The 112,473-nt window shown below is 66.9% G+C and carries 99 protein-coding genes, 1 tRNA gene and 1 pseudogene; 47 read left to right on the forward strand and 54 right to left on the reverse strand.

Annotated features, from left to right (window positions below; genetic code table 11):
• Positions 1-22: 22 nt before the first annotated feature.
• Positions 23-99, forward strand: a tRNA-Met gene (locus AB4Z16_RS11795).
• A 103-nt stretch (positions 100-202) separates the two neighbouring features.
• Here AB4Z16_RS11795 and AB4Z16_RS11800 read toward each other — a convergent pair.
• Positions 203-646, reverse strand: coding sequence for a helix-turn-helix domain-containing protein (locus tag AB4Z16_RS11800; protein WP_441511538.1), 444 nt, complete (start codon positions 644-646; stop codon positions 203-205).
• A 199-nt stretch (positions 647-845) separates the two neighbouring features.
• Between AB4Z16_RS11800 and AB4Z16_RS11805 the strand changes: the two genes are divergently transcribed.
• Positions 846-1,649: a DUF72 domain-containing protein gene (locus tag AB4Z16_RS11805; RefSeq protein ID WP_441511539.1), complete on the forward strand. Its 804-nt coding sequence runs from the start codon at positions 846-848 to the stop codon at positions 1,647-1,649.
• Positions 1,650-1,652: 3 nt separating this feature from the next.
• On the opposite strand, the gene AB4Z16_RS11810 is transcribed toward AB4Z16_RS11805, so the two are convergent.
• The 3 genes from AB4Z16_RS11810 to AB4Z16_RS11820 all read right to left on the reverse strand — a co-directional run bounded on the left by AB4Z16_RS11810 (position 1,653) and on the right by AB4Z16_RS11820 (position 3,083).
• Positions 1,653-2,144, reverse strand: a complete 492-nt coding sequence (locus tag AB4Z16_RS11810) for a YbaK/EbsC family protein (RefSeq protein WP_441511540.1) — start codon at positions 2,142-2,144, stop codon at positions 1,653-1,655.
• The gene (locus AB4Z16_RS11815) at positions 2,141-2,419 is read right to left on the reverse strand and encodes a hypothetical protein (RefSeq protein ID WP_441511541.1); all 279 of its coding nucleotides are present in this window, start codon (positions 2,417-2,419) and stop codon (positions 2,141-2,143) included. Before AB4Z16_RS11815 ends, AB4Z16_RS11810 begins: the two co-directional genes overlap by 4 nt.
• A gap of 79 nt (positions 2,420-2,498) precedes the next feature.
• Positions 2,499-3,083 (reverse strand): TetR/AcrR family transcriptional regulator, encoded by a 585-nt coding sequence (locus AB4Z16_RS11820; RefSeq protein ID WP_441511542.1) that lies wholly within the window; start codon positions 3,081-3,083, stop codon positions 2,499-2,501.
• A gap of 85 nt (positions 3,084-3,168) precedes the next feature.
• Between AB4Z16_RS11820 and AB4Z16_RS11825 the strand changes: the two genes are divergently transcribed.
• Positions 3,169-3,981: a crotonase/enoyl-CoA hydratase family protein gene (locus tag AB4Z16_RS11825; RefSeq protein ID WP_441511543.1), complete on the forward strand. Its 813-nt coding sequence runs from the start codon at positions 3,169-3,171 to the stop codon at positions 3,979-3,981.
• 14 nt (positions 3,982-3,995) lie between these two features.
• Complete coding sequence (locus AB4Z16_RS11830; RefSeq protein ID WP_441511544.1) at positions 3,996-4,421, forward strand: DUF1330 domain-containing protein; 426 nt, start codon at positions 3,996-3,998, stop codon at positions 4,419-4,421.
• Between the two features lie 24 nt (positions 4,422-4,445).
• Here AB4Z16_RS11830 and AB4Z16_RS11835 read toward each other — a convergent pair whose 3' ends face one another.
• Positions 4,446-5,450, reverse strand: coding sequence for a LysR family transcriptional regulator (locus AB4Z16_RS11835; RefSeq protein ID WP_441511545.1), 1,005 nt, complete (start codon positions 5,448-5,450; stop codon positions 4,446-4,448).
• 107 nt (positions 5,451-5,557) lie between these two features.
• Between AB4Z16_RS11835 and AB4Z16_RS11840 the strand changes: the two genes are divergently transcribed.
• The 3 genes from AB4Z16_RS11840 to AB4Z16_RS11850 all read left to right on the forward strand — a co-directional run bounded on the left by AB4Z16_RS11840 (position 5,558) and on the right by AB4Z16_RS11850 (position 10,979).
• The gene (locus AB4Z16_RS11840) at positions 5,558-6,394 is read left to right on the forward strand and encodes an alpha/beta hydrolase fold domain-containing protein (protein WP_441511546.1); all 837 of its coding nucleotides are present in this window, start codon (positions 5,558-5,560) and stop codon (positions 6,392-6,394) included.
• Between the two features lie 49 nt (positions 6,395-6,443).
• The gene (locus AB4Z16_RS11845) at positions 6,444-7,643 is read left to right on the forward strand and encodes an efflux RND transporter periplasmic adaptor subunit (RefSeq protein ID WP_441511547.1); all 1,200 of its coding nucleotides are present in this window, start codon (positions 6,444-6,446) and stop codon (positions 7,641-7,643) included.
• 156 nt (positions 7,644-7,799) lie between these two features.
• A complete protein-coding gene (locus AB4Z16_RS11850; RefSeq protein ID WP_441511548.1) occupies positions 7,800-10,979 on the forward strand; it encodes an efflux RND transporter permease subunit in 3,180 nt (1,059 codons plus the stop codon).
• 86 nt (positions 10,980-11,065) lie between these two features.
• Here the strand turns inward: AB4Z16_RS11850 and AB4Z16_RS11855 are convergent, their stop codons facing one another.
• Complete coding sequence (locus tag AB4Z16_RS11855) at positions 11,066-12,385, reverse strand: ATP-binding protein (RefSeq protein WP_441511549.1); 1,320 nt, start codon at positions 12,383-12,385, stop codon at positions 11,066-11,068.
• Positions 12,382-13,122, reverse strand: a complete 741-nt coding sequence (locus AB4Z16_RS11860) for a response regulator (RefSeq protein WP_441511550.1) — start codon at positions 13,120-13,122, stop codon at positions 12,382-12,384. The genes AB4Z16_RS11855 and AB4Z16_RS11860 overlap by 4 nt, the downstream gene beginning before the upstream one ends.
• A gap of 272 nt (positions 13,123-13,394) precedes the next feature.
• Here AB4Z16_RS11860 and AB4Z16_RS11865 point away from each other — a divergent pair, with 272 nt between their 5' ends.
• Both AB4Z16_RS11865 and AB4Z16_RS11870 read left to right on the forward strand, forming a co-directional pair.
• A complete protein-coding gene (locus AB4Z16_RS11865; RefSeq protein ID WP_441511860.1) occupies positions 13,395-14,126 on the forward strand; it encodes an alpha/beta fold hydrolase in 732 nt (243 codons plus the stop codon).
• A 169-nt stretch (positions 14,127-14,295) separates the two neighbouring features.
• On the forward strand, positions 14,296-16,044 hold the full coding sequence (locus tag AB4Z16_RS11870) for a cytochrome c biogenesis protein DipZ (protein WP_441511551.1): 1,749 nt from the start codon (positions 14,296-14,298) through the stop codon (positions 16,042-16,044).
• A gap of 411 nt (positions 16,045-16,455) precedes the next feature.
• Here the strand turns inward: AB4Z16_RS11870 and AB4Z16_RS11875 are convergent, their stop codons facing one another.
• Positions 16,456-17,493 carry an alpha/beta fold hydrolase gene (locus AB4Z16_RS11875; RefSeq protein WP_441511552.1) on the reverse strand — a complete coding sequence of 346 codons (1,038 nt, stop codon included), beginning with the start codon at positions 17,491-17,493 and terminating at the stop codon, positions 16,456-16,458.
• 309 nt (positions 17,494-17,802) lie between these two features.
• Here AB4Z16_RS11875 and AB4Z16_RS11880 point away from each other — a divergent pair, with 309 nt between their 5' ends.
• Positions 17,803-18,219: an organic hydroperoxide resistance protein gene (locus AB4Z16_RS11880; RefSeq protein ID WP_441511553.1), complete on the forward strand. Its 417-nt coding sequence runs from the start codon at positions 17,803-17,805 to the stop codon at positions 18,217-18,219.
• Between the two features lie 79 nt (positions 18,220-18,298).
• On the opposite strand, the pseudogene AB4Z16_RS11885 reads toward AB4Z16_RS11880, so the two are convergent.
• From AB4Z16_RS11885 to htpX, 5 genes and pseudogenes are all read right to left on the reverse strand, one after another.
• Positions 18,299-19,477: pseudogene (locus tag AB4Z16_RS11885) on the reverse strand (low temperature requirement protein A).
• A 75-nt stretch (positions 19,478-19,552) separates the two neighbouring features.
• On the reverse strand, positions 19,553-21,145 hold the full coding sequence (gene purH / locus AB4Z16_RS11890; RefSeq protein WP_441511554.1) for a bifunctional phosphoribosylaminoimidazolecarboxamide formyltransferase/IMP cyclohydrolase: 1,593 nt from the start codon (positions 21,143-21,145) through the stop codon (positions 19,553-19,555).
• 94 nt (positions 21,146-21,239) lie between these two features.
• Entirely contained in the window at positions 21,240-22,958 is a 1,719-nt protein-coding gene (locus AB4Z16_RS11895; protein ID WP_441511555.1) for a heparinase II/III family protein, read from the reverse strand.
• A gap of 120 nt (positions 22,959-23,078) precedes the next feature.
• Positions 23,079-24,443, reverse strand: coding sequence for an RsmB/NOP family class I SAM-dependent RNA methyltransferase (locus tag AB4Z16_RS11900; RefSeq protein ID WP_441511556.1), 1,365 nt, complete (start codon positions 24,441-24,443; stop codon positions 23,079-23,081).
• A gap of 1 nt (position 24,444) precedes the next feature.
• On the reverse strand, positions 24,445-25,374 hold the full coding sequence (gene htpX / locus AB4Z16_RS11905; protein WP_441511557.1) for a zinc metalloprotease HtpX: 930 nt from the start codon (positions 25,372-25,374) through the stop codon (positions 24,445-24,447).
• A 122-nt stretch (positions 25,375-25,496) separates the two neighbouring features.
• Here htpX and AB4Z16_RS11910 point away from each other — a divergent pair, with 122 nt between their 5' ends.
• Positions 25,497-25,718 carry a DUF1674 domain-containing protein gene (locus tag AB4Z16_RS11910; RefSeq protein WP_441511558.1) on the forward strand — a complete coding sequence of 74 codons (222 nt, stop codon included), beginning with the start codon at positions 25,497-25,499 and terminating at the stop codon, positions 25,716-25,718.
• A gap of 86 nt (positions 25,719-25,804) precedes the next feature.
• Positions 25,805-27,109: a class I SAM-dependent methyltransferase gene (locus tag AB4Z16_RS11915; protein ID WP_441511559.1), complete on the forward strand. Its 1,305-nt coding sequence runs from the start codon at positions 25,805-25,807 to the stop codon at positions 27,107-27,109.
• A gap of 86 nt (positions 27,110-27,195) precedes the next feature.
• Here AB4Z16_RS11915 and AB4Z16_RS11920 read toward each other — a convergent pair whose 3' ends face one another.
• Positions 27,196-27,513 (reverse strand): DUF2853 family protein, encoded by a 318-nt coding sequence (locus tag AB4Z16_RS11920; RefSeq protein WP_441511560.1) that lies wholly within the window; start codon positions 27,511-27,513, stop codon positions 27,196-27,198.
• A 237-nt stretch (positions 27,514-27,750) separates the two neighbouring features.
• On the opposite strand from AB4Z16_RS11920, the gene AB4Z16_RS11925 reads away from it, so the two are divergent.
• Entirely contained in the window at positions 27,751-28,698 is a 948-nt protein-coding gene (locus AB4Z16_RS11925) for a 2-hydroxyacid dehydrogenase (RefSeq protein WP_441511561.1), read from the forward strand.
• A 3-nt stretch (positions 28,699-28,701) separates the two neighbouring features.
• Here the strand turns inward: AB4Z16_RS11925 and AB4Z16_RS11930 are convergent, their stop codons facing one another.
• The 4 genes from AB4Z16_RS11930 to AB4Z16_RS11945 form a co-directional block, all read right to left on the reverse strand.
• Entirely contained in the window at positions 28,702-29,214 is a 513-nt protein-coding gene (locus tag AB4Z16_RS11930; RefSeq protein WP_441511562.1) for a L,D-transpeptidase, read from the reverse strand.
• Between the two features lie 109 nt (positions 29,215-29,323).
• The gene (locus AB4Z16_RS11935) at positions 29,324-30,148 is read right to left on the reverse strand and encodes a heme ABC transporter ATP-binding protein (RefSeq protein WP_441511563.1); all 825 of its coding nucleotides are present in this window, start codon (positions 30,146-30,148) and stop codon (positions 29,324-29,326) included.
• A complete protein-coding gene (locus tag AB4Z16_RS11940) occupies positions 30,141-31,220 on the reverse strand; it encodes a FecCD family ABC transporter permease (protein WP_441511861.1) in 1,080 nt (359 codons plus the stop codon). Before AB4Z16_RS11940 ends, AB4Z16_RS11935 begins: the two co-directional genes overlap by 8 nt.
• A gap of 20 nt (positions 31,221-31,240) precedes the next feature.
• Positions 31,241-32,185 carry a heme/hemin ABC transporter substrate-binding protein gene (locus AB4Z16_RS11945; RefSeq protein ID WP_441511564.1) on the reverse strand — a complete coding sequence of 315 codons (945 nt, stop codon included), beginning with the start codon at positions 32,183-32,185 and terminating at the stop codon, positions 31,241-31,243.
• Between the two features lie 358 nt (positions 32,186-32,543).
• Here AB4Z16_RS11945 and AB4Z16_RS11950 point away from each other — a divergent pair, with 358 nt between their 5' ends.
• The 3 genes from AB4Z16_RS11950 to AB4Z16_RS11960 all read left to right on the forward strand — a co-directional run bounded on the left by AB4Z16_RS11950 (position 32,544) and on the right by AB4Z16_RS11960 (position 35,026).
• A complete protein-coding gene (locus AB4Z16_RS11950; protein WP_441511565.1) occupies positions 32,544-32,891 on the forward strand; it encodes an antibiotic biosynthesis monooxygenase family protein in 348 nt (115 codons plus the stop codon).
• Positions 32,892-32,901: 10 nt separating this feature from the next.
• Positions 32,902-33,423: a heme utilization cystosolic carrier protein HutX gene (gene hutX, locus AB4Z16_RS11955; RefSeq protein ID WP_441511566.1), complete on the forward strand. Its 522-nt coding sequence runs from the start codon at positions 32,902-32,904 to the stop codon at positions 33,421-33,423.
• A gap of 235 nt (positions 33,424-33,658) precedes the next feature.
• Positions 33,659-35,026: a hypothetical protein gene (locus tag AB4Z16_RS11960; protein WP_441511567.1), complete on the forward strand. Its 1,368-nt coding sequence runs from the start codon at positions 33,659-33,661 to the stop codon at positions 35,024-35,026.
• A 15-nt stretch (positions 35,027-35,041) separates the two neighbouring features.
• Here the strand turns inward: AB4Z16_RS11960 and AB4Z16_RS11965 are convergent, their stop codons facing one another.
• Positions 35,042-35,764, reverse strand: coding sequence for a fused DSP-PTPase phosphatase/NAD kinase-like protein (locus AB4Z16_RS11965; protein WP_441511568.1), 723 nt, complete (start codon positions 35,762-35,764; stop codon positions 35,042-35,044).
• A gap of 151 nt (positions 35,765-35,915) precedes the next feature.
• On the opposite strand from AB4Z16_RS11965, the gene ppa reads away from it, so the two are divergent.
• Complete coding sequence (ppa, locus tag AB4Z16_RS11970; RefSeq protein WP_441511569.1) at positions 35,916-36,455, forward strand: inorganic diphosphatase; 540 nt, start codon at positions 35,916-35,918, stop codon at positions 36,453-36,455.
• A gap of 60 nt (positions 36,456-36,515) precedes the next feature.
• Here the strand turns inward: ppa and AB4Z16_RS11975 are convergent, their stop codons facing one another.
• Positions 36,516-37,391: an HpcH/HpaI aldolase/citrate lyase family protein gene (locus AB4Z16_RS11975; protein WP_441511570.1), complete on the reverse strand. Its 876-nt coding sequence runs from the start codon at positions 37,389-37,391 to the stop codon at positions 36,516-36,518.
• Between the two features lie 90 nt (positions 37,392-37,481).
• Between AB4Z16_RS11975 and AB4Z16_RS11980 the strand changes: the two genes are divergently transcribed.
• From AB4Z16_RS11980 to AB4Z16_RS12005, 6 genes are all read left to right on the forward strand, one after another.
• On the forward strand, positions 37,482-39,194 hold the full coding sequence (locus AB4Z16_RS11980; RefSeq protein WP_441511571.1) for a serine/threonine dehydratase: 1,713 nt from the start codon (positions 37,482-37,484) through the stop codon (positions 39,192-39,194).
• Positions 39,195-39,287: 93 nt separating this feature from the next.
• Positions 39,288-40,349 (forward strand): MaoC family dehydratase, encoded by a 1,062-nt coding sequence (locus AB4Z16_RS11985; RefSeq protein WP_441511572.1) that lies wholly within the window; start codon positions 39,288-39,290, stop codon positions 40,347-40,349.
• A gap of 151 nt (positions 40,350-40,500) precedes the next feature.
• The gene (gene sdhC, locus AB4Z16_RS11990; protein WP_441511573.1) at positions 40,501-40,902 is read left to right on the forward strand and encodes a succinate dehydrogenase, cytochrome b556 subunit; all 402 of its coding nucleotides are present in this window, start codon (positions 40,501-40,503) and stop codon (positions 40,900-40,902) included.
• Positions 40,903-40,913: 11 nt separating this feature from the next.
• Positions 40,914-41,306, forward strand: a complete 393-nt coding sequence (gene sdhD, locus AB4Z16_RS11995) for a succinate dehydrogenase, hydrophobic membrane anchor protein (RefSeq protein WP_441511574.1) — start codon at positions 40,914-40,916, stop codon at positions 41,304-41,306.
• Positions 41,307-41,310: 4 nt separating this feature from the next.
• Entirely contained in the window at positions 41,311-43,143 is a 1,833-nt protein-coding gene (gene sdhA / locus AB4Z16_RS12000) for a succinate dehydrogenase flavoprotein subunit (protein ID WP_441511575.1), read from the forward strand.
• 10 nt (positions 43,144-43,153) lie between these two features.
• Positions 43,154-43,951, forward strand: a complete 798-nt coding sequence (locus AB4Z16_RS12005; RefSeq protein WP_441511576.1) for a succinate dehydrogenase iron-sulfur subunit — start codon at positions 43,154-43,156, stop codon at positions 43,949-43,951.
• Between the two features lie 266 nt (positions 43,952-44,217).
• On the opposite strand, the gene AB4Z16_RS12010 is transcribed toward AB4Z16_RS12005, so the two are convergent.
• Both AB4Z16_RS12010 and AB4Z16_RS12015 read right to left on the reverse strand, forming a co-directional pair.
• Positions 44,218-45,459: an NAD(P)/FAD-dependent oxidoreductase gene (locus tag AB4Z16_RS12010; protein WP_441511577.1), complete on the reverse strand. Its 1,242-nt coding sequence runs from the start codon at positions 45,457-45,459 to the stop codon at positions 44,218-44,220.
• A complete protein-coding gene (locus AB4Z16_RS12015; protein ID WP_441511578.1) occupies positions 45,456-46,259 on the reverse strand; it encodes a glutamine amidotransferase in 804 nt (267 codons plus the stop codon). Before AB4Z16_RS12015 ends, AB4Z16_RS12010 begins: the two co-directional genes overlap by 4 nt.
• A gap of 247 nt (positions 46,260-46,506) precedes the next feature.
• Between AB4Z16_RS12015 and AB4Z16_RS12020 the strand changes: the two genes are divergently transcribed.
• The 3 genes from AB4Z16_RS12020 (at position 46,507) to AB4Z16_RS12030 (ending at position 51,642) form a co-directional block, all read left to right on the forward strand.
• Positions 46,507-47,145 (forward strand): TetR/AcrR family transcriptional regulator, encoded by a 639-nt coding sequence (locus AB4Z16_RS12020; protein ID WP_441511579.1) that lies wholly within the window; start codon positions 46,507-46,509, stop codon positions 47,143-47,145.
• Between the two features lie 76 nt (positions 47,146-47,221).
• Complete coding sequence (locus AB4Z16_RS12025; protein ID WP_441511580.1) at positions 47,222-48,409, forward strand: efflux RND transporter periplasmic adaptor subunit; 1,188 nt, start codon at positions 47,222-47,224, stop codon at positions 48,407-48,409.
• A gap of 11 nt (positions 48,410-48,420) precedes the next feature.
• The gene (locus AB4Z16_RS12030; protein WP_441511581.1) at positions 48,421-51,642 is read left to right on the forward strand and encodes an efflux RND transporter permease subunit; all 3,222 of its coding nucleotides are present in this window, start codon (positions 48,421-48,423) and stop codon (positions 51,640-51,642) included.
• Between the two features lie 4 nt (positions 51,643-51,646).
• On the opposite strand, the gene AB4Z16_RS12035 is transcribed toward AB4Z16_RS12030, so the two are convergent.
• The 3 genes from AB4Z16_RS12035 to AB4Z16_RS12045 form a co-directional block, all read right to left on the reverse strand.
• Complete coding sequence (locus tag AB4Z16_RS12035) at positions 51,647-52,318, reverse strand: hypothetical protein (protein ID WP_441511582.1); 672 nt, start codon at positions 52,316-52,318, stop codon at positions 51,647-51,649.
• Positions 52,315-53,385: a hypothetical protein gene (locus AB4Z16_RS12040; RefSeq protein WP_441511583.1), complete on the reverse strand. Its 1,071-nt coding sequence runs from the start codon at positions 53,383-53,385 to the stop codon at positions 52,315-52,317. Before AB4Z16_RS12040 ends, AB4Z16_RS12035 begins: the two co-directional genes overlap by 4 nt.
• 128 nt (positions 53,386-53,513) lie before the next feature.
• Positions 53,514-54,017, reverse strand: coding sequence for a winged helix-turn-helix transcriptional regulator (locus AB4Z16_RS12045; protein WP_441511584.1), 504 nt, complete (start codon positions 54,015-54,017; stop codon positions 53,514-53,516).
• Positions 54,018-54,115: 98 nt separating this feature from the next.
• Between AB4Z16_RS12045 and AB4Z16_RS12050 the strand changes: the two genes are divergently transcribed.
• Positions 54,116-54,673, forward strand: coding sequence for a dihydrofolate reductase family protein (locus AB4Z16_RS12050; protein WP_441511585.1), 558 nt, complete (start codon positions 54,116-54,118; stop codon positions 54,671-54,673).
• Between the two features lie 9 nt (positions 54,674-54,682).
• On the opposite strand, the gene AB4Z16_RS12055 is transcribed toward AB4Z16_RS12050, so the two are convergent.
• Positions 54,683-55,585 carry a DMT family transporter gene (locus AB4Z16_RS12055; protein ID WP_441511586.1) on the reverse strand — a complete coding sequence of 301 codons (903 nt, stop codon included), beginning with the start codon at positions 55,583-55,585 and terminating at the stop codon, positions 54,683-54,685.
• Positions 55,586-55,751: 166 nt separating this feature from the next.
• Here AB4Z16_RS12055 and AB4Z16_RS12060 point away from each other — a divergent pair, with 166 nt between their 5' ends.
• Together AB4Z16_RS12060 and obgE are read left to right on the forward strand one after the other, a co-directional pair.
• Positions 55,752-56,618 carry a LysR family transcriptional regulator gene (locus tag AB4Z16_RS12060; RefSeq protein ID WP_441511587.1) on the forward strand — a complete coding sequence of 289 codons (867 nt, stop codon included), beginning with the start codon at positions 55,752-55,754 and terminating at the stop codon, positions 56,616-56,618.
• A 147-nt stretch (positions 56,619-56,765) separates the two neighbouring features.
• Complete coding sequence (gene obgE / locus AB4Z16_RS12065) at positions 56,766-57,809, forward strand: GTPase ObgE (RefSeq protein WP_441511588.1); 1,044 nt, start codon at positions 56,766-56,768, stop codon at positions 57,807-57,809.
• A 138-nt stretch (positions 57,810-57,947) separates the two neighbouring features.
• Here obgE and AB4Z16_RS12070 read toward each other — a convergent pair whose 3' ends face one another.
• The gene (locus AB4Z16_RS12070) at positions 57,948-58,724 is read right to left on the reverse strand and encodes a hypothetical protein (RefSeq protein WP_441511589.1); all 777 of its coding nucleotides are present in this window, start codon (positions 58,722-58,724) and stop codon (positions 57,948-57,950) included.
• A gap of 66 nt (positions 58,725-58,790) precedes the next feature.
• Entirely contained in the window at positions 58,791-59,927 is a 1,137-nt protein-coding gene (locus AB4Z16_RS12075) for a DSD1 family PLP-dependent enzyme (RefSeq protein ID WP_441511590.1), read from the reverse strand.
• A gap of 120 nt (positions 59,928-60,047) precedes the next feature.
• On the opposite strand from AB4Z16_RS12075, the gene AB4Z16_RS12080 reads away from it, so the two are divergent.
• Entirely contained in the window at positions 60,048-61,868 is a 1,821-nt protein-coding gene (locus AB4Z16_RS12080; protein WP_441511591.1) for an ABC transporter ATP-binding protein, read from the forward strand.
• Positions 61,869-61,895: 27 nt separating this feature from the next.
• On the opposite strand, the gene AB4Z16_RS12085 is transcribed toward AB4Z16_RS12080, so the two are convergent.
• The 11 genes from AB4Z16_RS12085 to AB4Z16_RS12135 all read right to left on the reverse strand — a co-directional run bounded on the left by AB4Z16_RS12085 (position 61,896) and on the right by AB4Z16_RS12135 (position 73,461).
• Positions 61,896-62,417 (reverse strand): hypothetical protein, encoded by a 522-nt coding sequence (locus AB4Z16_RS12085; protein ID WP_441511592.1) that lies wholly within the window; start codon positions 62,415-62,417, stop codon positions 61,896-61,898.
• An 11-nt stretch (positions 62,418-62,428) separates the two neighbouring features.
• On the reverse strand, positions 62,429-63,358 hold the full coding sequence (locus AB4Z16_RS12090; protein ID WP_441511593.1) for a nucleoside hydrolase: 930 nt from the start codon (positions 63,356-63,358) through the stop codon (positions 62,429-62,431).
• 152 nt (positions 63,359-63,510) lie between these two features.
• Positions 63,511-64,275 (reverse strand): ATP-binding cassette domain-containing protein, encoded by a 765-nt coding sequence (locus AB4Z16_RS12095; protein ID WP_441511594.1) that lies wholly within the window; start codon positions 64,273-64,275, stop codon positions 63,511-63,513.
• A 159-nt stretch (positions 64,276-64,434) separates the two neighbouring features.
• Positions 64,435-65,394, reverse strand: coding sequence for a sugar ABC transporter substrate-binding protein (locus AB4Z16_RS12100; RefSeq protein WP_441511595.1), 960 nt, complete (start codon positions 65,392-65,394; stop codon positions 64,435-64,437).
• A gap of 32 nt (positions 65,395-65,426) precedes the next feature.
• Entirely contained in the window at positions 65,427-66,383 is a 957-nt protein-coding gene (locus AB4Z16_RS12105; RefSeq protein WP_441511596.1) for an ABC transporter permease, read from the reverse strand.
• 1 nt (position 66,384) lies between these two features.
• Positions 66,385-67,179 (reverse strand): SDR family NAD(P)-dependent oxidoreductase, encoded by a 795-nt coding sequence (locus tag AB4Z16_RS12110; RefSeq protein WP_441511597.1) that lies wholly within the window; start codon positions 67,177-67,179, stop codon positions 66,385-66,387.
• Between the two features lie 30 nt (positions 67,180-67,209).
• Positions 67,210-68,736 carry a xylulokinase gene (locus AB4Z16_RS12115; protein WP_441511598.1) on the reverse strand — a complete coding sequence of 509 codons (1,527 nt, stop codon included), beginning with the start codon at positions 68,734-68,736 and terminating at the stop codon, positions 67,210-67,212.
• A gap of 167 nt (positions 68,737-68,903) precedes the next feature.
• A complete protein-coding gene (locus AB4Z16_RS12120; RefSeq protein WP_441511599.1) occupies positions 68,904-69,914 on the reverse strand; it encodes a Gfo/Idh/MocA family protein in 1,011 nt (336 codons plus the stop codon).
• A gap of 12 nt (positions 69,915-69,926) precedes the next feature.
• Positions 69,927-70,949, reverse strand: a complete 1,023-nt coding sequence (locus AB4Z16_RS12125) for a Gfo/Idh/MocA family protein (protein WP_441511600.1) — start codon at positions 70,947-70,949, stop codon at positions 69,927-69,929.
• A 2-nt stretch (positions 70,950-70,951) separates the two neighbouring features.
• Entirely contained in the window at positions 70,952-72,127 is a 1,176-nt protein-coding gene (locus AB4Z16_RS12130) for an extracellular solute-binding protein (protein ID WP_441511601.1), read from the reverse strand.
• 149 nt (positions 72,128-72,276) lie between these two features.
• Positions 72,277-73,461 carry an ROK family transcriptional regulator gene (locus AB4Z16_RS12135; protein WP_441511602.1) on the reverse strand — a complete coding sequence of 395 codons (1,185 nt, stop codon included), beginning with the start codon at positions 73,459-73,461 and terminating at the stop codon, positions 72,277-72,279.
• A 125-nt stretch (positions 73,462-73,586) separates the two neighbouring features.
• On the opposite strand from AB4Z16_RS12135, the gene AB4Z16_RS12140 reads away from it, so the two are divergent.
• The 3 genes from AB4Z16_RS12140 to AB4Z16_RS12150 are packed head-to-tail and all read left to right on the forward strand — an operon-like array spanning position 73,587 to position 76,586.
• Positions 73,587-74,324: a glucosamine-6-phosphate deaminase gene (locus tag AB4Z16_RS12140; RefSeq protein WP_441511603.1), complete on the forward strand. Its 738-nt coding sequence runs from the start codon at positions 73,587-73,589 to the stop codon at positions 74,322-74,324.
• A gap of 2 nt (positions 74,325-74,326) precedes the next feature.
• Positions 74,327-75,361: an N-acetylglucosamine-6-phosphate deacetylase gene (locus tag AB4Z16_RS12145; protein WP_441511604.1), complete on the forward strand. Its 1,035-nt coding sequence runs from the start codon at positions 74,327-74,329 to the stop codon at positions 75,359-75,361.
• Between the two features lie 31 nt (positions 75,362-75,392).
• On the forward strand, positions 75,393-76,586 hold the full coding sequence (locus AB4Z16_RS12150; protein ID WP_441511605.1) for an extracellular solute-binding protein: 1,194 nt from the start codon (positions 75,393-75,395) through the stop codon (positions 76,584-76,586).
• Between the two features lie 105 nt (positions 76,587-76,691).
• Here AB4Z16_RS12150 and AB4Z16_RS12155 read toward each other — a convergent pair whose 3' ends face one another.
• From AB4Z16_RS12155 to AB4Z16_RS12175, 5 genes are read right to left on the reverse strand one after another with little or no spacing between them, the layout of a single operon-like run.
• Positions 76,692-78,410, reverse strand: coding sequence for an ABC transporter ATP-binding protein (locus tag AB4Z16_RS12155; RefSeq protein ID WP_441511606.1), 1,719 nt, complete (start codon positions 78,408-78,410; stop codon positions 76,692-76,694).
• Entirely contained in the window at positions 78,407-79,225 is an 819-nt protein-coding gene (locus AB4Z16_RS12160; protein WP_441511862.1) for an ABC transporter permease, read from the reverse strand. Before AB4Z16_RS12160 ends, AB4Z16_RS12155 begins: the two co-directional genes overlap by 4 nt.
• A gap of 50 nt (positions 79,226-79,275) precedes the next feature.
• The gene (locus tag AB4Z16_RS12165) at positions 79,276-80,220 is read right to left on the reverse strand and encodes an ABC transporter permease (protein ID WP_441511607.1); all 945 of its coding nucleotides are present in this window, start codon (positions 80,218-80,220) and stop codon (positions 79,276-79,278) included.
• A gap of 60 nt (positions 80,221-80,280) precedes the next feature.
• Entirely contained in the window at positions 80,281-81,822 is a 1,542-nt protein-coding gene (locus AB4Z16_RS12170) for an ABC transporter substrate-binding protein (RefSeq protein WP_441511608.1), read from the reverse strand.
• 29 nt (positions 81,823-81,851) lie between these two features.
• Positions 81,852-82,736 carry an alpha/beta hydrolase family protein gene (locus AB4Z16_RS12175; protein WP_441511609.1) on the reverse strand — a complete coding sequence of 295 codons (885 nt, stop codon included), beginning with the start codon at positions 82,734-82,736 and terminating at the stop codon, positions 81,852-81,854.
• Positions 82,737-82,843: 107 nt separating this feature from the next.
• Between AB4Z16_RS12175 and AB4Z16_RS12180 the strand changes: the two genes are divergently transcribed.
• Complete coding sequence (locus AB4Z16_RS12180) at positions 82,844-83,509, forward strand: GntR family transcriptional regulator (protein ID WP_441511610.1); 666 nt, start codon at positions 82,844-82,846, stop codon at positions 83,507-83,509.
• Positions 83,510-83,528: 19 nt separating this feature from the next.
• Here the strand turns inward: AB4Z16_RS12180 and AB4Z16_RS12185 are convergent, their stop codons facing one another.
• The 3 genes from AB4Z16_RS12185 to AB4Z16_RS12195 form a co-directional block, all read right to left on the reverse strand.
• Positions 83,529-85,070: an ABC transporter substrate-binding protein gene (locus tag AB4Z16_RS12185; protein WP_441511611.1), complete on the reverse strand. Its 1,542-nt coding sequence runs from the start codon at positions 85,068-85,070 to the stop codon at positions 83,529-83,531.
• Positions 85,071-85,163: 93 nt separating this feature from the next.
• Positions 85,164-86,717 carry an ABC transporter substrate-binding protein gene (locus tag AB4Z16_RS12190; RefSeq protein WP_441511612.1) on the reverse strand — a complete coding sequence of 518 codons (1,554 nt, stop codon included), beginning with the start codon at positions 86,715-86,717 and terminating at the stop codon, positions 85,164-85,166.
• 213 nt (positions 86,718-86,930) lie between these two features.
• Entirely contained in the window at positions 86,931-88,073 is a 1,143-nt protein-coding gene (locus tag AB4Z16_RS12195; protein WP_441511613.1) for a C45 family autoproteolytic acyltransferase/hydolase, read from the reverse strand.
• 82 nt (positions 88,074-88,155) lie between these two features.
• On the opposite strand from AB4Z16_RS12195, the gene AB4Z16_RS12200 reads away from it, so the two are divergent.
• Both AB4Z16_RS12200 and AB4Z16_RS12205 read left to right on the forward strand, forming a co-directional pair.
• Positions 88,156-89,046 (forward strand): GntR family transcriptional regulator, encoded by an 891-nt coding sequence (locus AB4Z16_RS12200; RefSeq protein WP_441511614.1) that lies wholly within the window; start codon positions 88,156-88,158, stop codon positions 89,044-89,046.
• A gap of 107 nt (positions 89,047-89,153) precedes the next feature.
• Positions 89,154-90,404 carry an aminopeptidase gene (locus AB4Z16_RS12205; protein WP_441511615.1) on the forward strand — a complete coding sequence of 417 codons (1,251 nt, stop codon included), beginning with the start codon at positions 89,154-89,156 and terminating at the stop codon, positions 90,402-90,404.
• Between the two features lie 134 nt (positions 90,405-90,538).
• Here AB4Z16_RS12205 and AB4Z16_RS12210 read toward each other — a convergent pair whose 3' ends face one another.
• Positions 90,539-91,576, reverse strand: coding sequence for a DmpA family aminopeptidase (locus AB4Z16_RS12210; protein ID WP_441511616.1), 1,038 nt, complete (start codon positions 91,574-91,576; stop codon positions 90,539-90,541).
• A 131-nt stretch (positions 91,577-91,707) separates the two neighbouring features.
• Here AB4Z16_RS12210 and AB4Z16_RS12215 point away from each other — a divergent pair, with 131 nt between their 5' ends.
• Entirely contained in the window at positions 91,708-92,139 is a 432-nt protein-coding gene (locus AB4Z16_RS12215; RefSeq protein ID WP_441511617.1) for a DUF1810 domain-containing protein, read from the forward strand.
• 2 nt (positions 92,140-92,141) lie between these two features.
• Here AB4Z16_RS12215 and AB4Z16_RS12220 read toward each other — a convergent pair whose 3' ends face one another.
• The gene (locus AB4Z16_RS12220; protein WP_441511618.1) at positions 92,142-93,110 is read right to left on the reverse strand and encodes an ornithine cyclodeaminase family protein; all 969 of its coding nucleotides are present in this window, start codon (positions 93,108-93,110) and stop codon (positions 92,142-92,144) included.
• A gap of 205 nt (positions 93,111-93,315) precedes the next feature.
• Between AB4Z16_RS12220 and AB4Z16_RS12225 the strand changes: the two genes are divergently transcribed.
• The 4 genes from AB4Z16_RS12225 to AB4Z16_RS12240 are packed head-to-tail and all read left to right on the forward strand — an operon-like array spanning position 93,316 to position 100,402.
• Positions 93,316-94,101 carry an IclR family transcriptional regulator gene (locus tag AB4Z16_RS12225; RefSeq protein WP_441511619.1) on the forward strand — a complete coding sequence of 262 codons (786 nt, stop codon included), beginning with the start codon at positions 93,316-93,318 and terminating at the stop codon, positions 94,099-94,101.
• Positions 94,098-97,946: a hydantoinase B/oxoprolinase family protein gene (locus AB4Z16_RS12230; RefSeq protein ID WP_441511620.1), complete on the forward strand. Its 3,849-nt coding sequence runs from the start codon at positions 94,098-94,100 to the stop codon at positions 97,944-97,946. Before AB4Z16_RS12225 ends, AB4Z16_RS12230 begins: the two co-directional genes overlap by 4 nt.
• Before the next feature lie 54 nt (positions 97,947-98,000).
• The gene (locus tag AB4Z16_RS12235) at positions 98,001-99,671 is read left to right on the forward strand and encodes an OPT/YSL family transporter (RefSeq protein ID WP_441511621.1); all 1,671 of its coding nucleotides are present in this window, start codon (positions 98,001-98,003) and stop codon (positions 99,669-99,671) included.
• Positions 99,672-99,730: 59 nt separating this feature from the next.
• Positions 99,731-100,402 carry an AroM family protein gene (locus AB4Z16_RS12240; protein WP_441511622.1) on the forward strand — a complete coding sequence of 224 codons (672 nt, stop codon included), beginning with the start codon at positions 99,731-99,733 and terminating at the stop codon, positions 100,400-100,402.
• A 75-nt stretch (positions 100,403-100,477) separates the two neighbouring features.
• Here the strand turns inward: AB4Z16_RS12240 and AB4Z16_RS12245 are convergent, their stop codons facing one another.
• The 4 genes from AB4Z16_RS12245 to AB4Z16_RS12260 all read right to left on the reverse strand — a co-directional run bounded on the left by AB4Z16_RS12245 (position 100,478) and on the right by AB4Z16_RS12260 (position 105,030).
• On the reverse strand, positions 100,478-101,383 hold the full coding sequence (locus AB4Z16_RS12245) for a TorF family putative porin (RefSeq protein ID WP_441511623.1): 906 nt from the start codon (positions 101,381-101,383) through the stop codon (positions 100,478-100,480).
• A gap of 212 nt (positions 101,384-101,595) precedes the next feature.
• Complete coding sequence (locus AB4Z16_RS12250) at positions 101,596-103,008, reverse strand: L,D-transpeptidase family protein (protein ID WP_441511624.1); 1,413 nt, start codon at positions 103,006-103,008, stop codon at positions 101,596-101,598.
• A 198-nt stretch (positions 103,009-103,206) separates the two neighbouring features.
• A complete protein-coding gene (locus tag AB4Z16_RS12255; RefSeq protein ID WP_441511625.1) occupies positions 103,207-104,160 on the reverse strand; it encodes an acetyl-CoA carboxylase carboxyltransferase subunit alpha in 954 nt (317 codons plus the stop codon).
• A gap of 102 nt (positions 104,161-104,262) precedes the next feature.
• The gene (locus AB4Z16_RS12260; protein WP_441511626.1) at positions 104,263-105,030 is read right to left on the reverse strand and encodes a class I SAM-dependent methyltransferase; all 768 of its coding nucleotides are present in this window, start codon (positions 105,028-105,030) and stop codon (positions 104,263-104,265) included.
• A gap of 160 nt (positions 105,031-105,190) precedes the next feature.
• Here AB4Z16_RS12260 and gloB point away from each other — a divergent pair, with 160 nt between their 5' ends.
• The 3 genes from gloB to AB4Z16_RS12275 are packed head-to-tail and all read left to right on the forward strand — an operon-like array spanning position 105,191 to position 107,179.
• A complete protein-coding gene (gene gloB, locus AB4Z16_RS12265; RefSeq protein WP_441511627.1) occupies positions 105,191-105,955 on the forward strand; it encodes a hydroxyacylglutathione hydrolase in 765 nt (254 codons plus the stop codon).
• Between the two features lie 8 nt (positions 105,956-105,963).
• Complete coding sequence (locus tag AB4Z16_RS12270; protein ID WP_441511863.1) at positions 105,964-106,419, forward strand: cupin domain-containing protein; 456 nt, start codon at positions 105,964-105,966, stop codon at positions 106,417-106,419.
• Between the two features lies 1 nt (position 106,420).
• Positions 106,421-107,179 carry a GNAT family N-acetyltransferase gene (locus tag AB4Z16_RS12275; RefSeq protein WP_441511628.1) on the forward strand — a complete coding sequence of 253 codons (759 nt, stop codon included), beginning with the start codon at positions 106,421-106,423 and terminating at the stop codon, positions 107,177-107,179.
• A gap of 105 nt (positions 107,180-107,284) precedes the next feature.
• Here AB4Z16_RS12275 and AB4Z16_RS12280 read toward each other — a convergent pair whose 3' ends face one another.
• The gene (locus tag AB4Z16_RS12280) at positions 107,285-107,761 is read right to left on the reverse strand and encodes a DUF2938 domain-containing protein (protein WP_441511629.1); all 477 of its coding nucleotides are present in this window, start codon (positions 107,759-107,761) and stop codon (positions 107,285-107,287) included.
• A gap of 182 nt (positions 107,762-107,943) precedes the next feature.
• Between AB4Z16_RS12280 and AB4Z16_RS12285 the strand changes: the two genes are divergently transcribed.
• From AB4Z16_RS12285 to AB4Z16_RS12295, 3 genes are all read left to right on the forward strand, one after another.
• Positions 107,944-109,041 (forward strand): ROK family protein, encoded by a 1,098-nt coding sequence (locus AB4Z16_RS12285; protein WP_441511630.1) that lies wholly within the window; start codon positions 107,944-107,946, stop codon positions 109,039-109,041.
• Positions 109,042-109,261: 220 nt separating this feature from the next.
• A complete protein-coding gene (locus tag AB4Z16_RS12290) occupies positions 109,262-111,874 on the forward strand; it encodes a DUF3772 domain-containing protein (RefSeq protein WP_441511631.1) in 2,613 nt (870 codons plus the stop codon).
• A 4-nt stretch (positions 111,875-111,878) separates the two neighbouring features.
• Positions 111,879-112,403: a CAP domain-containing protein gene (locus AB4Z16_RS12295; protein WP_441511632.1), complete on the forward strand. Its 525-nt coding sequence runs from the start codon at positions 111,879-111,881 to the stop codon at positions 112,401-112,403.
• Positions 112,404-112,473 lie beyond the last annotated feature (70 nt).

Consider the following 112,473-nt stretch of genomic DNA (forward strand, 5'->3'; position numbering starts at 1 on the left):
TCAAAAGGTCCCATATCCTTACCGCGGGGTGGAGCAGCCCGGTAGCTCGTCAGGCTCATAACCTGAAGGTCGTCAGTTCAAATCTGGCCCCCGCAACCAAACACAAAAACCCGTCGCAAACAGCGGCGGGTTTTTGCGTCTAAAATCCAAAAAAAAAACAACGCAAAGCAGGCGTCCGCACCAGGTGATGCGCGCATCACGGTTATGGATCGGCCTGCGGGGCGCCGGCAGATTTGCTGTCCGCTTCGCTTTTTCCATCAACTGCGACGGTCTCGACCAGACGGATTGCGAGAAGCCGGAGTTTTCGAGAACGGATTCGCGCGAAGGCCTCGTCCAACCGGTGGCCTTCGGAAGGCGGCGCAGGCTCCGCCTCGTAATCGGCCGCCGGCTCCTCGGCCAAGCCGCTCGCCGATGGACTCGTGGCCAGGCCTTCGAAGAAGAAATGCAGATCGACGCCGAGCCGCTGGGAGAGAACGAAGATGGCGCCCGCGGTCAGCCGGTCGGACCCATCCTCGTAGTTCCCGATTTGTTGATGGGAGACACCAAGCAAGCGGGCGATGTCCTTCTGAGCGAGCCCCATCTTGCCGCGAAGCAGCCGAAGGCGGTCACCCACATGCCGATTCGCGTGAGTCAATTCCGGTTTCATCGGGCCGCTTTCAATCTCGATCTGGAGGACAGCCGCTCGCATTATGCTGCCGACTTTCGAGGCGTCCACTGTCGGGCCGTCTGTTTCTCCTGACAGCGGAGGAGCGCCGGCCCGAATACCATGCGGAGTCGCTGGAAACGGGTGGTGCTCCGGGAGCCGCCGCGGCAGGATCGGCGATCCCAGGGAGATGGAGTGAGGCATGGCGCAGGAAGCAGGACGAATTCATATCGGCATAGGCGGCTGGGTCTACGAACCCTGGCGCGGATCCTTCTACCCGAAGGATCTGCCGCAAAAGCGCGAGCTCGAATATGCCGCGAGCAAGCTGACCTCGATCGAGATCAACGGCACCTATTACGGTTCGCAGAAGCCGGAGAGTTTCGCGAGATGGCGCGAGGAGACGCCCGAGGATTTCGTCTTCGCGTTGAAGGGCTCGCGATTCTGCACCAACCGACGCGTGCTTTCCGAGGCCGCTCCATCGGTCGAGAAATTTTTGAACAGCGGGTTGACCGAGCTCAAGCATAAGCTCGGGCCGATCAATTGGCAGTTCATGCCGACCAAGAAATTCGACCCCGAAGATTTCGAGGCCTTCCTCAAGCTCCTGCCGAAGGAACTGGATGGCGTCTCGCTACGCCATGCCGTCGAGGTCCGGCACGACAGCTTCCGCACCCCTGATTTCATCGCGATGCTGCGCGAGCACGGTGTCGCCGTCATCACCTCGGCCGACGCCGACTATACGCAGATCGCCGATGTGACGGCACCCTTCGTCTATGCGCGCATCATGGGCACGCTGGAAGCCGAGCCGACGGGTTATTCCGAGACCGGTCTCACTCGCTGGGCGAAGGCAGCTCGGGACTGGGCTGAGGGCGGAGTGCCGGAGGGGCTGGAGACGGTCGGACCGGCCGCGCCCAAGCAGAAGCGCGACGTCTTCCTCTATGTCATCAGCGGCGGGAAGGTCCGCAATCCCGCGGCGGCGATGGAACTGATTGCACGAACCAGGGATTGAGGTTCAGGCCGTCGTGACCGCCTCCTGCACCACGATTTCCTGGCAGACATCGACCCATTCGGCCTGGGTGAGCTCGGCCATCCGCTGCGGCGCGATGCGCAGCGCGCTATGCGTCGAGCCAGCGGCCGGGACGACGATATCGAAGGCTTTCAACGAGAGGTCGCAATAGACCTTGAGCGGCGTTGCCAGGCCGAAGGGGCAGACGCCGCCGACCGGGTGCCCCGTCAGGGCTTCAACCTCTTCTTGCCCGAGCATGCGCGGCTTGCCGCCGAGCCCGGCCTTCGCCTTCTTGTTGTCAAGCCGCGCATCGCCGCGCGTCACGACCAGGACGACCTCCTCGCCGATACGCAGCGAAAGCGTCTTGGCGATCTGGCCGGGTTCGACACCATGGGCCGCGGCGGCGAGCGGCACTGTGGCGCTGCTCTCATCGGTCACGATGACGGTGATGTCGGGAGCGCGTTCGGCGAAGAAGGCGCGGACGGATTGAAGGCTCATCGGGCAATTCGCGAGGTCGACCAGAGGATCAGCAGGCTGGCGATGGCCGGCACGCCGAAGACGATGAGGAAGATCGGCGCTTCCTCCATGACGGTATAGCCCGCCCGGCTGACGCCGATCCAGAGGTTGATCAGGGCGCCGACCAGCCAGAGCGGCAGGAATAACCGGACGGCGAACGCGATCGGCCGGCCGGCGGAGATGGCGAGCCGGGGCGCAGCGACGAGCAGGATGCCAAGCAGGGCGAAGCCGATACCGATGACCTTGACGGTGTGCATGCGTCAGCCCTGCCCAATCGAAATCAGGATGAACAACAATCGATTATCTTGCTCTGCGCAAGCCGCGGGCATGCACGATTTATTCTTTTGCCGGGCCACGTGCCCTGACGAGCGATCCGGCGGCGCGGCCGGCGGCTTCGATATAATCGGGATTGCGATGGATCAGCATGATCGAAAAGGCGCCATCCATCAGCAGGACGATTTCGCGGGCCAGAGCCTGCGCGTCGGCAATGCCGCGACCCTGCATCTCCTGCGACAGCCAGTTTTCGAAATTCGCCTTGTGACGTGCCCCCGCCTTGACGGCCGGGTGGCCGGGCATGGCAGCCAGTTCCGCGGCCGTGCGCAGGAAACCGCAACTCTTCCACTTGGGATGCCGCGCGACGCGGGCCAGATTGGCGAAGATCGCTTCCACTTTGCAGTCGACGCCGCCATCGGCAGCCTCGAACCAGCCAGCCATCTGCTTCAGGTTCGGCTGATCCCGGGCCTCGAGATAGGCGGCGACCAGATCGTCCTTGCTCTTGAAATGATAGTAGAGCGTCCGCTTGGTCAGCCCAGCCTTCTCGGCCACGGCGTCCACGCTGACGCGGCCGATGCCCTCCGCATAAAAGAGCTTGCTGGCGGCGTCGATGATGCGCTTGCGCGTCGGGCTGGGTGCATCGGCCATTCCGCTATGTATACCGACTAGTGAATATACACAAATCGCAAAGGCCGCGATCATCTTCCGGTGAACCTACTGGAAAGGAACGCCGATGAGCGATTTCGTCCTAACCGAAACCCGCGATGCCATCGCGACGCTGACCCTGAACCGCCCCGACAAGCTCAACGCCTTGAGTTACGCCCTGATCGACCGGTTCCTCGAATTGCTCGACCTGATCGAGACCGATGAAGCCATCCGGGTGGTGATCCTGACGGGAGCGGACGACCGCGCATTTTCCGCAGGGGCGGACATTCATGAGTTCTCGCAGAGTGTCGCGCGGGGTGCCGATGTCGCCATGCGGGATTTCGTCATGCGCGGCCAACGGCTCACCGCGCGGCTGGAAGCCTTTCCCAAGCCCATCATCGCCGCGGTCAACGGCCTGGCCTTCGGCGGCGGCTGCGAGATCACCGAAGCCGTTCCGCTGGCGATCGCGAGCGAGCGAGCTTCATTCGCCAAGCCGGAGATCAATTTGGGCATGCCGCCGACATTTGGTGGAACCCAGCGTCTGTCCCGGCTGGCCGGACGCAAGCGCGCGCTGGAGCTGCTGTTGACGGGCGACGTCTTCTCGCCGGAGCGAGCCGTCGAGCTCGGCCTCGTCAATCAGGTCGTCGCGCATGACCAGCTCATGCCCGCCGCGCGCGATCTCGCCGGGCGAATTCTGCGGCATTCGCCACTTGCGGCAGCGAGCATCCTGCGGGCGGTCACGCGCGGCCTCAACCAGAGCATTGCGGAGGGGCTTCTGATCGAAGGGGAGCAATTCGCCCGGGTGGCGCCGACCGCCGATCTGCGGGAGGGGCTTGATGCCTGGATTGCGCGCCGCAAGCCGGCCTATCCCGGATCCTGGTCGGCTAAGGCCGCGGTGTAAGTGGGAGGCCAACCATGACGGGTTTCACGAGCTTCTCGCGCGAGGCCTTTGCCGCGTTCCGCGCAGACAACCGGCCGGGGCCGGTCCATATGCTCAATCTGATCCGGCTGCATGCCGAAGCCCGTCATGCCGGCGGGCTGAGAGCTACTGGCGCGGAGGCCTATGCTAGCTATGGCCGGATCAGCGCGCCGGTGTTCGCGCGGCTCGGCGGCCGTATCGTCTGGCGGGGCGGCTTCGAACTCGGCATGATCGGTCCGGAGGAGGAGCGCTGGGATATCTGCTTCGTCGCGGAATATCCCAGCCCCGACAGTTTCGCCGAGATGTTGCGCGACCCGATCTACCGGGAGGCGATGGCGCATCGCATCGCTGCGGTTGCCGACAGCCGGCTCATCCGACTGGGAGTCCTCCCAAGCGGCACCCGTTTCGACGGGCCTTCATGACGCGACCAACCATTGCTGCTCGGGTCAGGCGGTTTCGATCAAGCCTTTCTCCGGCGCCTCAGCAGAAGCCTGCTGGGCCGCGAACTTCAGTGCCGGGCAGAGCATCGAAACGCCCTTTGCATTCCCTACGAGATCGTCCTTGGCAAACAGCTCCGCCAGCCAGTCGACGAAAACGCGCACCTTGTTGCTGAGGTGCCGGTTTGGCGGATAGACGATGTGAAGCGGCTTTGGTGCTGCGCACCAATCGAGCAGGAGCGGCACGAGCCGCCCGTCTGCGATCGGCTTTCGGGCCATGAAGGTCGGCAGCTGCACGATGCCATGGCCGGCCAGGCCGGCGGCAAGATAGCCGGTGCCGTCATTGAGCGAGATGGCGTAGCGGCCGTTGATTTCGATCGTCTCGGCGGGGTTCTGGTAGATCATCGACAGCACGCGGCCGCCGAGTGCCGGTCGGTAGGCGACGATCTGATGGCCGCCCTCGATGTCGCGCGGATGGCGGGGCGCGCCGAAGCGGGCAAGATAGTCCGGCGAGGCGCAAGTGATGAGCTGCATCTCGCCGATCCGCCGGGCGATCAGGCTCTGGTCCGTGATCTCGCCGGCCCGCACCGCGCAATCCAGGTTTTCGCCGATGAGATCGGCCGGGCGGTCGCTCAGGCCGAGATCGAGCTGGATGTCGGGATAGCGCGCCTGGAATTCGTGCAGCGCCGGGATGATCACCGAGATCGCCAGTGCCGAACTGCAATCGACCCGGAGCCGGCCGCTCGGCCGCGCCTGCGCCAGCGTGAGACTCGCGTCGAGTTCGGAGAGTTCGTCGAGCAGGCGCAGCGCTCGCTCGTAATAGGCCGCGCCGTCCATGGTCACGGTCACGCGCCGCGTTGTCCGATTCAAGAGCTTGGCGCGCAGATGCGCCTCCAGCTGCTGGATCAGCTTGGTGATGGTCGGCTTGGGCATGTCGAGGAGATCGGCGGCGCGCGTGAAGGTTCCGGTCTCGACGACCCGCACGAAGGCCCGCATTGCTGCCAACTGGTCCATGACGTCGGATTGTTTCCGTATGGAAATAATGAATGAGTGGATAGCCTATTTATTCCGAAATGCCGATTCACTAATTCGTGGTGCAACGCAACAGCGAGGGTGAGCCAATGCCCGCGATCGCCGCGCAGAAGCTGCAGCCGGTGCTTTCCGTCTTCTGGCGGGAAGAAAGACTGAGCGCCGGTCGAGAGACCTTCACCGGCCGCCTCTACGTTCCCGCCGAGGTTCGGGACAATGCCGGGCTCGTGCTGCACCTGCATGGCGGCCACTTCAACAGCGGCTCGCCGGCGCAGGGGCAGGCCGTCGCCACGGCCCTGACGGAAGCCGGCGCGGTCGTATTCTCGCTTTCCTACCCGCTTGCTCCCGTGCAGCGCTTTCCCGAAACCTTGGAGCGCATCTATGCAGCGCTCGAGGCTCTTGCCAGAGGGCGCAATCGCTGGGCAACGCGCGGCGCGCCGATCTATGTCGCCGGTGAGGAAGCCGGCGGCAACCTCGCTGCGGCGCTGGCCATGATGGCGCGGGATCGCGGCGGCCCGGTGCTTGCTGGCCAGATCCTGTTGTCGCCGATGCTCGACGCCTGCCTCGGCACGGCTTCGCTGCGCGGCGCCCAGGCCGGACCGGTCGGCTGCCGCTGGGCCGATGGCTGGGCCGATTATCTCGGCACGCCCGAGCGCGCCGCCCACCCTTACGCGGCTCCGCTCCAGGCGACCCGCCTCGCCGGCCTGCCGCCAGCCTTGCTGATCAGCGGGCAGGACGACCCGATGCGCGACGAAGCCGCGCAATACGCGTCCCGCCTTGCCCAGGCCGGCATCGCCGTCCGTCATGCCGAGTTCAACGCGCCGACGCGCTGGCCCCTGGCTTATGCCGACGCTGCGGAGGAAGGCTCCTGTCTCTGCAAGAGCTGCGGCGAGATCGCCGCCTTCTATGAACGGACCGCGCCCTCCTAGCGCTCGCCCTCTTTCGACACCCACGGCATTTCCAAGGAAGGACCGACCCATGATTCTGGGAACGAACCGTCGCGGCCTTTTGGCCGGCCTCACCGCCTCCGTCGCACTGGCCGCCATCACGGTCTTTGCCCTCTCCGGGACCCGCGCGCAGGGCGATACCGCGCCTGCGGCGCCGGCCGCCATCCCCGTCTCCGTCGCGACCGTCGAGGCGCGCGAGATCGTGCCCTGGGCGGAGTTCTCCGGCCGGCTGGAGGCGATCGAGCGTGTCGAACTGCGCTCGCGTGTGGCCGGCGTCGTCGAGGCCGTGCATTTCCGCGAGGGTAATTTGGTGAAGCAGGGCGATCTGCTCGTGAGCATCGATCAGGCGCCCTATCTGGCCGATCTGGAGCGGGCGGAGGCGCAGGTGCTCGCTGCCCAGTCCCGCCTTGCTCTCGCCGACAGCGAGAACGAGCGCGGCCAGCAGCTCAGCGCGACCCGCAACCTCTCGCAGCGTGATCTCGACACCCGCGTCAATGCTCTGCGCGAGGCCAAGGCCAATCTCCGCGCCGCCGAGGCCGCGCGCCGCACGGCGCAGCTCAACCTCGACTACACGCAGATTCGCGCGCCGATCAGCGGCCGCATCGGCCGGCTCGACGTCACCGTCGGTAATCTCATCGCGGCCGGTGGGCAGGTGTTGACCTCGCTGCTCTCGGTCGATCCGATCTATGCGGCCTTCAATGCCGACGAACGCAGCGTGCTCGACGCGCTGGCCTCTTTGCCCCAAGGCTCGCGCGCGCTCGAACAGATTCCGGTCAAGCTGACCACGGCGACCGCCGAGGCGGCGCAGTTCAGCGGCCGGCTGCACTTCGTCGACAACGGCATCGACGGCGCCAGCGGCACGGTCAGGGTCCGCGCCCTGCTCGACAACCCCGACGGCAAGCTGATGCCGGGCCAGTTCGTGCGGGTGCAGCTCGGGCAGGCCAAGGCCGAGCAGCAACTCGTCATCAACGAGCGCGCTGTCGGCACCGACCAGAACAAGAAGTTCGTCTTCGTCGTCGGGGACGACGGCAAGGCGACTTGGCGTGAGGTTTCGCTCGGCTCCGCATATGACGGGCTGCGCGTGGTCAATGCCGGGCTGAAGCCCGGTGAGCGCATCATCGTCAACGGGCTGCAGCGCGTGCGGCCCGGTGCGGTCGTTGCGCCGCAGCCGGTGCCGATGGCCGAAAAGAGCGAGCTGAAGAAGCCCGCGACCGAACTCGCACAACGCTGAGACACACAGCCGTCATTCTCGGGCGAAGCGGAGCGCAGACCCGAGAATCTCAGGCAGGAGGAGGCTGAAGGAGCCTCTTGCGGCAGGAGATGCTCGGGTCAAGCCCGAGCATGACGGTGTTTTCCCAACACAATATCCGCTCCGAAGGGGCGCCCCATGAACCTCTCGAAATTCTTCATCGACCGGCCGATCTTCGCGGCGGTCCTCTCCGTTCTGATCTTCTTGGCCGGGCTGCTCTCGATCAGGGCCCTGCCGATCTCGGAATATCCCGAGGTCGTCCCGCCGACGGTCGTCGTGCGGGCGCAATATCCGGGCGCCAGCCCGCGCGTGATCGCGGAGACGGTGGCGACGCCGATCGAGGAGCAGATCAACGGCGTCGAGGGCATGCTCTACATGTCGAGCCAGGCGACGACCGACGGCGTGATGACGCTGAACGTCACCTTCCGCCTTGGCACCGACCCGGACAAGGCCCAGCAGCTCGTGCAGAACCGGGTCAGCCAGGCCGAACCGCGCCTGCCGGAGGAGGTGCGCCGGCTCGGCGTCACCACGGTCAAGAGCTCGCCCGACCTGACGATGGTGGTGCACATCACCTCGCCGAACGGCCGCTACGACATGACCTATCTGCGCAACTACGCGGTGCTGAACGTCAAGGACCGGCTCGCCCGCATCGACGGCGTCGGCCAGGTCCAGCTCTTCGGCTCGGGCGACTATTCGATGCGCGTCTGGCTCGATCCGCAGAAGGTCGCCGAGCACGGGCTCTCGCCCGGCGACGTGGTGCGCGAGATCCGCGCCCAGAACGTCCAGGCCGCGGCCGGCGTGATCGGCGCCTCGCCGAATGCGCCCGGGCTCGACCTGCAGCTCTCGGTCAACGCGCAGGGCCGCCTCCAGAACGAGGAGCAGTTCGGCGACATCATCGTCAAGACCGGCACTGACGGCGCAGTCGTGCGCCTGCGGGACATCGCCCGCATCGAGCTCGGCGCCGCGGACTATGCGCTGCGTTCGCTGCTCAACGGCAAGTCGGCCGTCGCCGTTCCCGTCTTCCAGGCGCCGGGCTCGAACGCCATCGCGATCGCCGACCGCGTCCAGGAGACGATGCGCGAGATCAAGCAGAACATGCCGGAGGGCGTGGACTATTCGATTGTCTACGACACCACGCAGTTCGTGCGCGCCTCGATCAAGGCGGTGATCTCGACGCTGCTCGAAGCCGTCGCGCTCGTCGTGCTCGTCGTCATCGTCTTCCTGCAGACCTGGCGGGCCTCGATCATCCCGCTCGTCGCCGTGCCGATCTCGGTCGTCGGCACCTTCGCGGTGATGTACATCCTTGGCTTCTCGATCAATGCGCTCAGCCTGTTCGGCCTCGTCCTCGCCATCGGCATCGTCGTCGACGACGCTATCGTCGTGGTCGAGAATGTCGAGCGCAATATCGAGAACGGGCTCTCACCGCGCGAAGCGACCTACAAGGCGATGCGCGAGGTCTCCGGTCCGATCATCGCGATTGCGCTGGTGCTGGTCGCGGTCTTCGTGCCGCTCGCCTTCATTTCCGGCCTGACCGGGCAGTTCTACCGCCAGTTCGCATTGACCATCGCGATCTCGACGGTGATCTCGGCGGTCAACTCGCTGACGCTGTCGCCGGCTCTCGCCGCGCTGCTGCTCAAGGGCCACCACGCCCCCAAGGATGCGCTGACGCGGGCCATGGACAAGCTGTTCGGCTGGTTCTTCCGCGCCTTCAACCGCTTCTTCCATCGCTCGTCGGAAGCCTATGGCGGCGGCGTGCGCCGGGTGATCTCGCATCGCGCGGTGATGCTCGCGGTCTATGTCGTGCTGCTCGGCCTCACCGGCGTGCTGTTCAAGGCGGTTCCATCAGGCTTCGTGCCGGGCCAGGACAAGCAGTATCTTGTCGGCTTCGCACAGCTTCCTGACGCGGCGACCCTCGACCGGACGGAGGATGTCATCCGCCGCATGGACGAGATTGCGCTGAAGCATCCCGGCGTCGAGAACGCGATCTCCTTCCCCGGCCTCTCGATCAACGGCTTCACCAACTCCTCCAATTCCGGCATCGTCTTCGTCGGCCTGAAGCCCTTCGACCAGCGCAAGGACCTCTCGCTCAGCGGCAACGCCATCGCGATGCAGCTCAACAAGGAGTTCGGCGGCATCAAGGAGGCCTTCATCGCGATGTTCCCGCCGCCGCCCGTGCAGGGGCTCGGCACCATCGGCGGCTTCAAGCTGCAAATCGAGGACCGCGCCGGCCTCGGCTATGCCGCACTCGACGAGGCGACCAAGGCCTTCATGGGCAAGGCAGCGCAGGCGCCGGAGATCGCCGGCATGTTCTCGAGCTTCCAGGTCAATGTCCCGCAGCTCTATGCCGATATCGACCGCACCAAGGCCCGCCAGCTCGGCGTACCCGTGACGGAAGTCTTCGATACGCTGCAGACCTATCTCGGCTCGACCTATGTCAACGACTTCAACCGCTTCGGCCGCACCTATACCGTGCGCGTCCAGGCCGACGCACCCTTCCGCGCCCAGCCCGAGCATATTGGCCAGCTCAAGGTGCGCTCCACCGCGGGCGAGATGATCCCGCTCAGCGCTGTCCTGAACGTTCGCTCCGACTCAGGCCCAGAACGCGCGATGCGCTATAACGGCTTCCTCTCGGCCGACATCAATGCCGGTGCGGCGCCGGGCTTCTCGTCGGGGCAGGCGCAGGCGGCGGTGGAGCGGATCGCGGCGGAAACCCTGCCCAAAGGCTTCGCCTTCGAATGGACCGAGCTGACCTATCAGGAGATCCTGGCGGGCAATTCGGCGGTGATCGTCTTCCCGGTCGCGATCCTGCTCGTCCTGCTGGTGCTGGCGGCGCAGTATGAGAGCCTGACGCTGCCGATCGCGATCCTGCTGATCATCCCGATGGGCCTGCTTGCGGCGCTGACCGGCGTCTGGCTCTCGGGCGGCGACAACAACGTCTTCACCCAGATCGGTCTCGTCGTACTCGTCGGACTATCGGCCAAGAACGCCATCCTGATCGTCGAATTTGCGCGCGAGCTGGAATTCGAGGGCAGGACGCCGGTCGAGGCTGCGATCGAAGCCAGCCGGCTCCGACTCCGGCCGATCCTGATGACCTCGCTCGCCTTCATCATGGGCGTGGTGCCGCTGGTCACCTCGACGGGGGCGGGCGCCGAGATGCGCCAGGCCATGGGCATCGCGGTCTTTGCCGGCATGATCGGCGTCACCGCCTTCGGCATCTTCCTGACGCCGGTTTTCTACGTGCTGATGCGCAAGCTGGCGCGCAACCGCCCGCTCGCCCGGCACGATGTCGAGGCGCCGGTGCTCCAAGCTGCGGAGTGACGAGGCAAGCCCATTTGCGATACCCGCCGCGCAGTACCTGCGCGCCGGGTATTTTTGTCTCGGCCGTGGGTCGCTCGGCGATGCGTTCAGCTCAGCGTGACCTGGGCGATCAGGCCGCCACCCGGCCGGTTGGCAAGCCTCAATTTCCCGCCGATCGCCGTGGCAAGCTGCTGGGCGATGGCAAGGCCGAGGCCTGTGCCGCCGGTGCCTCGGTTGCGGGATTGTTCGAGCCGGTAGAACGGCTGCAGGACCGCATCGAGCTGGTCGGCGGGAATGCCGGGGCCACGATCGAGGACGAGGATTCGCAGCTTTCCGTCGGGCGTCTTCTCAAGCTGGATTTCTGCGGCGCCGGCGAATTTCAGGGCGTTGTCGATCAGATTGGTCAGGATGCGCCGCAGCGCGTGCGGGCGCGTCACCACGACGGCGTCGACCGTCGCGGGCATCGTGACCGCCTTGCCGGTGTCCTGATAGTCGAAGGCGAGGCTCTCGACGAATGAGCCGAGATCGATGCGCGCCGGCTTCTCGGCATCGCCCTGTGCGCTCCTCGCATAGGCGACGCCTTCGCGCACGAGCCGCTCGATCTCGGAGAGGTCGTTGACGAGCTTGTCCTTCTCCGGCCCATCCTCCGCCATCTCGGCGCGCAGTTTCATCCGCGTGATCGGCGTCTGCAGATCGTGCGATATCGCGGCGAGGATCTGCACCCGCTCCTGCAGGTAATGCGCGATCCGGTCCCGCATGGCGTTGAAGGCCGTTGCCGCATAGGCGACCTCGGCCGGGCCGTGCTCGTCGAGCCTTTCCGCCTTGCGGTTGGGGTCGAGTGTCTCGGCTGCATTGGCGAGCCGCAACAGGGGCCGAATCGCCAGCCGGACGGCAAACCAGGTGCAGAGCACGAGCAGGATAAGCTGGGCGACGAGCACATAGGGCAGCCAGCTCGCGAGCGGCATCAGCGCCGGCAGCATGTCGATCGTCACCGGCGAGCCGTCGCTGAGCGTGACATGGGCCTGGAGATGTTCGCGCTCGCCGGGAATGCTCTCGACCGTGACCGGGAAGCGCTTGCCGGCGGCGACATTGATTGTCTCAGCGACTTCCGCTGCGCGCTGGCTCAGTTCGGGGACGCCGGGCTGTCCGGGCCCGAGCTCGTAGCGATAGGTACGGCGCGCCAAGAGGCCGAGCCATTGCGGGCGCTCCTGCGGTGGCAGGCGGTCGAGCAGGGCGATCGAGGTCGCGACGTCGTTCTCCAGCGTCGTGTACATCGTCGCCTTGGCGCTCATGGTGCGTTCATAGAACTGCAAGCTGAACGACAGGGCGTGCGCGACGGCGAGACCGGCGAACAGGATGAGGAAAAGCCGCCAGCGCAGCGTGCGTGGCAGATGCAGGAACCCACCGATGCGGGTGACGACGCTCATTGCCGGGCCGTGACGATCTCGACCGGCATGGCGAGGACATAGCCCTCGCTGCGGACGGTCTTGATATAGGCGGGCTCGCGCGCGTCGTCGCGCAGGCGCTGCCTGACACGGCTGACAAGCAGGTCGATCGAGCGATCGAAGAGCTCGGACTCGCGGCCTTGCGTCAGGTTGAGTAGCTGGTCGCGCGAGAGCACGCGCTGCGGATGGTCGAGGAAGACCCGCAGCAGGCGGTATTCGGCGCCGCTCAGCGCGACCGCGGTGCCTTCCTTGTCGAGGAGGTGGCGGGCGGTGGTGTCGAGTTGCCAGTCGCCGAAGGCGATGAGCTGTCCGGCCTCCGTCACCTGCAGATTGGGCGGCAGCATGCGCGTGCGGCGTAAGATGGCCTTGATCCGCGCCAGCAACTCGCGCGCGACGAAGGGCTTCGCCAGATAATCGTCGGCGCCCATCTCAAGCCCGACGATCCGGTCGGTGTCGTCGCTGCGCGCGGTCAGCATCAGGATCGGCGTCGCCTTGTGCTTGCCAGCGCGCAATTCGCGGCAAAGCACGAGCCCGTCATCCCCCGGCATCATCAGGTCGAGGACGATGAGGTCGACCCGGTCGGCTTCGAGATAGGCGCGCATTTGCCTGCCATCCGCGGCGGTCGTCACCCGCAGGCCGTTCTTCTTCAGATAGCTCGAGACGAGGTCCCGGATTTCCCGGTCGTCGTCGACGACGAGCACATGGTCGATATGGTCCATCGGCAAGGCTTTCCGCTCCCGTGGTGGTAGAAATAGCAGAGCCCCGGCGGTTTGCCCGGACCTTCTGCGGGAGATTTGTAAGCGCGTGTATCGGCTCTCCGGCCCGATACGGACGCGGACAATATCCCCGTCGAAGCCTTCGCTTCCTTTGGGCAGGGTGCCTGCGAGCACGCGGCCACCCGGTTCGGCCTGCCTGTATCAATCGTCCTCAAACGAGCAGGAAGGAAGCTTCAATGCGCAAGGGTTTCATCTCGGCCATCATCGGCGGGCTCATGCTGCCGATTGCCGGCACATGTTCCGCCGTGGAAGCGGCGGAAATCCGCAACATCGTGATCGTCCACGGCGCATTCGCCGACGGTTCCGGCTGGCGCAAGGTTTCGGACCGGCTGGTCGCGAAGGGCTACAACGTCACCATCGTGCAGGAACCGCTGACTTCGCTTCAGGACGACGTGGCCGCCGCCAAGCGCGTGCTGGCGCTGCAGGATGGGCCGGCGCTCCTGGTCGGGCACAGCTATGGCGGCATGGTCATCAGTGATGCCGGCAATGACCCCAAGGTCGCCGGGCTGGTCTATGTCGCCGCCTTCCAGCCTGAGAAGGGCGAGAGCCTAACGAAGCTCGCCGGCAGCAAGCCGGTTCCGAACGCCCCCGCCGATGCGATCAAGGCTACGCAGGACGGTTATCTCTATCTCGATCCGAAGCGCTTTGCGGCCGCCTTCGCGGCCGATCTGCCCAATGCGGAAGCCGCGTTCCTCGCGCGCTCGCAGGTCTTCGCCGCGCAGGCTGCGTTCACGGCGGAAGCCGGGGAGCCAGCGTGGAAGAGCAAGCCGAGCTGGGCACTGGTCGCGAGCGACGACCGTTCGATCAATCCAGCGCTCGAACGTGACATGGCCAAGCGCGCCGGCAGCACGGTACGGGAGGTCGCGGCGAGCCACGCCGTTTACGCCTCGAAGCCGGCCGAGGTCGCGGAGCTGATCGCCCAGGCGGCGGGCGCCGTCGCCCGATAGTCGCATTGCCCGGGCGGGCCCCATGATCGCCCGCCCGGCACTATTGCTACAGAGCGTTACAGATCGGCCTTTCGGGGAAACATCGGAGATACGTCGCAAGGGTTGAGTGCCGGGTATCCGGCGGAGGTTTCAAGGCAAGCGTCTCCGCCACCCCCCGAGAGGACCAGCCATGACCTTGTTCGTCATCTCCTATCTCGCCGGCGTGCTGACGATCCTCAGCCCCTGCATCCTTCCCATCCTGCCCTTCGTCTTTTCGCAGGCCGGGCAGCCTTTCCGCCGCAGTGGCCTCCCGATGCTGACCGGCATGGCGCTGATTTTTGCGGCCGTCGCCAGCCTCGCCGCCATCGGCGGAAGCTGGGCGGTACAGGCGAACGAAATCGGGCGCTATGCGGCGCTTGCGCTGCTGGCTCTCTTTGGCGTCACGCTCATCTGGCAGCGCGCGGCGGCGATCTTCGCGCGTCCCATCGTCGCGCTCGGCGAACGGCTGTGCGGGAGCCGCGAAGGCGACACGCGTTCCGTTGGCGGCTCGCTTCTGCTGGGCATCGCGACCGGCTTGCTCTGGGCGCCATGCGCGGGCCCGATCCTGGGCCTCGTGCTGACCGGCGCCGCGCTGAACGGAGCCAGCTCTGAGACGGCCCTGCTCCTGATCGCCTATGCTGCCGGCGCTGCGACTTCTCTCGCGCTCGCGCTCCGGGCCGGCGGACAGGTCCTGGCGGCAATGAAGCGCGCGCTCGGGCCCGGCGAACGTGTCCGGCGGGGTGTGGGCGTTGCGGTTCTGGCAAGCGTGCTGGCGATTGGCCTCGGCCTCGATACCGGCGCCCTGACCCGGCTCTCCTTTGCCGGCACGGTCGGCGTCGAGCAAAGCCTGCTGGATGCGCTCGGCCCGCGCCCGGCCGAGGCAGGTCAGCCTCGCGCGGCCGAGAACGCCGTCCAGCCCTATCGCAGCAACCTGCCGGATTACGGCGCAGCTCCCGGCTTCGACGGCGCGACCGGCTGGCTCAACTCTGGGCCGCTTAACGCCGAGCAACTGCGCGGCAAGGTCTTGCTGGTCAATTTCTGGACCTATTCCTGCATCAACTGCATCCGCACCCTGCCGTATGTCCGGGCCTGGGCGGAGAAGTACAAGGATCAGGGGCTCGTCGTGGTCGGCGTGCACACGCCGGAATTCGCCTTCGAGAAGAAGGTCGAGAACATCCGGCAGGCGATCGCGCGCTTTGGCCTCGCGCATCCCGTCGCGGTCGATAACGACTTCCGGATCTGGCGCGCTTTCCGCAACAGCTACTGGCCGGCGCTCTACTTCATCGATGCGCAGGGCCGCATCCGCTACAGCCAGTTCGGCGAGGGTGGGGAGGCGCGCTCGGAGCGGGTCATTCAGGATCTCCTTGCCGAGGCCGCCGGCCATCGCAAGGCGGAGGCAGCGCTCACGACACCGCAGGCGCCCGGCGCCCAGGCCCCTGCCGATCTCGCGAATATCCGCTCGGGCGAGAACTATCTGGGTTATCACAAGGCCAACGGCTTCGTGTCACCGGAGGGCGTCGCCAGCGATCGGCCGCAGGATTACAGCGTCAGGAAGCTCAGGGTCAACCAATGGGGTCTTACCGGCAACTGGACGATCGGCGGCGACAGCGCGGGACTCGCACGGGCGGGCGGCGGCATTGCCTATCGCTTCAGTGCCCGCGACCTGCATCTCGTGCTCGGGCCCGGACCCGGTGGCAACCCGGTGCGGTTCAAGGTCACGATCGACGGGGTCGCGCCCGGCGCCGACCATGGCGCCGATATCGATACGGAGGGGAATGGCACGGTCTCGGAAACCCGGCTCTACCAACTCGTCCGCCAGGCCGGCGAGGTGCGTGAACGGACCTTCGAGATCCGCTTCCTCGACGCTGGCGTGGACGCCTACGCCTTCACTTTCGGCTGAGAGCGAAGAGAGTGGGTCCAGCCGCAAGGCGGGACCCACGCAAGGAAGCCCATGGGCGCGCTTGGCGCCCATGGGCATTTTCATGTGCGGGTCTCGTTTCAAGAGCACGTCCGCAGGGTCGCTTCTCGCTCAGGGCGACGTCGTTTCGGACAACAGGTCCCATCCGATCGGCATCCCTCCCCAAGCGCCGGCACCGGCCTTCGTCCTTGCGCATCTCATATGCCCGGCTTGGGTTGTCTTCGCGAGACGACGAGGCAGAGGTCATGGCTCTGGCAGGTGCTTTGCCGGGCCGACGGGTGTGATCCCACGAACGAAAAGCGGCCCCGGCCCCGGACGGGGCCGCTTCGGCAAGAGAAGCTGGAGCGGGACGAGGCAAGCCCGGGTGGCATTCGATGCCTCCCGGGGGAACTCTCAGAGTTTGTCGGCGTCGATCACCGCGCGGGCGAATTCCTCCGGCGCCTCCTGGGGCGGATTGTGGCCGATGCCGCCCTTGAACAGCCGGTACTCGTACTTGCCGGTGAAGCGCTTGGCATAGGCTGCCGGCTCCGGATGCGGCGCGCCGTTGGCATCCCCCTCGATGGTGATGGTCGGCACGCCGATCGCCGGGAAGGTTGCGAGCTTGTTCTCGATAGCGTCGAACTGCGGCTCGCCCTGCGCCAGTCCGAGCCGCCAGCGGTAGTTGTGAATGGAGATCGCGACATGGTCGGGGTTGTCGAGGGCCGTTGCCGAGCGCGCGAAAGTGGCGTCGTCGAACTTCCACTGCGGCGAGGCGAGCTCCCAAATCAGCCGGGCGAAGTCGTGGGTGTACTTGGCATAGCCGGCCGCGCCGCGCTCGGTGGCGAAATAGTACTGATACCACCACTGCAATTCGGCCTTGGGCGGCAGCGGCGCCTTGTTCCCCTCCTGGCTGCCGATGAGGTAGCCGCTGACCGAGACCATCGCCTTGCAGCGCTCGGGCCAGAGCGCGGCGATGATGTCGGCGCTACGCGCCCCCCAGTCGTAGCCGGCGATCACGGCCTTCTCGATCTTCAACGCATCCATCAGCGCGACGATGTCGACCGCGAGCGCTGCCGGCTGGCCGTTGCGCGGGGTCTGTGCCGAGAGGAAGCGGGTGCTGCCATAGCCGCGCAGATGGGGCACGATCACGCGGTATCCGGCCTTGGCGAGGATCGGCGCGACATCGACATAGCTATGAATGTCGTAGGGCCAGCCGTGCAGCAGCAGCACCGGCGGGCCATCTGCCGGTCCGTCTTCGGCATAGCCGACATTCAGGACCCCCGCATCGATCTGCTTCAAGGCAGCGAAGGAGGTGTGGCCGCTCTGTCCGGCGGGCGAGGGCGCGCGGGTCTGAGCGGCGGCTCCGCTGATCCCGCCGAATTGCGCGAAGGCGGCGCCCAGCGCCAGGGTGCTCAGGAGGCTGCGGCGTGGCTGGTCGATCTGTTCCGACATGGTTCTGTTCCTGATTGCGTTGAAAGCAAGGGGAGTGAGCCTGTCCGCTGTATCCGCGCCATGTCCGCCAGCGTCGGATTTGCAAGCCTGCGTAGGATCGGGCGGCTCCGATACGAACGGATACAAACCGCCCGCCGTCCGGGGCGGCCGGCAGGCGCTGCCGGGAGATCATCGTACCGCAATGTATCGTAGCGGCGAAGGCCGACGTTTCCTTGCAGATTGCCCCGATCCGCAAACAAACCGGACATGCCGGCTTGAGAAACCCCCGTCGCCAGCCGCCGATAGGAGCGGCATCAGATGGAGAGTTCCATGACCAGGATCGAGAAGGTTCTCTATACCGGCAAGACCCGCACCACCGGTGGGCGCGACGGCGCCTCGCGCAGCTCCGACGGCCGGCTCGACATCAGGCTGTCGCCTCCGGGCAGCGCGGGTGCGGGTACGAATCCCGAGCAGCTCTTCGCCGCCGGCTGGTCGGCCTGCTTCATCGGCGCGATCGGCCTTGCCGCCGGCAAGCGCAAGCTCGTCCTGCCGGCCGGTCTCGCCGTCGATGCCGAGGTCGATCTGGGCACGACGGACGGCGCCTATTTCCTGCAGGCGCGGCTGAACGTCAGCTTGCCGGGTCTTGCTCCGGAGTTGGCACACGAACTCGTTGAGGAGGCGCACCAGACCTGCCCCTATTCGAAGGCCACCCGCGGCAACATCGATGTCGAGCTGAGGCTCGTCTGATGGTTGATCGCGACGAGGCCAGCGTCCGGCTGGCCTCGTATCCGCTCGACGATCTCGTGCAGTTGATCGTCCACGGGGCTCAAACCTCTTTCGGCCGCAGCGAGATCGCTTCCCAGCCGGCGACGACGATCAGGACCGCGGTGGCAGCCAGGCTGAGCGCAAGCGGCGGCAACACCGCCGAGGCGGGCGTGAGCAGGGCGAGCAGGCCCAATCCGACGAGATGGGAGAGCGGGAACCAGCCGGCCGTCACCCGTTTGAACAGCAGATTCCCGAGCAAATAGAAGGCCGGACCAGCAGAGACGGCGATAGCCGTCTTGGCATCGGTGTGGCCGAGCGGATGGGCAATCACCAGCTCGTCGCCAACCGCGACGAGGATGATGCCGGCGACCAGCAGCACATGCAGATAGGTATAGGCTATGCGCGCGATCCGGCCGGGATCCGAGGCGTGGGCGATGAGCTGGCTGCCGCGCTCGGCGCCGATGTGGAAATAGATCCACCACATCGCGACCGAACTGAGGAAGGAATTCAGGAAGGCCGTCAGGTTGATGCCGGTCACCGGTAGTTTGGCTGCGGTGGCGCCGGTGATGAGAATGGATTCGCCGAGCGCGATGATGATGAAGAGCGCGCAACGCTCGGCGAGGTGACCGCCCTCGACATTCCAGTCGGTGGTCTGCGAGCGGCCGAGGCCGACCACGCGGAAGCCAAGTGCCGGACCGGCATATTCGATGCCGAGCGCGACGATCCAGAGCCCGAAGCGCAGATTGCCCTCGCTCAGCCCACCCGCGATCCAGAATACGGCGGAGACCGCGAGCCAGATCGTGATGCGCTGGAAATTGCGGTAATTCGCCGGAGAGGCGGCCCTCAGGCTCGCCATCGTGAAGAGCGAGCGCCCGAGCTGAATCGCGACATAGGCGCCGGCAAAGGCGAGGCCGTTCGAGCCGAAGGCTTCCGGCACCTAGCAGGACAGGACGAGGCCAAGCAGCATCAGCACGAACAGCATGAGCCTGACCGGCGCCTGTTCGGGATCGAGCCAGTTCGTCACCCAGCTCGTATAGATCCAGACCCACCAGACGGCGCCGAGCAGAAAGGCAGCCTGCGCCAGCCCGAGCGCGCTGAAATGCTCCAGCAGCGTATGCGAGATCTGGGTGATGGCGAAGACGAAGACCAGGTCGAAGAACAGCTCGACATAGCTGACCCTCGCATGCTGGTGTTCGACGCGCTCCCTGAGCAGCGCGCCGGGCTTTTGAGCTTTCGCCATGCGGACCCCTTGCCCTCCGCCGCGCGGTTTCGCGCGCAGCCTGTCAGCGAGGGTGTCCCGCGGGCCGCGCCGCCGTCAATGGCGGAAGTGGCGGTGTCCGGTGAAGACCATGGCGAGGCCGGCCTCGTCGGCCGCCTTGATGACCTCGTCGTCGCGCATCGAGCCGCCGGGCTGGATCACCGCGGTTGCCCCGGCTTCCGCCGCCGCGAGCAGGCCGTCGGCGAAGGGGAAGAAGGCATCGGAAGCGACAACCGAGCCCTTGGCGAGGCTCTCAGTCACGCCCGCCGCCTTCGCTGCCTCGGCCGCCTTCCAGGCGGCGATGCGCGAGGAATCGACGCGGCTCATCTGGCCGGCGCCGATGCCGACCGTGGCACCGTTCTTGGCGTAGACGATGGCGTTCGACTTGACGTGCTTGGCGACGCGGAAGGCGAAGCGCAGATCGGCGAGCTCGCGCTCGCTCGGCTGGCGCTTGGTCACGACCCTGAGCTCCATGTCGTCGGCGACGGCGTTGTCGCGCGACTGGGCGAGGAAGCCGCCGGCGACGGTGCGCAGCGCGAGGCCGGGCGCGCGGACATCCGGCAGGCCGCCGGTGAGCAGCAGGCGCAAATTCTTCTTGGCGGCGATCATCGCGATTGCCTCCTCGTCCGCATCCGGTGCGATGATCACCTCGGTGAAGACCTCGACGATCTTCTTGGCGGCGGCCGCGTCGAGCTTGCGGTTCAGCGCGACGATGCCGCCGAAGGCCGAGACCGGGTCGCAGGCGAGCGCGCGCTCATAGGCTTCGAGCAGCGAGCCGCCGGCGGCGACGCCGCAAGGGTTGGCATGCTTGACGATGACGCAGGCGGCCGAAGCCTTCGGATCGAACTCGGCGACGCATTCGAAGGCGGCGTCAGTGTCGTTGATGTTGTTGTAGGAGAGCTGCTTGCCCTGGACCTGACGGGCGGTCGAGACGCCCGGCCGGTTCTCCGGCGTACGGTAGAAGGCGGCCCATTGATGCGGGTTCTCGCCGTAACGCATCGTCTCGGCGAGCGCGCCGCCCAGCGCCCGGAAGGCCGGCGCGGTGTCGCCGAGCTCATTGGCGAACCAGTTCGAGATCGCGGCATCGTAGGCCGCGGTCCGGGCATAGGCCTTCTGGGCGAGCTTGCGGCGCAGCGTCAGCGTGGTCGCGCCCTTCTGGGCCTCGAGGTCGGCGAGGACGGAGGGGTAGTCGGCCGGCTCGACCACGACAGCGACGTCGTGGTGGTTCTTGGCCGCGGCGCGGATCATCGCCGGGCCGCCGATATCGATGTTCTCGATGCAGTCATCATAGGCCTTGCCAGCCGCGACCGTCGCCTCGAACGGGTAGAGGTTCACGACGAGCAGGTCGATCGGCTGGATGCCGTGGCCGAGCATCGAGGCCTGGTGCTCGGGATGCGAGCGGATGGCGAGCAGGCCGCCATGGACCTTCGGATGCAGCGTCTTGACGCGGCCATCCATCATCTCGGGAAAGCCCGTGAGGTCGGAGACGTCGCTGACCGGCAGGCCGGCCTCGGCGATCGCCTTGGCGGTGCCGCCGGTCGAGACCAGCGCAATGCCGAGCTTGTGGAGGGCGCGCGCGAAGTCGATCAGCCCCGTCTTGTCGGAAACGGAAAGGAGAGCGCGTTCGACGCGGCGAAGTTCATTCGGCATCGGGGTTCTGGTCCGGCTTGGATTGCAGGGAAGGCTGTCGCGCGCGAGCTATCATGCTGCGGCGCGAAAGGCAAAGTTTGGCGTCGCAGAATCGTCACGCGTCGGGGGCGTGCCCGGCGGTTTCGCGTTCGGCAATGGCCGCGGCCACGGTCTTGCCCGCACGGGGATTGGCGGCGCTGATCCGGCTCAGGCGCCAGGCGATGCGCGGCGTCGTGGCGGCATCGAAGGCGACGACGAGCTGCTCCGTGCGGCGCCGCCCGTCGGAGGCGGCGAGAAAGAGGCTCTCCTCGATCACGATCGGCAATCCGCCGGCCTCGAAGCTCCAGACCTCGCCGGAAGCGAGCGCGAGCAGCGCGCCGCTGCCCTCGCGGACGAGGCTGGCGCGGATATTGGGGTGGAGATGAAAGCGGGCTGCGGCCGGCAGCGCCTCGCGCGGTCCGCCCAGCGCGACTTCGTCCTCACCCGAAAGCGTTGCGCCGTCATGGGCGAGCAGGAGGCGGCGGGAGTGGACCGCGCCGAGGCTGCGGCGGTAGCCGTCATGGCTGGCGACCCATTCGGGGCCCTCGGCACCGTCCTGCCGGGCTACGCGGACATCGCGCGGCCCCGAGACGATCCGCATCTCGCCGAGAACCATGCCGAAATTCGCGCTGGAGCGATCGTCGAGGACGAGAGCGGAGTGGGCTGCGGTGCTGCGCGCTGCGAGCCGGAGCTCCGGCGGCCCGAAGCGGCTGGCGCCGCAATTGACGATGATGCGCTGCGCGCCGCTTGAGAATTCGAAGGCGAGGCAGCCGGCATGGGCCTCGATGGAATAGGCGCCGTGCGGCGGTGCGCCGGCATCGGCGACCACGACGCTGCGGCCCGCGGAGAGGCGGCTATAGCCGGAATAGGCGGCATGCTCCGTCGGGCGGCCGCGCGCGTCGTCGTAGGCCGCGAGCGTCGCCATCAGATCGGGCGCGGTCGTCCCCATGCCGTTGAATAGGGCGAGCGAACCGTCGCCGTGCCGGAACAGGCGCAAATGCGGCATCATCCGCTCGATCGCGGTCAGCACTCCGCGCGGCGGTTCGAGCCCGCGCGCCGCGAACGTCTCCCGCAGCGGCAGCAGGTCGAGGAGAAGTTCGACCAGCATGCGCGGATTGCGCGAGAGGTGGCCGCCATCCGGCAGAATCTGCTCGTCGAGCTCGTCAGAGAGCATCGTCTCGGCGCGGCGGCGGCGAGCGTCCTGCCCATCGAGGCAGATGCCGGCAAGGGTGACCGCGATCAGGGCGTTCAGCCGGTCGGCCCCTTCCACAGCGCCGGCAAGCGCGAGGCTCAGCCGATCGGCCAGACGTGCGACATGGCGCAGGAAGCGCTCGTAGAAGGCGTGATCGGCGCCTTCCAACAGCAGCGGCGAGTGGGAGAGGAATGCGATCAGCCGGCGGGCCGCCACCGCCGGGCGGCGAGCGATATCATGCCGGTCACGGCGCCTGGCGATGAAATCCTCGACGAGGCTGCGGGCATTGGCGCGGGCGATCGCGGTGTCGGCCGCACGCATGTGGCGCAGCCAGCCGAAACCGTAGAGAGCCTCGGCCCAGGCTTCGCTCGGCGGCTCGACATCGAAGGGCGATTCGCCATGGCTGCGCAGCGTGCGGCCGGCGAAGCTGTAGTAGCCGGCATAGACGTCGCCGGCTGTCGTCGGATCGGCAGTGCGCAGATCATGCGGTGCGAAGAGGAGACGGGTCGGGGTGCTGCGCCCGAAGGGCCAGAGCTTGCGCGTCGCGCCGATAAGCTGGCCACGGGTCCGCCGCGCCGCCCGTCCGATCGCGGCCTGGGCCAATCCCCGTCGCTCAGACCAGCCGCTCAAAACCCCCGTATGCTCCGTCCCCGGGCGCGGCCCGATGCCGCGCGAATAGTACCAGAGGAGCCGCGCCGTCCCAGCGCGCGAATCCTTGCTCCGTCATAGCCTGATCAGACGGGTTGCGTAAAATCCCGCCCATCCGGAGAGGCGCGGGGATGCGCCCTTCAGCTGATGCGGCAGCGTCCGGAGATCGCCGTTTGCGTCGATCGCCTCAGCAAAACCGCCGATTTCGGCGACCTCGACGGGTTTGCGACGAAACTGGGGATGACGCGCGAGGAAAGCGGCGATCTGCGCCTCGCCCTCCGCGGCTTCGAGCGAGCAGGTGCAGTAGATCAGCCGTCCGCCGGGTCTCGTCAGGGCGGCCGCCGCATCAAGCAGGCGCGCCTGCAGGCCGGCGAGCCGGTCGCGATCCTCCGGCAGCTTGGTCCAGGCGACGTCCGGGTGACGGCGGATCGTACCGGTCGCGCTGCAGGGGGCGTCGAGCAGGACGGCGTCGAAGGGCTCGGCCTTCCAGGCTACGGCATCGGCCGTGACGACATCCGCCGTCAGGCCGAGGCGGGCGAGATTGGCTTTCAGGCGACGCAGGCGCGGCGCCGAGCGATCCAATGCCGTCACATCAGCGCCAGCGGCTGCGATCTGGGCGGTCTTGCCACCAGGCGCGGCGCAGAGATCGGCGATACGTTCGCCGGGTTGCGGCGCCAACAGCTTCACCGGCAACGCGGCAGCGGCATCCTGCACCCACCACTCGCCTTCATCGTAGCCCGGCAGCCCGGCGATGGCCTGCCGCTCGCGCAGCCGGACTGAGCCGGTCGGTAGGGCGATGCCGTCGAGCGTCTCGGCCCAGCGGGCGGGATCGGCTTTGACGGTGATATCGAGCGACGGTTCCTCGCGATGGCTCGCCGCGATCGCGGCAGCCGCTGCCTCGCCATAGGTCTCGCTCCAGCTTTCGGCGAGCCAATCGGGCGTGTCGAGGAGGGCATCCGCCTGCGCCTCGGCCAGGATCGCGTCCCGCTCGCGCACGATGCGGCGCAGCAGCGCGTTGCCGAGGGCGACGTAGCGCGCCGAGCGCGCGTCTTCATGCAGATGGCGGATCGCGAGATCGACGGCGGCGTGGTCGGGCACGTCGAGGAAAAGGATCTGCGCGACCGCTGCCGTCACAATCGGCTCGAACGGGCCGGATTTGCGCGGGCTGCCGCGTTCGAGGCGCGCATCGACGGCGTGCTGGATCGTGCCGAGGCGGCGGAAGGCGGTGACGGCAATGGCGCGCGCCAGCCCGGCGTCGGCTGCGTCGAGCCCCGAGGCCGGCAGCAGCCGGTCGACGGTCTCGTCGAGGGCGAGGCGCGCGCGCAGGACTTCATCGATGATGGTGGCGGCGAAGCGGCGGGCCGGCAGTCCGGGCGCATCGCTGCGTCCTGCTTCTGCCGGTTCCGGTGCGGGGCGGTTCGGGGAAGGGCGCTCGGCCATCTCAGCCCCAGGGCCCGGGCTGGCGGGGCGCTTTGCACCAGGGGCTGTTGTCGGCCTGGGCGGAGAAGCTCGCTCCGCCCGTGCTGCGGCCGATGCCCATGGCGCGGGCCTGCTCCATCAGCGCAGCGATGCGGTTGCCGGTGTCGGGATGGGTCGAGAACAGATTATCCATGCCGCCGCCGGTCAAGGGATTGATGATGAACATGTGCGCCGTAGCAGGCTTGGCCTCGGCTGTCTCGTTGGGAATGTGCTGGACGCCCGCCGCGATCTTGGCCAGGGCATCGGCGAGCCAGACCGGATTGCCGGCGATCTCTCCGCCGAGCTTGTCGGCCTCGTATTCGCGCGAGCGCGAGATCGCCATCTGGATCAGGGCGGCCGCCATCGGCGCGAGGATCGAGAGCAGAATCTGGACGACGAAGTTCGGGCGGTTGTCGCGCGAGCCGAAGAACATGCCGAAAGTGACGAGCGACGAGATCGCACCCGCGAAGGTTGCCGTGATCGTCATGGTCAGCGTGTCGTGATTCTTGATATGCGCCAGCTCATGCGCCATCACGCCAGCCAATTCCTCATAGGTCAGCGTGCGCAGGATGCCTGTCGTCGCCGCCACCGCCGCGTTCTGCGGATTGCGGCCGGTGGCGAAGGCGTTGGGCTGGTCTTCCTGGATCAGGTAGACGCGCGGCATCGGCATGTTCGCGCGCGCCGCGAGATCGCGCACCATGCCGTAAAGCTCCGGCGCGGTCCGCTCATCGACCTCCTGGGCGTTGTGTGCGGCAAGCGCCAGCCGGTCGGAATTCCAGTAGCTGAAAAGATTGGTCACGGCGGCGAAGCCGAGCGCCATCAGCATGCCGCCGCCGCCGCCGAGCAGATAGCCCACCGCGCCGAAAAGCGCGGTGAGGCCTGCCATCAACATGCCGGTGCGAACGTAGTTCATCGTTTCCCCTTCATCAGCAGCGCCGCGGGGCGGAAAGCCCTCGCGAAGGCCGGGTTCGTGCCCTATGTGGTGGGGGCGATCCCGATCCTGCAAGAGAAACCCTGCTAGGAAACGAGCCGAAAATGCCTGAGAAGGTCGAAGACGACGTGCCGTCTGATGCTGCAGAGCCCAAGAAGCTGTCGCCAGCCGCGCAGCGCGCGCTGGCCGAGGCGTCGGCCCGGCGGGCCGCTATCGATGCGCATGCGGCCGAGGTCGCAAAACAGCGCGAGCTCAACGGTCGTGGCGGGCTGGAGCCGGTGCGTTACGACGATTGGGAAGTGAAGGGCATCGCCAGCGATTTCTGAGCGCCAATCGGTCCCGGATATGCGGAACATTGCCAATCCGCGGCGTTGCGTCCAAACAGCAGCCGGAAAGCAGCGGATTCTCGGTCATGGACAGCAACGACAAGCGCCTCGCGGCCCTGCGCCGCCTTCTGAGCGAGGCGCATGACAAGCTCGGTCTGAAGCTCGGCTTCCGGCTCTGGGACGGCAGCTCGGTGCCCGCCTCCTGGCCCTCCGACGGGCTCGCCATCGCCATCGCCGATGCCGGTGTCCCGGCCGCGCTGATCCGCAAGCCCAAGCTCGACACGCTGCTCAATCTGCATATCACAGACCGCATCTCGATCCGGAACGGCTCGATCTTCGATCTCGCGGCGGCGCGGCCCGACGGCAAGGTCGGCAAGCTCGCACGCAACATCCCGAAGGGCGCGGTCTTCGACGTTGTCAGGCGCTTCATCTTTGCGCCCGGCAAGGCCGAGGCTGCCGTCAGCCACCGCAAGGGCGACGAGATTGCGCGCGACGGCGCGCCGGCCACCAACAAGGCCAACATCGCCTATCATTACGACGTCTCGAACGATTTCTACCGGCTCTTCCTCGACGAGGAGATGGTCTACACCTGCGCCTATTTCACCGAGGATCACGGTGACCTCGAACGGGCCCAGCGCGACAAGCTCGACATGATCTGTCGGAAGCTGCGCCTGAAGCCGGGGGACCGTTTCCTCGATATCGGCTGCGGTTGGGGCGCGCTGGTCTGCCATGCGGCCCGCTATTACGGCGTCGAGGCCCATGGCGTGACGCTGGCCGAGGAACAGCTCGCCCTGGCGCGCGAGAAGGTCGAGAAGCTCGGGCTTCAGGGCAAGGTCACGCTCCACCTCATGGATTTCACGCAGATGGTAGGGGAGTTCGACAAGATCTCCTCGATCGGCATGTTCGAACATGTCGGCATCCGCAATCACCCGTCCTATTTCCAGGCGGTTAATCGGCTGCTGCGGCCGCGCGGGCTCTATCTGCATCACTGCATCTCGCGCCGGGCCAAGAAGACGGAAAAGGCCTTCAACAAGATGCCGGCGGAATACCGCGCGCTGGTGCGTTACATCTTTCCCGGCGGCGAGCTCGACCATTTGGGCATGTCGATCGCCAATCTCGAGCGCCACGGCTTCGAAATTCACGATGTCGAAGGCTGGCGCGAGCATTACCAGCGCACGACGCGGCTATGGTGGGAAAGGCTCGAGGCGAACAAGGCGAAGGCCGAGGTCGAGATCGGCCCGGAGCGGACGCGGATGTGGCTGCTTTATCTCGCGGGCTGCTCGCTCGCCTTCGAGCGCGGCGGGGCGCTGGTCAACCAGACGCTGGTCTCGAAGCGGCGCAAAGGCCCGTCCGGCCTGCCGCTGACGCGTGCAGACCTTTATCGCGACTGAACGGGACTCCGGCCGGCGCCGCTGCCGGCCATGCCGTTCGTCCCTGCATATACGGATGGGAATGCCCGGACGGGCCGGGCCATGACCTACTTCTTGATGAAGAGGTCGAGCTTTCCGTGGTGTTCGGCCAGCAGATAGTAGAAGGTCAGGCGGGATTTGGTCCGGTCCGCCTTCATATGCTCGCAGACCGCCTTGATCGAACCGTCGAGATCGCCGGACTTCAGGCCGAGCTTCTTCTTCAGGAAATTCTCGCGGACGCGGTCGACCTCGGCGGGGTCCGAGCAGGCAACGTAGCGGGTGTCCGGCTTGCTCATCACGAGCGCATAGGCCTTCGACATCCCGCCGAAGGCCGCATCGTTCAGCGGCTTCTTGGCGAACTTCTTCACGTCGGCGAGGTGATCCATCTGGTTGCCCCTTCCTGGCCCGTGGAGGCACGGGCGGTTGCGCGTCGCGGCCGGAGGTTAACGCGGTTCCTTCCGGGCCGCGAGGGGAAAAAGCGCGTGATTGCCGGCTTTTGGAGCGATTCGATGCGTCTTTCGTCGAAGCCCGGAATGCGCAGGGCGGATGGCGGGCCGTTTGCCGATGTGGGTTGAGCGATCGGCGGCGCGGTGCTGCGATGCAGCATCTGCTGGAGCAATGCCATGAACCCGACGATACTGATGGTGCCGCGCATGCCGGAGGCCCTGATCGCGCGGCTCAAGGAGAATTTCACCGTGCTCGGGCCGATGGAGCGCTCGACGCCGGAGGCCTTACCGCCCGGCGCCGAGGAGGCCGAGGCGCTGCTCACGATGGGAAGCCTCCGCACCGATGCCGCGCTCATCGACGCTTTGCCGAAGCTCAGGCTGATCTGCTGCTACGGGACCGGCATTGAGGGCGTCGATCGGGCGCGTGCCAAGGAGCGCGGAATCGCGCTGGGCAATGCCGGGACGGCCAATGCCGCCAGTGTGTCGGAATTCGCCATGGGGCTGCTGCTCGCCACGGCGCGGCAGATCCCACAGGCCGACCGCTTCGTCCGGGCCGGGCGCTGGCAGGGCAATTCGGTCCAGCGCATGGCCTCGGTGCCGGGGCTGGCGGGGCGCAAGCTCGGCATCTACGGGCTGGGCGCCATCGGCAGCCGCATCGCGCGGCGCGCCGAAGCCTTCGACATGGAGATCGGCTATCACAATCGCAGCCGCCGCGCCGATACGCCCTATCTCTACCATGACAGCCTGCTCGGTCTCGCCGATTGGGCCGATCTTCTGGTGGTTTCGGCGCGTGCCAGCGCCGAGAACCGTCATGCGATCGATGCCGCCGTGCTGAAGGCGCTGGGGCCGCGCGGGCATCTTGTCAACATCTCCCGCGGCATCGCGGTCGACGAGGACGCGCTGTGCGCAGCGCTGGAGACCGGCGCGATCGCGGGTGCGGGGCTCGACGTCTACGAGAACGAACCCCATGTCTCCGACAGGCTGAAGGCGCTCGACAATGTCGTGCTGACGCCGCATATCGCGGCCGCCTCGGATACCGCGCAAGACGCACAGCAGGAGGTCATGCTCGGCAATCTCGAAGCCTTCTTCGCCGGGCGTCCGCTGCTCTCGCCGGTGGCGGTGTGACGCTCAGGGCATGACGACGACGGGAGTGCCCATCTGGACGCGGGCATAGAGGTCGATCACGTCCTGGTTGTGCATGCGGAAGCAGCCATAGGAGGCGGCAGTGCCGATCGTGTTCGGCATGTTCGTGCCGTGGATGGCGTATTGCCCTCCGGGGCCGAGGCCGATGACGCGCGCACCCATCGGGTTGCGCGGCGAGCCGCCGGGGATGACGTCTGGCAGGCGGGGATTGTCGCGCTTGACCTCGGCCGGCGGAGCCCAGGCCGGGTCGACCTGCATTTCCTCGACATATTTGACGCCGCGCCATTGCTTGCCGGCCTTGCCGACCGCGATGGTGTAGCGGATCGCCGTGCCGGGCGCGACGACGAAATACAGCTTCCGCTCGCCGGTGCGGATGAGGATGGTGCCGGGCTCGAAGCGGTCGTCGCGGAGCCCGATGACCTCGCGCGCTTCGGCGCTGGTCAGACTCGGCAATAACAAGGCAGCGGCGAGGCCGATGGCTGCGAGATGTCGGTCCATGGTCGAAACTCCCGTTCGGACGCGGACGGGGTTTAATCCTCAGTCATGAAGCATGGGTTGAGCGATATGGTGAAGCGGGATTCAGGATGAAGCGCCGGTGAATCGCCTTTCACACGGCGGGGCGCGAGCGGTGCTGCTGCGGTAGCAGGAAGGGCAGCCCCGGCGCCGGCGCGCGGCTCAGCGTCAGGTCGACCTTGAAGACCTGGCGCAGCAGGGCATCGTCGAGCGTGCGCGCCGGCGGGCCCTGCGCGATGATCTGCCCCTGATCCATCACCACCAGATGGTCGGCATAGGTCACGGCGAGGTTGAGGTCGTGCAGGACGATCAGGACCGCGACGCCGCGGGAGGCAATGCCGCGCGCCATGTCGAGCAGCGCCAGCTGGTGGCACAGATCGAGGCTGGCGATCGGCTCGTCGAGGAAGAGCACCTGCCTCTCGGCGACGCTGCGGCCGGCCTCGAGCTGGCAGAGCACGCGGGCGAACTGCACGCGCTGCTGCTCGCCGCCCGAGAGTGTCTGATAGCGGCGGCCCGCGAGGTCGATCACCCCCGCGGCGGCAAGGCTCTCGGCGACGATCGCCTCGCGGCGCCGGCGCGTCAGCGCCCGGCCGATCCCGTCGACGCCAAGGCTTGCGACCTCGTAGACGCTGAAGGGGAAAGCGAGGCGGGCATGCTGGGCCATGACGGCGCGCTGGCAGGCGAGGCGCCAATGGGGGATCGCCGCGAGCGGCTCTCCGGCGATGCGGACCTCTCCGCCGGCTGACTTCGCTTCGCCGGTCAGGAGCTTCAGCAGGGTCGATTTACCCGCGCCGTTCGGCCCGATCAGGATCGTGGTCGTGCCGCCCGCGAGCTCGAGGCTGGCGTCGGCGACCAGGCGGCGGCCACCTGCCGCGAAGCCGACGCCATGGGCGCAGAGGACGGGCGTCACTTCAGACATCGAGGGCGCTCGTGCGCCGCAGCAGCAGCCAGAGGAAGAAGGGCGCGCCGATCGTGGCGGTGACGATGCCGATCGGGAGCTCGGCCGGAGCGACGATCAGTCGCGCGACGATATCGGCTCCGACGAGCAGCATCGCGCCGCCCAGCGCCGAAAGCGGCAGCAGCAGCCGGTGGTCCGGGCCGACGCAGAGCCGGATCAGATGCGGCACGACGATGCCGACGAAGCCCACCATTCCAGCCGAAGCGACGCTGGCGCCGACGGCAAGCGCGACCAGCAGGATGGCCAGCGCCTTGATGCGTTGGACGGGGATGCCGAGATGGTAGGCTTCGGCCTCGCCAAGCATGAGCCCGTTCAATCCGCGCGCCAGCAACGGCATCAACAGGAGCAGCGGCAGAATGATCGGCGCGACGACAGAGAGCTTGGTCCAGCTCGCGCCGCCGAGGCTGCCGAGCGACCAGAAGGTCAGATCGCGCAGCTGGCGGTCATCCGAGATGAAGGAGAGCAGTCCCGTAAGCGCACCCGCCATGGCACCGAGCGCGACGCCGGCCAGCAGCATCGTGGCGACCGAGGTCCGGCCGCCGCGCGTCGCGATGAGATAGAGCGCCAGCGTCGAGACGAGGCCGCCGCAGAACGCTCCGATCGGCAGAGCGGCGAAGGGCAGCTTCATCATGGTGCCCGCGAGGAAGCGGTCACCGAGGACGATGGTGGCGGCGGCGGCGAGGCCCGCGCCGCTGGAAACGCCAACGAGGCCGGGATCGGCCAGCGGATTGCGGAACAGCCCCTGCATCAGTGCGCCGGAAACCGCGAGACCTGCCCCGACGAGCAGGCCGAGCAGCACGCGCGGCAGGCGGATGTTGAGAACGACGAGCGCGTCGCGTCCTTCCAGCAACGTGGCGTCTCCGGTCAGCTTCGCCATCAGGATCTCGGCGACGCGCCCCGGAGAAATGGAGATGGCACCCTGGCCGACGGCGACGATGGCGATCAGCAGACTGGCCAGGGAGAGCCCGACGACAGCCAGCAGGCCGGCGCGGCGCCGGCCGGCGATCAGTGTCGTCAGCGCGCCGGAAGCCATGGTGACGGGCGCCGCGAGGGTCACGGGGCAGCGGCCGTCTTCAACGGCGGGATCGCGGCCTCCGGATAGATCGATGCCATGAGGTCCCGCGCAGCCATTGGCGTGCGTGGGCCGAAGCCGAGCAGGTAGAGCCCGTCCATATGGACCAGCCGCTTCTCCTTGGCCGCGGGCGTCTGGGAGAAGGATGGCATGGCGAAGAGTTCGTCAGGCGTGGTGTTGTGGGCGCTGCTGTTGCGCATCATCAGCACCATCTCCGACGCGGCGGCGGCGATCGCCTCATCCGTCATCGGCTTGTAGCCCTCGATCGCGTCCGCGACGTTGATGCCACCCGCCAGCGAGATGATCGCATCGGCCGAGCTGTTGCGGCCGCCGACGAGGGCGCGGCCGTTCTGAAGCGATAGCAGGAACAGCACACGCTTCTTCTTGGCGATTCCGGCACGCAAATTGGCGAGTTCCTCGAACCGGGCCTTGGTCTGTTCCGCAAGGCGCTCGGCGGGAGCCGCCGCTCCGATGGCGGTGCCGATCGCGGCGATCTTGCTCGCGACCCCTTCCGGGGTCAGCCCGTCGCCTATGCGCGCGATCCTCACGCCGGATTCAGTCAGCAGCGAGACGGCATCCGGGGGGCCGGCACCGTCGATCAGCATGATGAGCGTCGGCTTGAGAGAAAGGACGCCCTCGGCCGAGAGAGCGCGGACGTAGCCGACATTCGCCTTGTCCTTCAGCGCCTCCGCGGGGAACTGGCTGGTGGAATCGATACCGACGATCCGCTCCTGCAGGCCGAGCGCATAGATCACCTCGGTGACGACGCCGCCGGCGACGACGATGCGCTCGGGCGTCTGCGCCAAGGCGGGTGCGACAGGGCCGAGCCCGGCCAGGGCGAGCAACGACAAGGCCGAGACCGTCAGCTCCCGTCGGTTCGGTTGCACCGGCGCGGAATGCATCGCTCGATCGTATGAGCCAGACATGGTGCAACTCCATTCGGACGCCGCCGGCGGGCAGCGGCCATTGCAATTCAATCCGATCGGCAGAGATCGTCTTGTTTAGAATGCTTCAATAAAGTAAATCACAGTTTTGAATTACTCAAAACAAGAATTGACCGAGTGTATTGTTGACGGTGATATTCATCTTTACTACAAGGGGTCAAGGGCAGCGCCTGTGCGCCGCCGGCTTCGGTCGCGGCGCGTCGTCGCGCGGCCTCTCCCGGCACGCATTCTCCGCGGTGAACGCTTCGCCAGGCGTTTTATCCGGAAATGGCGATGACCGGCCGCGTAGCGGCACCCTTTCATTTCAGCCGGCTCGCGGCTTCACATGCAGGATGCGTCGATGTTCATCGCCATGAATCGCTTCAAGGTCGTCAAGGGCGAGGAGGCCGCCTTTGAGACCGTCTGGTCCTCGCGCAAGAGCCGGCTCGACGAGATGCCCGGCTTCATCGCCTTCCACCTGCTCAAGGGGCCGGAGAAGGAGGATCATACGCTCTACTCCTCGCATACGAGCTGGGCCTCGAAGGACGACTTCGTCGCCTGGACGAAATCGGATCAGTTCCGCGAGTCGCATCGCAATGCCGGCCAGCCGCGCCCGAAGCCGATCTATCTCGGCCATCCCGAGTTCGAGGGTTTCGAGACGGTGCTGAGCGAGAGCAATCCGCACCTGCCGCGCCAGGCGGCCGAGTGAGGCTGCAACGATGACGACCGCCGATATCCCGACCCGCGATCCGATCGAGCATGCCCGCACGCTGCTCGCCGCCAAGCCCGACGGCCTTATCGAGGCCGTGGCGCGCGAAGCCAACGTCTCGACGCGGGCCGTGCTGGAGCTCCTGCCGGCCGAGCAGCGCCTCTTCCTGGCGCCCGAGCGGTTCGAGGATGTCTGGAAAGAGCTGGCAAGCTGGGGCACGGTGCTCTTTCTGATGCATACGCCCGACATCGTCCTGGAATGCGAAGGCTCGCTGCCAATCGGCAGCTTCGGCCATGGCTACTACAACATCCATGGCGACAGCCCGATCGGCGGGCACATCAAGGCTGAGAACTGCCGCGCGATCTACCTTGTCGATCGTAGCACGGCGCAGGGCCGGCGGGCCTGTTCGGTCCAGTTCTTCAACGGCGCCGGCGAGGTGATGTTCAAGATCTTCGTGCGGCGCGACGCCGCGCGCCAGCTGCTGCCGGATCAGCTGGAACGCTTCGAAGCGCTCAAGACCAAACACGCCTGAGCCCCAAAAAAGGCGACATGGTGCGCTTGATGCGCTGCGACCCGGGGCGGGATCACCGCCCCCTTTCCAGCTATCGGCCCGTGACCAAGCTTAATCGATCGTTAACCATACAGGCGCAGCCTCCTCGGCAGAAGGCGCGTCATCCGTGAATCAGTCCGCCAATCGTTCTTCCGCGAAGAGTGGCGCAGGACCGGTACGAGACGGCCCATCCGATCATCCGAGCATGGATGTCGATATGACCGCTCAAGTCGTCATGGAACGGGAGCAGCTCGCGCCACGCCAAGCCATCGGGCGCCTGTCGGCAGGCCGGCGCTTTGTTGCGGCACGCGCGCCGCTGCTGCGCTCCAGCCTGAGCTCCTCGATCCTGCTCGGCCTGCGCTTCATCCAGGCGCGGCTGATCTCGGTGTGGGGGTTGCTGGTTGCCGCCATCCTATGCCCGCCTTTCGTCTTTGCCGCCTTCGCCGTGTTCTCGGCGTTGGTCAATTTCGTTTCGATCGCCGCCCTGCTGCGGCTGGAAGCCGTCTTCTTCCAGAGCGCGGACCGCGCCCGGCTCGGGCATGCCTTCCGGCTCGCCGCCGTCGTCGGGCTGGCGTTTTGCGGCATCGCCGCGGTTCTGCTGATCGGGCTGGCGCTGTCGGGCTGGGTTGCTCCCGCCATTGCCCTGCTGTTCCTCGGTTCGCTGTCGGCGCGCGCGGTGCTTCGGCTGCTCTGGACGGAAGCGACTGCCGAGGGCGACTTCCGCGCGATCGGCAACAGCAATGTCGTTCAGGCCATCGCGCAGCCAGCGATCATGCTGGCCTTGATCGGCATCTTCGGGCCGAAAGCGCTCGCGCTTTTCATGGCCGACACGTTGGGGCATGTCCTTGCGGCGCTCTACCTGCTGCGGCGGCGCTGGGGCGCGATCTCGCCGCTGGTGGAACCGCGGCTGTGGACGTCGCAGAGCCTGCTCGTCGCGGCCTATCACTGGCGGAGCATCCCGCTGACATTGCTGCCGACCGCGCTGCTGTCATATGGCTTCGCGATCGCGCCGGTGCTCGCGCTCCCCTACGCCGCCAACACCGCGCTCGCCGCGCAGGTCGCGCTATCGATGCGCTTGCTCGACATGCCGACGCAAATGTTCGGCACGGTGTCGGCGCCGATCGCGTTGAATCGGTTGCGTGCTTATGCCGGCGCACGCCGTCGTTTCGTGGCGCGCGTGATGGCGGTCGGGCTGATCGGCGCCGCGGCGCTGCTGTTCGGCTCCATCGCCGTGATCGCAACTCTGGTCGAGCCGCTGTTCGACGGAACGCACTGGGACAATCTGGGCCGGGTTCTGGCGCTGCTTGCGCCGTTCTATGCCGGCATCGCGGTGCTGACGCCCCTTCAGGATATGGCGACGCTGTCGCGCCAGCCCGCCTGGCAGGTGCTGATCAATGCACTGGCGTTGGTCGCGATCATCGCGACGATGGTCTGGTTCAGGTCATTGTCGCCGGAGCTTCTGCAGGCGATCGGCGCAATTTCTATCCTGCGCGCCCTCGTCCATACGGGCTTCGTCTGGCTGCATCTCGGCGATGCCGAGGTCACGCCCGCGGGCGGCCCCGTCGTCGGAAGCCCGGCGCGCTGAGCCGCCGGGAGCTCGTCATTCCCGACGAAGCAACCCGTCAGCGACGAGCGAGGAAAACAGGCCGGGCTTGAACTCCTGCTCGAGCCGCTCCGGATCGTAGATGGTCTCGACCCAATCGAGGAATTCGATTCCCGTGGCGTCCCCCTCGCGGCGATAGGCCTCGAAGAAGGCATCGAGGATGCCGGTCTTGGCAAAGCGGAAATGGCCGTAGCGCAGCGCGAGCTGGCGCATGGCCTCCGCGAGCGGGCGCTTTTCGTGGATCAGGAGATAGAGGGCGGAGAAGAAGCCGGCCCGGTCGGCCCCCGACTTGCAATGCACAAGCACGGGCTCCTCGAGGCTCTCGAAGAAGCTTTTCGCATTGAGGATCGTCTCGCGCTCGGGCGCGCCGCGCGAGCGCAGGACGAAATCGATCAGCGTGATGCCGTGACGCTCGCAGGCTTCCTTCTGCAAGGGCCAGGAGCCGTGCTCGCGTCCGCCGCGCAGATTGACGATGGTCCTGACGCCCTTGCGGGCAAAGCCGGCTATCTGATGCGGAGCCGGCTGGGCCGAACGCCAGAGCCGCGGCGTCACCCGATGGGTATTGAGATAGGCCAGGCGGAAGATGCCGTGGTCGACAAGCAGCATATTGGCCCAGGCGCGCAGGCGCTGGCCGCGGCTCTCGATCGGCCGATCCCAACGTGCGATGCGGGCCATGCGCCGGGCGTAACGCTCCGCATCGGGGCGCAGCCGGGTCAGCACGGAAGGGCCTTGGTCGTTTTCATGCACCGCCCGATACCAGCGTGACTCCGGCAGCGCAAATCATTGGGCAACCGAAAACCAAGGAAGGGGTTGGCCTTTTCGCTCCGAACTTGCATAAGGCCCGGCGAAATTTTGTAACGACAGGTTCCCCATGCGCATCGATGCCATCTCCATCGGCAAGAACCCGCCCGACGAAGTCAACGTCCTGATCGAAGTGGCGATCGGAGGCGAGCCGATCAAGTATGAGATGGACAAGGAAGCCGGAACGCTCTTCGTCGACCGCTTCCTTTACACGCCCATGCGCTACCCTGGGAATTACGGCTTCATCCCCCATACGCTTTCGGAAGACGGCGATCCCTGCGACGTCCTGGTTGCCAATACGCGCCCGCTGGTGCCGGGTTCCTATATCGCGGTCCGGCCGATCGGCGTGATGCTGATGGAGGATGAGGGCGGCGGCGACGAGAAGATCATCGCCGTGCCCGTGCCGAAGCTCACCAAGCGCTACGAGAACGTCCACAACTACACCGATCTGCCGCAGATCACGCTCGACCAGATCCAGCACTTCTTCGAGCACTACAAGGACCTCGAGCCCGGCAAGTGGGTGAAGCTCAAGGGCTGGGGCGATGCCGCGGAGGCCAAGAAGCTGATCGTCGAGGCCATGGAGCGCGCCAAGGCTGCCAAGAAGGGCTGAGGCCGCCTTCTACGGGTCCAGAGTCCACGGGGCTGCGCCAGGCGCGGCCCCGTTTTCGTTTCACGCCGCAATCGCCTCGGCCAGCGCCACGGTACGGCGCGCGATTTCGGCATGGAGCAATTCGACCATGCGGCCTTCGAGCTGGATAGCGCCCTTGCCCGCATTCTCCGGCAGATCGAAGGCGGTGATGATGGCGCGGGCCCGCGCCAGTTCCGCCTCGTCCGGCGCGAAGATCATGTTTGCGGGCCCGACCTGCGACGGGTGGATCAGGGTCTTGCCGTCGAAGCCGAGGTCGCGAGCCTGCTCGCATTCGGCAAGGAAGCCGGCCTCGTCCTTGATGTCGTTGTAGACGCCGTCGAGGATGTCGATGCCATGGGCCCGGGCTGCCAGAAGGGCGCTGGTCAGCCAGGGCAGCATGGTCGCGCGGCCCGGCACGAAGCGGGCCCGCGTTTCCTTGGCGAGGTCGTTGGTGCCCATCACGAAGCAGGCAAGCCGCGTTGCCGGATCGCGCGCGGCGCGGGCGATGCGCTCGACCTCGAGGATGGCGAGCGGGGTCTCGATCATCGCCCAGATTGCGATCGCGGGGTCGGCCCACAGGCCGGTCAAGCGGCCGCCGATTTCCTGCAGCGTCTCCGGGGCCGCGACTTTCGGGATCAGGATCGCCTGCGGCTTCGCCTCCGTGGCGGCGGCGAGATCATCAGCGAACCAGGGCGTTCCGACACCGTTGACGCGGATCACGAGCTCGCGCCCGCCATATCCGCCCGCCTTCACCGCGGCACAGACCTGCTCGCGGGCTGTGGTCTTGGCATCGGGTGCGACGGCATCCTCCAGATCGAGGACGAGGACGTCGGCCGCGATCTCGCGGGCCTTTTCCAGCGCGCGGGCGTTGGAGCCGGGCATGTAGAGGGCGCTGCGGCGGGGGCGTATCGTGGTCATCGTCTCTCCTGACACGGCCGGCTTGTATTGCACTGCACAGTAGAGCAACGCAGCTGCAATGCCAGCGCTGCGAAAGGCGAAGGAAACGGGATGGCTTGGCTGGCCGGGGTCGATGGCTGCAAGGGTGGCTGGATTGCCGCGCTCGCTTCAGATGAAGCGCATGATGTGCCGGTGATCCGCGTGCTGCCGCGCTTCGCCGATCTATTCACGGGAGAGACCGTGCCGGCGACCGTCGCGGTCGACATGCCGATCGGCTTGCCGGATCGCGTCTTGGGTTCCGGGCGCGGACCGGAGCAGGCGGTAAGGGCGCTGCTGGGCGACAGGCAGTCCTCGGTCTTTGCGATTCCCGCGCGCCGCGCCGTCGAGGCGAGCGATTACCGCCAGGCTTGCGCATTGGCGCTCGCGCTTTCGGAGCCACCGCGGAAGGTCTCGAAGCAGGGCTTCCACCTCTTCCCCAAGATTCGGGAGATCGACACTCTGCTACGGGCCGAAGCGGCGATGCGCGAACACGTTTTCGAGGTTCATCCCGAGCTGGCCTTCCGGACGATGAAGGGCGTGCCGCTGATCCACCCGAAGAAGGTCAAGGGTGTCGTCAATCCGATGGGCATGGCCGAACGGCAAGCCCTGCTGCGGGAGGCCGGGATCGCGCCGGATGTCGTCTTCGCGCGGCCGCCGCGCGGGGCTGCGGCGGATGATCTGCTCGACGCGCTGGCGGCGCTGGTCGTCGCCCGGCACATTGCCGCCGGGCGCGGGAAGCCCTTCCCCGATCCGCCGCGACGCGATAGCCACGGGCTTCCCATCGCGATCTGGACCTTCGTGTCCGCATCCCAGCCCCTGCAGGATACCGTCATGAGCGCTGCACCCGTCTCCCGCCCGATGATCGAGGAAGCGGCCGCGCGCATCGCCGGTCATGCGCGGGTCACGCCGGCGATGCGGCTGGGAACGGGCGCTTTCGGGTCGCCTGCGGATATCTCGCTCAAGCTCGAATGCCTGCAGCATGCCGGCTCGTTCAAGACGCGCGGCGCCTTCAACAACCTGCTGTCGCTGCCGGTTCCGGCCGCTGGCGTTTCGGCTGCCTCGGGCGGCAATCACGGTGCGGCAGTAGCCTATGCCGCGATGAAGCGTGGCGTGAAGGCGACCATCTTCGTGCCGGAGATTTCGCCGGCTGCCAAGGTCGAGGCGATCAAGCGCTTCGGTGCCGATGTTATCATCGGCGGCGCGCAATACGATGATGCGCAGGCCGCCTGCGATCGTTTCGTTGCCCAGACCGGCGCGCTCAAAATTCATCCCTTCGCGGCCAAGGAGACGATTACGGGGCAGGGAACGCTCGGTCGCGAATGGGATCTGCAGGAGCCGGATCTCGATACCGTGCTGGTCGCGGTCGGGGGCGGCGGGCTGATCTCGGGCATTGCAAGCTGGTTCGCCGGTAGCAAGGTCAAGGTCGTCGGCGTGGAGCCGGAGGGTTCGCGCGCCCTGCAGGCGGCGCTCGATGCCAAGGGGCCGATCGAGGTCAAGGTCGCGTCGGTCGCGGCGGATTCGCTGGGCGCCCGCAATGTCGGCCAGCTCGTCTACGACGTGACGAAGAACAGCGTCGATCATGTCGCGCTCGTGCCTGATACGGCGATTACCGAGGCGCAAGCCGTGCTCTGGCGCGATTTCCGCCTCGCGGTCGAGCCGGGCGGGGCGGCGGCCTTGGGCGCGCTGCTCTGCGGCGCCTACAAGCCCGCGCAGGGCGAGCGGCTTGGCGTGCTGGTCTGCGGCGCCAATGTCGACTTGGCGAAACTCGCCGCCATCGCAGGCTGACGCCACCGTCGATCGCGGACGCTCCTGCTTTCGTCAGGGCTGGACGATCGCCTTCGTTGCAGCGCAAAATCGCAGGCGATCAGGAGGCGATGCATGTCAGGCTCCGCGCCCAAGACCAATTCTGGACGTTTCTTCGAGGATTTCCAGCTCGGGGACGTCATCGTCCATGCGACGCCGCGCACGGTCACGGTGGGCGACGTTGCGCTCTATACGGCCCTCTATGGACCGCGCTTCGCCGTGCAGTCCTCGGAGGCTTTCGCCCGCGCGATCGGGTATCCGGCCGCGCCGCTCGACGATCTGCTCGTCTTTCACATCGTCTTCGGCAAGACCGTGCCGGATGTCTCGCTCAATGCCGTCGCCAATCTCGGCTATGCCGATGGCCGCTTCCTCAAGCCGGTCTTCCCGGGGGACACGCTCTCGACCACCTCGGAGGTGATCGGGCTGAAGCAGACTTCCGCTGGGGACGCAGGCATCGTCTATGTCCGCTCGATTGGGCGCAACCAGCATGGCGAGATCGTGCTGAGCTATGCGCGCTGGGTCTTGGTGCGCAAGCGCAGCCCGGGCATGCCAGCCCATGCCGAGCAGGTGCCGGAGTTGGCGAGGGCCGTGCAGCCGGAAGAACTGGGGCAAGGCTGCCCCGCGGTCGAACTCTCGGCCTATGACGATGCGTTGGCCGGTTCCCCGTTCCGCTGGAGCGACTACGCCGTCGGAGAACGGATCGACCATGTCGATGGCATGACCGTCGAGGAGGCCGAACACCAAATCGCGACGCGGCTCTACCAGAATACGGCCAAGGTTCATTTTGACGCTCATGCCGCGCAGAGCAGCCGCTTCGGCAAGCGCCTGATCTATGGCGGCCACGTCATCAGCCTGGCGCGTGGGCTTTCCTTCAACGGCCTCGGCAACGCCTTCCACATTGCCGCGATCAATGGCGGGCGGCATGTCGCGCCGCTCTTCGCCGGCGACACCGTCTATGCCTGGAGCGAGGTGCTGGCGAGTGCGGAATTGCCGGGCCGAAGCGATGTCGGTGCCGTCAGGCTCAGGCTCGTCGCGGTCAAGAACCGGCCTTGCGCGGACCATCCGCTGAAGGCAGGAGATCAGTACGATCCGAGCGTCATCCTCGATTTCGACTACTGGGCGCTGCTGCCGCGCTAAGCTTTTTGTAACGAAATGACGATTTTCAGAATCTGTAACTTCGTTCTGCGCGCGCCGCATTGCAGCGCCGGAACGGTTTCGTTAGAGAACCAGTCACTCTAGAATGATCCCAATTGGGTCCGCCTCCTTTTGCGGGCCGCTTGATCGGAGAATGATATTGGCCGAGGTCAAGCCCGCGGCTCGCCCGCTTTCGCCGCACCTTCAGATCTATCGCTGGTCCTGGACGATGGCGATGTCCGTCGCCCATCGCGTCACCGGCACGGGGCTCTATCTCGGCACGGTGCTGATCGCCGGCTGGCTGGTGGCCGCCGCTTCCGGGCCGGCCGCCTTCGATACGGCACAGGCGGTCGCCGGCTCCTTCCTCGGCCGCCTCGTGCTGTTCCTCTACAGCTTCTCGCTGATCCACCATATGGTCGGTGGCCTCCGGCATTTCGTCTGGGACATGGGCAAGGGCTACGAACCCGAGACCCGGATGAACATGGCGAAGTTCTCGCTCGTCGCCTCGGTAAGCCTGACGGTCCTGGTCTGGATCGTCGCCCTGGTCCTGCGCTGAGGAGGCCGTCCATGCTGTCCAATTCCTCGATGCGCACCCCGCTCGGCCGCGTTCGCGGCCTCGGTTCCGCCAAGTCCGGCACCGGCCATTTCTGGCTGCAGCGCGTTACCGCCGTCTCGAACCTGATCCTGACGGTGATCTTCATCGGCGTCGTCATCGCGCTCGTCGGCCGGCCCTATCCGGCTGCGGTCGCGCTGCTGACGAACCCCTGCGTCGCGATCTTGATGCTGCTCTTCATCCTCTCGGCCTGCATCCATATGCGGCTGGGCATGCAGGTCATCATCGAGGACTATATCCATGAGGAGGGGCCCAAGATCCTCGCCGTCATGGCCAACACCTTCTTCGCCATCGCGGTCGGCGCGGCCAGCGTCTACGCGGTGCTGAAGCTGTCTTTTGGAGGCTGATCCGATGGCGATCACCAAGTCCCGCCCGGTTCCGGCCTATACCGGCACCGCCTACCCCATCACGGACCACACCTTCGACGTCGTCGTCGTCGGCGCCGGCGGCGCCGGGCTTCGCGCCACCGTCGGCTGCTCGCAGGCCGGCCTGCGCACGGCCTGCATCACCAAGGTGTTCCCGACCCGCTCGCACACCGTCGCGGCCCAGGGCGGCGTCGCCGCTTCGCTCGGCAACATGGGCAAGGACACCTGGCAGTGGCACATGTACGATACCGTGAAGGGGTCGGACTGGCTCGGCGACCAGGACGCCATCGAATATCTCGTGCGCAACGCGCCGGCCGCCGTCTACGAGCTCGAGCACTGGGGCGTGCCCTTCTCACGCACCGAGGACGGCCGCATCTACCAGCGGCCCTTCGGCGGCATGACCACCGAATTCGGCGAGGGGCCGCCGGCCCAGCGCACCTGCGCGGCGGCCGACCGCACCGGCCACGCCATGCTGCACACGCTCTATGGCCAGGCGCTGCGCTACAACACCGAGTTCTTCATCGAGTACTTCGCCATCGACCTGATCATGGACGAGGACGGCCATTGCCGCGGCGTGATCGCGCTCAAGCTCGATGACGGCACGCTGCACCGCTTCCGCGCCCAGCAGACGATTCTTGCGACCGGCGGCTATGGCCGCGCCTATTTCTCGGCGACATCGGCCCATACCTGCACCGGCGACGGCGGCGGCATGGTGCTGCGCGCCGGCCTGCCGATGCAGGACATGGAGTTCGTGCAGTTCCACCCGACCGGCATCTACGGCTCCGGCTGCCTGATCACCGAAGGCGCGCGCGGCGAGGGCGGCTATCTCACCAACTCCGAGGGTGAGCGCTTCATGGAGCGCTATGCCCCCTCGGCCAAGGATCTCGCCTCGCGCGACGTCGTCTCGCGCTCGATGACGATGGAGATCCGGGCCGGCCGCGGGGTGGGCAAGGACAAGGACCACATCTACCTGCATCTCGACCATCTCGACCCGAAGATCCTGCACGAGCGCCTGCCGGGCATCTCGGAGAGCGCCAAGATCTTCGCCGGGGTGGACGTGACGCGTGAGCCGATCCCGGTGCTGCCGACCGTCCACTACAACATGGGCGGCATCCCGACGAACTATCACGGCGAGGTGCTGACCAAGGTCGGCGGCGATCCGGACACGGTCGTTCCCGGGCTGATGGCGCTGGGCGAAGCGGCCTGCGTCTCGGTGCACGGCGCCAACCGCCTCGGTTCGAACTCGCTGATCGACCTCGTGGTGTTCGGCCGCGCGGCCGGCCTGCGCTGCGCCGATACGGTGACGGCGGGCGAGAAGCAGCCGGAACTGCCGAAGAATTCGTCGGATCTGGCGCTCACCCGCCTCGACAAGTACCGCAACGCTGCGGGCAAGACGCCGACTGCGGAGCTCCGCGACCGGATGCAGCGGACGATGCAGAACAACTGCGCCGTCTACCGCACCGGCGAGACGCTGGAAGAGGGCCACAAACTCATCCACGAGGTCTGGGGCGGCATCACCGACATCGGCACCAAGGACCGTTCGCTGATCTGGAATTCCGATCTCATCGAGACGCTGGAGTTCGACAACCTGATCACCCAGGCGGTGGTCACCATGGATTCGGCGCTGAACCGTCCGGAAAGCCGCGGCGCGCATGCCCGCGAGGACTATCCGAACCGCGACGACAAGGACTGGATGAAGCACACCCTGGCCTGGATCGACGACGAGAAGCGCACGGTCACCCTCGATGACCGGCCGGTGCACACGTACACGATGTCCAACGATATCGAGTACATCAAGCCCAAGGCGCGGGTGTACTGAGGACGATCCGATGGCCGAATTCAATCTCCCGAAGAACTCCCGCCTGACCGAGGGCAAGGCCTGGCCGAAGCCGGCCGGCACCAAGAAACTGACCGAGTTCAAGGTCTATCGCTGGAATCCGGACGACACTGCCAATCCGCGCACCGACACCTATTATGTCGACCGCGACGATTGCGGGCCGATGGTCCTGGACGCGCTGATCTGGATCAAGAACAAGGTCGACCCTACCCTGACCTTCCGCCGCTCCTGCCGCGAGGGCATCTGCGGCTCCTGCGCCATGAACATGGACGGCAAGAACGGGCTCGCCTGCACCACCGGCATCGACGAGTGCGGGGGCACCGGCAAGAATGCGGGCAAGGTCGCGATCTACCCGCTGCCGCATATGCCGGTGGTCAAGGATCTCGTGCCGGACCTCACGCGCTTCTACGCCCAGCATGCCTCGATCGAGCCCTGGCTGCAGACCACGACGCCGGCTCCCGAGAAGGAATGGCGCCAGGCCAAGGCCGATCGCGAGAAGCTCGACGGCCTCTACGAGTGCATCCTCTGCGCCTGCTGCTCGACCTCCTGCCCGAGCTACTGGTGGAACGGCGACCGCTATCTCGGACCGGCCGCGCTGCTACAGGCCTATCGCTGGCTGATCGATAGCCGCGACGAGGCGACCGGCGAGCGGCTGGATAATCTCGAGGATCCCTTCCGGCTCTATCGCTGCCACACCATCATGAACTGCGCCAACGCCTGCCCGAAGGGGCTGAACCCGGCCAAGGCGATCGCGGAAGTCAAGAAGATGATGGTGGCGCGCCAGGTCTGAGGCGCGAATGCTACTGGCGCGGCCGTCTGACACGACGGCCTGCGCTTCCGGTGCTCACGTACTGATGTACGCTCCGCTCCGATTCTCAGCCGCCGCGCCAGCCGACTCACGCTGGCGAATTTTCGCCGCGCCTCATCGGCGGCCGATGAGGCGTCATTCTCGGGCGGAGCGAAGCGCAGACCCGAGAATCTCATGAAGGAAGGCGCTGGAGCCTCCTTCGGCCAGAGATGGCCGGGTCAAGCCCGACCATGACGGAGGGGCAGCCGTCAGGAGATATACCGCTCCGGCCTGAACGGCTTCGGATCAGCGGGGGGTGTCTCGCCGCAGACCATGGCGGCGATCATCTCGCCGGTGATCGGGCCGGTCGAGAAGCCGATATGCTGGTTGCCAAAGGCGAGCCAGAGCCCGGGATTGCGGGGTGCCTCGCCGATCATCGGCAAGGAATCCGGCAAGGTCGGCCGCGCGCCGCGCCAGGTCTCGCCGACGACCTCGCCGAGCGCAAAGGCCTCGCGGGCCGATGCCGTGGCGCTGTCGATCTGGCGGTGGTCGTCCGGGGCATCGCGGAACGCGAGATCGACGCCGCTGGTGATGCGAAAGCCCCGCTCCATCGGCGCCATGTAATAGGCGCCGTCGACATCATAGACCGGCCGCGACAGCCGGGTGCCGGCACCCGGCTTGAGATGGCGGTGATAGCCGCGCTCGACGTCGAGCCAGGGATCGAGCCCGAGCGGCTTCAGCAGATCGCCGCTCCAGGGGCCGAGCGCGACCACCGCGATATCTGCGTCGAAGCTGCCCTTCGCGGTGTTCGCGCGCCAGCCGGCGCCGTGGCGGGCGAGTCCGGTGATCGCGGCCTGCACGATGTGCCCGCCGCGGCCGGCAAAGAGCGCAGCATAGGCAGCGGTGACCGCGCCGGGGGAATCGACCGAGCCGACGCAAGGGATCAGCAGCGCGACCGGGAAGATCGGGTTCAGGCTCGGCTCCACGGCGGAGAGGCCTTGCCGGTCGAGGAGCTGCGACTTGATGCCGTGCCGCTTCAGGAAATCATGCTCGGCCTGGGCCGCCGCGTGGCCGGCTTCGGTGCGCCAGAGCTTGAGCGTGCCGGTTTCGCGCAGGCGATGCGCGACTCCCGCCTCGTTCATCAGGGCTCGGTGGCGCTCGACCGTGCTGGCGGTGAGCGATGCGAGCGCGGCGATGCGGGCGGGCGCCTGCGAGGGGCGGGCCTCCCAGAGAAAGCGCAGCAGCCAGCCCGGCCGGGCCAGGGCGCGACGCCAGCTCAGATTGAGCGCGGGGTGCCGATTGCCGAGATAATCCGTGATCTTAGCGTAGAGCGAGGGGTTGTTGAGCGGCAGGATCGAGGAACTGGCGAGCACCCCGGCATTGCCATAGGAGGTCTCGCGTCCCGGTTCCTTGCGGTCGATGAGCGTGACGGCGATGCCGCGCTTCTGCAGGGCAAGCGCGCAGGAGACGCCGACCATGCCGGCGCCGAGGATAAGAGCTGTGCGGGTCAAGTGCGTTGCAGGCCGGCTGAGGCCGGCTCCTCCAGCCAGTGATCGAGAAATGCGTCGAGCCAGAGCCTGACTGCCGGGTCATGCTGAAACCAACCCGGCAGGTGGGTGTGGCCGAGCTGAGCGCCGGGCATCAGCGTGCGCTCATGGCCGCGCACCGACCAGCGATACATCATCGCCGGCGTCACCTCGGGATGGAACTGGACGCCATAGGCCTTCGAACCGGCGCGAATGGCCTGTACGGGGAAATCCCCGCCCGTAGCGAGGCATTCTGCGCCAGTTGGGCAGTCGAAGCCGTCTCGGTGCCATTGATAGACCGTGCCCGGCCAGACGAATTGCGCGGCGTGGGCATGGGCTGCGCCGGCTTCAGTCACGGCAAGGGGATAGTAGCCGACCTCGGCCCGCCCTTCGCCATGGGTGTAGACGCGTGCGCCCATATGCTTAGCCAGCATTTGCGCGCCGAGGCAGATGCCGAGGAAGGGGGCATCCTCCTTCAGGCAGGTGCCGATCCAGTCGATCTCGGCCTTGATGAAATCTTCGGGATCGTTGGCGCCCATCGGGCCGCCGAAGATCAGGGCGCCGGCATGGCCTCGCATGGTCTGCGGCAAGGGATCACCGAAGCGCGGCTTGCGAATGTCGAGCGCATGCCCGCGCGCCTGCAGCAGCCGGCCGACGCGGCCGGAGGTCGAATGCTCCTGATGCAGCACGACGAGCACCGGTTTGGGTGCCGGGAGGCTCGGCCGGGTGGCGAGGGGGGAGCGCGTTCTGCGGGCAGCGCGGAGGGCGAAGGCGTGGTCGTTCATCACGGGCTTCAAAATCGCTCGCGCACCGGCAGGCGGGAGAAAGGCACGCCAAGCCATGACAGGTCGCTCTTCAGAATGAGGTTCCAGACGGGACGAAGCAAGCAATTTATGCGCCGGAAACGCTGCAATGATCGGGCAAGGTTGTTCGATCATGCCGGATCGGGCAGGCGATGGAGGCGTTTCGCTTGACCTTAGGCTGCCGATCTGAGATGAGAATGAACGTTCATTCTCATTGTGCCGAGTTCTGATGCCACCTCTGGTTCCCGCATCGCAGTCCGATTCCGCCCTGTCGGAGCGCCATATCCGCATCCTCGATGCGGCCGAGAGCGTCTTCGCGCGAGCGGGGTTCCACGCCGCGACGATGCAGGATGTCGCGGCCGAGGCGGGCATGAGCCCGGGCAATCTCTACCGCTATTTCAGCTCCAAGGACGCGATCATCGCCGGCATGTCCGAGCGGGACCGCAGCCTGATCGCGGAGGATTTCGGCAGCCTTTGTCCCGATAACGGCTCGCTGCTCGACCAACTCGAGGAGCTCGGCCGCAAGCATCTGGTCCGCCAGCCGCGGGAGAAGGCCGTGATCGCCGTGCAGATCTGGGCCGAGGCCGCGCGCAATCCCGCGATGGCCCGCATGTGTGCCGATATCGACGGCACCGTGATCGAGGGGCTGGCGGCCGCGATCAGCGAAGCCAAGCGCAATGGCGAATTGCCGCCGCGGCTCGATGAGCACCGCTTCCTGCTGGCGGTCTCGATGATGGCCGACGGCTATTTCTGCCGGCGGGCGATGGATCCGAACTTCGACGAGGCCGTTGCCGCGGAAACGCTCTTCGCCGGCATGCGCCAGCTCGCCCGGACCATGCTCCTGCCTGAAACGGAGATGCAGCCGTGATCTCTGCTCCCGCCGGGCTCTTCCCATTTCTTTCGGTTTCAACGCCGCAACAGGATCGTTTCCGATGATCGTTCGCATGACCGTTCCGCGTCTGGCGGCCGCCTCGCTGGCGCTTGCCACGGCGCTGGCGGCGCCGCCGCCGCTCGCTGCTCAGACCCAGGCAAAGGCGTCGCCTGCCGCCGCGCCCGCTGCAGGCCCCTCCGTCACGGTCACACAGGCCGAGCAGACCGAGATCGTCCAGAGCGTCGTCGTGTCCGGCTCCATGGTTGCGCGCGACGAGATCCTGGTGGCTCCCGAGGTCGACGGCCTGTCGATCATCGAGCTTCTGGCGGAGGAAGGCGACAAGGTCGCGCAGGGCCAGGTACTGGCGCGGCTGAACCGGACGACGCTCGAAGTCCAGAAGATCCAGAACGACGCCCAGATCGCCCGTGCCGAGGCTGCGGTCGCTCAGGCCAACGCCCAGATCGCCGAGGCCGACGCCAATCTGGTCCAGGCCAACAACGCCTTCGACCGCACCAAGGCGCTGCGCGACAGTGGCAATGCCAGCATGGAGACGTTCGATCAGCGCGCTGCCGCCGCGCGTTCCGGCCAGGCACGCGCCAATGCCGCTCGGCAGCTGCTGGCGATCGCGACCGCCGATCTCGCGCTCGCCCAGGCGCAGGGCAAGGACATTGCGGTCAGGCTCGCCCGGACCGAGATCAAGGCTCCGCGCGCCGGCATCGTCAGCCGCCGGACGGCGAGGCTGGGCGCGACGGCGAGCATGTTGCCGACGTCGGACCCGCTGTTCCGGATCATCGCCGATGGCGCCATCGAGCTCGAAGCGCAGGTTGCCGAAGTCGAGCTGCCGGGCCTGAAGGTCGGTCAGCCGGTTTCGGTGCTGCCGGCCGGGGCCAAGGATGCGCTTGCCGGTACGATCCGGCTGATCGCGCCGGAGGTCGACAAGGCCTCGCGGCTTGGCCGCGTCCGCGTCGCGCTGGACGGCAATCCGCCGGTCGCGATCGGCGCCTTTGCACGCGGTATCATCGAGACTGGCCGCAAGCGCGCCGTGACCCTGCCGCTCTCGGCCATCACCTATAGCCGCTCGGGCCCGAGCGTGCAGACGGTGAAGGATGGCCGCGTCGCAACCAAGCCGGTCACGCTCGGCCTCGTCGGAGGCGGACGCGCCGAGATCGCCAGCGGCATTGCGGCAGGTGAGACCGTGGTGGCGCGCGCCGGCACCTTCGTGCGCGACGGCGACCTCGTGACTCCCGTCGCGATGAACTGACGGATGCGGCCATGAATGTGAATTTCTCCGCCTGGTCGATCCGAAAGCCGGTTCCGGCGATCCTGCTCTTCGTCGTGCTCTGCGTGCTCGGGCTGCTCGCCTTCTCGAAGCTGCCGGTCACGCGCTTTCCGAACATCGACATCCCGCTGGTCTCCGTCACCGTGACGCAGTCCGGCGCGGCGCCGGCCGAGCTCGAGAGCCAGGTCAGCAAGCGCGTCGAGGATACCGTCGCCAACATTACAGGGGTGAAGCATGTCACCTCGACCCTGACCGACGGCCAGTCGCTGACGCTGATCGAGTTCCGGCTCGAGACCAACACCGACCGCGCGGTCAACGACGTCAAGGACGCCATCGCCAAGATCCGGGCCGACCTGCCGCGCACCATCGACGAGCCGGTGATCCAGCGCATCGATGTCGAGGGCCAGTCGATCCTGACCTATGGCGCCGCCTCGGCGGGCATGACGCTGGAGCAGCTCTCCTGGCACGTCGACGATGTCGTCGCGCGCGAGTTGCAGGGGCTGAAGGGCGTCGGCCGCGTCGAGCGCTATGGCGGCGTCGATCGCGAGATCCGCATCTCGCTCGATCCGGACCGGCTGCTCGCGCTCGGCATCACCGCCGGCGAGGTCAACCGCCAGATTCGCGCGACCAATGTCGATCTCGCCGGCGGGCGTGGTGAGGTCGGCGGCCAGGAGCAGGCGATCCGCACGCTTGCCGGGGCGCGCACCGTCGCGGACCTTGCCGAGGCCAAGATCACGTTGACCGGCGGGCGCGAGGTACGCCTGAAGGAACTCGGCCGCGTCGAGGATTCGAATTCGGAGCCGCGCGCCTTCGGCCGGCTGAACAAGAGCCCGGTCGTGACCTTCGCCGTTTTCCGCTCGAAGGGGTCGAGCGAGCTTTCGGTCAAGGATGTCGTGGCGCAGCGCGTGGCCGATCTCAACAAGCGCTTCCCCGACATCAAGATCACGCCGATCGACGACGCCGTCGCCTATACCTATGGCAACTACAAGGCGGCGATGGAAACGCTGCTGGAGGGTGCTGGGCTCGCCGTCATCGTCGTCTTCCTGTTCCTGCGCAACTGGCGCGCGACGCTGATCACGGCGGTTGCATTGCCGCTCTCTGCCATCCCGACCTTCTGGGCGATGGAGCTGATGGGCTTCTCGCTCAATCTCGTCAGCCTGCTCGGCATCACGCTGGTGACCGGCATCCTGGTCGACGACGCCATCGTCGAGATCGAGAACATCGTCCGGCACATGAAGATGGGCAAATCGCCCTATCGCGCCGCGATGGAGGCGGCGGACGAGATCGGCCTCGCGGTCATCGCGATCACGCTGACCATCGTCGCGATCTTCGCGCCGGTCTCCTTCATGGGCGGCGTTGCCGGCCAGTATTTCCGCCAGTTCGGGCTCACCGTCGCAGCCGCGGTGCTGTTCTCGCTGCTGGTCGCGCGGCTGATCACGCCGATGATGGCGGCCTATCTGATGAAGCCGGTCGATCATGCCGATCCGAAGGACGGGCTGATCATGGGCGCCTATGTCGGCCTGCTGAAGGGCACGCTGAAGAAGCGGCGCATCCCGTTCTTCCCGCGCTTCGACGGTACGGGGCGCTGGCGCAGCATGCCGTTCAACACGGCCTATGCGACGCTGGTGGTCGGCTTCATGTTCCTGATCGGCTCGATCCAGGCGACGCAGATGCTGCCGACCGGCTTCATCCCGGACGAGGACACCTCCCGCGTCGTCGCCTCGGTCGAGCTGCCGCCGGGATCGACACTGGAGGACACGCGCGTCACCACCGACAAGCTCGTCGATGCGCTGAAGACCATTCCGGAAGTGCGCGACGTCTTCGTGCTCGGTGGGGCATCGCCGACCGGCCAGCGAGAGGTGCGCCGCGCCGCGGTCTTCATCCTGCTCAAGCCGAAGGCCGAGCGCGACATCAAGCAGAAGGAGCTCAAGGTCACCATCGCAGAGAAGCTCGCCAGCGTGCCGGACGTTCGCGCCTGGTACGTCAACGAACGCGGCGAGCGCGAAATGGCCTTCTCAATCCTGTCGAAGAACGGCGAGGCGCTCGATGCCGCCGTCGCGAAGATCGAGGCGCGGATGCGCCAGGTCGACGGCTATCTCAACGTCGCGACGGCAGGCTCGCTCAGCCGCCCCGAGCTGCGCGTCACGCCGAAGCTGGAGGAAGCCGCCAATCTCGGCGTGACGCCGGAGGCGATCTCGGAAGCCGTGCGCGTCGCCACCATCGGCGATGTCGGCGCCAACCTCGCCAAGTTCAATGCCGGCGACCGGCTGGTGCCGATCCGCGTCCAGCTCGACGAAGCCGCACGCACCGACATGCGCAACATCGCGGCGCTGCGCGTGACCAACACGAACGGTGTCTCGATCCCGCTGACCGCCGTGGCCGATATCGGCTTCGGCGAAGGGCCGAGTTCCATCGACCGCTACGACCGCGTGCGCCGCGCCCAGATCGGCGCCGATCTCAAGCGCGGCTTCGAACTCGGCACCGCGCAGGACAGATTCCACGACATCGTCGAGGAAGTCGGCCTGCCTGATGGAGTCTGGATCGCTGCGACCGGAGACGCGGAAATCCAGGGAGAGGTCGTCCAGGGCTTCCTCACCGCGATGACGACCGGGTTGATGCTGGTGCTGGCCGTGCTGATCCTGCTCTTCGGCTCGGTCTTCCAGCCGATCACCATCCTGCTCTCGCTGCCGCTCTCATTCGGCGGCGTGGTGATCGCGTTGCTCGCGACCGGCAACGCCGTCTCGATGCCGGTCTATATCGGCCTGCTGATGCTGATGGGCATCGTCACCAAGAACGCGATCATGCTGGTCGATTTCGCGGTGGAGGAGGTCGGGCGCGGCAAGGACCGGATGACGGCGCTGCTGGAAGCCGGCCGCAAGCGCGCCCGCCCGATCCTGATGACGACCATCGCCATGGCGGCGGGTATGCTGCCCTCGGCCTATGGCGTCGGCGATGGCGGCGAGTTCCGCGCGCCGATGGCGATCGCCGTGATCGGTGGCCTCCTCGTCTCGACCGTGCTCTCGCTCATCTTCGTGCCGTCCTTCTACATGGTGATGGACGATCTCTCGCGGGCGACAGGCTGGCTCTTCGGCCGCTTCTTCGGCAAGGCCGAAGACGAGAGCAGCTGGGAGCCGATCGAGGAGCACGCAGCGCCCGCGATCGCGACAGCGGAGGCGATGTCGAAGCCGGCCGCGCCGCGGCTGGCGGCGGAGTGAGGCGTCAGGGCTGGAGTTCGAGCGGGAAGGGCGTGCGTTCGTAGATTGGGAGGAGGTCGGTGCGGACGGCGAACTCCTCCTCCCATTGATGGAGCAGGGATGCCACGGCCGGGCGGTCTCCCGCCGCGACGAAGGCTCCCAATCGGCTCGCCTGCTCGAATTGGGGTTGCCATCCGTTCTTCATGGTGAGGTGCCAGTCCTTGATTTTGTCGTAGATGGGAAGCGCCTCCTCAAAGCGTCCCAAAGCGGCAAGTAATTGAATTCGATAGGGCTCGTGATGATTGAGCCGGTCATCACATGCATGAGAGTGGGGCTCACCCTCGACATGGAATATGTCGTCGATCGTTTGCACGCGGCGTAGCATCGGCAGGATCCGCCGCTCAATTGCATCGATGACGGTGTTCGTGAAGTCGGGATCCGACCAGCGTCGCGGCCCTTCGTTGGGAAGCGGGAACCATTCGGCAGAGAGGCCTCCCAGGCCTCCGCACGGCCTGAAGCTGTGTCCGACGTGCCAATAGAAGCACGGGAAATCGGCATCCGACGTTCGGTCGATTGATATTGAACGAATCACATGCCGCAGCGGCGCAACGACGACGAAGCGGTCTTTGACGATCAAATCGGCATGACGCGAAGCCAGGAGATCGAAGAGCTTCTTGATCTGCCGTTTCGTCGTCATCCTCGCGGTCTCACCTGTATGACTATAATCCGTTGGATCGACGTAAATCCCATTCGTATGGCATTGGCCAGAATCTCGGCCCGCCGGTCGGACAAATCAGTGCGGCCAGTCTTCAGATCATAGACACAGAGCGTGCCGCCCTGGCGATATTCATAGGCGTCCACGCGGGTTGACCGCGGATATCCATAGGGCACCTCCCCGCTGTTTACTCCCTCAAAGCGCTCTTTGAGGTATGACCGTTCGGCTTGGAAGTTGATGTCATGTAGATCTCGGACATATTGCGCAAAGCGCGTGTGAACGTCCGTTCCATAGACGGCTCGCGACGGATAGAGATCGGGAGAACCGGCGGCGTTGGCGGCGCGATCGGCCAATTCCTGGGCATCAGGCAAACGCCGGCAGGCCAGTTCGGCCTCTTCCTGTGTGATGCGCCCCATGTAGCTCAAGTCGAGCTTGCCGCTCGTGCTGTCTCCCGGTCGATAGTCGCGGGCGTTGAAGCCCATGACCGCCTGCTGACCATCGCTGCCATTCAGCGGCGATTGCCAGTTGAAGAGGGCGGCGGCGCCGCCAAAAATAGTTGATAGGCCTCGCCGCGCGAAAGCCGGCTGGATCGTCGCGTCAGACTCGGGCCCGGACGGCGTCCAGATCGTACGGGCGACGAGATCGCCGTCCGGCCCGCCGTGATAGATCGACTGAACCTTGTCCGTCGTCTCGAAGCTGGCCTTCTCGCCATCGGGGAAGGTGACGGTTTGGCGTTCGTCGAAGCCGGCGGCGCGCGAGGCTGCATATTCCGACTGGATCGTCGTGCCCGCGCCGTCGGTGACGGCCTGCTCGAAGACGGAGCCGTCCTCGTTCCAGCCTTCGCCCAACGAGGACCAGCCGGTATCGGTATTCAGCGACGTACCATCGGGAGAAATGGGGTCTCCTCCGCCCGAGCCACCGCCTCCGCCTGTGCCGCTGGTCCATTGGCCACCGCCGGCATTGCCGGAGGGTACGCGGGGCTGGTTCGGATTGAATTTGCGGTGGAAATGATCGCGGCGGATGAGGCAAAGCTCGTCGCGCAGCCGCAACAGGCGAAGTCGGGCGGTGCGAAGCTCGCGATCCGCGTGAGGACGGTGGAGGATTGGCATGAGGGGCTCCTGAGAGGAGCTCCAGTGTCATGCCGCCAGGGCAGACGGGGATAAGTTCGGGCGGTGGCTCAGATTGTCATAGCCTGCCGGCGCGCCAACGCGTCCCGATAGGCCTGCGTCAGCTCGTCCAGCACCGATTGTTCGGGCTTGGGCGCATCGAGATGCAGGTGTCTCAGCTCCTGCATGAAGCGCTCCCATAGCGCCGGGCCGCCTTCGCCCAGCAACTCGGCACGGATCGACAACTCCTCCGTCACCGGCAGGAAGCGCCGGCCCCACTCGCCCATGGCGGCGAAGACGGGCACGAGCGCGATCCCCATCTCGGTCAGGCTGTAGATCGCCTTCTGCTTGTGGCTGGCGTCGTCGCGGCGCGAGAGCAGGCCCTTCTCGACGAGGCGCTTCAGGCGGTCGGCGAGGATGTTGGAGGCGATGCCTTCGTCCGATTTCGCCATGAGCTCGCGAAAATGCCGGCGGTTGCCGAACATGATGTCGCGCAGGACGATCAGGCTCCAGCGATCCCCCAATATCTCAAGCGTCAGATTGATCGGACAGCCCGAACGGCCGGTCTCGCGCATGCTTGTCTCCAGAACTGCTTGCAATATAAAATCGGTTCGACGTGTCAGCAACCGATTGCAATTCACAACTAGCTAAACGAGCCTGACAGGAGGGTGGGATGGCCAAGGTGATCGTCTGGAATGTGATGACGCTGGAAGGGTTCTTCGAAGGCAAGGAGAAGTGGGATCTCAGCTTCCACGGCGATGCCTGGGGCGAGGAACTGGCCGAGCTCAGTCGCGAATTCGGGCGCAAGGCCGGGCTGCTGGTCTTTGGCCGCGTCACCTATGAGGGGATGAAAGCCTATTGGACGTCGGCCGAGGAAGAGGGCGAGACCAAAGTCTTCATGAACGCTCTGCCGAAGCTCGTCGCGTCACGGAGCCTCACCGGGTCGGACTGGAACAACACCACCGTGACCGCGGACATCGTCGGGGAAATCGCGCGCCGCAAGGCCGCGCTGGGCAAAGACATCTATGTCTTCGGCAGCGCGGAACTGACGGAGTCGTTGCTGGCGGCCGGGTTGGTCGACGAGATCATGCTCGCGGTCGCGCCGGTCACGATCGGGCAGGGCACGCCCTTGTTCAAGGCGAGCGCGGAGAAGCGCAGTTTCACATTGGTTGCGGCCCGCCCACTGAAGAACGGCACCGTGATCCTGCACTATGGCGTCAAGTCAGCTTAAGCGCGCGGCTCAGCCGCGCCGGACCATCAGCACGGCGGCGAGAATGGCGACGCCGCCGAAGGCCTGCACAGGCGTCGGCTGCTCCCCGAAGAGTGCCCAGGCGGCGAGCACGCTGACCAGCGCCGGCCAGACCATGACGAGCGAGGCGGCGCTGGCGCCATAGCTGCCGAGCGAGAGCGTGATTAGTCCCTGGCCAAGCGCATGGGAGACGAGGCCGAGCGCGGCGACAGCGAACCAGCCCTGCAGACTCGCGGGGACGACGACCTCGCCGAGCGCAAGCGCAGCCGCGAGGCAGAACAGGGCGCAGACGATGCTGGAGACGAGGCTGACATAGCCGGCATCGGCCCGGTCGCGGGCACGGCGAACGGCGAGTATATAGGTGGCGTAGGACATCGCGGCGCCGACGGCGAGGCTGTCGCCGAGCAGATTGCCCGAGACCTGCGCCCCGCCGGTGAATTTCGGCAGGACGAGCAGGAGCGCGCCGGCGATCGCCAGCATCAGTGCGCCGAGAATGCGCCGTGACGGGCGCTCGCCGAGCAGCAGCCAGCCGCCGAGCACGACGCCGACCGGAGCGAGATTGCCGAGCAGCGACGCATTGGCGATCGTCGTATGGCCGAGCGCGGCATTGTAGAGCGTAACGTCGATGCCGAAGGTCAGGCCCGCCAGTGCGACCGCGCCGAAGGCGCCGCCACGAACCTTGCCGCCCACCGGTTTGCGCTGCTCCAACGCCGTCCAGACGGCGAGGACCGGCAGGGCGAAGAGCATGCGCCAGAAGCCGGCGGCAGCCGGGCCGACATCGGCAAGGCGCACGAAGATGCCGGAGAAACCGATGAAGGTCGCGCCGGCAAGCAGCGTGAGGAACATCGCGAGAGCGGGCGATGCGGGCCGGACGGGAATAGCGGGAGCGGACATGGTGTTTTCTGACGGATGGTATGGCCAGCTCCGGTCGCGGCGGCGCGGCCGGCTCAGCCTCGTTCACGGGCGGATATAGGGCCCTTCCTTGCATCGGAAAAACGGATTATTCTGATTTAACCATTCTTAAAATCGATCGATGTTGCGCGTTCCGAGGAGGCACCGCATGACTGTTCATTTCGATCTTGCCGCCCTCGGCATGCTGGTGGCGGTGGCGGAAACCGGGGGATTCACCGCGGCGAGCGCGCGGCTCGGCCGCACGCAATCCGCAATCTCCGTGCGCATCCAGGATCTGGAGAACCAGCTTGGCCACAAGCTGCTCGAACGTTCGCGGCGCGGCGTCACGCCGACCGATGCAGGCGAACGGCTGATCGCGCATGCGCGACGTCTGCTTGCGGTCGAGCGCGAGGCGCTCGCCGATCTCGCCGGCGACACGCCCTCCGGCCGGCTGCGCATCGGCATCCCCGACGACTATATGGACGCCTATCTTCGTCCGCTGATCGCGCGCTTCGCCGCCGAGCATCCGAAGGTGGAGCTCGAAGTGCGCTGCGACCTGTCGAAGCGCATCGAGCCGGCGCTGCTGGCGGGCGAGTTCGACCTTGCCGTGGTCACGCAGGATCCGAACAAGCCGATGGGCGAGGTGCTGCGCCGCGAGCCGCTGGTCTGGGTGGCGGCTCGTGGCCACCGGCCGGAGCTACAGGAGATGCTGCCGCTCGCGCTCTTCGCGGAGGGGTGTCGGGCGCGCCCGCGCATTCTCGCCGCGCTCAACACGGCCGGCAAGGCGCACCGGCTGGTCTTCTCCTGCTCGCACACGTCGGGCGTGCTGTCGGCGGTGGAGGCGGGCTTCTGCGTGGCGGCGATCACCGAGAGCGCGGTGCCGCCTTCCTTGCGCCGGATCGGCCCGGCAGAAGGCCTGCCGCCGCTTTTCGAACTCACCGTGGGGTTGATCATGGCGCCGCGGCCCGATCTCGCCGCGCGGCGCTTCGCCGACGCCCTGCGCGAGGAAATGAGCCTGCTGAGGCACGCAGCCTGACGCGGCGCATTGCCCAAAAGCGCGCGCGGGCTTAAAGCCAAGGGGACTTCTTTCCTTCAGGCATGGATCCCGGTTCGGCGCCACTGATGCGTGGTGCCCGGGATGACTGCCTGTCTCAGCTTCCGGTTTCAGACACGATTCGATCTCATGAAATTCCTCGACCAGGCCAAAATCTATGTGAAGGCGGGTGACGGCGGCGCGGGCTGCGTCTCCTTCCGCCGCGAAAAATTCATCGAGTTCGGCGGGCCGAACGGCGGCGACGGCGGGCGCGGCGGCGACATCGTCGTCGAATGCGTGCAGGGGCTGAACACCCTGATCGATTTCCGCTTCCAGCAGCACTTCAAGGCCCGCACCGGCGAGCACGGCATGGGCAAGGATCGCCACGGCGCGAATTCGCCGGCGATCGTGCTGAAGGTTCCGCCGGGCACCGAGATCCTCGACGAGGATGGCGAGACCAAGATCGCCGACCTGACCGAGCCCGGTCAGCGCTTCGTGCTGTGCAAGGGCGGCAATGGCGGCTTCGGCAATGCCTATTTCAAGACCGCGACCAACCAGGCGCCGCGCCATGCCAACCCCGGCCTGCCGGGCGAGGAGCGCTGGGTCTGGCTTCGGCTGAAGCTGATCGCCGACGCCGGGCTCGTCGGCCTGCCCAACGCGGGCAAGTCGACCTTCCTCGCCACCGTCACGGCGGCGAAGCCCAAGATCGCGGATTATCCCTTCACCACGCTGCATCCCGGCCTCGGCGTCGTGCGCGTCGACGCGCGCGAGATGGTGCTGGCCGATATTCCCGGGCTGATCGAGGGCGCGCATGAGGGCCACGGCCTCGGCGATCGCTTCCTCGGCCATATCGAGCGCTGCCGCGTGTTGCTGCATCTCGTCGAGGGCACCAGCGAGCATGCCGGCAAGGCCTACAAGACCGTGCGCGAGGAGCTGGAGGCCTATGGCGGGGGCCTGGCCGACAAGCCGGAGATCGTCGCGCTCTCCAAGGTCGATGCGCTGACGCCGGAAGTGCTCAAGGAGCAGGTCGCGCGGCTGAAGCGTGCGGCGAAGCGCATGCCGATCATCCTCTCCTCCGCCTCGGGCGAGGGGGTCGATGCGGCGCTGAGGGCTCTCTTCGCCGTGGTCGAGGAAGCCCGGCGCGAGGAAGAGCGCGAGAACGCTCCGGCGACGGAGACCGGCTGGCACCCCTGAGCCAAATTGGTGGGCCTCGGTGCTTGAGGCTGTTGTTTTTTGTGGAACGACGCCTGTGAAAGCTCAGGCATGGATTCCGGCTCTCCGCTGCGCTGCGGCCGGAATGACTCGCGTCGCTACGCAAGAGCAGGCCGCTATCTAGCGGAAATCCCGCCAGGCGCCGACACGGTGGATGCTCTCCAGGTCGCGCGCGGCTTCGCCGAAGGGCGCGACCGGCCAGTCCCAGCCCTCGTCGGGGTTGGGCAGCGCGATGCTGTGCATCAGGTCGAGCCGGTCGGTGATCTTGCCGGTTCGATCACGCTCGATCATCTCGACATCGCTGAGCAAGAGCACGCGGCCGTGGAAGCGGCGGAGATCGTCGAGATGCCAGGCGATGCAGCAGGCCGGCAGATCGGCCGGCAATTGCGCGGCTTCGGCGGGATTGTCGGCAAGCCAGTCCTCGATCGGCCAGGCGAGCTGCGAGAGCAGGTTGGCGGAGACGACGAGATCGACTGCCGGATCGGCGATGAGGTCGGCGAGCGGATCGCTCCGGCCGCCACTCTCGCCGGCGAGCCAGCCTATGACGCCAGTGAGGTCGCGGGTGAGCAATGCGACGTTGCTGCGCAGGCGCATTCGGAGCCGGACCTGCGGGAGGTGCACGACATCGACCAGCAGCACGCGCTCGAAATTGTCCGCGAGCAGGTCGAGGGGGATATCGCGCAGCAGCCCGGAGCCCAGAATGACGGCGGTCCGCCGCTCCGGCAGCGCGGCGACGGCCTGCGCGACGATGTCCCGGCAGCGGGCGTGATGCCCGGCCCAGGCCCGGCGCTGGCGTAGGCCGCGCGACCAGAGCGCGACGCTCTCGCCGACAAGGCCGAGCTGGCGGGTCATGCGCGAGGCCGGTGTCGCCAGATGCAAGGCCAGTTCCGCCAGCATGGCTATGCGCCAGCGCTTGGCATCGACTGCTTCCGAAAACCGGTTCTCACTTTTCGGACCGTTGCGTCAGATCAGCGCGCCGCGCGCCGCCACCGGCCAGACTGCTTCGACATGGGCGTCGGGACCGTGCAAGCCGCGGACGCAGACATACCAGTCGTGCAGATTGACCGTCGGGTCGCAATGACCGGGTATCAGCAGCAGCCGGTCGCCGCGATGCGGCAGGGCGATCGGCTCGCCCGTCAGGATGCCGTGCTCGTCCGAGGGCTTGGTGTAGATCGCGCCTTCGCGTCGGAACGGGACGGGCATGCCGGAATCGATGGCGACCGCCTTGTGGCCGGCATCGACGATGGCGCGGTCCGGCACCGGCTTGCTCATCACACCTGCGAGCACGAAGAGTGCGTGCTCGAAGCTGCGGAAGGGCGTGCCGTCGGCCTGGCGGTTGCGGGCGTAGTCGGCGTCCATGAAGATGTAGGAGCCGGCCTGGATCTCGTTCCAGATGCCGGATTGCGTTTCCAGCTCGTAGGTGCCGGTGCCGGCGCCGCTGACGATCTCGCAATTGAGGCCGGCCTGGGCGAGGCGCTCGGCAGTGTTGCGCACGCCGTATCCGGCGCGTTCGATTGCCTCGCGCCGCTCGTCGATCGAGCGCATATGCTGGGCGGACCCGTGATAGGCCTGGATGCCGGCGAAGCGCAGCGTGTTGGAGCGGGCGATAGCTTCCGCCAGCCGGACCGCGCCCTCGCCGGGCGCCACGCCACAGCGCCGCCCGCCGACATCGATCTCGACGAGGACATCGAGCACGACATCGTTGCGCGCGGCAGCCTCGGCCGCGTCGCGCACGCCGTCGGGATGGTCGACGCAGAGGCCGATGCGGGCGCTGCGGGCGAGACGCGCCAGCCGGTCGAGCTTGGCGGGGCTCGCGATCTCGTTGGTGACGAGCACGTCGCCGACGCCGCCCGCGACCAGGATTTCAGCCTCCGCAACCTTCTGGCAGCACTGGCCCACGGCGCCGTTGGCGATCTGCCGCAGGGCGATCTCGGGGCTCTTATGCGTCTTGGCATGGGGGCGCAGCCTGACGCCATGGGCCTGGGTGAAGGCCGCCATGGCGACAAGGTTGCGCTCGAAGGCATCGAGATCGAGCACAAGGGAGGGTGTCTCGATTTCGGCGAGGCTTTGACCGGGCTGCGCCGGCGGCGATAGCGACATGGAGTCTCCTGAGTCGGTTGTGGCCATGGGAGGACAGCTTCGTGTCCTGAGCAAGGCCTGCCTTCTGGATGCGGCCATGCGCCAGTGGCGCTTGCCGCCCTGCCGTGATAGGCGCGGCCCATGAAGATCGGCCGCGTCACCGACGATACCCTCGCGCTCTTCGCCCGTGTCTGGCGCGAGCAGATCAAATCCTACCTTCCGCAGATGCTGATGATTCTCGGTCTCGTCGTGGTCATCGCCGCGACGACGAGCTTCTATCCGCTGCTGATCAAGGCGGCCTTCGATGCCTTCGCCGATCCGCTGACGGCCGAATCGACCGGCTTCGTGCGCCGCATGGAGAGGCTGGTCTCGAAGTCGATCGGCTACGAGATCGGGGTCGTCAATGCGGTCGCGACGGTCGTGGTCATCGTCACCGCGATCAAGGGGTTCTCGCTGCTCGCCCAGACGGTGATGACCAACAAGGTCGTCAGCCGGATCGAGGCGGACATGCAGTCGACGCTCTACGGGCATCTGATCGATGCCGATCTGGCGCAGCTCCAGAAGGAAAATCCCGCCTCTCTCACCCAGCGCTTCACCACCGATTTCACTTTCGTGAAGGAGGCGCTGACGCGCATCGTCAATATCGCGATCCGCGACGTGGTGACGGCGCTCGCGCTCGTCGGCGCGCTGTTCTGGATCGACTGGCAGATGACGCTGGTGGTGGTGCTGATCGCGCCGGTCATCGCCCATCCGATCGGCCGGATCGGCAAGAAGCTCCGGCGCATGGCGAGTTCGCAGCAGGAGCAGACGGGCATCATGGCGAGCCTCGTCACGGAGAGCCTGCAGGGCGCCCGCGTGGCCAAGACGGATTCCCTCGAGCCCTATTTGAAGCAGCGTGCGACCAGCGCCTTCGAGACGATCCGGACGCTGAAGGTCAAGGCGGCCAATGCCCGTGGCCGGCTCGACCCGCTGCTTGAGGTCGCCGGCGGCATCGCGGTCGCGGGCGTGCTCGCTGCCATCGGCGTGCGCATCACCTCGGGCGCCTCCACCGTGGGCGATTTCACCGGCTATGTCTCGGCGCTGCTGCTGGCGGCACAGCCGATGCGCTCGCTCGGCAACCTCAACGCCATCGTCCAGGAGGCCGGTGCCTCGCTGAAGCGCTATTACGCGCTGCTCGACGAGAAGCCGCGCATCGTCGACCGGCCGACCGCCAAGCCTCTGGCCATCACGGCCGGCGAAGTCGCCTTTCGGCATCTGCGCTTCCGTTATCGCGAGGACCAGCGTGCGCTGGAGGGCATCGATCTCGTCGCCCGCGGTGGCAAGACCACCGCGCTGGTCGGCCGTTCCGGCTCCGGCAAGTCGACGCTGCTTGCATTGGTGCCGCGCCTGTACGATCCGATCGACGGGCGGATCGAGATCGACGGACAGGATCTGCGCAGCGTGACGCTCGAAAGCCTGCGCCATCAGATCGGCGTCGTCAGCCAGGATGTGGTGCTCTTCGACGACAGCGTGCGGGCCAACATTGCTTTCGGGCGCCCCGGCGCGACGCATGATGACATCGTCGCGGCCGCCAAGGCCGCGGCGGCGCATGATTTCATCATGGCGATGCCGGGCGGCTACGATGCTTCGGTGGGCGAGCGCGGCCACAAGCTCTCCGGCGGCGAGCGCCAGCGCATCGCCATCGCCCGCGCCATGCTGAAGGACGCGCCGATCCTGCTGCTCGACGAGGCGACCAGTGCGCTCGACACGGAGTCCGAGCGTCTCGTGCAGCAGGCGTTGGCGAAGCTGATGAAGGGCCGCACCACCATCGTCATCGCGCACCGGCTCTCGACCATCCGCGAGGCCGACCTGATCGTCGTGATGGACGAAGGCAAAATCGTCGAGACCGGCAGCCATGACGAGCTGCTGGCGCGCGACGGTGCCTATGCCCGGCTGCACCGGATGCAGTTCCTCGAAAGCTGAGACGCCGGCCAGACCGGCGGTCGCAGCCTAGCGGCAGAATGCGGCGCAGCCGGCTTCCCAGAATGGTTTGCCGGATTCAAGCGGCGGAATCGAGGGCCGCGGCTTTCGGCCGGGCAGGTTTTCCGGGACCGGGCTCACCAGCTCCCACCAGCCATGCGCGCATTGGGAGCGATAGGCCATCTGATCGGAGATCGAGGTGGCTTCCTTCTCCAGAACGATGTCGAGCGCTGCGCAGGCCGCGCGTAGCCGCTCGTCATGGGCGTCGCTCGGATCGTTGGCATAATCGTGGAAGGCCTCGGTGAAGGCTTCCATCTCGCGGGCGATATGCGGCCAGTCGGTGCGCGCGAGGTTCCAGGCGTCCATCCACTCGCGTACGACCGTCTCGACGGCCTCCGCCTTGGGCTTGTCCTTCACCTTGCGAGCGGTGGTCAGCATGTGGCGCATCAGCTCGGCGCGAGCATGGGCATGGCGGGCGCGCAGCGCCGCCTCCTGCATCTGCGCGATGGCCTCGGCCGCCTCCTGCTGCAGCGCTTCGACGAAATGCGGCATGGGGCGATCCTTCAGGGCAGGGTGGCTAGCCGTTCGATCATCCGTTCGAACAGCTCCTGGGCTTTCACGGACGCGACGACGTGGGCGCTGGGCTCGCGCTTGAGGCGGCCATTCCAGTCGATGGTGGTACGTCCGCGCAGGGGCCCGTCATCGGTTTCCACCGTGACGAAGCAGTCGCGCCCCTCGAAGAGCTCCGGCCAGAGCAGATAGGCGATGACGCAGGGGTCGTGCATCGGATGACCGTCGCTGCCGAGCCCGCCGGGGCGCGGGCGGGTCAGCATGCCGTGGACAGAACGGCCGGCGGCGTTGCCGAGCGCGCCGATGCGGGCGATCTGGGCGTGGCTGGCGATGGCCTGCAGGGTGACGCCCAGGCCGAACATCACGATCGGCCGGCCGCAGCCGAAGACGATCGCCGCTGCATGCGGGTCGACATGGACGTTGAATTCGGCGGCCGGCGTGATGTTGCCGAGTCCGATGGCGCCACCCATCAGGACGATACGCTTGACCTTGGGCAGGATGTCCGGCGCGAGCCGGAAAGCCAGTGCGAGATTCGTCAGCGGCCCGAGCGGGCATAGCGTGATGCCATCCGGGGGAGCCGCTCGGCAGAGATCGATGATGGCCTGCACGGCATGGCCAGGTGCCGCCTCGCTCGTGGGTGCGGGAAGGCCCGCGCCCGCAAGGCCATCCGGGCCGCAAACGAATTCGGCCGTTTCGAGCGAGAAGACGAGCGGTCCCTCGGCCCCACGATAGACCGGGATGTCGCGGCGCTTGCCGAGGTCGCGGATACGCAGGGCGTTCGCCGTCGTCTGCCCAACCGGGACATTGCCGGCGACGGTGGTGATCGCCTTGAGGTCCATTTCACTCGGGCTGGCGAAAGCGAGCAGCAAGGCGACGGCATCGTCCTGCCCCGGATCGGTGTCGATGATGATCGGTTCGTGCATACCCATTTCCACCAACTCAGCCCTCATCCTGAGGAGCCGCGCAGCGGCGTCTCGAAGGATGCTCCAGATGGTTCCCGAGCCTCCCGAAACATCCTTCGAGACGCGGGCTGTGCCCGCTCCTCTGGATGAGGGCTGAGAAAGGGAGTCTCATCTCAGGCCGCCTTGGCGTTGCCGGCCATGATCATATGGGCGATGTCGTCCGCGGCGAGATCGCCGAGCGGCCGGTCGACGTATTTGCGGCCGGCGCCCATGATCACGACCCGGTCGGCCAATGCCACGACGTCGCGCATGTTGTGGCTGATCAGGATGACGGTGCGCCCGTCGGCCTTGAGCTTGCGGATGAGGTCGAGGACGAGCGCGCTCTCCTTGACGCCGAGCGCAGCGGTCGGCTCGTCCATGATGATGATCTCGGCGTTCCAGCGTAGCGCCCGGGAGATCGCGACCGCCTGGCGCTGGCCGCCCGAGAGCCGTTCGACGGGCCGGGTCATATCGGTGACGGCGGCGGAGAGCTGCGAGAGATAGCGCTGCGACTCCGCGATCATCCTCTTCTTGTCGAGCACGCGCAGGAAGGGCAGCAGCACCGGCTTGGTCAGCTCGGAGCCCATGAAGACGTTCTGGGCGATGGAGAGGCGCGGTGCGAGCGCGAGGTCCTGATAGATCGTCGCGACGCCGTTCTCCAGCGCATCATGCGGCGAGCTGAAGGTGACTGGCTTGCCGCGCAGGCTGATCGTGCCGCTCGTCGCCTCCTCGGCGCCGGAGATCACCTTGATCAGGCTCGACTTGCCGGCGCCGTTGTCGCCGCAGAGCGCCACGACCTCGCCCGGGAAGATGTCGAGATCGACGTCGCTGACGGCGACGACCGGGCCGTAGCTCTTGCCGATGCCGCGCAGCGAGAGGAGAGGGGTAGGAGTGGTCATTCCGGTCATGGCTTCAGCGCTTGTCATGAGTCCGAATGGTTGGCGCCACGGCATGCTCGCCCTTGTGGCGAGCATCCACGTCTTGAACATGGTCTTCGATCACGGAAGACGTGGATGGCCGGGACAAGCCCGACCATGACGCGGAAAGGGCGCACGCCCTCACTTCTTCAGGAACTGCTGGACGTTGTTCTTGTCGACCAGTACGGCTTCGGTGAAGAGATAGGGGCCAGAGGTGATGCTCTCCTTCGGCTTCTTCTCGACAACGATCGCCTGGATCGCGTCGACCGCCTGCTTGCCCATCTCCTCGAAGGGGATCGCGACCGTGGCGACGAAGGTCGAGGCGGGATCGGCGATGCGTTCATAGCTCTCCTTGCCGCCATCGACGGAGATCAGCGGGATCTGGCCCTTCTTCACGCCCTGAGCCTGCAGCAGGTCGTCGATGATGTAGGCCTGGCCGTCGAACGAGGCCCAGATGCCGTTGATCTTGCCCTGATTCTGCAGCAGCAGCGCCTGCATGCCGGCGCGGACGTCGTCGCGCCAGCTCTGGGTGCGGGCCATCGAGAACTTGCCGAGTTCCTTCACCGCCTGGTTCTCGGCGAGCACGGCATCGAGCAGCCGGCCGCGGATGCGCGAGGCGACGTTGAGATCGAAGCGGGCCGAGACGATGTTGCCCTGGTAGCCGAGCTGGCCGAGCAGATAGAGCGCGGCGTCGGCGCCGACCTTGTACTCGTTGGTCTGGATGTCGAAGAGCGCATGCGGGCTCGCACCGGACTGCACGGTGATGACCGGGATCTTGGCGTCCTTCGCGGCCTTGAACTGGGCGTCGGCCTCGACCGGCTTGCCCATGGCGATGATGATGGCGTCGACCTTCTTGGCGATCAGCGCATCGAACTGCTCGGCGTGCTTGGGCAGCGCGCCTTCCGAGTTCAGCAGCGTGACGTTCCAGCCCTTGGCCTTGGCGGCGGCGGCCGCGGCATTGGCGACACGCGCATGCGTCTCCGACGAGAACTGGAAGCCGATGATGCCGACCTCGAAGGCTTCAGCCGACTGGCCGAGCGCGACGAGCGCGGCGGCGGCCACCAGCATCTTCCTCAGGCCGAACCCATTCTTGCCGAACATGTGAACTCTCCCCTGTTGTTGTTCTGTGTCGCCTAGACCTTGAATGCCGCCTTCTTCATCGCGCTCGCCGAGAAGGCGACCGAGCCGATGATGATCGCGCCGAGCACGATGTCCTGAATGTAGTAGGGCGCGCCGAGCAGCACCAAGCCGTTGCCGAGCACCTTCAGCACCAGCGCCGCAAAGACCGTGCCGGGCACGTTGGGCTTGCCGGGATCGAACATGGTCATGCCGAGCAGCACGGCGGCGATGGCATAGAGCAGATAATCGCCCGCCATATTCGGGGCAGCCGAGGACAGGTTGGCGGCGAGGAGCACGGCCATGATGCTGGCGAAGACCCCGGCGAGCAGCAGGCCGATGCGCTTCATCCGGGCCGTGGCGATGCCGGCGAGCCGCGCCGCCTCGTCCGCCTCGCCGGTCGCGACCATATGGGCGCCGGTCCGCGTCCATTTGACGAGACCCCAGGCGAAGAGCGTGGCGCCGGCCATCCAGAGCACGAGATTGGGAATGCCGAAGGTGTAGCCGCGGGCGAGCCCGGTGAATCCGACCGGCCAGCGGCCGACGAAAGCGACGCCCTGGGTGATCATGAAGGCGAGGCCCTTGGCGATGGCGGCGGTGCCGAGCGTCATGATCAGGGAGGGGATGCGCAGAACGGTGACGCCGTAGCCGTTCAGCGAGCCCAGCACGATGCCGACGCCGAGCGCTGCCGCCACCGCAACGGCCGGCGGGTACTGGAGCTGCACCAACCAGCCGCAGACGACGGCGGCGAGGCTGGCCATTTCCGCGACGGAGAGGTCGAGTTCAGCCACGGTGAAGGCGAGCGCGAAGCCGAGCGCGAGGATGGCGAGGAAGCTCGTATCCTTGAGGACGTTGACGATGTTGGTGGCGCTGGCGAAGTTCTGCGCAAAGATCAGGAAGAACAGGATCAGCGCCAGGCCGGCGATCGCCGTGCCATAGCGCCCGATCAGTTCGCGTGGGTCGATGCGGCCCAACTCAGGCTCCCCTGGCGATGGTGGAGATCGGCTGGAGTATCTCGATGCCGCCGGTGATCGGGATCAGGGCGCCGGTGACGAAGGCGGCGCCGTCCGAAAGCAGGAATGCGATCACGTTGGCGACATCCTCGGGCCGTCCCAGCCTCTCCAGCGGCGTGCGCACCGCCGCACCCTCGACCAGCGCATTGAACTGCTGCGCGAATCCGTTTCTCACCATTGGCGTATCGATGATGCCGGGCGCAACCGCATTGACGCGAATGCCATGCCGGCCGAGCTGCTGGGCCATGCCATAGGTCAGCGTCGCGACGCCGCCCTTGGCCGAGCCATAAGCGAGATTGGCGCCGCCATTGCTGTGGGCGATCGAGGAAATATGGACGATCGCACCGCCCTCACCCTGGGCGATTATCCGGCGCGCGGCGGCTTTGGAGATGCGGAACACTGCCGAGAGATTGACGTCGACCAGTTGGTCCCACTCCTCGTCCTCCATTTCGACCATAGGCACCGGCCGCGAGGCGCCGGCGCCGGTGACGAGATGGTCGAGCCGGCCGAATTTCGACACGGCGAGATCGACGAGGGCCCGGGCGAGATCGCGCTCGCGAACATCGCCGGCGAGCGTCACCGCTTCGCCGCCGGCTGCCGCGACGTCCGCCGCCACTGCGTCGAGTCCAGGCTGGTCGAGACCGGAGAGTACCAGCCTGTGGCCAGCACGTGCGAGGGTTACGGCAAGCGCGCCGACGATGCCTCCCGAGGCGCCGGTCAGGAGCGTGACGGGAGCGCTTTGCTTCGGGCTGTTCATGGCGGGTCGCGTCGGCATGGGGAAGCGTTCTTACGGGGTCGATTTCGGGTCGGTAAGGCCGGGCAACGCAGCCGAGGTCTGCGCCAGCGCCGTAAGGTCAGCCGAGATCGCGGCGAGCGCTTCCTCGCTGCGGCGATAGAGGCGGTAGAGCGCGTCATAGGCTGCGCGCCGGGCGGGATCCGGTTCGTAGCGGCTGGCGATCTCGACCAGCGCATCCTGGGCCGCTTCCAGCGAAGCGAAGCGCCCGAGCCCTGTCCAGGCGATGATCGCGGCGCCGAGCAGACCGGGTTCCCTGGCACGGCCGACCACGATGGGGCGGTCGCAGAGATCGGCCTTGATCTGTGCCCAGACCGGATTGGCCGCCGCGCCGCCGCCGAAACGGATCTCGCCGACGCGGCTGCCGAGCGCCGCTTCTGCCCGCTCCAGAACGAGGCGATTTTGGCAGGCGACACCTTCCAGCACGGCATAGGCGAGGTCGGTCGGCCCATGCCGACGGCCGAGCCCGATGAAGGCGCCGCGCAGGTTCGGGTTCCAGTAGGGCACGCGTTCGCCCTGCAGATAAGGCAGGAAGATGACGGGCTGGGGATGACGCTCGCCGGCGAGCAGGCGATCGATGCTGCCGCCGACGCTATCCGAACCGCCGAGCAGATCGACCAGCCAGGCGGCTGTGTCGGCGCCGTTCTGGCTGGGGCCGCCGAGATGCCAGAGGCCGCGCCAGTCGACGGTGATGAGGCCCTCGGCCTCGGCCTGTTCCGGACCGAGCACGCCGAGCACCTCGGTCGTGCCGGAAATGTTGTAGGCATAGCCCGTGCGCAGGGCGCCAAGCCCGGCCACTGCTGCCCAGGTGTCGTTGCAACCGCAGAAGACCGGAATACCGGCAAGCCGATCGAATGGCGCGGGCAAGCCGGCCCGAACGGGATCGACGGCGTCGCAGGGTTCGAGGATCGTCGGGATCACCGCCGGCGACAGGCCGATGGCGTCGAGCGCCGAGGCCTCGTCGTGCGTTTCCGCGCAGGTGATAAGCCGCGCCATCGAAACCGGGTCGCTCGCCTGGCGGCCGGTCAGGCGGAAGTTCAGATAGTCCTTCGGTTCGAGCACGCGGGCGAGAGCGCGAAAATTCTCCGGCTCCGCTTCCGCCAGCCAGGCGAGCCGCGCGAGCGGATGGAAGGCGTTGATGCGCGGGGCTTCCGGATGGCTGCCGAGTGCTTCCCGAAGCTTCGTTGCGACCGCGTCCGAGCGGGCATCCTTCCAGGTCAATGCCGGGCGAAGCTCGCTGCCGTCATGGCCCAGGAAGATCTGCGTGCGCGTGACGCCGCAGATCGCGATGGCTTCGATCCGCGCGAAAAGATCGGGCTCCTGCCGCGCGAGCTCGCCGGCGGTCTCGAGGAGGAGCGTCCACCAGCCCTCGGCCGCGACCTGCGAATGCCCGAGGCGATCGTCGAGAGCGGGACCGGCGGCGGCGCTTTCGGCCAAAACCGCGCCATTCGGATCGATCAGCGCGGCGCGGAAGCTGCTGCCGCCGAGGTCGCAGGCGAGGACGACGCTGATCTGCTGCATGAGGATAGAACCACACCCGTCATTCCGGACAAGCCGCGTTGGCGGCGTCGATCCGGAAACCGCCGACGGGCTCCGGTGCTCTACGATGGATTCCGGGTCAAGCCCGGAAGGACGGCGGTCGGGTCATCGGCAGCCAAATCGCGCCGAAGTCAAGGAGGCGGACGCCGTCAGGCCGCACCGCGTGCAGCCTTGAGGATGTCGTCGACGAGGCGTTGCGACGCCAGCGCTTCCTCGCCGGTGACGACCGGGTCGTGGCCTTGTTCTATCGCGTCGAGGAAATCGGCGATGACGGCGCGATGGGCGTCGTGTGGGAAGTCCATGATATTGGCGCCGCTGCCGGTCGAGCCCTCGGCTTCGACGATCTCCTCGCGCCCGTCGAGAAAGGCGAGGCGCAGCCGCCCGCCGATCAGGGCGGCAAAGCCCTTGGAGCCGGTGATCTCGATGCGCTCGGGATAGCCGGGATAGGCGGCGGTGGTCGTGACCAGCGTGGCGGGGGCGCCGTTGCCGGTCTCCAGAAGGGCGGAGACGTAGTCCTCGGTCTCCATGCGGTGGAGGGCAGTGGTCCGGGATTGAGCCGCGACGACCCTGGAGACGCCGACCAGCGAGCGAAACAGGTCGAGCGAGTGGATCGCTTGGGTCAGCAATACGCCGCCGCCGTCGCGGGCGAGCGTGCCGCGGCCGGGCTCGTCATAGTAGCTCTGCGGGCGCCACCAGGGCACGGCGAGGAAAGCGGCCTCGATGGTACCGAGTTCGCCCGATTGTAGCGCGGTCTTGAGGCGCAGGCTGGCGGGGCGGAAGCGATGCTGCAGCACGACGCCGAAGGTCCTGCCTGTCCGGCGGGCGGTGTCGACGAGGCGCTGGCCGCGCTCGCTCGTCAATTCGAGCGGCTTCTCGACGAGAACATGCTTGCCGGCTTCGAGACACAGGGCGGAAACGTCGAGATGGCTGCTCGGCGGCGTCAGCACGATGGCGGCGTCAACCGCAGGATCGGTCAGAACGGCGTCGAGATCGGTGGTCGTCGGAAAGGGAAACTGGCCGGCGTAGGCCTTGGCCCGATCGGGCGTCCGGCTCACCGCCCAGCAAACATCCGCACGGTCGGCGAGATCGAGAAGGCTTTTGGAGTGCGGCTGGGCGGCGGGGCCGAGCCCGATCACGGCGATACCGAGTTTGCGTCTCATGTCAGGCGATCCTCAGGCACGAGCAGCAGGTTTCGCGGGCAGCCAGGCGGCCTTGGCCTGGGCTTCCAGCGCGAGCCTGCAGACGGTGAAGGCGTGCCGCTGGCTCATCGCGGTTTCGCTGCGGGCGCCGATGTCGGCGATCAGGTCGCGGAAATAGGTCAGCGGCTCGCGCGAGGCGTCGATGTGGCGGGTGCCATTCTTGTCGACGAGAAAGACGTGGTCGGTGCCGGGGCGGCCGGCGATGTCGACATATTTGCGCAGTTCGATCGTGCCTTCGGTGCCGAGGATGGTGAGGCGGCCGTCGCCCCAGGTCGGCAGGCCGTCGGCGGTGAACCAGTCGACGCGGATATAGCCGCCGGCCCTGTCGCTGCGCAGCAGGACCTCGCCGAAATCCTCGAAATCCGGCAGATCGGGGCCGCCGAAATGGCCGACACCTGAGGCCACGATCTCTGCATCATTCGAGCCGGTGAAATGCAGGAACTGGTCGATCTGGTGCGAGGCGATGTCGGTGAGGATGCCGCCGAAGTGGCTGTTATCGAAGAACCAGCCGGGTCGGATCGCGCGGTTGAGGCGGTGCGGGCCCATGCCCAGCGTCTGGACGACGCGGCCGATTGCCCCATCGGCAATCAATTTGCCAGCTATGATCGTTGCGGGAACGATGAAGCGCTCGGAGAAGCAGATCGAGAAGATGCGGCCGGTCTCGGCGACCGCCTTTTCCACGGCGCCGAACTGGTCGAAGCTGGTGACGCCGGGCTTGTCGACCATCACGTCCTTACCGGCCCGCATGGCGCGGATGGCGATGGCGGCCCGGTCCGCCGGCACGGCGGCGCAGACGATCAGCTCGACCGACGGGTCGTCGATCAGTTGGTCGGCCGTGCTTTCCGGCAGATCCTGGAAGCGCTCGCGGAAGCCGGCGAGGACGCGCTCGTCGCTGGTCGCGGGATCGAAGCCGACGCAGGTCGCGCCGGCTTCGAGGAGACCGCCGACCATATGGTAGATATGGCGGTGGTCGAGGCCGATGGCGGCGAAGCGCATGGCTATTGCGGCGCCCCGTGGCCGACGCCGATCTCCTGGTCCCAGCGCCGGAAAGCAGCGACGAGGCGCTCCGGGGTCAGCGGCGGCTTGGTCGGCAGGCTGGTGATCAGCCCGTCATATTCCGGCCGGCCATATTCGGCGAGGACATCGCGGCTTTCCTGCGGCGCCATGGCGAGGGTCACGCCCTTCACGGCGGGGCCGGGATAGAAATAGCCCTTGTCGTAGGTCACGGCCTGTGCCTCCGGCTTGAGCATATGGGCCATCAGCGCGACGAGGGCCGGCATCTTGTCGGCCGTCACGCCCCTTGGGATGCACATGAACTGGGTGTCCGGGATCCAGTGCGTGTTGGCGAGCACGAAGACCTTGGCCTCCTTCGGCACGATGCCGAGGACGCGCGGGTTGATGTCCCAGCCCAGCGTCGAGACGATGACGTCGCGGGTGCCTTCGCCAAGCTCCTTCATCGTCGCGGCGGTGCCGCCCGGATAGTAGTCGATGCCGGTGCCGAGCTCCTTGAGATAGGCCCAGCTCTTGTCCCACCCCTTCATCGGGTCGGTGGGGTCGGCGTCGCCGAGGATATAGGGCAGGCCCTGCAGCCAGGTCCAGCCGGGGCCGGAATTGACGGGGCGGGCATAGGTGAAGCGCTTCGGGTTCTGCTTGACGTAGGCCAGCAGGTCCTCGGCGGTCTTCGGAACCGCCTTGAGACGCTCCGGCGCATATTCGAAAAGCGGGCCGGAGGGGGAGTAGACGACCGCGACGCCCTCGTTCTGGCCGAAGTTGCGCTGCATCATCAGCGCCTGCTCGTGATAGACTTCCTCCGGCTTCGGCAGGTCCTTGGCGTGGGATTTCCAGACATCGACCCAGAGCCCCTGCTGGATGCCGTCCGACATGGCGCCGGGGCCGGTCAGCACGAGGTCGATATCGACGCGGTTGGCCGCCTGCTGCGCCTTCAGCTTGGCCGGCAGCTCCGGCGAGGGCGCGCGCGAGAAGTTCAGCCGCGAGATCAGCTTCGGATTCTCTTTGGCGAAGCGCTCGATGGCGACCTGCGTCAGCTGCAGATTGCCGGCGACGTCGATGATGTTAAGCGCAACCGGAGCGCTCTGTGCCAGCGCGCCGCCGGCTTTCAATGCGGTAAGGCCGGCCGCTCCGGCCATGACGGTTCGGCGTGTCGGATGGTTCATGGTCTCTCCCTGGGGTTTGGCTCTCTTTTGGCGTGCCATGATCGGCATCAGGAGCTCTTGCCTGGGATACTAGTGCACCACGTTGTGGCACGCCAGCGCATTCGCTGGCATGGGCGGCACCATTTCGGAGCATGCGATGAACGGGCGGATCAGACTTGTTCGAGGAGGAGCGACTCCGCCGCGCGGCTGAGCAGCGGCGAGGCCGCGCCGTGGATCTCGTAAAGGTGGCTGGCGGCCGCGCCGGAGAGGTCCGGGACGGCGAAGCCGTCCATCGTGCCTTCCGCCCGGAACAGCGTGTTGAACCGGGCCCAGAGCTGCGGGTTGGCGGAGAAGGGACCGCTCACCGCGATGCGGGCGGGAAAGAGCAGGCGACAGGCATTGGCGAGCGCGCGGGCGAGCAGCTGCGCTGCCATGTCGATTTCCGGCAAGGACAGGAGGTCCAGCCCGGCAAGCTGCCGTGCAAGCCGGATCTCATCCTGATCGAGATCGGGCCAGTGCCGGCGCAGCGCCGGGAGCAGTGACCAGAGCGCGGCGCCGGTTTCGAGGCAGGCGGTGTTGCCGCAGCCGCAAGGGCGATCTTGCAGCGCGGCGAGCCGCCAATGCCCGATTTCGCCGAAGGAGCCGGTCGGTGCGAAGGGCTCGCCGTCCACCGCATAGGCGAGCCCGACGCCCCAACCCCAGTGCAGCAGGATGGTGCCGCCCGTGAAATTCTCAGGCTCGCGGGCGGCCCGGGCGCGCAGTTCGGCGTCGAGATTGCGGCAGACCGTGACGGGTCCGGCGACGGGGGCGAGGATCGAGGCGATGTCGAGCCCACGCATGCGCGGCCAGCGCGAGGCTAGCAGCCATTGGCCCTGCATCAGGTCGATCAGGCCGGAGAGCGAGACGGCGGTGCCGGCGTGGCTCATGCCCGGCGGCATCGCGTCGAGGAGGTCTCGCGCCAGTTCCGCCATCGCCGCGGCGATGGCGGCGTTGTCGGCATCGCTCGCAATGGGGCGGCGGCGTTCGGCGACGAGATAACCATTCAGATCAACCAGCGCGCCGGACAGCGATTGGCTGGAGACATAGATCACGGAGGCGCCGATGCGGCGGGTATGGGCGACGAGGATCGCGGGAGGACGGCCGCGCCCGCTTGCTTCGCCGACCGTCTCTATGACGAGGCGGCGGGCGATGAGCTCGCCGACGACGCGGGAGACACTGGTCGAGCGGAGCTGGAGGATGCGGGCGATATCGGCACGGGAATGGGCCTCGCCGTTCAGGATCAGCCGGTAGATGCGGGCGCAGTCCCGGTCATGGGCAAGCGCAAGGCGGCTTTCGTCGATCGTCAGCAGGGACAAGGCAGGCTCTATTCAGAACAGTTGCGTTCAAAATTAAACGTTGCGTTTCAGCCGAAGCTTCATAAGCTCGGTAGCAGAATATCGGAAATTTTTTGACGGAAAAGGTTCAAAAATAGATGATCGAGATGCATGTTGCCTCTGACAAAGACGGGCTCGGCCGGCAGGCGGCAGCGCTCGGCGCGCAGGCGATCCGCGAGGAGCTTGCCCGCCATGGCGAAGCGACGATCATCGTAGCGACCGGGGCGAGCCAGTTCGAGATGCTGAAACATCTCGTCGCGGCTGAGGGCATCGACTGGTCGAAGGTCACGGCCTTCCATCTCGACGAATATGTGGGCTTGAGCGAGAGCCACCCGGCGAGCTTCCGCCGCTATCTGCGCGAGCGCTTCATGGCGCCGCTCAAGAACGCACCGACCTTCATCCCCGTCGATGGTGAGGGCGATGCCGCGGCGGCGGTGAAGCAGCTCAACGCGCTGATCGCCGGCAAGCGCATCGCCGTTTGCTTCGCGGGGATCGGCGAGAACTGCCACCTCGCCTTCAACGATCCGCCGGCCGATTTCGACGCGGAAGAGCCCTATCTCATCGTGAATCTCGACGATGCCTGTCGGCAGCAGCAATTCGGCGAGGGCTGGTTCCCGAGCTTCGCGGACGTGCCGCAGCAGGCGATCTCGATGAGCATCCGCCAGATCCTGAAGAGCGAATTGATCGTCCTCTCCGTCTCCGACACGCGCAAGGCCGAGGCGACCAAGGCCGCGCTGGAGGGGCCGGTCAGCAACCTGGCGCCGGCCTCCATCCTCCAGACGCACAAGCGCACGGTGCTGTTTATCGATCCGCCGGCCGCGTCGCTGCTGAGCCGGAAGGGCTGACGATGCGCACGCCCGGTCTGGTCGATCTCCAGGTCAACGGCTTCGCCGGGGTGGATTTCAACTCCGGCACGATCACGGCTGATGAGCTCGACCGGGCGCTGGAGGCGATGCTGGCGACGGGTGTGACCACCTGCCTGCCGACGATCATCACTGCGCATCCGCATGAGCTGGAAGAGCGCTTCCGCGCGCTCGACGCGGCGGTGAGCGGCAGCCGGCTCGGGCCGCTGATGTGCCCGGGCTACCACCTCGAAGGCCCGTTCCTCAACCCGTCCGCCGGCTATTCCGGCTGCCATCCGCCGGAGGCGATGACGGCAGCAACGGCCGAACTGGTCGCGCATCTTGACCAGCTACTGTCGCGGCCGATCCTGATGGTGACGCTGGCGCCGGAGGTCGAGGGCGGCGTCGCGCTCGCCGGTCAACTTGCTCGCATGGGCAAGGTCGTTGCCATCGGCCATTCCGCCGCCGATTTCGGGACCGTCGCCGCCGCCGCCGATGCGGGCGCGACGCTCTCGACCCATCTCGGCAACGGCCTGCCGCAACAGATGCACAAGCTCGTCAATCCGCTCTTCGCGCAGCTCGCCGAGGATCGGTTGATGGCCGGTTTCATCGCTGATGGCATCCATATCCATCCGAAGGCGCTGAGGAGCCTGATCCGGGCCAAGGGTTTCGAACGCTCGATCCTTGTCACCGATGCGGTGGTCGCGGCGGGCGCCGCGCCCGGCCGCTACAGCTTCGCTGGCATGCCGGTCGATCTCGCCGCGGACGGCTCGGTGCGCCAGCCGGGCGGCGCTTCGCTGGCGGGTTCGGCGCTCAAGCTCGACGATGCCGTGCGCAATCTCGTGGCCTGGGGGATTGCCTCGCCCGAGGAAGCGATCGCCATGGCCTCGACCCATGCGCTTGCCTGCATCGCCGGGGCGCTGGTCGCCGCTGGCATCACCTTGCCGGAGAACGCGATCGAATGGTCGCCGGAACTCCGCATCCGCAGCGTGCGCATCGGCAACGAGCGCCGCGATTTCGCCGCCGGGGCGGCAGCCTGACGACCTCACCAACAAGCAAGAGGGGAAAACAATGAGCGAATTCTCGAAAGGCGTCGATCGCCGCAACGTCCTGGGCGGTCTCGGCGCGCTGACCATCGGAGGAAGCGGCGCCTTCGCCGCCGCGCCGCCGCTGCCCTCGGCCCCGGTCGGCATCAACATCATCGATGTCGGCGGTGCTCTGGCGCTGATGCAGCAGGCCTTCGACGACTACCGCAACGCCAATCCCAAGCTGGTCTCGCGCATCACCTATGTGAAGGCGCCGGCACCGGAGCTGGCGAGCAAGATCAAGGCACAGCAGGATGCCGGCCGCGCCGATCTCGACCTCGTGCTGACCGGCTCGGATGGGCTGGCGGCGGGCCTCGAGCAGAATCTCTGGCTCAAGATCTTCCCCGATTTCGCCGAGAAATTCCCCAACATCGAGCAGAACTACGAGCCGGCGGCTCTCAACCTGCACAAGGTGCAGGGTGCCGGCTTCGGCACGGTGGTGAACTACTATCCGTCCGGCCCGCTGCTCGAATACATGCCGGATCGCGTCAAGCAGGTTCCGACCACGGCCGAGGAGCTGCTGGCCTGGGCCAAGGCCAATCCCAACAAGTTCATGTATGCGCGCCCGACCAACTCAGGCCCCGGCCGCACCTTCATGATGGGCCTGCCCTATATCCTCGGCGACAAGGACCCGCAGGACCCGGTCAATGGCTGGGACAAGACCTGGGCCTATCTGCAGGAGCTCGGCGAGCATATCGAATACTATCCGGCCGGCACCGGCGCGACGATGAAGGAGTTCGGCGACGGCTCGCGCGACATCATCATCTCGACCACTGGTTGGGACATCAACCCGCGCGCGCTCGGCATCGTGCCGAAGGAAGCGAAGATCCAGACGCTGAAGGGCTTCCACTGGGTCTCGGACGCCTTCTTCATGTGCGTGCCGAAGGGGATCCCGAACGATCGCCTCGCCGTCGTGCTCGACATCATGGCGCATGTGCTGACGCCGAAGATGCAGGCCTATTCCTACGACGAGGGCTATCTCTATCCGGGGCCGGCGGTGAAGGATGTGCCGCTCTCCCTGGCGCCGAAGCGGAGCCAGGAGGTGATCGCGGAGTTCGGCCGGCCGGAATATGCCGATCTCATCGCCAAGAACCCGATCGAGCTGCCGCTGAAGCCCGACAAGATGGTCGTCGCCTTCCGCAAATGGGACGAGCTGGTCGGCGCCAAGCGCAAGCGCTGACGGAACGTACGATCAACTCTCGCTCCGTGGAGCGAGAGAGGCCCGGAAGCCATCGCACGGTGCCGCCACCGACGATGGATTCCGGGCCGTTTCCGTTGCGGGGAATCAGGCCGGGATCGGAGCTTCGGCCTCGCCGAGCCTCCAGAAGAGCCGGACACCGCCGTCGCCAGTGCTTTCGAGGCCGGGCACCGCGGCGAGGAGCTTGCGGGTATAGGCGTGCTGCGGATTGTCGAAGATGTCGTCGCGGGGGCCTTCCTCGACGATGCGGCCATCCTGCATGACGATGACCCGGTCGGCGACCTGCTCGACCACGCCGAGATCATGGCTGATGAACAGGCAGGAGAAGCCGTGCTTCTTCTGGAGTTCGTCGAAGAGCTCGAGCACCTGCGCGCGGACGGTGACGTCGAGCGCCGAGACCGGCTCGTCGGCGATGACGAAGCTCGGGCGGCGCACGATCGCGCGGGCGATCGCGATGCGCTGGCGCTGGCCGCCGGAGAGCTCGTGCGGATAGCGCTCGGCGAAGCCGTCCTTCAGGCCGACCTCGGTCAGAACCTCGGCGACGCGCGCCTTCCGGTCGGCCGGGGTCATGTCCGGCACCAGGCGCAGCGGCTCGGCCACGAGCTGTTGAATCGTCATGCGCGGGTCGAGCGAGGAGTAGGGGTCCTGGAACACCATCTGGCAGTTGAGCCGGTAGTCCCAATAGGCCGTATCGCTCTTCGTGATCGGCTTGCCGTTGAAGCGGATCTCGCCGCCGGCCGGCTTGACCAGGCCCGCGATCGACTGGCCGAGCGTGGTCTTGCCCGAGCCGGACCCACCGACCACGGCGACGACCTCGCCCGGCTTCACGTCGAGGCTGATGCCGTGTAGCGCCCGCTTCGCCTGCTCCTTGCGGAAGAAGCCCTGCCGACCGGGATATTCGACGACGAGGTCGCGCACCGCCACGATCGGCGTCTTGGCCACAGGCAGCAATCGCGCCGGCAGTCGATGCGGCATCGCCGAGAGCAGCTTGCGGGTATAGGGGTGCTGCGGCCGGGCGAGCAGGTCCTCGGCCTTGCCCTGCTCGACCACATCGCCCTGGCACATCACGACGATGCGGCTGCAATAGCGCGCGACCATGCCGAGATCATGCGAGATCAAGAGCACGGCGGTGTTGTTGGCCTGGGTCAATTCGACCATCAGCTCCATCACGTCGCGCTGCACGACGGCGTCGAGCGCCGTCGTCGGCTCGTCGGCCAGCAGCAGGGCGGGCTTCAGCAGCATCACCGAGGCCAGCATGATGCGCTGGCGCATTCCGCCGGAGAACTGGTGCGGATAGGCGGCGAGCGCGCCCTCCGGATCGCGCAGGCCGACGCGCCTGAGCATGTCGAGGATCAGCGCGCGGCGGGCGGGTGCGTCGAGCTTGCGATGCAGCGCCAGGCCCTCGTCGAGCTGGCGGCCGATCAGCATCGACGGGTTGAGCGAGGTCATCGGCTCCTGGAAGACCATGCCGACTTTGGCGCCGCGCATGGCGCGCAGATCCTTGCCCGACATCGCCATCACATCTTGCCCGTCGAAGCGGATCGTGCCGGAGGTGAGCGCGACCGCGGGCGGGATGAAGCCCATCACGGCCCGGGCGGCCAGCGTCTTGCCCGAGCCGGATTCGCCGACGATGCCGACGATCTCGCCAGGGAAGACCTGGAAGGAGACGTCGTTGACGACGGTGCGGCCGGAGCCGCCGATCTTCAATGTGAGATTGGCGACATCGAGAAGCGGGGCAGCGGTCTTGCTCGACGCGTTTTCTTGACGCGAACCGGGGTCCACTGCGCTTGAAGACGCTTTGGTCATCGCGAGCCCCTCATCCGCGGGTCGAGCTTGTCGCGCACGGCGTCGCCGAGCAGGTTGATGCCGAGCAGGGTCAGCGAGATGCACAGGCCCGGAAAGATGCCGAGCCAGACCGCCTGCCCGATATAGGGGCGCGATCCCGCCAGCATGTTGCCCCAGGTCGGCGCCGGCGGCGGCACGCCGAGGCCGAGGAAGGAGAGCGCGCTTTCCGCCAGCAGGACATAGCCGAACATCGAGGTCGCGAGCACGGTCAGCGGCGCGATGCAGTTCGGCAGGATGTGGCGGGCCATGGTGAAGGCTTCGGAATTGCCCATGACGCGGGAGGCCGCGATGAACTCGCGCTCGCGCAGCGAGAGCACGGCACCGCGCACGACGCGGGCGACCGAGGGCGTGTAGGCGATGCCGAGCGCGACGATGATGCCGTATTTGTTGGCACCGACGACGGCCAGTAGACCGAGTGCCAGCAGGATGCCGGGGAAGGCGAGCAGCGCGTCGTTGAAGGCCATGATGATGCGGTCGGTCCAGCCGCGCATATAGCCGGAGAACAGGCCGATCAGCGTGCCCAGCACGACCGCGAGCGTAACGGTGAGCAGGCTGATCCAGACCGAGGTCGCGGCGCCCGCCATCAGGCGCGAGAGCACGTCGCGGCCGAACTCGTCGGTGCCGAGCCAGTGGAGGGCGCTCGGCGCCGCCAGCTTCTCGCGGAAGGAGAGCTTGAGCGGATCGTAGGGCGTCCACAGCGCGCCGGTGCCGGCAGTCGCGAGCAGGATGCCGATCAGCGTGCCGCCGACGATCGCGTTGGGAGCCGGGAGTTTCATGCGGCTGGCCTTCTTCGCGGAGCCGCCGGTGCTCATGGTGCTGTCACTGCTCATTGCGCGGTCACCCTTGGATCGAAGACCGGGTAGCAGAGGTCGATGACGAGGTTCACCAGCACATAGGTGAAGGCGACGAAGAGCATGCAGCCCTGGATCACCGGGTAGTCGCGGGCGAAGATCGCATCGACGAGCAGGCGCCCGAGGCCTGGGATGGTGAAGACGGTCTCGACCACCGCGATGCCGCCGAGCAAATTGCCGAGCACGAGGCCGATCAGCGTCCAGGTCGGGCCGAAGGCGTTCTTGAAGGCATGGCGCCAGAGCACGGCGCTCTCGGAGAGGCCCTTGGCGCGGGCGTGGGTGATGTAGTCCAGCCGGAGCACCTCGAGCGTCGAGGCGCGGGCCATGCGCAGGATCACGCCGATCTCGTGCACGAACAGCGTCATGATCGGCATGATCAGATAGAGGATGCCGGCCCAGGGGTTCTCGGCGATCGCGACATAGCCGACGACCGGCAGCCATTCGAGCTTGAGGCCGAAGAACAGCAGCAGCAGCAGGCCGAGCCAGAAAGTGGGGATCGAGAGCAGCAGCGTCGCGGTGGCGACGAGGCCGAGATCAACCGGCGTGTCCTGCTTCCAGGCGGCGATCACGCCGGCCGGCACCGCGACGAGGCTCGCCAGCAGCACCGCGACGAGCACGATCTGGGCGCTGACGGCGAAGCGCTGCAGGATCAGCGGCAGAACCGCCTGCTGCGACGAGATCGACTGGCCGAAATCGCCGGTCAGCACCTTGCCGAACCAGATGCCGAACTGCGCCGGCAGGCTCTGGTCGAGGCCGAGCCGGGCCCGCAGATCGGCGAGGCTTGCCGGCGTCGCCAGATCGCCCAGCATCAGCTGCGCGGGGTCGCCAGGAATCAGGCGGATCAGGACGAAGACCGAGACTGCCACGATCAGCAGCGTCGGCAACGCCATTGCGATCCGCGTCAGCGCGAAACGAAACATCGAAGGCCCTCCCAAGCCTCAATACCGGCCCCGGCCAAAGCCAGGGCCGGAGGCGCCCCCTTACTTGGCGACGCCAACCTCCCAGAGCCGCAGCTGCGACGCCCACGGCGTCACACCGGTCAGGCGCTTGGAATGGGCGATGATGTCGAGGTCGTTATGGGTGAAGATGGTCGGCACCTGGTCGATGAAGCGCTTGTGCAGCTCATCGAAGAGCTTCTGGCGCTCGGCCGGGTCGGTCACAACCATCGACTTGTCGATCAGGGCGAGCGCTTCCGGGTCTTCCCAGACCTTGCGCGGCTGCTTGTCCTTCGGGCCGGCGATCTGCTCGAATCCGAGAGCGGGGTCGAAGCGGCTCGAATAGGAAAAGGCCTGCATCTGGTAGTTGCCCTTGTTGTAGCGGTCGAGCTGCGTCGCCCATTCCAGCACTTCGATCTCGGCGTTGATGCCCGCCGCCTGCATCATTGCCTGGGCGATGACGGCGGTGTTGAAGCTCGGCACGCTGGAGCGCTTGTTGGCGAGGATGACGATCTTCTCACCCTTGTAGCCGGCCTTCTGGAGCAGGGCCTTGGCCGCGGCGGGATCGTATTTGAAGCCCTGCTTCTCGACGTCGCCATAGTATTTCGAGGTCGTGTAGACCGGCGAGTTGTTGGGCTTGCCGAGGCCGTTGGAGACGTTGGCGACGAGTTCGGGGAAGTCGATCGCGGCGGCGATCGCCTGGCGCAGAGCCTGGTTCTTCATCACCGGATCACGGGTCTGGATGATGAGGCTGTGCCGGACCGGGTTAGGCGCGATTGCGAGCGCGACGTTGGGTGCGCCCTTGAGGTCGGGCACATCGGATTCCGGCATCAGCGCCATGTCGAGCGAACCTGCAAGCAAACCCGCCTTCACTGTCGCCGCGTCGGGGATGACCATGAAGCGCGCTTCCTTCACCAGCGGCCGCTTCGAGCCGATATAGCCGTCGCGCTTGTCGCCCTTCGGCGAGGTGTACTGGTCGAAAGCGAGGAGCTGGACCGACTGGGCGCGCTTCCATTCGCCGAGCATGAAGGGGCCGGTGCCGATCGGCTTGTCCCAATTGCCGTCGGCCTTCACCGAATCCTTGTGGATCACGGCCGTGCCGCCGCAATCTGCCCGGGTCAGCGTGTCGAGGAAGAGGCCGTTCGGCGCGTTGAGCTCCATGACGAAGGTGTTGGCATCCGGGGCCGTGGCCGAGACGACCTTGAGGCCGTTGCGCCCGTCGAAATCGGACAGGCAGCGCCAATCGGTCTTCGGGTCCATGTAGCGGTTCCAGCTCCACAGCACATCGGCCGAGGTCATCGTGGCACCGTTGTGGAACTTCACGCCGTTGCGCAGGCGGAAGGTATAGGTCTTGCCGTCGGGCGAGAGGTCGACCTTCTCGGCCAGCAGCGGGCCGACCGAGCCGTCCTCGGCATAGCCGACGAGGCCCTCGACGATATGCAGCACGACCGCGTCGGTATTGCCGTCCCGGTTCACACCGGGGTTGGTTGAGCGGATGTCGGCATTGAGCACGGCGGTCAGCGTCTGGGCCTGCAGGGCGCCGGCCGTGAGGGCGAGCGTAGCGGCGGAGACAAGGAGGCGCTTCATGATGGTTCCCCTGTTGTCGTTGTGATCGTTCAGCCGGCCTTGCGGGCGGCGCGGATGCGGCGGAGTTCGCCGGCGAAGAAATCCTCGACGACCGGCACGACCTTGACCCCGTCATGCGGCGTGTTCGGCACGAGGTCGAGGCGCGCGGCGATGCCGTTCTCCGCGAAGTTGTCGCGCAGCTTAGCCAGACGCTCCGGGCGGGTGGCGCCGGCATGGTTGGCGTCGGGCATCCAGTTGCGGCCGCCCGGCTTGTGGGTGATCTCCCAGGTCTCGAGATCGGCGGCGCCGACCACCATCTGGACCGCGACCTTCTGCATTGCGGGGATGTCGAGTTCCTGGCCGAAGAGCTCGGCGAAGTCGCGCGTGCCGACCCACCAGTCGCGGGTCGGATCGAGCAAGGTCACCGAACCCGGCGCGCCGATCGAGACGCCCCAGAGCTTGTTCGGCTGGAGCATCAGGAAGCGATGGGCGAAGTGCCCGCCGCCGGAATAGCCGAACAGGCCGAAGCGGTCGAAGGCGATGCCATAGCGCTCGGAAACCTCCTCGACGATGGCGAGCAGCACATGGTCGTAACGGAGATTGCCCTCGCGCATGTATTTGAAGCCGTCGCGATAGCCGTCGCCCATCACGCCGATCGGGAAGAGCGGCGCCAGGATGATGCAGTTGTTCCAGCGCGCGAAGGCGGAGAAGGCGTCGCGATAGCCGGTGAAGCCGCGACCGGTGCCGTGCATAGCGACGATCAGCTCGGGCTTCTCGCCGCCTTCGCCGAGGCTCGGCGGGACATAGAGGCAATAGGGGAAGCGCGGATCGTACTTCGCGGCGTAGATCGAGGTCGGTCCGTATTCGTAGAGCGCCTTGGCGCGCGCGGCCGCCTCGATTTCCGGCTTAGCGGTCTGTTCTGCCACGGCGCTCACGGGCTCTCTCCTCTGGCGAAATTATTGGCGCCAATTTTGTTGCATGTTATGGTTGGCTTCGCAACCAACTTCTGTCGCGCCGCCCGAATCCTGCTAGAGAGCCAACCATGACGTCCCAGCGGAAACGCGAAAACGCCGGCACCCGGCGGGCCATCCTCGCCAACGAGATCGCGCAGGCGATCCGGCTGCGCGCATTCCGGCCGGGCGAGTGGCTGCGCCAAATCGACCTGGAGGAACGCTTCCAGGCGACGCGCTTCGACGTGCGCAGCGCGCTCGACGAGCTCGCCGTGCGGAAGACGATCGAGCATGTCCCCAACCGGGGCTATCGCGTCGCCGAAGTCGATATGAAGACCTACAGGGAGATCCAGGCAACGCGGATCGTTCTGGAGACGGCGGCGGCGGACGGCATCGCCGCGCGTATTGACACGGCGGCGGTCGCGCGCTTGACCGAGGCCGCGGAACGATTCTCCGCCGTTGTGCTCACCGGCAGCCGCACCGAGCAGAGCGAGATCAACCGTGCCTTCCATCAACTGCTCTATTCCTTCTGCGGCAATGCCGTGCTGGAGGAGATGATCTGGGGGCTGCGCGACCGCGAGCGCGGCACGCAGATGACGGTCTGGAGCTCGCATGAATCGCTCCTGCGCAGCGACCGCGAGCACTATGCGATGATCGAGGCCCTGAAGGCCGGGGATGCGCCGCGCCTCGCCAAGGTGATCGCGGACCACATATTGACGGGCGGCACACGCGGGCTGGCGGCAGCGGCGCCGGGCTGATCGCCTCGCCCCGCAAGGTTCACTTGGCGATGCCGACCTCCCAGAGGCGCGGCTTGGAGGCGACCCAGGGGGAAAAGCCCTGCAGGCGCTTGGAGACCACCGCCGTATCGACCTGGTTGTAGAGGAAGACCAGCGGCGCATCGGCCAGCATCATCACATGCAACTGGTCGAAGATCTTCTTCCGCTCGGCCTCGTCATTGACCAGCGTCGCCTTCTCGATGAGGGCGTTGGCCTGTGCATTGTCCCAGACCTTCGAGGGCAGTTTGTCCTTCGGGCCGGAGAACTGATTGTAGCTCTGGGCGGGGTCGATGCGGGCGGAATAGCTGAAGGACATCATCTGGTAGTTGCCCTTCGAGAACCGGTCGAGCTGCGTCGCCCATTCGAGGATCTCGATCTCGGCCTTGATACCGGCGGCCTGCAGCATCGCCTGCGCCATGATCGCGACGGGATAGCTCGGCACGGTCGAGCGCTTGTTGGCGATCAGCCTGATCGTCTCACCCTTGTAGCCGGCTTCGGCGAGCAGCTTTCTGGTGCGGGCGGGGTCGTGGCTGTATCGCTTCTTCTGGACGTCGTCATAGAAGGGCGAGGTAATGTAGACCGCCGAGTTGTTGGTCCTGCCCAGGCCGTTCGAGGCGGCGCCGACGATCTCGTCGAGATCGAGTGCGGAGACGATCGCCTGGCGCATGCGCACATCGCTCAGAACCGGGTCGCGGGTCTGGAGCAGGATCGTGTGCTTGGTGGCGCTCGGCGCGGTCAGCACCTGCAGGCCGCTCTTCTTCATCTCCGGCACGTCCTCGTCCGGCACGTCGGCGACATCCAGCGCTCCCGACATCAGCCCAGCCTTGACGGTCGCGCCATCGGCGATCGCGAGGAACTTGATCTCCTGCGCAAGCGGGCGCTTGGAGCCGACATAGCCGTCGCGCTTGTCTCCAACAGGCGAGACGTAACTGTCGAAGCGCTTGAGCAGGACGAATTCGCCGCGGCGCCAGTCTGCGAGCTGGAACGGTCCGGTGCCGATCGGCTTGTCCCAGCCGCCATCGGCCTTGACGGAGTCCTTGTTGATGATCGCGACCATCGCGCAGTCCGTGCGGGCCATGGTGTCGAGGAAGAGCGCGCTCGGCTTCTCCAGCTTCATCACGAAGGTGCTGGCATCCGGGGCGGTCGCTTCGGTGACTTTGAGGCCGAGGCGGCCGTCGAATTCAGGCTTGCAGCGCCAGTCCGTCTTCGGGTCCATGTAGCGGTTCCAGCTCCACAGCGCGTCGGCTGAGGTCATCTCGGCGCCGTTGTGAAACTTCACGCCCTTGCGCAGGTGGAAGGTGTAGGTCAGCCCATCCGGCGAGATCTCGATCTTCTCGGCGAGCAGCGGCGCGACGGCGCCATTCTCGCGATACCCGACCAGGCCCTCGACCATGTGCAGCACCACGGCGTCGGTGTTGTCGTCGCGGTTGACGCCCGGATTGGTCGAACGGATGTCGGCATTGAGCGCGACATTGATCGTTTGCGCCTGGACCGCGCCGCCGATGAGCGCGAGTGCGAGAGCAGGCGCCGAAATGCGGATCATTCTCGTTCCCCTTGCCGTTATGCCGTCAGGGCACGCCCTGTGCGGGCATGCCTCGATGTCGCGGGAGATCCCGAAGATGGGGCGGTTCGATTGCTATTCGCCGACCGTGACTTCCCAGGCCCGCGGCAGCGAGCTGACGGTCGAGACATAGCCCTTGGTCTTGGCGCCCATCGCGCCGCCGACGATGCCGTTATAGAGCATCACCATCGGCACCTCGCCGAGGAAGCGCTTGTGGAGCTCGTCGAAGATCGCCTGACGACCGGCGCGGTCGTTCACCACCATCGACTTGTCGAGCAACGCCTGGATTTCGGGATTGTCCCAGAGCTTCCGCGGCTGCTTGTCCTTCGGCCCGGTCATCGACTCGTAGCTCAGCGCGGGGTCCATGCGGCCGGAATAGGGGAAGGCCTGGATCTGGTAGTTGCCCTTGCTGTAGCGGTCGAGCTGCGTCGCCCATTCCAGGACTTCGATCTCGACGTTGAGTCCGACCGCCTGCAGCATCTGCTGGGCGACCACGGCGGCATCGAAGCTCTCGGGATAGCGCTTGTTGGCGAGCAACACGATCTTCTCGCCCTTGTAGCCGGCTTCCGCGATGAGCTTCTTGGCGGCGGCCGGGTCGTATTTCCAACCCTGCTTCTGCACCGGGCCGTAATAGGCCGAGAGCGCCGGGACGATCGAGTTGTTGGGCGTGCCGATGCCGTCACTGACGGCGGCGACCAGCTCCTTGGTGTCGACCGCGGCGGCGATCGCCTGCCGCAGCTTGACGTTCTGCAGCAGCGGGTCGCGCGTCTGGATGATCAGGCCGACCAGGCCCATGCTGGTGACGACGGAGGTCTTGACCTTGTCGTTCTTCTTCAGCTCGGCGATGTCGGTATTGGCGATGTCGGGAACGATGTCGATGTCGCCGCGCAGCAGCGCTGCCTTGGCGGTCGCGTTGTCGGGGATGATGAGGAAGCGGACTTCGTCGACCAGCGGCTTCTTGGCCCCCGTCAATCCGTCGATCTTGCCGGGCAGCGAGGCGTAGTCCGCGAAGCGCTCCAGCTTGATGTACTCGCCGCGCTTCCATTCGCCGAATTTGAACGGGCCGGTACCGATCGGCTTGTCGAAGCTGCCATCGGCCTTGACCGAGTCTTTGTGGATGATGCCGGTCATGGCGCAATCGGTGCGGGCGAGCGCGGAGAGGAAAAGCGCGCTGGGCTTGTCGAGCTCGAAGACAACGGTCTTCTCGTCCGGCGCCGAGACCTTCTCGACTTTGACCTGACCGCGGCCGTCGAATTCCGAGAGGCAGCGCCAGTCGGTCTTCGGGTCCATGTAGCGATTCCAGCTCCACAGCACATCGGCTGCGGTCAGGGGGGCGCCGTTGTGGAACTTCACGCCCGGGCGCAGCGTGAAGGTGTAGTTCTTGCCGTCCGGCGAGATCTCGACCTTCTCGGCCAGCAAGGGCTTGGGCAGCGCGTCCTCGCCATAGGCGACGAGGCCCTCGACCATCTGAACGACGACGCCGTCAGTATTGGCGTCGCGATTGACGCCGGGATTGATCGAGCGGATGTCGGCGCGCAGCTGAATCTTGAGCGTGCTGGCCTCGGCGGCCTGGACCAAGCCGCCACACAACAGCGCGGCGGCGAGGGCGGTGGTAGTGGTTCGACGCATCATGTTCCCCTGTTTTTATTCGGTTGTGACGCGGTGCCCGGAGGCCGTTCTTCAATGTGAGACCTCATCCTGAAGAGGCCCGTCAGGGCCGTCTCGAAGGGTGTTCCAGATATCTCCCGAGTCTCCTGGACCATCCTTCGAGACGCCGTTCCCTCGGGAATGGCTCCTCAGGATGAGGGCTGAGTGGGCTTCCAAGCAGCCTTTGTCGTCTGTTTATTCCGCCGCTTCGGCGAGCAGGACGGGCTCCTCGGTCAGGCTGTAGCGGGTGAAGACGCGGTTCTCGGCCGGCAGCGGTGCGACCTCCATGATCCCCTTGGCGGGCTGCATGATCACCATCGCGACGGTCGCCGAGAGGTTGCCCTGCTCGTTCGGGCGGGCCGGCCGGCAGACCGAATAGGGCGAGAGGAAATCGTCGAAGAGAGCCTGCTTGAGATCGTCGACCGTCAGCTTTCGGCCGGCCTCGTCGAGCAGCTTCTTCACCCGCCAGTCGCGGTAGAAGCTCTCGGGCACGCGCGGGATGCTGGTGTTCTTGACCTTGGTCAGCGCGACCTGCCCGACCCAGTGGTTGGCGTGCACGATCATGCCGTCTTCCGGATAGATCGGAAACGCCTCGTCCGGGGCGCATTCGAAGTCGATGCCGAAGCCTTTCACGGTCGAGAGCATCATGTTGTTGGAGCAGGCCTTCGGCGTCGCGGCCACGGCCTTGATCGCGAAGGCGAGGTGCTCCTGCTCCAGCACCTTGCGGCGGATCAGGGCGAGCGGCACGCCGGTCTGGGTGAAGTCGCGCTCGCATTCGAGATAATTGGCGGTGATCGAGATGCCGGCTGCGTTCATGCCGCAGCGGGCGAGGCCGCCGGCCTCGACGAAGGTCAGGAAATCCGGACCGTCGTCGCGGCGCACACGCAGCACGATCGCGGTCTCCGCGCATTCGGCACGCCAGTCCCAGTTCTGGCCGTGGATCAGCTCGCCCGAGGCGCTGCGCTCGGGCAGGATGATGGCGCCGGTGCAGCCATCGTCGAGTTCTTCGGTTGCCTCGACCGGCTTGTTCTTGACCATCCGCGCCTTGGCGATGACCTCGGTGCGGGCGTTGACCATGATGATGTCTTCGAGCGCGACGCCGGCGCCGTCGGCGATGCCACGCATCTCTTCGATGTAATGCGCGCCGAAGGCCTCGATCTCGCTGGCGAACTCGCCGATCAGGGCGGATTTGGCCTTGGCGTCGTAGCCGAGATCGCCAAGCTGGCCGCCATAGAGCTCGATCGAGCGCTTCACGCGCTGAGGCACGGCCGCGCCGTGCTGGCGGCCGCGCTCATAGGGCGAGCCCGAAACGTCGACGAAGGGGCAGGGCTGGACCATGGCGCGCAACTTTCCGATATGCTGGCGTGACATTGATCTGTAATGTATTTCATCGTCAACTAAAACAAGCAAGGACTTTCCGATGACCGTTCCGACCCGGTTGCAGCAGGAGATTGCCGGGCGCATCCTGCAACTGGTGCGGGATGATGCGCTCGACGCGGGCGCCTGGCTGAACGAGAACGCGACGGCCCGCCGCCTCGGCGTCTCGCGCACGCCGGTGCGCGCAGCGCTTGACCATCTCGCCGAGCAGGGCATCGTTCGCCGTCATCTCAACAAGGGCATCGAGATCGTGAAGCTGCCGGCCGCGAGCGATAGCGCTCTGCCGCCGGAGGCGATCGACCTCGCCATGATCCGGCTGGCGCATGAGCGCGAGAATGGGCTGCTGCCGGACGAGGTTTCGGAGCTCGAAGTGATGCGGCGCTACGAGCTCGGCCGGCCCGAGGCGCAGAAGCTGCTCGCCCGCCTCGCCGATCTCGACATGGTCGAGCGCAAGCCGGGCTATGGCTGGCGCTTCCTACACGAGCCGCGCGACAAGCGTCTGCGCGACGAGAGCTATCGCTTCCGTCTGGTCATCGAGCCGATGTGCATGCTCGAACCGGGCTTTCACCTCGAGCCCGGCTGGATCGCCGAGATGCGGGCGCGCCATCTCGAATATCTGCAAAGCCCGTGGCGCGAGTCTTCGAGCATCGCGTTCTACGAGATGAATGCCGCTTTCCATGAAGGCTTGGCCGGGGCGACGGGCAATCGCTACTTCCACTCTGCCGTGCGTCGCCAGAACCAGCTCCGGCGCCTCTCGAACTATGACTGGGGTCTCGGTTTCGAGCGCGTGCAGGTGAATTGCACGGAGCATCTCGCCATGCTCGACCATCTGGAAGCAGGAGAGAACGAAGTCGCCTCAGCCTTGATGCGGAGCCATTTGTTCCGGGCCAGCAAGCTCAAGCTGGGGACGCGACCAGTCGATGAGGCCGACTGAGCCAGCCTGTCCGGGCCCGAGATGGCTGCCCTGCCGCCGAGGCGGTTGACCCGGCCGCGATTTGAGCTCGCAATGGCCGGCATCCCGAATCCGACAGGTCGAGTGCCATGACTGTTCACCAGCGCCCGCAAGCCATCGATCCCGCGAAGCTCGACAAGCTGGCCGAGGTCGCCATCCGCGTCGGCCTCAGTCTGCAACCGGGGCAGGACCTGTTCCTGACCGCGCCGGTCGCGGCGCTGCCGCTGGTGCGTCGCATCGCCGAGCACGCCTACAAGGCCGGCGCCGGCATCGTGACGCCGATGCTTGCCGACGAGGAGATCACGCTCGCGCGCTATCGCTATGCGCCGGATGCGAGCTTCGACAAGGCGCCGGGCTGGCTCTATGAGGGCGTCGCCAAGGCATTCTCCGCCAACACCGCGCGGCTCGCCGTGGTCGGCGACAATCCGATGCTGCTGGCGAATGAAGACCCGGCCAAGGTCGGGCGCGCCAGCAAGGCGAATTCCGTCGCCTATCAGCCGGCGCTGGAGAAGATCGCCGGCTTCGACATCAACTGGAACATCCTGGCCTATCCCAGCGCGGCCTGGGCGAAGCAGGTTTTCCCGGATGATGCCGAGGAGGTCGCGGTCGGCAAGCTGGCGGAGGCGATCTTCGCCGCTTCGCGCATCAACGAAGCCGATCCGGTAGCTGCCTGGGCGGCGCACAACGCGGCGCTGCGGACCCGCCGCGACTGGCTGAACGGCCAGCGCTTCGCTTCTCTGCACTTCACCGGGCCGGGCACCGATCTCGTCGTCGGGCTCGCTGACGGCCATGACTGGCAGGGCGGCGCCTCGCCGGCCAAGAACGGCGTCGTCTGCAACCCGAACATCCCGACCGAGGAGGTCTTCACCACCCCGCATGCGCGCCGGGTCGAGGGTCACGTCTCGAGCACCAAGCCGCTCTCCTATCAGGGCTCGCTGATCGACGGCATCCAGGTGCGCTTCGAAGGCGGCCGGATCGCAGAGGCCAAGGCTGCGCGCGGCGAGGCGGTCCTGAACAAGGTGCTCGACACGGACGAGGGCGCGCGCCGTCTCGGCGAGGTGGCGCTGGTGCCGCATTCCTCGCCGATCTCGAAGAGCGGCATCCTGTTCTACAACACCCTCGTCGACGAGAACGCCTCCTGTCACATCGCGCTCGGCCAGTGCTATTCGAAATGCTTCGTCGACGGCGCGAACCTCACGCCGGAGCAGATCGCGGCGCAAGGCGGCAACAAGAGCCTGATCCATATCGACTGGATGATTGGTTCCGGCGAGGTCGATATCGACGGTGTGCATGCTGACGGCCGGCGCGTGCCGGTGTTCCGCAAGGGCGAGTGGGCCTGAAGCGCGAACGTCTAGCCGACGCACCTTCCGTCATGGTCGGGCTTGTCCCAACCATCCACGTCTCCCTTCGTGGAATGCGGTGTTCAAGACGTGGATGCTCGCCACAAGGGCGAGCATGACGGTGTGTTTCCTCGTCAGGCCGGGTTCGTCCTGAGCCAATCGCCGAGCGACGGGCGATGGTGACCGTCACGACCGGTCGTGGCCGGAGCCGCGATCATCGCGTTGAGCACGGCTTCCTGCGTCGCTTCGGTGGCTGCGCGGAAAAGCGTGTCGATACGGTTCTCGTTGAGCGCGCGCAGCGGGAAGAGATCGTTCGGCTGATCGTGGTCGATCGGATCGGCTGTGGTGAAGGCGACCGCGATGTCGCCGCTGCCATTACCCCAGAAGGCGCCGAGCCGGGCGAGACCGGCGCCGCCGCGCCGCGCGACCCGCTGCAGCTGCCGCGATTCCAGTGGCACGTCGGTCGCGATGACGAGGATGACGGAGCCGCGCTCGCTCTGAGGCCGTGCTCTCGGCGGTGCGGGCCGGCGCCCGTCGGGCAGGACGAGATCGCCCGCATTGCCGAAATTCGCCAGCGCCAGCACGCCGAGCGTGCAGCTGGCCCCGTCGAGATCGAAGCACCGCGAGGCTGTGCCGATGCCGCCCTTGAAGCCGAAGGCGCTCATGCCCGTGCCGGCGCCGACGGCGCCTTCCGCGACTGGGCCTGAAGTGGCAGCGTCGAGCGCGGCGAAGGCGTGTTCCTGCGTCAGCGCGCGGGCGCGGATATCGGAGAGATAGCCGTCATTGCATTCGAGCACGATCGGGTTGACCGTCCCGGTCTCGCGGCCGATGTCGGGATTGTCGGCGAGCGCGCGCGTCACCAGCGCGTCAAAGCCGGTGCCGACGCTCAGCGTGTTGCCGAGCAGGAGGGGCGTCTCGATCTGGCCGAGTTCGGCGAGTTGCATCAACCCCGCGCTCTTGCCGAATCCGTTGATGATTTCGACCGCCGCGCGCATCTTGCGGCGGAAGAGGTTGCCGTCATGCGGCAGCAGCGCGGTGAAGCCCGTGAGGATGTCGCCGTCGCGCAGGGTACAGTGCCCGAGCTTCACCCCCGCCACGTCGGTGATGGCGTTGAGCCGGCCCGGCTGCATGATGCCGCAGGAAAGGCCGAAATCGCGCAGGCGCTGAGTCATGGTGCCGGGTCTCGATGGATCGTTCGGCGGGAATAGCATGGGCGCGTGCCGGCTCAAGCGCGTCGGGCGCGGGGCGGAATGAACGGCGGGGCAGTCCGCGCGTTTGAGATGGCGAAGCAGGGAGTGCGCCGATGTCCGATCCGTTCCATCTGCAGCGTTTCGTCGATGCGCAGGAGCCGGTCTGGGCTGATGCGCTCGCCGAGGTGCGGGCGGGGCGCAAGCGCAGCCACTGGATCTGGTTCGTGTTCCCGCAGATGCGGGGTCTGGGTCTGTCCCCGAACTCCGAATTCTACGGCATCGGCTCGCTCGACGAGGCGCGGGCCTATCTGGCGCATCCGGTTCTCGGGCCGCGCCTCGGAACCGTCACGGAAGCGGTGCTGGCGCATGAGGGGCGCAGCGCGAACGCAATCTTCGGCTCGCCCGACGACAGGAAGCTGCGGTCCTCGATGACGCTGTTCGATGCCGCGAGCGGGGACGGCGCCAACGCCTATCGTGCGGTGCTGCGCCGCTTCTTCGACGGGATCCCCGATCCACGCACCTTGGAGCTGCTTGGCAAGACCTAGCTTCAGCGCGGCTGGACCGTCCCGAGCCCTTGCGCGCGGGCTTGCGCGACGGCGAGATGAGCGAGGGCGAGGTCGGCGAAGGCGACGCCGCGGAAGGCAAAGAGGGAGCGCCCGGCCGCCGCGTTTGGCTGCGGCGTAGCGGCCAAACCGATCAAGTCGTGCTGGAAGGCGACGGTTGTGACGGGGTTGCCGTCGGCGCCGTAGGGCGCGCGCGATTGTTCGAGGCTGTCGGTTGCGAGCAGGTCGAAGGCCGGCAGCGTCTCCGGCTTCCAGCTGCGGCCGGTGTCGACCGCTACTGCCAGGGCGGCCGGCTTCAGGCGTCGCGCATCGAGGAAGGGCGTCATGCCCGCCGCGCCCGGCACCATCGAGATCACGATGTCGCTGTGGGCGAGCAGCGCGCCGGCATCGTCGAGGATTTCGGTGGCGAGCCCGGCTGCGCGTGCCGCTTCGGCGAGGCGTTCGGCGGAGGAGCGGCTGCGGCTGAGCATCAGCGCGTGGGTCAGGCCGGGATAGAGATCGCGGAAGGCGGCGAGATGGGCGTGAGCCTGCAGGCCGCAGCCGACGAAGCCGATGGTCTGCGGCTCGGCCGGTGCCAGAAGCGATGCCGCGGCGGCGCTGATCGCCGCGGTGCGGATCAGCGTGATCTCGTCGCCGTCGAGGACGGCGAGTGGCTGGCCGGTCTCATAGTCGCTGACGCAGATCAGCGCGCTCACGGCCGGCAGCGGTGAGCCGGCAGCGACGGGCGCCATCGCCACCCATTTCACCGTGGCGATCCCCTGCGCCGAGGAGGCGGCTGTCATCGCCTGGAAGCCATGGCCGGGGCCGAGCGTCAGCGTGCTCTTCGGCAGGCTGCGGCTCAGGCCGGCAGCATGGTCGCGAAATCCCTGGAGGACGGCCTCGCGCGCCGCGGCCGGGGGGATCGACAGCGCCCGGACGTTCTCGCGCGACAGATAAAGCAGGGCTTCGCTCATCCCGAGAGCTCCGTAACGGCAAGGCGCGGGGGCGGGACAAAACCCGCGTCAAGGCGGGGGATACAGCCGGGCTTGGCCGGCGTCGAGACGGCCGAACGCGTTGCGACCGGGCGGGATCACAGGATTGACATCTTCATTAACCGGCGTATCGTTCCTTTTATTGCAACTCAAGTTCCATTTAATGGAACTTTTAGGACCGGTCTCGATGTCCATCCTGTCGTCGGCCGTGGATGTGCTTCGTTGCTTTTCCAGCACGCGTCACGATGTGACGGTGACCGATCTCGTGTCGCTGCTGGGCATGCCGAAGAGCAACGCCTCGCGGCTGCTGCGGGCGATGCGGGACGAGGGGCTGCTCGAAACCGTCGGCGACAGCAAGCGCTATCGCCCTTCGCTGCTGCTCAATCAGGTCGGGCATCTCTATCGTTTCGCGGCCTCGCTGATCGACCGCGCCGATGCTGTGGTCGGCAGAATCTCCGATCAGATCGGCCATACCGGCTATATCAGCGTCCGGCGCGGCAACGAGATCGTCGGCGTCACCGCCCATCCCGGCAGCCATGCGCTGCGCGTCGTCACCGCGATCGGCGACCGCATCCCCGCCTTCGCCTCCAGCACCGGCCGCGCCCTGCTCGCCCGGCTTTCGGACGACGAGGTTCGCGCGCTCTATCCGGCCGGCTTCAGCGCGCCCTCAGAGACCGCACCGCAGACCATGGACGAGCTTCTGGCTCGCCTCGCGGTCGTCCGCAGCGCGGGCTTTGCCGAATCCCATGACGAGGCGGTGCGCGGCGTGCGAGCCATCTCGGTCGCCGTCGGCGATCCCGTGAGCGGCGACGAGGTTGCGATCTGCATCTCTTTCCCAGCCGCCACGGTGGAGCCGGCCGAGCGCCTCGCCATCATCCGTTCGCTGGGGGAGGGCGGCGCCGAGATCGCGGCCCTGACCCAGGACAAGCGCTTCTTTCCCTTGAATCTTTCCATCGCGGAGACCGCTCCATGAGCAATCGTTGGCGTATCGGCTTCGACATCGGCGGCACCTTCACCGATTTCATCCTCTACGACTCGCAGGAGCGCTCGGTCCGGCTGCACAAGCGCCTGACGACCCCGCACGATCCCTCCGAAGCCGCGCTGATCGGCCTCGGCGAGCTCGTCGATATGGCCGGGATCACGCTCGCCGATGTCGGCGACATCGTCCACGGCACGACGCTGGTCACCAACGCCGTGATCGAGCGCAAGGGCTCCAAGCTCGGCCTGATCACCACCAAGGGCTTCCGCGACATCCTCGAAATGGGGACCGAGCAGCGCTACGACATCTACGACCTGTTCCTGACCTTCCCCGACCCGCTGGTTTCGCGCGAACATCGTCTCGAAGTGGCCGAGCGCATCGATCGCGACGGCAATGTCGTCACGGCGCTCGACGCGGATGCGGTGCGCAAGGCGGCTCGGGAGCTCGAAGCCGCCGGCTGTGAGGCGATCGCGATCTGCTTCCTCAACAGCTACCGTAACCCGGCCCACGAACAGGACGCCGGCCGCATCGTCCGCGAGACCTGCCCCGAGCTCACCGTCTCGCTGTCGAGCGAAGTCGTGGCCGAGATCTGGGAGTACCAGCGTTTCGTCACGACGGCGGCGAACGCCTATGTCCAGCCGTTGATGCGCCGCTACCTCCAGCGGCTGGAGCGCGAGCTTGCGGCCCGCTCCTTCACCGGCGCGCTCAGGCTGATGCATTCGGCCGGCGGCCTGGTCTCGCCCGAGACGGCGCGCACCTTCCCGATCCGCCTGCTCGAAAGCGGCCCGGCCGGCGGCGGCCTCGCGACCGCGCTCTTCGGCGAGCTCGCCGGCCATAAGGACGTGATCTCCTTCGACATGGGCGGCACCACCGCCAAGGCCTGCATGATCGAGGATGGCCGCGCGGAGATCGCGCCGATGCTGGAAGCCGGTCGCGTCAACCGTTTCGCCAAGGGCTCCGGCCTGCCGATCAAGGCGCCCGTCATCGACATGATCGAGATCGGCGCCGGCGGCGGCTCGATCGCCGCGATCGACGAGGTCGGCCTGCTCAAGGTCGGTCCGCATTCGGCCGGCTCCGATCCCGGTCCAGCGTGCTACGGCATGGGCGGCGTTAAGCCGACCGTGACCGACGCCAATCTCGTGCTCGGCTATTACGATCCGAAATTCTTCCTCGGCGGGCGCATGGCGCTCGATCTGGAGGCGGCGCGCAAGGCCGTCTCGACCGTCGCTGCGCCGCTCGGCCTCTCGATCGAGGAAGCCGCCTGGGGCATCCATAAGGTCGTCGTCGAGAGCATGGGCGCGGCTGCCCGCGTCCATCTCGTCGAGAAGGGCAAGGACCCCCGCCATTACGCCATGGTGGGCTTCGGCGGCGCCGGCCCGGCGCATGCCGTCGACGTCGCCCGCGTGCTCGGCGTCAAGCAGGTCATCATCCCGCCGGCCTCGGGTGCCGCATCGGCTCTCGGCTTCCTTGCCGCGCCACTCTCCTTCGACATGGTGCGCTCGCTGCCCGTCGAGTTCTCGGAAGGCTTCGATGCCGCCGCGGTCAACGCGATGCTCGGCCAGCTCGAAACGGAAGGTCGCAAGCACCTGATCGAAGCAGGGGTGAAGCCGGAGGACGTCACGGTCGAACGCACGGCCGATATGCGCCTTGTCGGCCAGATGCACGACATCTCCGTGCCGCTGCCATCAGGCACCATCGATGCGTCGAGCCTGGATGCCATCCGCGCGGCCTTCAGCAAGGCTTATTCCGCCCGCTATACCTCGGTCTATGAGGGCGCGCGGCTGGAGGCGATCAACTTCCGCGTCCGCTGCGCCGGTCCGGTTCCGACGCTCTCGCTCTCCGGCGCGGCCGGCGGTGGCAATGCGGCCGCCAAGATCAAGGGCACCCGCCGCGCCTGGTTCGAGGGCGGCTGGAGCGACGCGGTGGTCTATGATCGCTACGCCCTGCGCTCCGGCGACACCGTCGAGGGGCCGGCCATCATCGAGGAGCGCGAGGCGACCACGATCGTGCAGCCCGGCGACAGCGTCGCCATCGACGATGTCCTGAACCTCATCATTCATGTCGGTCAGGCGAATGCGGTCGAGACCTCGATCACCGCCGACATGCCGCTGGCTGAGGCCGCGCGCCGGATCGAGGCCGATCCGATCTCGCTGGAGATCATGTGGAGCCGGATGATCAACGTCGTCGAGGAGATGTGGCTGACGGTCTGCCGCACCGCCTTCTCGCTGGTGATCTCGGAAGCGCAGGATTTCGCCTGCGAACTGCTCGATCCGGAAGGCGAGACGCTGGCGCATTCGCCGCGCGCCATGCCGGTCTTCAACCTGACGCTGCCGCGCGCGGTCAAGGCGCTGCTGGAGCGCTATCCGGCGGAGACGCTGAAGCCGGGCGACGTGCTGATCACCAACGATCCCTGGCTATGCGCCGGCCATCTCTTCGACATCGCGGTGGTGACGCCGGTCTTCCTCGGCGAGCGCGTCGTCGGGCTGATGGGGACCGTCGGCCATGTCTCCGATATCGGCGGCACCAAGGACTCGCTGCGCGCCCGCGAGATCTACGAGGAAGGCTTCCAGATCCCGCCGATGAAGCTCTACGAAGCCGGCCGGATCAATGAGACGCTGGTTCGCCTGCTCGGCGAGAACGTCCGCAACTCTGAGCAGGTGCTCGGCGATCTCCACTCCTTCGTCGCGGCCAATGCGATCGGCGCCGAGCGTTTGCAGTCCTTCCTCACCGATTACGGCATGCAGGACCTCAGGGCGCTCGCCCATGTCGTGCAGAGCCGATCGGAAAAGGCGATGCGCGAGGCGATCCGCGCGCTGCCTGATGGAACCTATCACGGCACCGTCTCCAACAACCCGCTGGGCACGCCGATGACCTATCCGCTGGCGCTGACGGTGAAGGGCGACACGATCCATCTCGACTTCGCCGGCGCGCCGCCGCAGCTCCCGCAGGGCGGGCTGAACTGCACGCTCAACTACACGATGGCGCATGCGACCTATCCGCTGAAATGCATGCTGACGCCATCAGTGCGCGGCAATGCCGGCTGCTACCGCGCCTTTTCGATCGATGCGCCGAAGGGCTCGATCCTGAACTGCGACAAGCCGCTGGCGGTGAACCTGCGCACCCGCACCGGCTGGTATCTGGCGCCGAACATCTTCCGCGCGCTGTCCAAGGCGGCGCCGAAGCAGGTGCAGGCCTTCACCGGCCTCCCCGTCGCGGCGAGCGTCTATGGCCGCGACCAGGCCGGCGACACCTATTCCGACATGCTCTTCGTCGGGGGCGGCCAGGGCGGCTCGGCCCATGGCGACGGCAAGTCGGGACTGCTCTACCCGACCTCGGCGGCGAACACCTCGATCGAGACCTTCGAGTCGCGCGTGCCGGTTCTGGTGGTCGAAAAGACCTATCTCACCGACTCCGGCGGCGCCGGGCAGCATCGCGGCGGTCTCGGCCAGCGCGTGCGGCTGCGCAAGCTCTCCGATGACGGGCTTCCGACGCTGGTCTCGCTCTATCCGGAAGGGGTCAACAACCCGATCCCCGGCCTGTTCGGCGGCAAGGCCGGCGGCGGAGCCTCCGGCCGGGTCATCGACGAGCAGGGCCATGTGCTGAAGGACGTCGGCACCGGCGAGCTCGTCCAGGTCAAGGAACCGCATGAGATCGTCGAGCTCGTGCTCGCCGGCGGCGCCGGCTACGGGCCGGCCGCCGAGCGCTCGCGGGAGGCGATCGCCCGCGACATCGCGCTCGGCCTTGTCTCACCCGACGCGGCCAAGCGGGACTACGGCGTGCAGGGAGCGCATGCCACGCAGGACGTCGGCGAGGCCAAGGCCGGCATCCTGGTTGCCTGACGGGCTGCATCGAAACGCAAACAGCCCGCAAGGGGCGATTATGGGGACCGAGGCATGAACAATCCGACTGAAGGGGTGCCTCGGCGGCACCCCAGCCTGTTCGAGCCGGCGACGCTGCTGCTCATCGCCGTGCTCTGCGTCTTCGGCGCGATCATCGGCATGCAGCTTCTGGTGTCGCTCGGCATCACCGCCAATACCTCGCTGATCGGCGCGCTCGCGGCCATGGCGCTGGCGCGCGTGCCGCTCGCGATCTTTGCCCGCTACCGCTCGATCCATGTGCAGAACCTGGCTCAGAGCGCGATCTCCTCGGCCACTTTTGGGGCGGCGAACAGCCTGCTCCTGCCGGTCGGCATTCCCTGGCTGCTCGGCCGGCCGGACCTCGTGCTGCCGATGCTGGCCGGCGCCTTCTTCGCGATGTTGCTGGACGCCTATCTGCTCTACCGGATGTTCGATTCCCGCGTCTTCCCGGCGACGGGCGCCTGGCCTCCGGGCGTCGCGGCCGCCGAGGCGATCAAGGCCGGCGACGAGGGTGGCCGCAAGGCGGTGCTGATGGGCATCGGCTTCGGCACCGGCGTCGTCGCCTCCTTCATCAAGATCCCGCTGGCCTGGATCGGCTTCGCCGGCTCGGCAGCCGTCACCGGCATCCCGATGTCGGCCTTCGGCGTTGCCTTCATCGGCAATGTCTGGGCGCTCACGATGTTCGGCGTCGGCCTGCTGCTGCGCGGCTATTCCGGCCAGCTCTTCGGGGGGCCGGCTTTCGAGACCATCATCCCGAAGGGCGACCTGATGGCCGCCTATATCCCGCACGGCTTCATGATCGGCGCCGGCCTCGTCGCGCTGCTGCAGGTCGCGCTGCTGCTGTTGCGACCGAGCGATGCCAAGAAGAACGAGCCAAAGGCAGGCGTTGGCGATGCGGAGGTGCGCCGCGCGCTCGGCCTCGGCACGATCGGCTATCTTGCCATCGCCAGCTTCATTGCGCTGGTTGGCGGTCTGATGAGCGAGATGTCAGTGGGCATGCTGATCCTGTTCGTGCTCTACGCCGCCTTCGCGGCCTATGTGCATGAGCTGATCGTCGGCCTCGCCGCGATGCATTCCGGCTGGTTCCCGGCTTTCGCGGTCGCGCTGATCACGCTGATCATCGGCATGCTCATCGGCTTCCCGATGCCGGCCTTGGCTTTGCTCGTCGGCTTCTCGGCCGCGACCGGCCCCGCCTTCGCCGATATGGGCTACGACCTGAAGGCCGGCTATTTGCTGCGCGGCAATGGCGCCGACCCGGCCTTCGAGCTTGATGGCCGCCGCCAGCAGCTCTTCGCCGCGATGTTCGCCTTCGTCGTCGCCGGCGCGGTCGTGCTGTTCTCCTACCAATCCTTCTTCGACCAGAACCTCGTCGCCCCCGTGAACAAGGTCTATGCCGCGACGATCAAGGCCGGCGTTGCTGATGGCGTCGCCTGGCAGCTCTTCCTTTGGGCGATTCCCGGCGCGATCCTGCAGTTCATCGGCGGGCCGAAGCGGCAGATCGGCGTACTCTTTGCCACCGGCCTTCTGATCAGCTTCCCGATGGCGGGCTGGGCGGTGCTGGCCGGCATCCTCTGCCGCGTGGTCTGGGAAAAGCTGCGCGGCAAGAGCGGCGAGGGCGATATGGAGGTCTTTGCCGCTGGCGTCATCGCCGGCGACGCGATCTTCTCCTTCTTCGACTCCGTCTCGAAGAATTTCTGGAAGCGTTGAGGGACCGAGGCCCGGACGAGAAACCGCCCGGGCCTTTTTCTTCTGTGCAGGACGAGACCATGAGCAAGCTCGGAACCCTCACCATCGGCCAGGCGCCGCGGGCCGACATCACGCCGATCCTGGATGCCGTGCTCAATGCGGACCTGCCCCAACGCCATGCCGGCGTGCTGGACGGTCTCAGCCGGGCTGAGATCGAACGCGATTTCGCCGCAGTGCCCGGCCAGCCGGTGTTGATCACGAAGCTGCTCGACGGCAGCGCAGTCGTCATCGACCGCACCCGGACCGAGAAGGCGGCGCAGCGCAAGCTCGCGCTGCTGGAGGCCGAGGGCTGCGGCACTATCCTGATGCTCTGCACCGGCCATTTCGAAAGCCTGAGCACGCAAAAGGCGTGGCTCGTCGAGCCGGACCGCATCCTGCCGCCGGCCGTGGCGGCGCTGACCCAGGGCGCGCAGCTCGGCATCATCGTGCCTTTGGCCGAGCAGATTTCGTCAGAGGTCGGCAAATGGACGCCGCTCGGCCGGGCGCCTCTCTATGCCGCTGCCTCCCCCTATGGCGGCGCGGGGGCTTCGGTTGCGGAAGCCGCGCGCGAACTGGCCGGACGCGGGGCCGAAATCCTGCTGATGGATTGCATGGGCTTCGTCGAGCGTCATCGCCACGAGGCGGCGGAGGCCGGCCTGCCGGTCATCCTTTCCAACAGTCTGATCGCCAAGCTGGTGTCCGAGATCGTCTGACGGCGCCGTCGTCCGGCCAGAATGAGAAAGGCCGCCTGTGAGGCGGCCTTTCTTGGGGCTGGGCCGCTTGGAGGCTTACTTTGCGGCGAAGACGCCGAGGCTGCTGGCGGTGATGTCGAAGGAGAGCGTCGCGACGACGGCGGCGCCGCACCAGTTGGAACGACCCGTGCCGGTGGCGATGCCGCGCGGATCGGCCGTCAGCAGGAAGCAGTTGTTCTTGGACAGGTCGGTGTCGTGGTAGCGCAGATCGGCGGTAACGTTCTTCCAGGTATAGGAGACGCCGGCGTTCCAGTAGGTGTAGTCGGGCAGGTTGGTCGGGGGCACGGTCGACCAGATCGCGAGGTTGGTGGTGCCGAGCCAGTAATGGCCGAGCTCGCCGGAGACCGAAAGACCCTCGAGGAAGGGCAGGCTGTACTTGGCCGTCAGCGAGGCGTAGGTGCCGCTCGCGCCGGTCCCGAGCCAGTCCCAGGCGTAGAAGACGTTGGCGCCGAGCGTCAGGCTCTCGGCGAAAGTGTAAGAGACCTTGCCGTAGACTTCCGTGAAGTCGGTGTTCTTCGGCGTCCAGAACACGCCGGCGCCGTCGATCAACTGCTTTTCGGCGGGGTAGTAATACTGCCAGACGCCGAAATCGAAGGAGAGGTCGCCGAATTTCGGCCGGATGCCGCCGTAGAAGTCGATCTCCGCGGTCGGGCTCGTCGCGAGATCGACGTTGGAGCCGTAGACGCCGAGATAGAACAGATTGTTGTAGATCTGCAGCTCGGCGCCGCCCTGGATGGCCGGCTTGCGATCGGTCTGCGAGATGCCGCGGAAATTATAGTCGGTCATGCCCTTCACGCTGAGGGCGATATCGAACCAGGTGATCGCCGGAACGACCGGGGCGGGCGGCGGGCCTTTCTTGCTCGGAAGGTCTGAGGCCTGTGCCACGCCGACAGCGGCGGCCAGACCCAGTCCTAGAATCGAGGAACGGAAACGAACGGACATCTGCAGGAACCCCCTTGCCGCGCATTGATTGCGCTGTCGTCCCAGCAAGCGGACGAGACCGACTTGGGCAAGACGAGGTTTTGGGCGCTTCGCCCACGCAAAAAGCAAAGGCCCCCGAATGGAGGGCCTTCGCGCCTGCGAAATAAGCAAGCCTGTTTTATCCGTTGCGCTGTTGCATTTGCGTCACGCGACCAGCGACTGTTTTCGATGGGTCAGCGCGTCGCGGCCTGACTTGCATAGCCGGCCGTGGACTGGTCCAGGCTGGACGTCCTGAGCCCATTGGCCCGGCGCGGCGGGAGCGGGGCGCTGGTGGCTGTCGGCGTCGCCGGAACGACCGATGCGATCGGCGCGCTGCCGGCACCCTGGTCGGCCGTAGCGCTGGAGCCGCCGCCGAAAACCGGCATGAAGCTGAGCGCGCGTTGCAGCAGGGGCTTTTCCTCTGCGGGAGCCACGGTGGCGACCGGCGTCGAGCCCGCGCTTGCGAGAACCGGCGCCTGGAGGGCGTTGCCGGGCGCGACCTTGGCCAGCTGGGTCGCAGCCGGAGCTGCTGCCGGGCGCGGCGCGGCGGCAGGCTTGGCGGCCACTTCCGCCGGGGCGGCGGCGATGGCGGCGAGAACGGCGTCATTGTCGGCCGAAGCGGCGCGGATAGTGGCCTTCGCCTGGCCCTTGTCGTCGAGCACGACGACGCGCGGGCCGATCGACAGGGCGTCGGCGCGGCTGACGCCGACATCCTTCGAGGCCCAGGAAGCGGAGCGGTTGAGCGCATCGGAGCCGCCGGAGAGCAGCGTCTGCTTGAAGGACGCGTGCTGGTCGCCGTCATCATAGATCAGCCGGATCGCCGGCGTGCCCTTGGCGACCAGCGAAGCGACCTGGACCTCGTCCTGCTGGCGCTTCGCGGCGACCGCGGCCGGAGCCGAGCCGCCGTTGAAGACATAGCGACCGCCGGCCACGGCGACGGCGGGCTCATTCCGGGTGACCTCGAAATAGTCCGTGCCTTCCTTCAGGTTCTTCCAGAAGGCGATGTTCGGGTCGAGACGGTGCTTGGCGAGGTTCTCAGGCGTCATCCGGAAGGGCAGGGCCTGCATCTGCACGGCGCGCTGGCCAGCATTTTGCGCCTCGCGCACCAGCGCGTAGATCTCGCCGATCTGGTCGTCCGTCATCGAGTAGCAGCCGGCCGAGGAGCAGGCACCATGGACCATCAGATGCGCGCCGGTGCGGCCATGCGCCCGGTCATAGGCATTGGGGTAGCCCATGTTGAACGAGACGTAATAGGACGAGTTCGGGTTCATCTGCTGGGGCGCGATGGCATAGAAGCCCTCGGGCGCCATGCGGTCGCCTTCGCGCACCTTCGGGCCGAGCTGGCCGGACCAGCGGCACATCGGGAAGGTCTTGAGCAGGGCGTATTGGCCGTCGGCCTTGCGCTTCCAGACCTCGAGCTCCGACTCCTTCTTGTAGGAGCGGATCAGAATGGGCTGATCCTTGCTCATGCCCTTCTCGGACATCAGCGCGTAGGTCGCGGTCGGGATCGGGATGTTGTGCCGGGCGGAGCCGCGATAACGCTCCTCCTCACAGGCCGCCAGCGTCAATGCAACAAAAGCCACTAGCGCGAGTTGCTTGATTGCCACGTCGTCATTCCCATCGAACGGCAGGCCCAGAGTGCGACCTGTGACTTCGCAAGAGGGCCAAATTGTGCCCGTCGACTCGTTGTAGAAGCGTTAGCCTTGAGGGTTCCTTACCATAGGCTTGCCCCGTCTGGCCACATGGTCAACGGCCGGTAAAGAATCCTGCTTTCGCCGGTGCGAGATATCGCGCGCAAAGATTGCTCAGAGATTGCGCCCGATCGCGAGGAATTTTTCGGCGCGTTTTGCAACAATATCGTCGCCGCCGAGGCCGGCGAGATCGCCGAGCGCAGCTGCGATCGCATCGCCCGCGCGGCTGATAGCCGCGTGCGCGTCGCGATGGGCGCCGCCGGTCGGCTCCTGCACGATCCGGTCGATGATCCCGAACTTCAGCAGGTCCTGCGCCGTGATCTTCATGCCGGTCGCCGCGTCCTGCGCGCGGCCGGTGTCGCGCCAGAGGATCGAGGCCGCGCCTTCCGGCGAGATCACCGAGTAGATCGCATGCTCCAACATGAGCACGCGGCTGGCGGCGGCGATGGCGATGGCGCCGCCCGAGCCGCCCTCGCCGATGACGAGCGCGACGCTGGGGCTGCGCAGCCCGAGCCAGGTCTCTGTCGAACGGGCGATGGCCTCGGCTTGGCCGCGCTCCTCGGCCTCGATGCCGGGATAGGCGCCGGCGGTGTCGACGAAGCTCAGCACCGGCAGGCCGAAGCGGTCGGCCGTTTCGGCGAGGCGCACCGCCTTGCGGTAGCCTTCGGGCTTGGGCATGCCGAAATTGTGCCGGATGCGGGTCTCGGTCGAATCGCCCTTTTCCTGGCCGATGATGCAGACCGGCTCGCCGCGAAAGCGGCCGAAGCCGCCGACGATGGCCTCGTCCTCGCCGAAGGCGCGGTCGCCGGCGAGAGGCGTGAATTCCTCGATCAGCCCGGCGCAGTAATCCTTGAAGTGCGGGCGCTGCGGATGGCGCGCCACCAGCGTCTTCTGCCAGGGCGTCAGCGCCGCATAGATGTCCTTCAGAGCCTGGTTGGCCTTGGCGTCGAGCTTGCCGATCTCTTCCGACAGGGAAATGCCGTCGCCGCGTGCCTCGAGTGCCCGCAATTCATCCGCCTTCGCCTCCAGTTCGGCGACCGGTTTCTCGAAATCCAGATAGCTACGCATCGTGATCCAGTTCAGAATCCGCGCGAAAATCGGGCGGAACAGCGGTTTACGGCACAACCGGCGCGAAAGGCGGCGGACCTTGGCCGCGACCCGGGGAAAATGTCAACCCGTTCGGCTTTCCGTCGGCGGGGCCGCTGCGCGCGGCGTGGGAGCCGGTTGCGGCAGCAGGACCGGCCGCAACGCGAAGCTGCGCCGCGTCGCGCGCAGGGGCGCGCGCCGGTAAAACTGCTTGGTCGCGTCGATGACATGCACGCCCGCAAAGGGCAGCGAGAGGCCGGCGCCGATCTGTTCCCAGACCGGGGCGGAACGCATCAGGAGCCGCCGCTGCAGCGGCGGGACATAAAGCGCCTCCGTCCAATGCTCCGGCGAGAATTCGGCGGCGCGCATCAGGGCGGAGAGCTGGCGGCGGCTGAAGGGGCGGCCCTGGCCGAAGGGCGTGCCGTCCATCCGGGCCCAGAGCCCGCGCCGGTTGGGCACGACCAGGATCATCCGCCCGCCGGGATTGAGCACGCGCGAGACCTCGTCGAGCAGGTCGTCCGGGCTTTCCGTCTCCTCGAGCGCATGGACGAGGACGACCCGGTCGATCGAGGCGGTCGGCAGCGGCAAGAGCGTCGGTTCGACCAGGGCAGAGGCGGAGAGGCCGGGCGTCGGCCAGTTCACCACGCCCTGCGCCGCCGGCATGAAGGCGATGGTCCGCTCGGCCTGCATGCCGAGCACGGAGAGATAGGGCGTCGAGAAGCCGAGGCCGAGGAGCCGCTGACGCGAGCAGTCCGGCCAGAAGCGCAGCATCGTCCGGCCGATGAAGCGCCGGGCCACATGGCCGAGCGGGCTGGCATAGAAGGCGCGCAGATCGACGACGTCGAGAGGCATGGCGCTTGAGATGGAACGCGCGGCGGCCGAACGCAAGGGCCGCGTGGCAGCAGCGGCAGGTGCCGGCTGCGTTGCTGCGGGTTGATCGGGCGCCGGGCATGGCCCATTCAAGAAGACGATCATTCGTCGGCCCGTCGGGCCGACTCTGCCGGAGGAAGCCATGCCGCTCGACCTTCACATCTTCCGCACGCTCAGCGACAATGCCGGCGCGCTGCTCCACGATCCCGGCACCGGCGTCTGCGCAGCCATCGACGTGCCCGATGCCGGCGAGATGCTGGCCGCCGCCCGGCAGAAGGGCTGGACGATCAGCGACATCTTCATCACCCACGCGCATCACGATCACACGCAGGGCGTCGCGGAGGTGAAGCAGGCAACCGGCGCCAAGGTTATCGGCCCGGCCGACGCCCGCGCCAGTGCGCCGCTCGACACGGTGGTCGGCGAGGGCGATGTCGTCGCGCTCGGCGGGGAGCGTTTCGAGATCTGGCATACGCCCGGCCATTCCGACGGCCATCTCAGCTATGTCGGGCGCGGCGCGAAGCTCGCGCTTGTCGGCGACGTCGTCTTCGTCATGGGCTGCGGGCGGGTCCAACCCGGCCAGATGGAGCGGATGTGGATCTCGCTGTCGCGGCTGATGGCGCTGCCGGGCGATACGCGCCTGCTCGGCGGCCATGACTACACTCTGGCCAATGCCCGTTTCGCCCGGTCGGTCGATCCGGCGAACGAGGCGCTCAAGGCGCGCTTCGCCGAGGCCGAGAAGGCCAAGGCCGAGGGCCGCTTCTGGGCGCTGACCACGGTGGCGGACGAGCAGGCGACCAACCCGTTCTTCCGGGCCGGCGAGGGCGCGCTCGCCGCTGCCGTCGGGCTGGCGGGCGTTTCGGCCGACAAGGTCTTCGCAGCCCTGCGCGAAGCCAAGAACCGGTTCTGACCATGCCGATGCGGCTGGACGGGCTGACGGCGGCGGAGGTCATCCGGCTCCTCGAACTGAAGCCCCATCCCGAGGGTGGCCATTACCGCGAGACCTTCCGCGATCCGGCCGGGCCGGAGGGCAGGGGCTTCTCGACCGCGATCTATTACCTGCTCGACACTGGCGAGACCTCGGAATGGCACCGCGTCGATGCCGCCGAGATCTGGCATCACTATGCCGGCGCGCCGCTGGTCATCACGGTCTCGCCGAATGGCCACGACGCCTCGGCTCATTATCTCGGCACTGAGCTTGCCGCCGGCCAGCGGCCGCAATTCGTGGTGCCCGCCGGTTGGTGGCAGAGTGCGACCTCGCTCGGCGCCTGGACGCTGGTTGGCTGCACGGTCGCGCCGGGTTTCGAGTTCTCGGGTTTCGAGATGGCGCCGCCGGGCTGGCGGCCGACGCCGCGCAAGCCGGCGGGGGGATGAGATGCTGACGAAGACCGAAGACAGCGCGCTCGTGCTCGGCTGCGAGCGGCGGATCATCAATGCGTGGCCGGCCCTGTCGACGCTCATCGTCGGAGACTGGGCGCTGCGTTTCGCCAATGGCTATTCCGGCCGGGCCAATTCGGCGACGCCGCTGGTCTATGGCGCCGAGCTCGACGATGCGACGCTCGATCTGATCGCGGAACTCTATCGCGCCGATGGGTTGGCGCCGAGCATCCGGCTGACGCCGCTCGTCACCGAGGCGACCCGCGCCGCAGTGCTGGAGCGCGGCTATCGGGTCAAAGACAAGTCCTTCGGCCTGATCGCGCCGCTCGCCGGCCTCGACGTTTCCGAAGAGCCCGAATTGCAGATCGAGGCGCGGCCGAGCCTGGAATGGACTGCCGGCGTCGCCGCTCTCCAGAGCGGCATCAAGACCCATGTCGGCAATCTCGCCGCGATCGTCGAGAAAATCAGGCTGCCGGCCGCCTTCGCCACCTGGCTGGTCGAGGGCGAGGCCGTCGCCTTCGGCATGAGCGTGGCCGAGCGTGGCATGGCCGAGATCGGCCTGATCTGCGTTCACCCCGATCATCGCGGCCATGGCTATGGCCGCAAGATCGTCAGGGGGCTGCTGGGCTGGGCCGGGGCGATGGGCTGTGGCGATGCCTATCTGCAGGTGGAGCAGAGCAACGCCGTCGCGATCAATCTCTACCGCAGCCTCGGCTTCCGCCAGCTCTATAGCTACGAGACCCGTTTGCTCGACTGAAGCCGTCGTTCTCGGGCTTGTTCCGAGACTTCTGGCCGGAAGAGACGCCGGAGCCTTCGCGTCACGAGATGCTCGGGTCAAGCCCGAGCATGACGGCGGAGCAGCTCAGCGGATCAGCAGCGCCGTGCCATAGAGCCCGACGGCGAACAGTGTGTGGCTGACGAAGTTGAGCAGGCGGATCTGACCGGCATTCGGCTTCTTCGAGGCGGCGATGCCCATGCCCATGCCGGGCTGCAGGATGAACCAGCCACAGCCGATCGTGGCCCAGCCGACGATCAGCGCCGGCAGGAAGGTCGGGTTGCGGGCCCAGTCCGCGCCCCAGATCGCGAGGACGACGCCCGCGAAGGCGATGCCGACGAGATAATGGCAGATCCAGCCAATGGCGAGCTCGCCTGCCACCGGTTCGGATTTGGCGATGTCGGCATGCCACATGCGGCCACGCGGCAGATGGGCGAACCAGCGCCCCGGCATCGCCCAGTTCGGCTTGGGCAGCCCGAAAAGTCGCAGGAGCTGCGCCCAGAGATCGGTGAGCGCCGTCGCGCCTGCCCCGATGACGACCATGCGCAAAATCAGATCAGACACGTTCCGCCCCCAAGGCCGCCTGCCGCGGCTCTTGCCTGTTGGAGCGGCGATTGTGGCGGCGGTCAACTGCAGCGCCTGCCTGTCTGCGCGGGGTGCGGGCTGCATGTGGCGCATCGCCCCGGCGTCGGAACCCCGCGCGCCGTTGCGGGGTTGCCTTCGCGAAACCGCGGGGGAGATTCTTCATGGCCACAGCGAATGCCGAAAAACCACGCAATGCCGGGACCGGGCCGCATGGCGCTGCCGAGCTGCCCTCGGTCACCGTCACCAGCTACAATCTGGAGGTGCGGGACGATGATGGCTTCGTCGGCGACAAGGCGAGCCGCGGTGCTTTCGTCGAGCATCTCGATGCGCTGCGCAGCCATCTGAAACGCAACGGCGACGATCCGCTGAAGGGCAAGACCGCCGAGATCAGCAAGAAGGAGCTGGATGCGCTGATCAAGGAGGGCGAGGCCGCCGAAGCCGCTCTGGTGCTGAGCGCTGTCGAGGGCTTCGCCCAATCGCTTGCCTTCGTCATCCGTCGCTTCGCGCGCCTGAAGAGCTGGGCCGCGGTCGAGCGCATCGTCGTCGGCGGGGGCTTCCGCGAGAGCCGCGTCGGCGAGCTCGCCATCGCGCGGGCCGCGATCATCCTGCGCACCGATGGCCGCGATCTCGATCTCGTGCCCGTCAGCCATCATCCGGACGAGGCGGGTCTGGTCGGAAGCGCGCATCTTGCGCCGAAATGGATCTTCGAGGCCTTCGACAGCCTCGTCGCTGTCGATATCGGCGGCTCGAACATCCGCGCCGGCATCGTCGAGCTCCGGCAGCAGAAGGCGCCCGATCTGGGCAAGGCCCGTGTCTGGAAATCGGAGCTCTGGCGCCATGCCGATGAGCAGCCGAGCCGCGATGAGGCGATCAAGCGTCTCGGCAAGATGCTGCGGGACCAGATCGCGAATGCCGAGAAGGAGGGCCTGCGGGTCGCGCCCTTCATCGGCGTGGGCTGTCCCGGCCTGATCCAGCCGGACGGGGCGATCGAGCGCGGCGCGCAGAACCTGCCCGGCAACTGGGAAAGCAGCCGCTTCAACCTCGTCGACAGCATCCGCGAACTCGTGCCGGAGATCGGCAATCACGAGACGGAAATCGTGATGCACAACGATGCCGTCATCCAGGGACTGAGCGAGATGCCGGCGATGCAGGACGTCGAAAACTGGGCGGTGCTGACGATCGGGACCGGGCTCGGCAATGCGAGCTATCGCAATCGCACGAGTGCCAAGGAAACCGGTAAAGCAGCAGGCAAACGCTGATCCCGGCATAGGTCATGCCATCTTCAGGTCGTGTTTTGCGGCGATGAGCGGGCCGCAGCCGCGATCTGGCTTGCCATGTCCGCTTGCCATCCGAGGAGCATCCGCTTTGCCGGCCGCCGAATTCCGCTCTCCGTCTTGCCTTGCGCGCAAGGCTGTGCCGAGGGTCGATCCCGAGCCGAATCATCCCGGGGAGCAGGGCTGCACCACCATGGCAGGGCGCATGGCACACGCACCGTTCCGCAGCCTGCAGCGGCTTCTGGCCGCCTGCCTGCTGCTCCTCGCGCTGGTGATGGCGGCCGCGGCGCCGTCCTTTGCCCAGACGGCTGCGACCCCTGCCGATCCGAACAGCGCACGGGCGCGGCTCGATGCGGTCCGCACCGAGCTGGCGCAAATTGAGACGACGCTGGCCTCTCCCGAGGCGAGCGATACGGAGCTGCAGCGTCAGCGGATCCGCCTGCAGCCTTCGCTCGATCAGCTGCGCGTCATCATCGCCGAGCAGACGCCGCGGGTCGAGCAGGCCAAGCTTCGCCTCGATCAGCTCGGCCCGAAGCCCGATGCCAATGCGCCGCCCGAAAGCGCCGAGATCACGCGTGACCGCGAGGCCCGCGCCAAGGCCTATGCCGACGCCGACGAGACGCTGAAGATCGCCAAGGCGTCGTTGCTGCAGGCGGAGCAGCTCCAGAGCGCAATCGGCGACAAGCGCCGCGAGATCTTCGCCAAGACTCTATTCGCCGCTGGGCCCTCCGTCGCCAATCCGGAGGTCTGGAGCAACGCGGTCGCGACGGCGCCCGAGGATCTGCGGGCGTCCGGTTACATCTTCGGCGGCTGGCTGGAAGGGGTGACGGACGCCTTCTCCGGGACGCGCGGTGGTGTGGTCGCTCTGGCTTTGCTCGGCGCCGTCCTGCTCTACGTCGCCCGGGCACGCTATCTGCCGCGTTTCAAGGCGCGCTACAGCAACACGCAGGACGCCGGCAATCTGAATTGCCTCTATATAGCGCTCGCCCATATCGTCGCGGGCGCGGCGCCGCCGGTGCTGGCCAGCTGGCTGATCTACAAGGCGCTGAGCACGACGGGGCTGTTGCCGCCGCGCATCCAGCCGGTGATCTGGGCCGTGGTTGTCGGCCTCGCCTTCTTCGCCTTCGTCCAGGCGCTGGCCGATGCCCTGTTCGCGCCGTCCAGCCCGCAGCGTCGTCTGGTCCGCGTTCTCGACCCGACGGCCCGCAGTGTCGTCTGGATCGCTTCTTCGCTCGCGCTCGTGATGTCGGTGGGCAAGGTCTTCGAGGCCTGGCTCCAGGCGATCGCCGCAGGCCTCGCAATCTCGATCATCGTCAAGGCGTTGTTCGCCATTCTTTTCGCCCTGACGCTGATCGCCGGGCTCTACCAGATTCGCGATGACGACGAGGTCGAGCAGGAGGCTTGCCTCGGCCCCTATGTGCCGGTGGACGGGGCAAGCCTCGGCCCGGTCCGGATTCTCGGCTGGATCATCGGCTTCCTGATCATCGCCTCGGCGCTTAGCGGCTATGTCGTCTTCGCCGCCTTCCTGGCCGAGCAGACGCTCTGGATCGGCGTCGTCGCTTGCCTGTTCCTGCTGGCCTTCCAGTTCATCGATCTCGGCCTCCCACGGCTCCTGACGGGCAAGGGCCGTTTCGCCCTGACGTTGAGGGCCGGCATGGGGCTGCGCAGCACCACGCTGGACAAGGTCGCGGTTATCAGTGTCGGCGTCCTGAAGCTCCTGCTGATCGTCGTTACGGTTCTCATGGTGCTCGCGCCTTGGGGGCTGGAATCGACCGATTTTCTGGTTTCGCTGCGCGCCGCCTTCTTCGGCTTCCAGGTCGGCGGCGTCACGATCTCGCTTTCGACCATCGTCGTCTTCGCCTTCGTCTTCGGGCTCGGCATCGCCGCGACGCGGGCGCTGCAGCGCTGGCTCGACAATCAGTTCCTGCCGACGACGGCGCTCGATCCCGGGCTGCGCAATTCGATCAGCACGGCGGCGGGCTATGTCGGCTATATCGGCGCGGTGGCGATCGCGGTCTCGGCGGTGGGCCTGAGCCTCGAGCGTCTGACACTCGTCGCTTCGGCACTGTCGGTCGGTATCGGTTTCGGCCTGCAGTCGGTGGTATCGAACTTCGTCTCGGGCCTGATCCTGCTGTGGGAGCGGCCGATCCGCGTCGGCGATCAGGTGCTGGTCGGCGACATCGAAGGCATCGTCAAACGCATCAATGTCCGCTCGACCGAGATCGCGACCTTCGACCGCTCGACGGTGATCGTCCCGAACTCGAACCTGATATCCGGCGTGGTGCGCAACCGCGTCCGCAACGACCGCACGGGCCGCGTGCTGATCGCGCTCTCCGTCCCGCGCACCCTGGAGGCGGGGCAGGTGCGGGCTATGCTGTCGGAGGTCGCCGCGAACCATGGCGACGTGATGCAGAAGCCGCCGCCGGTGGTGCAATTCAAGAAGCTCGGCACCACGACGATGGATTTCGAGCTGGTCTGCGTGGTGGGAGATGTCGAAATCGTCGGGCGCGTGACCAGCGACCTGAACTTTGCCATCCACAAGCGCCTCGCCGATATGGAGCCCGCGGCCGCCACGCCTGAATTGATCGTGCGCGGGCTGGAAGGCGTCGAGCACTCCCTCGACAGCATCGCTACGGCAGTCGGGCGGGGAGATGCGGGCGGGCAGGCGAAGCGGGCGGCGGTGAAGCCGCCCGCGTCTGCCGTTGCTCGCCGTTCCCGCAAGCTGGCCCAGGCTGAGGAGACCGAGGAGGCCGCCGAAGCGGCGAAGCCCGCCCCGCTCCCTGTGCTCGAATCCGCCAAAGAAGACAGCAAGGAATGATCGGATGCCCAGCCTTTTGCGCCACGCCGCCGGCCGGCGCGCGATGACCTGCCCGGCCGCGCTGGTCGGCGCGCTCGCCCTTCTCGGTGTCGCCGGTTGCACCGAGCCGCAGCGCCAGGGCCAGCCGGCGTTCTATCGCGACCTCGGTTCCGCCTCGGCCCAGGTCGATGCGGAGCAGGCGCGGGCGATGATCTCGGCCTATCGCCTCAATGCCGGGCTCGGCACGCTGACGCTCGACCCGGCATTGGTGGAGGCTGCGCAGCGCGAGGCGGCGGCGATGGCGGCCTCCGACAAGCCGGTGCAGGCCGATGCGGTCAAGGCCCGGCTTGCCAGGGAAGGACAGCCGGGGGCCGAGGCCAATCTCTCCGCCGGCTACCGGCGCCTCGCCGAAGCCTTCTCCGGCTGGCGGGACTCGCCCCAGCACGACCGCGTCATGAAGGATGCCAGGGCCAAGCGCATGGGCATCGCGACCGCCTATGCGCCGGGCTCGAAATATCAGGTCTACTGGGCGCTGATCGTCGCGCCGTGACGCTGGAGCACTTCCACGTTTCGCAGAAGCGTGGACGTGCTCCATCTCTTTGTTTTGCTGCATTTTCTTC

This window comes from Allobosea sp. TAF32, assembly GCF_052113585.1.
Lineage (GTDB): Bacteria > Pseudomonadota > Alphaproteobacteria > Rhizobiales > Beijerinckiaceae > Allobosea.

Coding starts and splice junctions, on each gene's coding strand:
- AB4Z16_RS12185 (WP_441511611.1), bottom strand. CDS start 85,070: ATGATCCGCATTTCGGCGCCTGCTCTCGCACTCGCGCTCATCGGCGGC.
- AB4Z16_RS12145 (WP_441511604.1), top strand. CDS start 74,327: ATGCGCACGCCCGGTCTGGTCGATCTCCAGGTCAACGGCTTCGCCGGG.
- AB4Z16_RS11830 (WP_441511544.1), top strand. CDS start 3,996: ATGACGGGTTTCACGAGCTTCTCGCGCGAGGCCTTTGCCGCGTTCCGC.
- AB4Z16_RS11835 (WP_441511545.1), bottom strand. CDS start 5,450: ATGGACCAGTTGGCAGCAATGCGGGCCTTCGTGCGGGTCGTCGAGACC.
- AB4Z16_RS11820 (WP_441511542.1), bottom strand. CDS start 3,083: ATGGCCGATGCACCCAGCCCGACGCGCAAGCGCATCATCGACGCCGCC.
- AB4Z16_RS12295 (WP_441511632.1), top strand. CDS start 111,879: ATGCCCAGCCTTTTGCGCCACGCCGCCGGCCGGCGCGCGATGACCTGC.
- AB4Z16_RS11940 (WP_441511861.1), bottom strand. CDS start 31,220: ATGGCTTCCGGCGCGCTGACGACACTGATCGCCGGCCGGCGCCGCGCC.
- AB4Z16_RS12025 (WP_441511580.1), top strand. CDS start 47,222: ATGACCGTTCCGCGTCTGGCGGCCGCCTCGCTGGCGCTTGCCACGGCG.
- AB4Z16_RS11930 (WP_441511562.1), bottom strand. CDS start 29,214: ATGGACCGACATCTCGCAGCCATCGGCCTCGCCGCTGCCTTGTTATTG.
- AB4Z16_RS11960 (WP_441511567.1), top strand. CDS start 33,659: ATGACCGCTCAAGTCGTCATGGAACGGGAGCAGCTCGCGCCACGCCAA.
- sdhC (WP_441511573.1), top strand. CDS start 40,501: ATGATATTGGCCGAGGTCAAGCCCGCGGCTCGCCCGCTTTCGCCGCAC.
- AB4Z16_RS12060 (WP_441511587.1), top strand. CDS start 55,752: ATGACTGTTCATTTCGATCTTGCCGCCCTCGGCATGCTGGTGGCGGTG.
- AB4Z16_RS12095 (WP_441511594.1), bottom strand. CDS start 64,275: ATGACCACTCCTACCCCTCTCCTCTCGCTGCGCGGCATCGGCAAGAGC.
- AB4Z16_RS12220 (WP_441511618.1), bottom strand. CDS start 93,110: ATGAGCGAAGCCCTGCTTTATCTGTCGCGCGAGAACGTCCGGGCGCTG.
- AB4Z16_RS11815 (WP_441511541.1), bottom strand. CDS start 2,419: ATGCACACCGTCAAGGTCATCGGTATCGGCTTCGCCCTGCTTGGCATC.
- obgE (WP_441511588.1), top strand. CDS start 56,766: ATGAAATTCCTCGACCAGGCCAAAATCTATGTGAAGGCGGGTGACGGC.
- AB4Z16_RS11910 (WP_441511558.1), top strand. CDS start 25,497: ATGCCTGAGAAGGTCGAAGACGACGTGCCGTCTGATGCTGCAGAGCCC.
- AB4Z16_RS11865 (WP_441511860.1), top strand. CDS start 13,395: ATGCTGCCGATTGCCGGCACATGTTCCGCCGTGGAAGCGGCGGAAATC.
- AB4Z16_RS12150 (WP_441511605.1), top strand. CDS start 75,393: ATGAGCGAATTCTCGAAAGGCGTCGATCGCCGCAACGTCCTGGGCGGT.
- hutX (WP_441511566.1), top strand. CDS start 32,902: ATGACGACCGCCGATATCCCGACCCGCGATCCGATCGAGCATGCCCGC.
- AB4Z16_RS12115 (WP_441511598.1), bottom strand. CDS start 68,736: ATGCAGCAGATCAGCGTCGTCCTCGCCTGCGACCTCGGCGGCAGCAGC.
- AB4Z16_RS12165 (WP_441511607.1), bottom strand. CDS start 80,220: ATGTTTCGTTTCGCGCTGACGCGGATCGCAATGGCGTTGCCGACGCTG.
- AB4Z16_RS12255 (WP_441511625.1), bottom strand. CDS start 104,160: ATGCGTAGCTATCTGGATTTCGAGAAACCGGTCGCCGAACTGGAGGCG.
- AB4Z16_RS12240 (WP_441511622.1), top strand. CDS start 99,731: ATGAGCAAGCTCGGAACCCTCACCATCGGCCAGGCGCCGCGGGCCGAC.
- AB4Z16_RS12100 (WP_441511595.1), bottom strand. CDS start 65,394: ATGTTCGGCAAGAATGGGTTCGGCCTGAGGAAGATGCTGGTGGCCGCC.
- AB4Z16_RS12050 (WP_441511585.1), top strand. CDS start 54,116: ATGGCCAAGGTGATCGTCTGGAATGTGATGACGCTGGAAGGGTTCTTC.
- AB4Z16_RS12020 (WP_441511579.1), top strand. CDS start 46,507: ATGCCACCTCTGGTTCCCGCATCGCAGTCCGATTCCGCCCTGTCGGAG.
- ppa (WP_441511569.1), top strand. CDS start 35,916: ATGCGCATCGATGCCATCTCCATCGGCAAGAACCCGCCCGACGAAGTC.
- AB4Z16_RS11935 (WP_441511563.1), bottom strand. CDS start 30,148: ATGTCTGAAGTGACGCCCGTCCTCTGCGCCCATGGCGTCGGCTTCGCG.
- AB4Z16_RS12155 (WP_441511606.1), bottom strand. CDS start 78,410: ATGACCAAAGCGTCTTCAAGCGCAGTGGACCCCGGTTCGCGTCAAGAA.
- AB4Z16_RS12285 (WP_441511630.1), top strand. CDS start 107,944: ATGGCCACAGCGAATGCCGAAAAACCACGCAATGCCGGGACCGGGCCG.
- AB4Z16_RS12205 (WP_441511615.1), top strand. CDS start 89,154: ATGACTGTTCACCAGCGCCCGCAAGCCATCGATCCCGCGAAGCTCGAC.
- AB4Z16_RS12270 (WP_441511863.1), top strand. CDS start 105,964: ATGCGGCTGGACGGGCTGACGGCGGCGGAGGTCATCCGGCTCCTCGAA.
- AB4Z16_RS11975 (WP_441511570.1), bottom strand. CDS start 37,391: ATGACCACGATACGCCCCCGCCGCAGCGCCCTCTACATGCCCGGCTCC.
- htpX (WP_441511557.1), bottom strand. CDS start 25,374: ATGAACTACGTTCGCACCGGCATGTTGATGGCAGGCCTCACCGCGCTT.
- AB4Z16_RS11945 (WP_441511564.1), bottom strand. CDS start 32,185: ATGTCTGGCTCATACGATCGAGCGATGCATTCCGCGCCGGTGCAACCG.
- AB4Z16_RS11860 (WP_441511550.1), bottom strand. CDS start 13,122: ATGGACCATATCGACCATGTGCTCGTCGTCGACGACGACCGGGAAATC.
- AB4Z16_RS12190 (WP_441511612.1), bottom strand. CDS start 86,717: ATGCGTCGAACCACTACCACCGCCCTCGCCGCCGCGCTGTTGTGTGGC.
- AB4Z16_RS11900 (WP_441511556.1), bottom strand. CDS start 24,443: ATGGCCGAGCGCCCTTCCCCGAACCGCCCCGCACCGGAACCGGCAGAA.
- AB4Z16_RS11850 (WP_441511548.1), top strand. CDS start 7,800: ATGAACCTCTCGAAATTCTTCATCGACCGGCCGATCTTCGCGGCGGTC.
- AB4Z16_RS12170 (WP_441511608.1), bottom strand. CDS start 81,822: ATGAAGCGCCTCCTTGTCTCCGCCGCTACGCTCGCCCTCACGGCCGGC.
- AB4Z16_RS12080 (WP_441511591.1), top strand. CDS start 60,048: ATGAAGATCGGCCGCGTCACCGACGATACCCTCGCGCTCTTCGCCCGT.
- AB4Z16_RS11825 (WP_441511543.1), top strand. CDS start 3,169: ATGAGCGATTTCGTCCTAACCGAAACCCGCGATGCCATCGCGACGCTG.
- AB4Z16_RS11915 (WP_441511559.1), top strand. CDS start 25,805: ATGGACAGCAACGACAAGCGCCTCGCGGCCCTGCGCCGCCTTCTGAGC.
- AB4Z16_RS12130 (WP_441511601.1), bottom strand. CDS start 72,127: ATGAACCATCCGACACGCCGAACCGTCATGGCCGGAGCGGCCGGCCTT.
- AB4Z16_RS11805 (WP_441511539.1), top strand. CDS start 846: ATGGCGCAGGAAGCAGGACGAATTCATATCGGCATAGGCGGCTGGGTC.
- AB4Z16_RS11840 (WP_441511546.1), top strand. CDS start 5,558: ATGCCCGCGATCGCCGCGCAGAAGCTGCAGCCGGTGCTTTCCGTCTTC.
- AB4Z16_RS12055 (WP_441511586.1), bottom strand. CDS start 55,585: ATGTCCGCTCCCGCTATTCCCGTCCGGCCCGCATCGCCCGCTCTCGCG.
- AB4Z16_RS12070 (WP_441511589.1), bottom strand. CDS start 58,724: ATGCTGGCGGAACTGGCCTTGCATCTGGCGACACCGGCCTCGCGCATG.
- AB4Z16_RS11925 (WP_441511561.1), top strand. CDS start 27,751: ATGAACCCGACGATACTGATGGTGCCGCGCATGCCGGAGGCCCTGATC.
- AB4Z16_RS11980 (WP_441511571.1), top strand. CDS start 37,482: ATGGCTTGGCTGGCCGGGGTCGATGGCTGCAAGGGTGGCTGGATTGCC.
- AB4Z16_RS11870 (WP_441511551.1), top strand. CDS start 14,296: ATGACCTTGTTCGTCATCTCCTATCTCGCCGGCGTGCTGACGATCCTC.
- purH (WP_441511554.1), bottom strand. CDS start 21,145: ATGCCGAATGAACTTCGCCGCGTCGAACGCGCTCTCCTTTCCGTTTCC.
- AB4Z16_RS12225 (WP_441511619.1), top strand. CDS start 93,316: ATGTCCATCCTGTCGTCGGCCGTGGATGTGCTTCGTTGCTTTTCCAGC.
- AB4Z16_RS11950 (WP_441511565.1), top strand. CDS start 32,544: ATGTTCATCGCCATGAATCGCTTCAAGGTCGTCAAGGGCGAGGAGGCC.
- AB4Z16_RS12290 (WP_441511631.1), top strand. CDS start 109,262: ATGGCACACGCACCGTTCCGCAGCCTGCAGCGGCTTCTGGCCGCCTGC.
- AB4Z16_RS12090 (WP_441511593.1), bottom strand. CDS start 63,358: ATGCACGAACCGATCATCATCGACACCGATCCGGGGCAGGACGATGCC.
- AB4Z16_RS12215 (WP_441511617.1), top strand. CDS start 91,708: ATGTCCGATCCGTTCCATCTGCAGCGTTTCGTCGATGCGCAGGAGCCG.
- AB4Z16_RS12015 (WP_441511578.1), bottom strand. CDS start 46,259: ATGAACGACCACGCCTTCGCCCTCCGCGCTGCCCGCAGAACGCGCTCC.
- AB4Z16_RS12275 (WP_441511628.1), top strand. CDS start 106,421: ATGCTGACGAAGACCGAAGACAGCGCGCTCGTGCTCGGCTGCGAGCGG.
- AB4Z16_RS11880 (WP_441511553.1), top strand. CDS start 17,803: ATGACCAGGATCGAGAAGGTTCTCTATACCGGCAAGACCCGCACCACC.
- AB4Z16_RS12045 (WP_441511584.1), bottom strand. CDS start 54,017: ATGCGCGAGACCGGCCGTTCGGGCTGTCCGATCAATCTGACGCTTGAG.
- AB4Z16_RS11875 (WP_441511552.1), bottom strand. CDS start 17,493: ATGTCGGAACAGATCGACCAGCCACGCCGCAGCCTCCTGAGCACCCTG.
- AB4Z16_RS12125 (WP_441511600.1), bottom strand. CDS start 70,949: ATGCGCTTCGCCGCCATCGGCCTCGACCACCGCCATATCTACCATATG.
- AB4Z16_RS12030 (WP_441511581.1), top strand. CDS start 48,421: ATGAATGTGAATTTCTCCGCCTGGTCGATCCGAAAGCCGGTTCCGGCG.
- AB4Z16_RS11985 (WP_441511572.1), top strand. CDS start 39,288: ATGTCAGGCTCCGCGCCCAAGACCAATTCTGGACGTTTCTTCGAGGAT.
- AB4Z16_RS12120 (WP_441511599.1), bottom strand. CDS start 69,914: ATGAGACGCAAACTCGGTATCGCCGTGATCGGGCTCGGCCCCGCCGCC.
- AB4Z16_RS12195 (WP_441511613.1), bottom strand. CDS start 88,073: ATGGTCCAGCCCTGCCCCTTCGTCGACGTTTCGGGCTCGCCCTATGAG.
- AB4Z16_RS12180 (WP_441511610.1), top strand. CDS start 82,844: ATGACGTCCCAGCGGAAACGCGAAAACGCCGGCACCCGGCGGGCCATC.
- AB4Z16_RS11845 (WP_441511547.1), top strand. CDS start 6,444: ATGATTCTGGGAACGAACCGTCGCGGCCTTTTGGCCGGCCTCACCGCC.
- AB4Z16_RS12110 (WP_441511597.1), bottom strand. CDS start 67,179: ATGAACAGCCCGAAGCAAAGCGCTCCCGTCACGCTCCTGACCGGCGCC.
- AB4Z16_RS11800 (WP_441511538.1), bottom strand. CDS start 646: ATGAAACCGGAATTGACTCACGCGAATCGGCATGTGGGTGACCGCCTT.
- sdhD (WP_441511574.1), top strand. CDS start 40,914: ATGCTGTCCAATTCCTCGATGCGCACCCCGCTCGGCCGCGTTCGCGGC.
- AB4Z16_RS11855 (WP_441511549.1), bottom strand. CDS start 12,385: ATGAGCGTCGTCACCCGCATCGGTGGGTTCCTGCATCTGCCACGCACG.
- AB4Z16_RS12210 (WP_441511616.1), bottom strand. CDS start 91,576: ATGACTCAGCGCCTGCGCGATTTCGGCCTTTCCTGCGGCATCATGCAG.
- gloB (WP_441511627.1), top strand. CDS start 105,191: ATGCCGCTCGACCTTCACATCTTCCGCACGCTCAGCGACAATGCCGGC.
- AB4Z16_RS11920 (WP_441511560.1), bottom strand. CDS start 27,513: ATGGATCACCTCGCCGACGTGAAGAAGTTCGCCAAGAAGCCGCTGAAC.
- AB4Z16_RS12075 (WP_441511590.1), bottom strand. CDS start 59,927: ATGTCGCTATCGCCGCCGGCGCAGCCCGGTCAAAGCCTCGCCGAAATC.
- AB4Z16_RS12235 (WP_441511621.1), top strand. CDS start 98,001: ATGAACAATCCGACTGAAGGGGTGCCTCGGCGGCACCCCAGCCTGTTC.
- AB4Z16_RS12140 (WP_441511603.1), top strand. CDS start 73,587: ATGCATGTTGCCTCTGACAAAGACGGGCTCGGCCGGCAGGCGGCAGCG.
- AB4Z16_RS12200 (WP_441511614.1), top strand. CDS start 88,156: ATGACCGTTCCGACCCGGTTGCAGCAGGAGATTGCCGGGCGCATCCTG.
- AB4Z16_RS12230 (WP_441511620.1), top strand. CDS start 94,098: ATGAGCAATCGTTGGCGTATCGGCTTCGACATCGGCGGCACCTTCACC.
- AB4Z16_RS12245 (WP_441511623.1), bottom strand. CDS start 101,383: ATGTCCGTTCGTTTCCGTTCCTCGATTCTAGGACTGGGTCTGGCCGCC.
- sdhA (WP_441511575.1), top strand. CDS start 41,311: ATGGCGATCACCAAGTCCCGCCCGGTTCCGGCCTATACCGGCACCGCC.
- AB4Z16_RS12035 (WP_441511582.1), bottom strand. CDS start 52,318: ATGACGACGAAACGGCAGATCAAGAAGCTCTTCGATCTCCTGGCTTCG.
- AB4Z16_RS12160 (WP_441511862.1), bottom strand. CDS start 79,225: ATGAAACTCCCGGCTCCCAACGCGATCGTCGGCGGCACGCTGATCGGC.
- AB4Z16_RS12085 (WP_441511592.1), bottom strand. CDS start 62,417: ATGCCGCATTTCGTCGAAGCGCTGCAGCAGGAGGCGGCCGAGGCCATC.
- AB4Z16_RS12005 (WP_441511576.1), top strand. CDS start 43,154: ATGGCCGAATTCAATCTCCCGAAGAACTCCCGCCTGACCGAGGGCAAG.
- AB4Z16_RS11810 (WP_441511540.1), bottom strand. CDS start 2,144: ATGAGCCTTCAATCCGTCCGCGCCTTCTTCGCCGAACGCGCTCCCGAC.
- AB4Z16_RS12260 (WP_441511626.1), bottom strand. CDS start 105,030: ATGCCTCTCGACGTCGTCGATCTGCGCGCCTTCTATGCCAGCCCGCTC.